The sequence below is a fragment of the Rhodococcus sp. FG69 genome (genome assembly GCF_057808915.1).
In genome coordinates this window covers 57,047-138,169 of record NZ_JBMDIX010000015.1, presented here as the reverse complement: position 1 = coordinate 138,169, position 81,123 = coordinate 57,047, and the positions used below count along the sequence as shown (strand labels likewise).

General features: G+C 64.1%; 72 protein-coding genes (1 of these 72 running past the window's edge). 47 read left to right on the top strand and 25 right to left on the bottom strand.

Annotated features, from left to right (window positions below):
- Positions 1-673: 673 nt before the first annotated feature.
- Positions 674-4,180 (top strand): DNA-directed RNA polymerase subunit beta, encoded by a 3,507-nt coding sequence (rpoB, locus tag ACODSO_RS14095; protein WP_489037418.1) that lies wholly within the window; start codon positions 674-676, stop codon positions 4,178-4,180.
- A 100-nt stretch (positions 4,181-4,280) separates the two neighbouring features.
- The gene (locus ACODSO_RS14090) at positions 4,281-8,237 is read left to right on the top strand and encodes a DNA-directed RNA polymerase subunit beta' (protein WP_068381785.1); all 3,957 of its coding nucleotides are present in this window, start codon (positions 4,281-4,283) and stop codon (positions 8,235-8,237) included.
- Positions 8,238-8,350: 113 nt separating this feature from the next.
- Here the strand turns inward: ACODSO_RS14090 and ACODSO_RS14085 are convergent, their stop codons facing one another.
- On the bottom strand, positions 8,351-9,775 hold the full coding sequence (locus ACODSO_RS14085; RefSeq protein ID WP_489037417.1) for an MFS transporter: 1,425 nt from the start codon (positions 9,773-9,775) through the stop codon (positions 8,351-8,353).
- An 80-nt stretch (positions 9,776-9,855) separates the two neighbouring features.
- Positions 9,856-11,478 carry a GMC oxidoreductase gene (locus ACODSO_RS14080; protein ID WP_489037416.1) on the bottom strand — a complete coding sequence of 541 codons (1,623 nt, stop codon included), beginning with the start codon at positions 11,476-11,478 and terminating at the stop codon, positions 9,856-9,858.
- Positions 11,479-11,613: 135 nt separating this feature from the next.
- On the opposite strand from ACODSO_RS14080, the gene ACODSO_RS14075 reads away from it, so the two are divergent.
- Positions 11,614-12,549 (top strand): endonuclease/exonuclease/phosphatase family protein, encoded by a 936-nt coding sequence (locus ACODSO_RS14075; protein ID WP_489037415.1) that lies wholly within the window; start codon positions 11,614-11,616, stop codon positions 12,547-12,549.
- Between the two features lie 3 nt (positions 12,550-12,552).
- Here the strand turns inward: ACODSO_RS14075 and ACODSO_RS14070 are convergent, their stop codons facing one another.
- Positions 12,553-12,918 carry a VOC family protein gene (locus ACODSO_RS14070; RefSeq protein WP_489037414.1) on the bottom strand — a complete coding sequence of 122 codons (366 nt, stop codon included), beginning with the start codon at positions 12,916-12,918 and terminating at the stop codon, positions 12,553-12,555.
- 101 nt (positions 12,919-13,019) lie between these two features.
- On the opposite strand from ACODSO_RS14070, the gene ACODSO_RS14065 reads away from it, so the two are divergent.
- Together ACODSO_RS14065 and ACODSO_RS14060 are read left to right on the top strand one after the other, a co-directional pair.
- Positions 13,020-14,024, top strand: a complete 1,005-nt coding sequence (locus tag ACODSO_RS14065; RefSeq protein ID WP_489037413.1) for an MsnO8 family LLM class oxidoreductase — start codon at positions 13,020-13,022, stop codon at positions 14,022-14,024.
- 135 nt (positions 14,025-14,159) lie between these two features.
- On the top strand, positions 14,160-14,363 hold the full coding sequence (locus tag ACODSO_RS14060) for a hypothetical protein (protein ID WP_489037412.1): 204 nt from the start codon (positions 14,160-14,162) through the stop codon (positions 14,361-14,363).
- A gap of 159 nt (positions 14,364-14,522) precedes the next feature.
- On the opposite strand, the gene ACODSO_RS14055 is transcribed toward ACODSO_RS14060, so the two are convergent.
- The gene (locus ACODSO_RS14055) at positions 14,523-15,014 is read right to left on the bottom strand and encodes a SixA phosphatase family protein (protein ID WP_489037411.1); all 492 of its coding nucleotides are present in this window, start codon (positions 15,012-15,014) and stop codon (positions 14,523-14,525) included.
- A 145-nt stretch (positions 15,015-15,159) separates the two neighbouring features.
- Here ACODSO_RS14055 and ACODSO_RS14050 point away from each other — a divergent pair, with 145 nt between their 5' ends.
- The 6 genes from ACODSO_RS14050 to ACODSO_RS14025 are packed head-to-tail and all read left to right on the top strand — an operon-like array spanning position 15,160 to position 20,745.
- Positions 15,160-15,762, top strand: coding sequence for a biotin transporter BioY (locus ACODSO_RS14050; RefSeq protein ID WP_489037410.1), 603 nt, complete (start codon positions 15,160-15,162; stop codon positions 15,760-15,762).
- Positions 15,763-15,818: 56 nt separating this feature from the next.
- Positions 15,819-16,880 (top strand): AMP-binding enzyme, encoded by a 1,062-nt coding sequence (locus ACODSO_RS14045; protein WP_489037425.1) that lies wholly within the window; start codon positions 15,819-15,821, stop codon positions 16,878-16,880.
- Complete coding sequence (locus ACODSO_RS14040) at positions 16,877-18,052, top strand: thiolase family protein (protein WP_489037409.1); 1,176 nt, start codon at positions 16,877-16,879, stop codon at positions 18,050-18,052. The genes ACODSO_RS14045 and ACODSO_RS14040 overlap by 4 nt, the downstream gene beginning before the upstream one ends.
- Positions 18,049-18,729, top strand: a complete 681-nt coding sequence (locus tag ACODSO_RS14035; RefSeq protein WP_489037408.1) for an energy-coupling factor ABC transporter ATP-binding protein — start codon at positions 18,049-18,051, stop codon at positions 18,727-18,729. Before ACODSO_RS14040 ends, ACODSO_RS14035 begins: the two co-directional genes overlap by 4 nt.
- The gene (locus ACODSO_RS14030) at positions 18,726-19,328 is read left to right on the top strand and encodes an energy-coupling factor transporter transmembrane component T family protein (RefSeq protein WP_489037407.1); all 603 of its coding nucleotides are present in this window, start codon (positions 18,726-18,728) and stop codon (positions 19,326-19,328) included. Before ACODSO_RS14035 ends, ACODSO_RS14030 begins: the two co-directional genes overlap by 4 nt.
- Positions 19,321-20,745, top strand: a complete 1,425-nt coding sequence (locus tag ACODSO_RS14025) for an AMP-binding protein (RefSeq protein ID WP_489037406.1) — start codon at positions 19,321-19,323, stop codon at positions 20,743-20,745. The genes ACODSO_RS14030 and ACODSO_RS14025 overlap by 8 nt, the downstream gene beginning before the upstream one ends.
- On the opposite strand, the gene ACODSO_RS14020 is transcribed toward ACODSO_RS14025, so the two are convergent.
- Positions 20,664-21,416 carry an acyl-[acyl-carrier-protein] thioesterase gene (locus ACODSO_RS14020; protein WP_489037424.1) on the bottom strand — a complete coding sequence of 251 codons (753 nt, stop codon included), beginning with the start codon at positions 21,414-21,416 and terminating at the stop codon, positions 20,664-20,666. The genes ACODSO_RS14025 and ACODSO_RS14020 overlap by 82 nt on opposite strands.
- An 83-nt stretch (positions 21,417-21,499) precedes the next feature.
- The gene (locus ACODSO_RS14015) at positions 21,500-22,918 is read right to left on the bottom strand and encodes a C40 family peptidase (protein WP_489037405.1); all 1,419 of its coding nucleotides are present in this window, start codon (positions 22,916-22,918) and stop codon (positions 21,500-21,502) included.
- A 123-nt stretch (positions 22,919-23,041) separates the two neighbouring features.
- Here ACODSO_RS14015 and ACODSO_RS14010 point away from each other — a divergent pair, with 123 nt between their 5' ends.
- Complete coding sequence (locus ACODSO_RS14010; RefSeq protein ID WP_489037404.1) at positions 23,042-23,512, top strand: RidA family protein; 471 nt, start codon at positions 23,042-23,044, stop codon at positions 23,510-23,512.
- Here the strand turns inward: ACODSO_RS14010 and ACODSO_RS14005 are convergent.
- From ACODSO_RS14005 to aroQ, 3 genes are all read right to left on the bottom strand, one after another.
- Positions 23,509-24,078, bottom strand: a complete 570-nt coding sequence (locus ACODSO_RS14005) for a vitamin K epoxide reductase family protein (protein ID WP_489037403.1) — start codon at positions 24,076-24,078, stop codon at positions 23,509-23,511. The two genes, ACODSO_RS14010 and ACODSO_RS14005, sit on opposite strands and share 4 nt — an antisense overlap.
- Positions 24,075-24,803 (bottom strand): DsbA family protein, encoded by a 729-nt coding sequence (locus tag ACODSO_RS14000; protein WP_489037402.1) that lies wholly within the window; start codon positions 24,801-24,803, stop codon positions 24,075-24,077. The genes ACODSO_RS14005 and ACODSO_RS14000 overlap by 4 nt, the downstream gene beginning before the upstream one ends.
- A gap of 63 nt (positions 24,804-24,866) precedes the next feature.
- Entirely contained in the window at positions 24,867-25,301 is a 435-nt protein-coding gene (gene aroQ, locus ACODSO_RS13995) for a type II 3-dehydroquinate dehydratase (RefSeq protein WP_489037401.1), read from the bottom strand.
- A gap of 67 nt (positions 25,302-25,368) precedes the next feature.
- Here aroQ and ACODSO_RS13990 point away from each other — a divergent pair, with 67 nt between their 5' ends.
- Positions 25,369-26,655 (top strand): MFS transporter, encoded by a 1,287-nt coding sequence (locus tag ACODSO_RS13990; RefSeq protein ID WP_489037400.1) that lies wholly within the window; start codon positions 25,369-25,371, stop codon positions 26,653-26,655.
- Here ACODSO_RS13990 and ACODSO_RS13985 read toward each other — a convergent pair.
- Entirely contained in the window at positions 26,652-28,133 is a 1,482-nt protein-coding gene (locus ACODSO_RS13985) for an adenylate/guanylate cyclase domain-containing protein (protein ID WP_489037399.1), read from the bottom strand. The two genes, ACODSO_RS13990 and ACODSO_RS13985, sit on opposite strands and share 4 nt — an antisense overlap.
- 23 nt (positions 28,134-28,156) lie before the next feature.
- On the opposite strand from ACODSO_RS13985, the gene ACODSO_RS13980 reads away from it, so the two are divergent.
- The 3 genes from ACODSO_RS13980 to ACODSO_RS13970 all read left to right on the top strand — a co-directional run bounded on the left by ACODSO_RS13980 (position 28,157) and on the right by ACODSO_RS13970 (position 31,316).
- Positions 28,157-28,384 carry a hypothetical protein gene (locus ACODSO_RS13980; protein WP_489037398.1) on the top strand — a complete coding sequence of 76 codons (228 nt, stop codon included), beginning with the start codon at positions 28,157-28,159 and terminating at the stop codon, positions 28,382-28,384.
- A gap of 36 nt (positions 28,385-28,420) precedes the next feature.
- On the top strand, positions 28,421-29,179 hold the full coding sequence (locus ACODSO_RS13975; RefSeq protein ID WP_489037397.1) for an alpha/beta fold hydrolase: 759 nt from the start codon (positions 28,421-28,423) through the stop codon (positions 29,177-29,179).
- 88 nt (positions 29,180-29,267) lie between these two features.
- On the top strand, positions 29,268-31,316 hold the full coding sequence (locus ACODSO_RS13970) for an ArnT family glycosyltransferase (protein WP_489037396.1): 2,049 nt from the start codon (positions 29,268-29,270) through the stop codon (positions 31,314-31,316).
- A 104-nt stretch (positions 31,317-31,420) separates the two neighbouring features.
- Here the strand turns inward: ACODSO_RS13970 and ACODSO_RS13965 are convergent, their stop codons facing one another.
- On the bottom strand, positions 31,421-33,499 hold the full coding sequence (locus tag ACODSO_RS13965) for an HNH endonuclease signature motif containing protein (protein WP_489037395.1): 2,079 nt from the start codon (positions 33,497-33,499) through the stop codon (positions 31,421-31,423).
- Positions 33,500-34,350: 851 nt separating this feature from the next.
- Entirely contained in the window at positions 34,351-35,412 is a 1,062-nt protein-coding gene (locus ACODSO_RS13960) for an endonuclease/exonuclease/phosphatase family protein (RefSeq protein WP_489037394.1), read from the bottom strand.
- A 166-nt stretch (positions 35,413-35,578) separates the two neighbouring features.
- On the opposite strand from ACODSO_RS13960, the gene ACODSO_RS13955 reads away from it, so the two are divergent.
- The 18 genes from ACODSO_RS13955 (at position 35,579) to ACODSO_RS13870 (ending at position 57,624) form a co-directional block, all read left to right on the top strand.
- Entirely contained in the window at positions 35,579-36,376 is a 798-nt protein-coding gene (locus ACODSO_RS13955; protein ID WP_489037393.1) for a TIGR03084 family metal-binding protein, read from the top strand.
- Positions 36,373-38,067, top strand: coding sequence for an acyclic terpene utilization AtuA family protein (locus ACODSO_RS13950; protein WP_489037392.1), 1,695 nt, complete (start codon positions 36,373-36,375; stop codon positions 38,065-38,067). The genes ACODSO_RS13955 and ACODSO_RS13950 overlap by 4 nt, the downstream gene beginning before the upstream one ends.
- Entirely contained in the window at positions 38,064-39,212 is a 1,149-nt protein-coding gene (locus tag ACODSO_RS13945; protein WP_489037391.1) for an acyl-CoA dehydrogenase family protein, read from the top strand. Before ACODSO_RS13950 ends, ACODSO_RS13945 begins: the two co-directional genes overlap by 4 nt.
- Positions 39,209-40,807, top strand: coding sequence for an acyl-CoA carboxylase subunit beta (locus ACODSO_RS13940; protein ID WP_489037390.1), 1,599 nt, complete (start codon positions 39,209-39,211; stop codon positions 40,805-40,807). The genes ACODSO_RS13945 and ACODSO_RS13940 overlap by 4 nt, the downstream gene beginning before the upstream one ends.
- 4 nt (positions 40,808-40,811) lie before the next feature.
- Positions 40,812-42,764: an acetyl/propionyl/methylcrotonyl-CoA carboxylase subunit alpha gene (locus ACODSO_RS13935; protein WP_489037389.1), complete on the top strand. Its 1,953-nt coding sequence runs from the start codon at positions 40,812-40,814 to the stop codon at positions 42,762-42,764.
- Complete coding sequence (locus ACODSO_RS13930; protein ID WP_489037388.1) at positions 42,761-43,921, top strand: acyl-CoA dehydrogenase family protein; 1,161 nt, start codon at positions 42,761-42,763, stop codon at positions 43,919-43,921. The genes ACODSO_RS13935 and ACODSO_RS13930 overlap by 4 nt, the downstream gene beginning before the upstream one ends.
- Positions 43,921-44,676, top strand: a complete 756-nt coding sequence (locus tag ACODSO_RS13925) for an enoyl-CoA hydratase family protein (RefSeq protein ID WP_489037387.1) — start codon at positions 43,921-43,923, stop codon at positions 44,674-44,676. Before ACODSO_RS13930 ends, ACODSO_RS13925 begins: the two co-directional genes overlap by 1 nt.
- 37 nt (positions 44,677-44,713) lie before the next feature.
- Positions 44,714-45,343: a TetR/AcrR family transcriptional regulator gene (locus ACODSO_RS13920; protein WP_489037386.1), complete on the top strand. Its 630-nt coding sequence runs from the start codon at positions 44,714-44,716 to the stop codon at positions 45,341-45,343.
- Between the two features lie 84 nt (positions 45,344-45,427).
- Entirely contained in the window at positions 45,428-46,825 is a 1,398-nt protein-coding gene (locus ACODSO_RS13915) for an amidohydrolase family protein (protein WP_489037385.1), read from the top strand.
- Positions 46,825-47,808: an antibiotic biosynthesis monooxygenase gene (locus tag ACODSO_RS13910; RefSeq protein ID WP_489037384.1), complete on the top strand. Its 984-nt coding sequence runs from the start codon at positions 46,825-46,827 to the stop codon at positions 47,806-47,808. The genes ACODSO_RS13915 and ACODSO_RS13910 overlap by 1 nt, the downstream gene beginning before the upstream one ends.
- Positions 47,809-47,923: 115 nt before the next feature.
- Entirely contained in the window at positions 47,924-48,439 is a 516-nt protein-coding gene (locus ACODSO_RS13905) for a DUF3558 domain-containing protein (protein WP_489037383.1), read from the top strand.
- A complete protein-coding gene (locus tag ACODSO_RS13900) occupies positions 48,436-48,954 on the top strand; it encodes a DUF3558 domain-containing protein (RefSeq protein ID WP_489037382.1) in 519 nt (172 codons plus the stop codon). The genes ACODSO_RS13905 and ACODSO_RS13900 overlap by 4 nt, the downstream gene beginning before the upstream one ends.
- 284 nt (positions 48,955-49,238) lie before the next feature.
- Positions 49,239-49,613, top strand: coding sequence for a 30S ribosomal protein S12 (rpsL, locus tag ACODSO_RS13895; protein ID WP_008714048.1), 375 nt, complete (start codon positions 49,239-49,241; stop codon positions 49,611-49,613).
- Position 49,614: 1 nt separating this feature from the next.
- Positions 49,615-50,085: a 30S ribosomal protein S7 gene (gene rpsG / locus ACODSO_RS13890; RefSeq protein WP_003941856.1), complete on the top strand. Its 471-nt coding sequence runs from the start codon at positions 49,615-49,617 to the stop codon at positions 50,083-50,085.
- A 130-nt stretch (positions 50,086-50,215) separates the two neighbouring features.
- Positions 50,216-52,318, top strand: coding sequence for an elongation factor G (gene fusA / locus ACODSO_RS13885; RefSeq protein WP_489037423.1), 2,103 nt, complete (start codon positions 50,216-50,218; stop codon positions 52,316-52,318).
- 120 nt (positions 52,319-52,438) lie between these two features.
- Positions 52,439-53,629, top strand: a complete 1,191-nt coding sequence (gene tuf, locus ACODSO_RS13880) for an elongation factor Tu (protein ID WP_489037381.1) — start codon at positions 52,439-52,441, stop codon at positions 53,627-53,629.
- 126 nt (positions 53,630-53,755) lie between these two features.
- A complete protein-coding gene (locus tag ACODSO_RS13875; RefSeq protein ID WP_489037380.1) occupies positions 53,756-55,141 on the top strand; it encodes a 3' terminal RNA ribose 2'-O-methyltransferase Hen1 in 1,386 nt (461 codons plus the stop codon).
- Positions 55,138-57,624 (top strand): polynucleotide kinase-phosphatase, encoded by a 2,487-nt coding sequence (locus ACODSO_RS13870; RefSeq protein WP_489037379.1) that lies wholly within the window; start codon positions 55,138-55,140, stop codon positions 57,622-57,624. Before ACODSO_RS13875 ends, ACODSO_RS13870 begins: the two co-directional genes overlap by 4 nt.
- Here the strand turns inward: ACODSO_RS13870 and ACODSO_RS13865 are convergent.
- From ACODSO_RS13865 to ACODSO_RS13845, 5 genes are read right to left on the bottom strand one after another with little or no spacing between them, the layout of a single operon-like run.
- Complete coding sequence (locus ACODSO_RS13865; RefSeq protein WP_489037378.1) at positions 57,567-58,181, bottom strand: Asp23/Gls24 family envelope stress response protein; 615 nt, start codon at positions 58,179-58,181, stop codon at positions 57,567-57,569. The two genes, ACODSO_RS13870 and ACODSO_RS13865, sit on opposite strands and share 58 nt — an antisense overlap.
- Positions 58,178-59,110 (bottom strand): Asp23/Gls24 family envelope stress response protein, encoded by a 933-nt coding sequence (locus ACODSO_RS13860; RefSeq protein WP_489037377.1) that lies wholly within the window; start codon positions 59,108-59,110, stop codon positions 58,178-58,180. Before ACODSO_RS13860 ends, ACODSO_RS13865 begins: the two co-directional genes overlap by 4 nt.
- Entirely contained in the window at positions 59,110-59,289 is a 180-nt protein-coding gene (locus ACODSO_RS13855; RefSeq protein ID WP_338886293.1) for a DUF2273 domain-containing protein, read from the bottom strand. Before ACODSO_RS13855 ends, ACODSO_RS13860 begins: the two co-directional genes overlap by 1 nt.
- Positions 59,286-59,585, bottom strand: a complete 300-nt coding sequence (locus tag ACODSO_RS13850) for a hypothetical protein (protein ID WP_489037376.1) — start codon at positions 59,583-59,585, stop codon at positions 59,286-59,288. The genes ACODSO_RS13855 and ACODSO_RS13850 overlap by 4 nt, the downstream gene beginning before the upstream one ends.
- Positions 59,582-60,037: an Asp23/Gls24 family envelope stress response protein gene (locus ACODSO_RS13845; protein WP_068381530.1), complete on the bottom strand. Its 456-nt coding sequence runs from the start codon at positions 60,035-60,037 to the stop codon at positions 59,582-59,584. The genes ACODSO_RS13850 and ACODSO_RS13845 overlap by 4 nt, the downstream gene beginning before the upstream one ends.
- A 232-nt stretch (positions 60,038-60,269) precedes the next feature.
- Between ACODSO_RS13845 and ACODSO_RS13840 the strand changes: the two genes are divergently transcribed.
- Positions 60,270-61,280 carry an alpha/beta hydrolase gene (locus tag ACODSO_RS13840; protein WP_489037375.1) on the top strand — a complete coding sequence of 337 codons (1,011 nt, stop codon included), beginning with the start codon at positions 60,270-60,272 and terminating at the stop codon, positions 61,278-61,280.
- 10 nt (positions 61,281-61,290) lie between these two features.
- Here ACODSO_RS13840 and ACODSO_RS13835 read toward each other — a convergent pair whose 3' ends face one another.
- Positions 61,291-62,346, bottom strand: coding sequence for an alpha/beta hydrolase (locus ACODSO_RS13835; RefSeq protein ID WP_489037422.1), 1,056 nt, complete (start codon positions 62,344-62,346; stop codon positions 61,291-61,293).
- 146 nt (positions 62,347-62,492) lie between these two features.
- On the opposite strand from ACODSO_RS13835, the gene ACODSO_RS13830 reads away from it, so the two are divergent.
- The gene (locus ACODSO_RS13830; protein WP_489037374.1) at positions 62,493-63,635 is read left to right on the top strand and encodes an NAD(P)/FAD-dependent oxidoreductase; all 1,143 of its coding nucleotides are present in this window, start codon (positions 62,493-62,495) and stop codon (positions 63,633-63,635) included.
- A gap of 59 nt (positions 63,636-63,694) precedes the next feature.
- Positions 63,695-64,852 (top strand): threonine ammonia-lyase, encoded by a 1,158-nt coding sequence (ilvA, locus tag ACODSO_RS13825; protein WP_489037421.1) that lies wholly within the window; start codon positions 63,695-63,697, stop codon positions 64,850-64,852.
- A gap of 12 nt (positions 64,853-64,864) precedes the next feature.
- Here the strand turns inward: ilvA and ACODSO_RS13820 are convergent, their stop codons facing one another.
- Positions 64,865-65,239 (bottom strand): VOC family protein, encoded by a 375-nt coding sequence (locus tag ACODSO_RS13820; RefSeq protein WP_068381545.1) that lies wholly within the window; start codon positions 65,237-65,239, stop codon positions 64,865-64,867.
- 100 nt (positions 65,240-65,339) lie between these two features.
- On the opposite strand from ACODSO_RS13820, the gene ACODSO_RS13815 reads away from it, so the two are divergent.
- From ACODSO_RS13815 to ACODSO_RS13805, 3 genes are all read left to right on the top strand, one after another.
- Positions 65,340-66,659: an outer membrane protein assembly factor BamB family protein gene (locus ACODSO_RS13815; protein WP_489037373.1), complete on the top strand. Its 1,320-nt coding sequence runs from the start codon at positions 65,340-65,342 to the stop codon at positions 66,657-66,659.
- A 159-nt stretch (positions 66,660-66,818) separates the two neighbouring features.
- The gene (locus tag ACODSO_RS13810) at positions 66,819-67,787 is read left to right on the top strand and encodes an ATP-binding cassette domain-containing protein (protein WP_068381550.1); all 969 of its coding nucleotides are present in this window, start codon (positions 66,819-66,821) and stop codon (positions 67,785-67,787) included.
- Entirely contained in the window at positions 67,784-68,575 is a 792-nt protein-coding gene (locus ACODSO_RS13805) for an ABC transporter permease (protein ID WP_068381553.1), read from the top strand. The genes ACODSO_RS13810 and ACODSO_RS13805 overlap by 4 nt, the downstream gene beginning before the upstream one ends.
- Here the strand turns inward: ACODSO_RS13805 and ACODSO_RS13800 are convergent.
- The 3 genes from ACODSO_RS13800 to ACODSO_RS13790 form a co-directional block, all read right to left on the bottom strand.
- Positions 68,565-69,815 (bottom strand): acyl-CoA thioester hydrolase/BAAT C-terminal domain-containing protein, encoded by a 1,251-nt coding sequence (locus ACODSO_RS13800; protein ID WP_068381556.1) that lies wholly within the window; start codon positions 69,813-69,815, stop codon positions 68,565-68,567. The two genes, ACODSO_RS13805 and ACODSO_RS13800, sit on opposite strands and share 11 nt — an antisense overlap.
- Before the next feature lie 133 nt (positions 69,816-69,948).
- Positions 69,949-70,443, bottom strand: coding sequence for a transcription elongation factor GreA (greA, locus tag ACODSO_RS13795; protein ID WP_068381603.1), 495 nt, complete (start codon positions 70,441-70,443; stop codon positions 69,949-69,951).
- A 234-nt stretch (positions 70,444-70,677) separates the two neighbouring features.
- Positions 70,678-71,103, bottom strand: coding sequence for a DUF4307 domain-containing protein (locus ACODSO_RS13790; protein WP_068381558.1), 426 nt, complete (start codon positions 71,101-71,103; stop codon positions 70,678-70,680).
- 121 nt (positions 71,104-71,224) lie between these two features.
- On the opposite strand from ACODSO_RS13790, the gene mca reads away from it, so the two are divergent.
- The 3 genes from mca to ACODSO_RS13775 are packed head-to-tail and all read left to right on the top strand — an operon-like array spanning position 71,225 to position 74,390.
- On the top strand, positions 71,225-72,118 hold the full coding sequence (gene mca, locus ACODSO_RS13785) for a mycothiol conjugate amidase Mca (protein WP_489037372.1): 894 nt from the start codon (positions 71,225-71,227) through the stop codon (positions 72,116-72,118).
- On the top strand, positions 72,115-72,378 hold the full coding sequence (locus ACODSO_RS13780; RefSeq protein ID WP_068381565.1) for a hypothetical protein: 264 nt from the start codon (positions 72,115-72,117) through the stop codon (positions 72,376-72,378). Before mca ends, ACODSO_RS13780 begins: the two co-directional genes overlap by 4 nt.
- Before the next feature lie 2 nt (positions 72,379-72,380).
- Positions 72,381-74,390: a thioredoxin domain-containing protein gene (locus ACODSO_RS13775; protein ID WP_068381569.1), complete on the top strand. Its 2,010-nt coding sequence runs from the start codon at positions 72,381-72,383 to the stop codon at positions 74,388-74,390.
- Here the strand turns inward: ACODSO_RS13775 and trhA are convergent, their stop codons facing one another.
- The gene (trhA, locus tag ACODSO_RS13770; RefSeq protein WP_068381571.1) at positions 74,391-75,056 is read right to left on the bottom strand and encodes a PAQR family membrane homeostasis protein TrhA; all 666 of its coding nucleotides are present in this window, start codon (positions 75,054-75,056) and stop codon (positions 74,391-74,393) included.
- A 130-nt stretch (positions 75,057-75,186) separates the two neighbouring features.
- Between trhA and ACODSO_RS13765 the strand changes: the two genes are divergently transcribed.
- Positions 75,187-75,948 (top strand): isoprenyl transferase, encoded by a 762-nt coding sequence (locus ACODSO_RS13765; RefSeq protein ID WP_489037420.1) that lies wholly within the window; start codon positions 75,187-75,189, stop codon positions 75,946-75,948.
- Positions 75,949-76,034: 86 nt separating this feature from the next.
- Here the strand turns inward: ACODSO_RS13765 and coaA are convergent, their stop codons facing one another.
- Positions 76,035-76,967 carry a type I pantothenate kinase gene (gene coaA / locus ACODSO_RS13760; RefSeq protein ID WP_068381575.1) on the bottom strand — a complete coding sequence of 311 codons (933 nt, stop codon included), beginning with the start codon at positions 76,965-76,967 and terminating at the stop codon, positions 76,035-76,037.
- A 224-nt stretch (positions 76,968-77,191) separates the two neighbouring features.
- Here coaA and ACODSO_RS13755 point away from each other — a divergent pair, with 224 nt between their 5' ends.
- Both ACODSO_RS13755 and glyA read left to right on the top strand, forming a co-directional pair.
- A complete protein-coding gene (locus ACODSO_RS13755) occupies positions 77,192-78,388 on the top strand; it encodes a DUF885 domain-containing protein (RefSeq protein WP_489037371.1) in 1,197 nt (398 codons plus the stop codon).
- Between the two features lie 104 nt (positions 78,389-78,492).
- On the top strand, positions 78,493-79,776 hold the full coding sequence (gene glyA, locus ACODSO_RS13750; RefSeq protein ID WP_489037370.1) for a serine hydroxymethyltransferase: 1,284 nt from the start codon (positions 78,493-78,495) through the stop codon (positions 79,774-79,776).
- A gap of 4 nt (positions 79,777-79,780) precedes the next feature.
- Here glyA and ACODSO_RS13745 read toward each other — a convergent pair whose 3' ends face one another.
- Positions 79,781-80,086: a hypothetical protein gene (locus ACODSO_RS13745; protein ID WP_068381609.1), complete on the bottom strand. Its 306-nt coding sequence runs from the start codon at positions 80,084-80,086 to the stop codon at positions 79,781-79,783.
- A 111-nt stretch (positions 80,087-80,197) separates the two neighbouring features.
- On the opposite strand from ACODSO_RS13745, the gene ACODSO_RS13740 reads away from it, so the two are divergent.
- Positions 80,198-81,123 carry the beginning of an ATP-binding protein gene (locus tag ACODSO_RS13740; protein WP_489037369.1) on the top strand. It continues 1,804 nt past the right edge of the window, so 926 of the gene's 2,730 nt are visible here — the first part of the coding sequence; its start codon is at positions 80,198-80,200; the stop codon falls past the right edge of the window.

The following is an 81,123-nucleotide window of genomic DNA, read 5'->3' as shown; positions in this document are numbered from 1 at the left end:
CAGCGACCGCGCAGGTTGCAACGTGCGCTCTGGCTGCAACGTGCGCGTTCGGGGGCATAAGTGACCGAATGAGACATTCGGTCCGGCCAGTGTTCGGCCAGGGTTCGGCCGGCGCCCAGTGGCCGAATGAGACATTCGCTGCGGCCCGGGGTCGCTGCGCGCACGTTCCAGCGACCGCGCAGGTTGCAACGTGCGCTCTGGCTGCAACGTGCGCGTTCGGGGGTAAAAGTGACCGAATGAGACATTCGGTCCGGAAGCGGCAACCGACCAATCGGTCCTGTTCGCCGAGCCGAACGCCCGGACCGAGAGTGGCACGAAATGTTCGCCTCGGCCCCCTTGACGCACGGAGCCGCAAGGTTCAGTCTTGTCCTCGTAGAGCACCCCGTGGCAACCGGTCGAACGGTTGTCGAGCCCGCGACACGCAGTGGACGATCTTCGTGCGGGTTCAAATGTCGGGTGCTACTTTTGATGCCCCTGTTGCGCGCTGCGCACATTTGGGGTATCTTTGGACGTTGCGCTGGCTGCCTCCTGTCCACCTCTCGATTGCTGTATGTCGAAGCACCGTCTTCGTACTGCTGCGATGGGGATTCGGTCTGGTTGTGACCAGCGAATTCGCCCCACATTAAGCAAGCAGATACAGCGGCGGTCGCACTGCACGAGCGGCCCGCGTGAGGTGCTGGAAGGACGCATCTTGGCAGTCTCTAGCCAGACCAAGGCAGTTGTCGGAACACCGGGAGCCCCGAGGAGGGTTTCGTTCGCGAACATTCGCGAACCGTTGGAGGTACCCGGTCTCCTCGATGTACAGACGGATTCTTTCGAATGGCTGGTAGGTGCGCAGAGTTGGCGCGACCGTGCCGCCGCGCGCGGGGACAGCAATGTCTCCGGCGGTCTCGAGGACATCCTGACCGAGCTTTCCCCTATCGAGGATTTCTCGGGCTCGATGTCTCTTTCCTTCTCCGACCCACGGTTCGACGAGGTCAAGGCCTCGATGGACGAGTGCAAAGACAAGGACATGACGTACGCGGCGCCGTTGTTCGTCACCGCTGAGTTCATCAACAACAACACCGGTGAAATCAAGAGCCAGACGGTCTTCATGGGCGATTTCCCCATGATGACCGACAAGGGCACCTTCATCATCAACGGAACCGAGCGCGTCGTCGTCTCGCAGCTGGTCCGTTCACCCGGCGTCTACTTCGATCACTCGATCGACAAGACGACGGAGAAGGATCTGCACAGCGTCAAGGTCATTCCTGGTCGCGGTGCCTGGCTCGAGTTCGACGTCGACAAGCGCGACACCGTCGGTGTTCGTATCGACCGTAAGCGTCGCCAGCCCGTCACGGTGCTGCTGAAGGCTCTCGGCTGGACCACCGAGCAGATCACGGAGCGCTTCGGCTTCTCCGAGATCCTCATGGCCACGCTGGAGAAGGACAACACTGCCGGTACCGACGAGGCTCTCCTCGACATCTACCGCAAGTTGCGTCCGGGCGAGCCGCCCACGAAGGAGTCCGCGCAGACTCTGCTGGAGAACCTGTTCTTCAAGGACAAGCGCTACGACCTCGCTCGCGTCGGTCGTTACAAGATCAACAAGAAGCTCGGCCTCAACTCGGGCCAGCCGATCGTGGCGTCGACCCTCACCGAGGAAGACATCGTCGCGACCATCGAGTACCTCGTGCGTCTGCACGCAGGTGACACTTCGATGACGGCACCCGACGGCGTCGAGGTTCCTGTCGAGGTCGACGACATCGACCACTTCGGCAACCGTCGTCTGCGCACTGTCGGCGAACTGATCCAGAACCAGATTCGCGTGGGCCTGTCCCGCATGGAACGCGTCGTTCGTGAACGTATGACGACTCAGGACGTCGAGGCCATCACGCCGCAGACCCTGATCAACATCCGTCCCGTCGTCGCCGCGATCAAGGAGTTCTTCGGAACGTCCCAGCTGTCGCAGTTCATGGACCAGAACAACCCGCTGTCGGGTCTGACGCACAAGCGTCGCCTGTCGGCCCTTGGACCGGGTGGTCTTTCCCGTGAGCGCGCCGGCCTCGAGGTCCGCGACGTTCACCCGTCGCACTACGGCCGCATGTGCCCCATCGAGACCCCTGAGGGCCCGAACATCGGTCTGATCGGTTCGCTGTCGGTGTATGCACGGGTCAACCCGTTCGGATTCATCGAGACGCCGTACCGCAAGGTCGTCGACGGTCAGGTCACCGACGACGTCGACTACCTGACGGCAGACGAAGAGGATCGCCACACGCTCGCACAGGCCAATTCGCCTGTCGACGACAGCGGCCACTTCATCGAGGACAAGATCCTCGTCCGTCGTAAGGGTGGAGAGGTCGAGTTCGTTTCGTCCTCCGACATCGACTACATGGACGTCTCGCCTCGTCAGATGGTCTCGGTCGCAACCGCGATGATTCCGTTCCTCGAGCACGACGACGCCAACCGTGCCCTGATGGGCGCGAACATGCAGCGTCAGGCTGTTCCGCTGGTGCGGAGCGAGTCGCCGATCGTCGGAACGGGCATGGAACTGCGCGCTGCAGTCGATGCCGGTGACGTCGTCATCAACGACAAGACCGGCGTCGTCGAAGAGGTCTCTGCCGACTACGTCACGGTCATGGCCGACGACGGAAGCCGCAAGACGTACCGGATGCGCAAGTTCGCGCGCTCCAACCAGGGCACGTGCGCCAACCAGCGTCCCATCGTGGACGAGGGTCAGCGCGTCGAGTCCGGCCAGGTCCTCGCCGACGGTCCTTGCACCGAAGACGGCGAAATGGCGCTCGGCAAGAACCTGCTCGTGGCGATCATGCCGTGGGAAGGCCACAACTACGAGGACGCGATCATCCTGTCGCAGCGCCTCGTGGAAGAGGACGTTCTCACCTCGATCCACATCGAGGAGCACGAGATCGATGCCCGCGACACCAAGCTCGGTGCCGAGGAGATCACTCGTGACATCCCGAACGTTTCCGACGAGGTACTCGCGGACCTGGACGAGCGCGGCATCATCCGCATCGGTGCCGAGGTTCGTGACGGCGACGTGCTGGTCGGAAAGGTCACGCCGAAGGGCGAGACCGAGCTGACCCCCGAAGAGCGCCTGCTGCGCGCAATCTTCGGTGAGAAGGCGCGCGAGGTTCGCGACACGTCGCTCAAGGTTCCGCACGGCGAGAACGGAAAGGTCATCGGCATTCGTGTGTTCTCACGCGAGGACGACGACGATCTGCCTCCCGGCGTCAACGAGCTCGTTCGCGTGTACGTCGCTCAGAAGCGCAAGATCCAGGACGGCGACAAGCTGGCCGGCCGCCACGGAAACAAGGGCGTCATCGGCAAGATCCTCCCGCAGGAGGACATGCCGTTCCTGTCCGACGGCACCCCGATCGACATCATCCTGAACACCCACGGTGTTCCGCGTCGTATGAACATCGGTCAGATCTTGGAGACCCACCTCGGGTGGATCGGCAAGACCGGCTGGAATGTTCAGGTCGCGACGGACGGCACGAGGCCCGATTGGGCCGAGCGTCTGCCCGAGGAGATGCTGTCGGCACCTGCGGACAGCAACATCGCCACCCCGGTGTTCGACGGCGCCAAGGAGAATCAGCTCACCGGTTTGCTGGAGAGCACGATCCCCAACCGCGACGGCGAGCAGATGGTCGGCGCCGACGGAAAGGCCACGTTGTTCGACGGCCGTTCCGGCGAGCCGTTCCCGTACCCGGTGTCGGTGGGCTACATGTACATCATCAAGCTGCACCACTTGGTCGACGACAAGATCCACGCTCGTTCGACCGGGCCGTACTCGATGATCACGCAGCAGCCCCTCGGTGGTAAGGCTCAGTTCGGTGGTCAGCGCTTCGGTGAGATGGAGTGCTGGGCAATGCAGGCGTACGGCGCTGCCTACACGCTGCAGGAGCTTCTCACCATCAAGTCGGACGACGTTGTCGGCCGCGTGAAGGTGTACGAGGCCATCGTCAAGGGCGAGAACATCCCGGAGCCCGGTATCCCCGAGTCCTTCAAGGTGCTCCTCAAGGAGCTCCAGTCGCTGTGCCTCAACGTGGAGGTGCTGTCCTCGGACGGCGCAGCCATCACGATGGCCGACGGTGACGACGAGGATCTCGAGCGTGCCGCAGCCAACCTGGGAATCAACCTCTCCCGCAACGAAGCTGCCACGGTCGACGATCTCGCGCAGTAGTTCTATGGTCCGGAGGGCCTGCAGCGATGCAGGCCCTCCGGGCGATATTTCTTGTTTTTGATTCGGTATCACAACACCCATAACGGGGAAAGGAAGTTACGTGCTCGACGTCAACTTCTTCGATGAACTCCGCATTGGCCTTGCCACTGCAGACGACATCCGTCAGTGGTCCTACGGCGAGGTCAAGAAGCCGGAGACCATCAACTACCGCACGCTCAAGCCCGAGAAGGACGGCCTCTTCTGCGAGAAGATCTTCGGCCCCACTCGGGACTGGGAGTGCTACTGCGGTAAGTACAAGCGCGTCCGCTTCAAGGGCATCATCTGCGAGCGTTGCGGCGTCGAGGTCACTCGCGCCAAGGTTCGCCGTGAGCGCATGGGCCACATCGAACTGGCCGCACCCGTCACACACATCTGGTATTTCAAGGGCGTCCCGTCACGCCTCGGATACCTGCTCGACCTGGCTCCGAAGGATCTCGAAAAGATCATCTACTTCGCTGCCTACGTCATCACGACCGTCGACGACGAGCTCCGCCACAACGAGCTCTCGACGCTGGAAGCCGAGATGGAGGTCGAGAAGAAGGCAGTCGCAGATCAGCGCGACGCCGACCTCGAGGCGCGTGCGCAGAAGCTCGAAGCCGACATTGCCGAGCTGGAGGCGGAGGGCGCCAAGTCAGACGTCCGCCGCAAGGTCAAGGACGGCGGCGAGCGCGAAATGCGTCAGCTCCGTGACCGCGCGCAGCGTGAGCTGGATCGTCTCGAAGAGATCTGGACCACCTTCACCAAGCTGTCGCCGAAGCAGCTCATCGTCGACGAGCTCATCTACCGTGAGCTCATCGATCGCTATGGCGAGTACTTCACCGGTGCCATGGGTGCCGAGTCGATCCAGAAGCTCATGCAGACCTTCGACGTCGACGCCGAGGCCGAGTCGCTCCGCGAGACCATTCGCAGCGGCAAGGGCCAGAAGAAGCTTCGTGCGCTCAAGCGACTCAAGGTCGTCGCAGCGTTCCAGGCCGGCCGCAACTCGCCGATGGGCATGGTTCTCGACGCTGTCCCGGTCATCCCACCGGAGCTTCGTCCGATGGTGCAGCTCGACGGTGGACGTTTCGCGACGTCCGACCTCAACGACCTGTACCGCCGCGTCATCAACCGCAACAACCGCCTCAAGCGCCTGATCGACCTCGGTGCTCCCGAGATCATCGTCAACAACGAGAAGCGGATGCTGCAGGAGTCGGTCGACGCCCTGTTCGACAACGGCCGTCGTGGACGTCCGGTCACCGGACCGGGTAACCGCCCGCTGAAGTCGCTGTCCGACTTGCTCAAGGGCAAGCAGGGTCGCTTCCGTCAGAACCTCCTCGGCAAGCGCGTCGACTACTCGGGCCGTTCGGTCATCGTCGTCGGTCCTCAGCTCAAGCTGCACCAGTGTGGTCTGCCGAAGCTGATGGCTCTCGAGCTGTTCAAGCCGTTCGTGATGAAGCGTCTGGTGGATCTGAACCACGCGCAGAACATCAAGTCGGCCAAGCGCATGGTCGAGCGTCAGCGTCCGCAGGTGTGGGACGTTCTCGAAGAGGTCATCGCCGAACACCCCGTGCTGCTGAACCGTGCACCTACCCTGCACCGGTTGGGCATCCAGGCGTTCGAGCCACAGCTCGTCGAGGGCAAGGCCATCCAGCTGCACCCGCTCGTCTGTGAGGCGTTCAACGCCGACTTCGACGGTGACCAGATGGCTGTCCACCTTCCGCTGTCGGCAGAGGCACAGGCCGAGGCTCGCATCCTGATGCTGTCCTCGAACAACATCCTCTCGCCTGCATCGGGTCGTCCGCTCGCCATGCCGCGTCTGGATATGGTCACGGGTCTGTTCCACCTGACTCGTCTCGACGACGGTGCCATCGGTGAACGTGCCGATGCCAAGACCGACCACGCCGAGTTCGGTGCGTACTCCAGCCCGGCCGAGGCTCAGATGGCCGTCGACCGTGGTTCGCTCACTGTGCAGTCGCTCATTCGTGTGCGCCTGACGACACAGCGTCCGCCGCTCGACGTCGAGGCCGAGCAGTTCCCGAACGGGTGGCGTCGCGGCGAAGCATGGACCGCGCAGACCACCCTCGGACGCGTCATCTTCAACGAGCTGCTTCCGGCGGACTACCCGTTCGTCAACGAGCAGATGCCGAAGAAGCGTCAGTCGACCATCATCAACGATCTCGCCGAGCGTTACCCGATGATCGTCGTGGCGCAGACCGTCGACAAGCTCAAGGATGCAGGCTTCTACTGGGCCACGCGTTCGGGTGTCACCATCTCGATCTCCGACGTCCTCGTGCCGCCGGAGAAGCCGCAGATCATGGAGACGTTCGAGGCTCAGGCCGATCAGATCGAGAAGAAGTACCAGCGTGGCGCACTCGACAAGGTCGAGCGCAACTCCGCGTTGGTCAAGATCTGGCAGGACGCTACCGAGATGGTCGGTAAGGCCATGGAGGCACACTTCCCCGACGACAACCCCATCCCGATGATCGTGAAGTCCGGCGCAGCCGGAAACATGACTCAGGTGCGGTCGCTCGCCGGTATGAAGGGCCTGGTGACCAACCCGAAGGGTGAGTTCATCCCGCGTCCGATCAAGTCTTCCTTCAAGGAAGGCCTGACGGTCCTCGAGTACTTCATCAACACGCACGGTGCTCGTAAGGGTCTGGCCGACACGGCGCTTCGTACCGCCGACTCGGGCTACCTGACGCGTCGTCTCGTCGACGTCTCGCAGGATGTCATCGTTCGGGAGACCGACTGTGGCACCGAGCGCGGCATCGTCACGACCATCGCCGAGAAGCTCGCCGACGGCACGATGATTCGCGACGCACACGTCGAGACCAGTACTCGTGCACGCACACTCGCAACGGATGCGGTCGACGCGAACGGCAACATCATCGTCGCCCGTGGCCACGATGTCGGCGACCCCGCCATCGACGCTCTCATCGAGGCAGGCATCACCGAGGTCAAGGTCCGTTCGGTGCTCACCTGCACCACCGGCACCGGCGTCTGCGCTACCTGCTACGGCCGTTCGATGGCCACCGGCAAGCTGGTCGACATCGGCGAGGCCGTCGGTATCGTCGCAGCACAGTCGATCGGTGAGCCCGGAACGCAGCTCACCATGCGTACCTTCCACCAGGGTGGTGTCGCCGGAGATGACATCACCGGTGGTCTGCCTCGCGTGACGGAGCTGTTCGAGGCACGTGTGCCGAAGGGCAAGGCTCCCATCGCGGACGTGTCGGGACGCATCCAGCTCGAGGACGGCGATCGTTTCTACAAGATCACCATCGTCCCGGACGACGGCGGCGAAGAGGTTGTCTACGACAAGCTCTCCAAGCGTCAGCGTCTGCGCGTCTTCAAGCACGACGACGGCACCGAGCGCCTCTTGGCGGACGGTGACCACGTCGAGGTCGGCCAGCAGCTCATGGAAGGTGCTGCCGATCCGCACGAGGTTCTGCGCGTGATGGGTCCTCGCCAGGTTCAGATCCACCTGGTCAACGAGGTCCAGGAGGTGTACCGCAGTCAGGGCGTGTCGATTCACGACAAGCACGTCGAGACGATCGTGCGCCAGATGCTCCGTCGTGTGACGATCATCGACTCCGGCTCCACCGAATTCCTGCCCGGTTCTCTGACCGAGCGCAGCGAGTTCGAGGCGTCGAACCGTCGCGTCGTCGCCGAAGGTGGCGAGCCCGCAGCCGGACGTCCGGTCCTGATGGGTATCACCAAGGCATCGCTGGCAACCGATTCGTGGCTGTCGGCAGCGTCCTTCCAGGAGACCACTCGTGTGCTCACCGATGCGGCTATCAACACCCGCAGCGACAAGCTCATCGGTCTCAAGGAGAACGTCATCATCGGTAAGCTCATCCCGGCTGGTACCGGCATCAACCGGTACCGGAACATCCAGGTGCAGCCCACCGAGGAGGCACGTGCCGCGGCATACGCGGTGCCGTCGTACGACGATCAGTACTACAGCCCGGACGGCTTCGGCCAGAACACCGGTGCCGCAGTGCCGCTCGACGACTACGGTTTCTCCAACGAATACCGCTAGGCGACTTTCGCCGCAGTGGCACGGTTGAGTGTGCGTGAGTGCACTCAACCGCACCACTGGGAAAGCCCCGCACCCAGTTTTCTGGGAGCGGGGCTTTTTCGTGATCCCGGGACCTAACGTTCCGAAGCCGCCGCGACCTGATGCTCGCGCGTCGCTCGCGGAACCGCCCGAGCCGCCACTGCCACCCCGATGATCGCGAGGGCGGCGAAGGTGCCGAGCAGCAGCTGTGCCGAGTGCAGTGTCGAGGGCTCGCCGATGTTCACCAGCACGCCGGCCAGAGCCGCGCCGAATGCGTTGGCGATCAGCTGAATTGTGTTGATGGCAGCCGACGCCCGCGCACCCTCGCCAGGTTCGGCGACAGCAGTCATTGCGCCGACCGCCAGATGCGGCCAAGCGATGCCTATTCCGGCACCTGCGACAAGGAGTCCGACGATCCATGCGGCCAGCGCACCGGCTCCCGCCTGATCCGTCAGGAACGCGGCCATGATTCCCAGTCCGGCGGCGACGAGAACCGGTCCGGCGATGATGATTCGCCGCACGACGCGTGGTGACGTGGCCGAGGCACTGGGGATCTCACCCAGAGTCCACCCCAAAGCCAGAGCCGCACCGAGGAATCCGGCAGCGAGAGGCGCTAATCCTGCGAGTCGCTGGCCGAACAGCGGGATGAATGTTTCGACGGTCGACGCAACGGCGAGGACGACGATCGTCAGGTAGACCCACTTCAGCGAGGATCGACTGAACGTCGACGGCGGCAGTACGCCGTGATCCGTTCGTCGATCGGCTGCGACGAATGCGACCAGCAGTAGTACCGCTGCGACAACCATGGTTGCGGTGACGGCGAGATGGGACATGATTCCTGCGACGCTCACCAACAGCGCTGCTGCGGTCAACAGAGCCAGCGAGAGAACCGGTACCGGGCTCCGGGTGGAGCTGCCGGCGGTGTGCGCCGGAAGTGCACGGGGGACGAGGGCACCTACTGCGATGGCTGCGATGACCAGCACGCCGAAAGCCAGTCTCCACGCTCCGAATTGAGCGAACACGCCACCGATCGCGGGCCCAGCGAACGTTCCGACGCCCCACATGGCCGATACCAGTGCTGCGCCACGCGTCCAGAGATGTTTCGGGAGCGCGGCGTTGATGACGGCGTAGCCGAGACCGGCCAGTAGACCACCTCCCGCGCCTTGGACGGTTCGGCCGACCAGGAGGAGTTCCATCGTCGGACTGAGTGCACACACGACGGTGCCGAGTGCGAAGACCGTGAGCCCGATCAGGTAGGCCCCTCTCGGCCCTCGGGAAGCGAGGAGGTTGCTGACCATCATCGAGGAGACCACGGACGCGATGAGGAACACCGTCGCCGTCCACGCGTAGTAGCGTTCGCCGCCGATCTCCTCGATGGCGGTGGGGAGCAGGCTTGTCGTGAGGTAGACGTTGGTCGCGTACAACGCGACGCCGCCTGCGAGAACCGTGGCGGTGCCGAGGTAGCGACCGGTCAGCAATTGTTGCCAGGTTCCGACGGGAGAGTTGTTGGGGGAGTGCATGTCTACGAACCTAAAACCTCGAGTGCACTCCAGGTCAACCGTGGACTGTCGAGGGACACGGTTCGAAGAAGAGGGGACAGTCAGCGCCCGTCGGCGATCACCCGAGCAACGTTGCGCTCTGCGAGCGCTGTGATGGTCAGCGACGGGTTGACCGCGCCGGTGCTGCCGGGGATCAACGCGCCGTCCATGACGTACAGACCGTTGTGACCCTTGACTCGGCCGTAGGAGTCGGTGACGTCGCCGAGGACCGCGCCGCCGAGTGGATGCGCAGTGAACGTGTCGTCGACGTCACGAGTGAACGGCTCAGCCGATACGACGGTGCCGCCGGCCTCGGCCATCCTGTTCTGCACTGCGCGTAGCGCTTCGACAGTGTCGCGGCTGCCGCCCCGCGGCCAGGACAGTGTCATACCGTCGCGTGCGGCGTCGTATCGGAAGTCCGCGCGTAGCGGGTCGATGGTCATGCCGAGTGAGCCGAGGAAACCGAGATCCCATGGCACACCGGGGACATACCAGTTCTCGACGGTGACGGGAATGCTCGATTCGTCGACGATGCGCGAGGCACACGGCGCTGCCTGCGGAACGCCTGCGGCGGGACCGAGCGAGCGCGTCATGGACGCATCGCCGTTGGTTCCCCAACCGCGCCCGACGAATTCGTTCAGATTTCCCAGCGCGCCGGTGGCTTGCGCGCGCAGCAGAAGCTCCGTGGTGCCGATCGAGCCGGCGCCGAGGACGAGCTTGTCGCACGTCACCGTTCTCGTTTCGAGGACGTTGCCCTCGGGATCGAGCCGCCGGACCTCGACGCGGTATCGGCCGCCGGATTCGGTGCCGATCGAGGCGACCTCGTGGCTGTGGCACACAGTCGCACGGCCGGTGCCCTCGGCTTGCGGAATGTAGTTCTGCGTCAGGTCGTACTTGGCGCCGTTCGAGTTTCCGAATGTGCTCGCCCCGACGATCGCCGACGGGCGGGATCGTCCGGCGATCTCGTCGCGTACGACGTTCCAGTTCCAGGTGCCGTCGACCGCTTGGGGTTGGAAGCCGGCGCGTCGGGCATGGTCGTCCCAGGTCCGTGAATGCGCGAAGTTCGGACTGTCGTAGATATCAGCGGGCATCGTCGACGGCAGCAGCATCGACCGCGCCCTGGGGTACCAGGACGATGCCATCTCGTCGTAGTCGAGCCGACCGCCGAAGGACATGTCGAAGTACCGCTTTTCGGGAGCGATGGTGACGCCGGTGTAGACGATGGACCCACCGCCGACCGCGGCTGCGCGCCACACCGAGAGGTTCTCGAACCGGGTCGTGTCGAGCACGCCATTGAAGCGGTCGACGGGCCCGACGGGCATGCCGGTGATGTTGGTGAACGAGCCTTGCTGCCACAGTCCACGCCCGTCGGCGGTCATGTCTGCGGTGAAGATCTCGCGCCACGGATCACGTGGCCACCGGAGCCCGCGTTCGAGGATCGTGACCTGGCTTCCGGCCTGGGCGAGCCGAAGAGCAGCGGCGCTCGCACCGAAGCCCGAGCCGATCACGATGACGGACGAATGATCGGGCGGACGCGGCGGATCGGCGAACAACTCGGGGACAAGTGACCGGATCGAACCGACGCCGATCGGTAACGCCCCAGCGCGTCCGGCCGCGACGACGGGCGGTGCCGCCAATCCGACCAGTCCTGCGGCTGCCAGCTGAAGCAGTTGCCTGCGTTTCACGTGTTGTGTGTCCCCTGCACTCGATACGACCCGAGAAGTGATTGTTCCCTATCCGTTCGGCGAAAAGCGACCGAACAGTAGCATGCGGTGACATCTCCCAGGCTCCCCTCAGATCGAGGTGGGAGACTGCCCAAGATGATCATCGTTCTCGGCGCCGCTTTTGTGACGGCTGCACTGTTGGCCGTGGTGGCGCACCTGGTGGATTCGCGAAGCCAGGTCGTTCTCGTCGCCGGTTCCCTCGCTCGCATTCCGATGTTCGGTTCGGTTCCGGGAGCAGTTCTGTTGACCTTCGGCCTGGGGTGGACAGGTGCCGCGATCGGCGGTGCAGCGATTCTTGCCGCAGCGTGGACCCAGGCGCCGCTGTGGATCCGGCGGTTCCGACGTCGACCGGCGTCGGGGACTCCGTTCACAGTCCTGCACGCGAACATCCTGCTCGGTCAGGCCGACACCGAGGCAATCATCGCCCTGCTGGACAAGTACGAACCCGATGTTCTGACGGTCGTCGAGCTGACCCCGCAGGCGCATCAGCGTCTTCTCGACGCGGGTCTCCTCGACCGGCTACCGGAGTCGTTCGTCAGTCCGGCGGCAGGCGGCGACGGCACGGGGATCTATTCGCGTCACCCGCTGTCGGACCACGAGCGCCACGACGGCTATGTGACAGAACTGCTGTCGGCACGTGTGCACGTTCCCGGCGGGACTTCGCCCGTCGTGTTCGCGGTGCATCCCGTTCCGCCGTGGCCGCGCCACCCCGAGGTGTGGGTGCGCGAGCTTGCCGCGATCGGTCAGATGCTCGCGAAGATCCCGGTCGACGACGGCCCGGTCGTGGTTGCCGGCGACTTCAACGCCACCTATGACCACAAGCGATACCGCGACCTGTGTACCGAGGGCTTCCGAGACGCCGCCATGGAGGTCGGTGCGGGCCATCTCGCGACCTATCACGCAGAGTGGAAGCTCCCGCCTCTGATCGCGATCGACCACGTTCTCGTGCGCGACGCGTCGGTGACCGAGGTGGGACTGGTGGATCTGCCGGGATCCGATCACCGAGGCATCCGCGCCTCGCTCGTCCTGTAGTCCCTAGTACTGCGGGAGTTCCTGTACCGCCCACTTGTTGCCGTCGGGATCGGCGAAGAACACGAACTTTCCCCACCCGAGGTCGACGACGGGTTCGATGTCGAGACCTGCTGCGACGAAGTGGCTCCGGGCTTCCTCGGCGCTGTCGACGACCACCTGCAGCCCTTCGACGCTGCCGGGAGCTGCGTCGGTGATGCCGGTTCCGATGGCGATCGAGCACGCTGATCCCGGCGGCGTCAGCTGGACGAAGCGAATCCCGTCCGACGGACTCGCATCGTGGTCGGCATTGAACCCGATGCGGGTATAGAAGTCCTTGGCACGATCCACGTCGGAGACGGGAATGATCACGAGCTCGAGCTTGATGTCCATGAGGTTCTCCTGTGTCGAGGTTCTCGGTGTCGGGTAGAACAAGTCTGACGCCAATTGCGGACTGATTCGGTCCTCGATCGCACTGATTTGCGCAAAGAAATATGCACGACGGGGAGTCGGTTGCGCTAGAGGTGATTCTGTCCCTGCTCGATCGGTCTCGAACCCGCGACGGCTATTCGGATGGCGCTGCGCTCGACGCGACGATCGAGCGTGCGATCAACGCCGAGAAACTCGGCTATCACCGGTTCTGGGTCGCCGAGCATCACGGTGTGCCCGGCATAGCGAGCGGGTCGCCTGCGGTTCTTCTTGCGGCGGTCGGTGCCAGGACGTCGAGCATCCGCATCGGATCTGGTGGAGTGATGCTGCCCAACCACCAGCCGTTCGTCGTCGCGGAACAGTTCGCGATGCTCGAGGCTCTGTATCCGGGACGGGTCGACCTCGGCGTCGGTCGCTCGCTCGGCTTTACCGAACCGGTTCGGGCAGCTCTGCGCACCGGACGCGACGAGTTGGACACGTTCGTTGCCGATCTGGATGAACTGCGGAGCTACTTCGACGGCACGGCAGCGGTGACGCTTCGTCCCTCAATTGCGCCGCCGCCGGTCTACGTCCTCGCTACCGCGCAGGGTCTCGCCGTCGCTGCCGAGGCCGGTCTGCCCGTGGTCGTCGGAGGTCCGATCCTGGCGGGCGACGGTTCGGCGCTCGAGGACTATCGATCCCGCTACCGACCCACCACCTTGAACCCGCACCCTCGCATCATCGTCTCGCTCGACATCACCGTCGCCGAGACCACCGAACGTGCCCGCACCCTGGCTCTCCCCGAGGCGTGGGCGATGGCGCAATCTCGGCGGACCGGTGAATTCCCGCCCCTGACGCACCCGTCGCAGATCGACCTGAACGCTGCGCCTGCGAGCACCCGCGAGCGCGTCGAAAGGTCGCTCGCCTCCGCCGTTCTCGGCACTCCCGACGAGGTGTCCGATCAGCTGGAGAAGCTGATCGATCGCACCGATCCCGACGAGATTCTGGCATCGACGTCGACGTACGACCGAAAAGCACTGTTCGACGCCGATGCCCAGCTGATTCAGCTGGCGCGCTCGCTGTCGAGGTGATCCATGGAAGGTCCCATCTGGATGCCTGGGACCGAGGCCAGGGGAAGTTGGACCTGCTCGGGAGTCATCGGCATCGAGGCAGATGCGCGCTACTGTGGAGTGAGGCAGAGGTAAGCGGACTCACGGAGGCGCATCATGGCAGGAAAGAAGCTCGACCGGGTTCACGCGCAGACCGCGCTCGAAACCGTCCGGGAGAACCCCGCGATCGCTCTCATCGCTGCTGCCCCGGCACTCGTGGTCTTCGCGGTGGTCTGGTGGCTCGCCGGATTCGGTACCGCGCTGCTGTTGCTCATCGCGCTCGGTGTCGTCGGATTCGTCGTCGCGAAGATTCGGCGCTGAGCGCCCAAGCCCCAGTGACCGAATGACTCATTCGGTCTCCAATTGGGAGCGAACGACTCATTCGGTCACTTGAAGTAGACGAACGACTCATTCGGTCTCCGACCGGGAGTGAACGACTCGTTCGGTCACCCGGAGGCCCAGCGAACGACTCATTCGGTCCTACCGCGGAACGTGGAAAGCAGTGAGCGCAGCGACACCGCGCCCGATCTCCGACCACGGTACGTCGATGGTCAGGACTGCCATCGCGGACGTCGGGAACTTCCGGCCGATCTCGATTGCAGCCTCGGATCCGGTTGCCTCCGCCAATTCCAGTGCAGTGAACGGTATTCCGGGCGCATGCCCGACGACGAGGAGGGTGGCCACCGAGTCGTCGGTCCGCGCGATCTCTTCGATGATCTCCTCTGGTGACGCGCCGTAGATCAGTTCCTCGAACGTGGTTGCAGCATCGATCCCAGTGGCCACCAGGGTCTGGCGAGTCCGAGTCGCTGTCGAGCAGATCACCGCATCGACACCGCCGAGGGTGTCGGTGATCCATGCCCCTGCGAGCGCTGCTTCGCGTTGGCCACGCTCGGCGAGCGGGCGGTCGTGGTCCGGAGTTCCCTCCGGGTAGCCGGACTTGCCGTGCCGCATGAGGACGAGGGTTCGAGTCATGGTTACTACCGTATCGGCCCCACTCGTTCGATAACGGAGGTGGCGAGCTCGCAGCCGGTGCGTCGCTTCCAGCCCTTCGTGGGGGCCACCACGACCGCACCTGCTACCTTGAACGCCGTTCAAGCTTGTATTACTAGGAGTGGTCATGTCAGGTATCGAAGGCGTACGGGAGACAACGGTGTCGGGTTCGAAGGTGCGTATCTCGGCGCGAGAAATGGCGCAGATCGCGGTGTTCGCCGCGCTCATTGCTGCTCTCGGTTTGGCCGGCGCGATCACGGTCGGTTTCAGCGGTGTACCGATCACACTGCAGACGCTCGGCGTCATCCTGGCCGGCGCGGTTCTCGGTCCACGCAAGGGTGTCGCCGCTGTTGCAGTCTTCATCGCGCTCACCCTCATCGGCCTTCCACTCCTGTCGGGCGGACGAACGGGCCTGACCGCCCTGGCCGGGCCGAGTGCCGGTTACCTCGTCGGTTGGATTCCGGCAGTCTTCGTCATCGGCTTGCTCACTGCCCGGATCCTGCCGAAATACCCGCTGGTGCTCGGACTGCTGATCAATGCGCTCGGCGGGATCGTTGTCGTCTACATCTTCGGAACCATCGGCCTGTTGCTGCGTACCGATCTCGGAGTGTGGGCTGCGATCTCGACCAACTTCGCGTTCCTTCCCGGAGATCTGGTGAAGGTAGTCATCGCCACAGTCGTCGCGAAAAGTGTGCACCGGGCCTATCCCGGCATCATCGCGACCAGGTGAGCTTGCGTCCGGGCGGGTCGGGCACCGATATCGCGATCGATGTCGGCGGCAGCCCTCTGTCCTACGACCGATTCGACGCTGCGGTCGCAGAGTGGCCCGATGCCGCGGTCCACGACGCCTCCGCCCTGGCATTACCCGAAGCGCTGATCTGTGTGTTCGCCGCGGCGCGGCAGGGCGCAGCGGTGCGCGTCGAGGATCCAACTGCGCGTCCGGACCGCTCGGAGATCCCCACGGGTGCATTCCTGCTCGTCGGGACATCCGGATCGACCGGCACACCTCGTCCGCTGGCCCGCACGGCGGAGTCGTGGACCGACAGTTTCGAGGAGTTCACCTCGATCACTGGGATCACCGCCTCCGACCGGGTGCTCGTGACCGGCCCGCTGCACGCGACGATGCATCTGTTCGGCGCTGTTCACGCGCTCGTCGTCGGTGCATGCGTCACCGACGACGAACGAACGGCCACGGTGACGCACGCCGTCCCCGCAGTGCTTCGGGAGCTGTTGCACCGCGCACCGAACCTGCACACTGCCGTCGTGGCCGGGACCTCGCTCGATGCAGGCGCGGAGAACCGTGCGCGCGGCCTGAGGCTCGTCGAGTACTACGGCGCCGCGGAGCTGTCGCTCGTCGCGGCACGTGTGGTCCCCGAGCCACTGCGGCTACTGGACCGCGTCGAGGCCGAGATCAGGGGCGGTCTGCTGTTCGTTCGTTCGCCCTACCGCGTTCTGGGCAGCGACGAGTGGGTCGGAGTCGGTGACCTTGCAGAACTGCGGCCGGGTGGCGAACTCGTCGTGCACGGTCGGGGGACTTCGGCGGTGAATGTCGGGGGAACGACCGTCCTTGCCGAGGACGTCGAACGGATTCTCGACGCTATCGTCGGCGTCAAGGCGTCCGCGGTCGTCGGCACCCCCCACGCTGTTCTCGGCCAGACAGTGACTGCGGTGCTCGAACTGGATCACAGCACGCCTGACCAGACCGCGCTGCTGGCACGAATCAAGGACCAGGCACGCGCGTCGCTGCAGAAGGAGGCCGTGCCGCGTCGGTGGACCGTCGTCGACGAGCTCCCTCGAACGGGCAGCGGCAAGATCGCACGGGCCCGAGTGACAGACTCGCAACCATGACCCGAGCAGCCAAGGACGCCCCTGTTCTCGTCGCGCCGTGGCGTACGCCGATCGGCAACGCCGGTCACGGCTTCGCGGACCTCACGACGACAGATCTGGCTGCTCCGGTTCTCCGGGCCACGATGCGAACGCTGCGCGAAGCCGGCTGTACAGCCGAGGTCGACGACGTCGTTCTCGGTAACTGCCTCGGGCCCGGGGGCGATCCGGCACGGATCGCCTCGCTCGCGGCAGGCCTCGGCGTCGACGTTCCGGGTGTCACGGTCGACCGTCAGTGCGGGTCCGGACTGGACGCGGTCATGCAGGCAGCGGCGCGAGTCAAGAGCGGTGACGAACAGCTGATTCTCGCCGGTGGCGTCGAGTCGGCGAGTACCGCGCCGTGGCGGTTCTGGCCACCGAGCCGCAGTTCCGAGCAGGGCCGTAGTTCCGAGCAAGACAGTGGTGCCGAGCAGGTCAGGTACACACGGGCTCCGTTCGCGCCGAGGGGGTTTCCCGATCCGGATATGGGAGTCGCCGCCGACGATCTCGCTCGCGTGCGCGGGATCAGTCGCGAGCGTCAGGACGCGTACGCTTCACATTCACATATGGCCGCTGCTGCAACAGATTTCACCGGTGAAATCGTGTCCGTGGCGGGCATCGAGCGTGACCAGCGGATCAGGCCGAACATGAGTGAGGTCAGGTTGGCCCGCCTACGACCGACGTTCACTGCGGACGGCACTGTGACTGCGGGGAATTCGTGCGGAATCTCGGACGGGGCCGCGGTGGTCGCGGTGACGACGGCCGCGCGCGCCGAAGGCCTTCCCGCCCTTCGGGTTCTGGGTTCTGCAGTCGCAGGTTCGGATCCAGCGCTGCCGGGTCTCGGCCCGGTCCCCGCCATCGAGAAGGTGCTCGCTCGCAACGGAGTTGCTCTGTCCGACATCGGCATCGTGGAGATCACCGAGGCATTCGCCTCCGTGGTTCTTGCGGTGTCCGACGAGTTGGGTCTCGACGAGAGCGTACTGTGCCCGCAAGGTGGCGCGATCGCGATGGGGCATCCATGGGGTGCGTCCGGTGCGATACTGCTGGTGCGGTTGGCACGTCAGATGTCGATCCCGTCCGGACCGGAACTCGGTCTCGCGGCCTGCGCGATCGGCGGAGGTCAAGGAATAGCAATGATCGTGGAGCGTGTGCAGTGAGCGAGATCGTCTTCGATGCTGTTCGGCACGCATTCGGAGAACGGGAAGTGTTGCGCGGGATCGATCTTCGTATCACCGAGCGACGCGTCGGCATCATCGGGTCGAACGGGTCGGGCAAGTCGACGCTGGCGCGCACCATCAACGGACTCCTCGCGCCGAACTCGGGAACCGTGACGGTCGACGGTGTCGACGCCGCGAAGAAGGGCGCGCAGGTTCGCAAGAAAGTCGGGTTCGTTTTCACCGACCCGGACACGCAGATCGTAATGCCGACTGTCGCAGAGGATCTTGCGTTCTCACTGCGACGTTCCGGACTGAGCAAGCAGGACGTTGCCGAGCGCGTGCAGGACATCATGGTTCGCTTCCGGCTCGACGGCCATGCCGAGCACCCCGCACACCTGTTGTCCGGCGGGCAGAAACAGTTGCTCGCGATCGGCGCGGTGCTGATCCGTCGACCGGAGGTCGTCGTCGCCGACGAACCGACGACGCTGCTCGACCTCCGCAATGCCCGTGTCGTCGCCAACGCGCTCGATTCGATGGACCAACAGGTCATCGTCGTCACCCATCAGCTGGCTCTGTTGGACTCGTTCGAGCGGGTGATCGTCATCGACGACGGCTTAGTGGCGTTCGACGGAACCCCAGCCGATGCGGTGCCGGCGTATAGGGAGTTGGTCATGTGATCGGGTTGTATCGGCCCGGTAGCTCGCTGCTGCATCGGATGCCCGCAGGAGTGAAGCTGCTGCTCTTGCTGCTGACGATCATCGCGGCAACGCTCTTTGCGCGCACCCCCGTCGCTGTCGGTGCGGTCGCACTTACTGTCGCGGCGTTGTTCGCCGTCGCCCGGATCCCCGTGAAAGTAGCGTTGGCCCAGCTTCGGCCGGTGCTGTGGATGATGCTGATCATCGGAATCTTCCAGTTGATCGTCACGTCTCCGACGCGCGCGATCGTGGTGTGTGGGGTGCTGCTGATCTCGGTGGCGCTCGCGGCGCTCGTCACGTTGACGACGCGGGTGACGGATATGCTCGATACCGTCACACGAGCACTGCAGCCGTTGCGCCGCTTCGGCGTCGACCCGGACCGGATAGGGCTGATGCTCGCGCTGGCCATCCGATGCATCCCCATCCTGGCGACTATCGTGCACGAGGTGTCCGAGGCGAGAAAGGCTCGCGGACTGCAGTGGTCGATGACCGCTCTGGCGACACCGGTTCTGGTCCGGGCGCTTCGTACGGCAGATGCACTGGGAGATGCGCTGATTGCCCGAGGCGTCGACGATGACTGAACTGCTCGCCGACCGTATTGCTCGCCACGTCCGCGACATCCCGCACGAGCTGGCTGTCGTCGACCGGCAGGGATCGGTGTCCTACGCCGAGTTCTGGGCGAGAGTGACCCGCGCGGCGGCGGGGTTGCGCGGTATGCGGCGGATCGCTGTCCTGCCGACGTCGGACGTCGGTTCACTCGTGGCGGTGACGGCGGCGATGCGCTCGGGCGTCGGAGTGGTATTGCTGCACCGGCACTTGCTCGCCGGTCAGTTCGCGCACGTCATCGAGCTCGCCCAACCTGGCGCCGTGATCGCTGCGCCGGCCGCGCATCGGCGACTGCGCCAGCTCGGTTGCGAGAGCCCACTCGCAAACGTGGACTCCGACGGGCCGCACGACACGGCGCGCGCGCAGAGCGAATTACTCGTGGGGATCACCTCGGGCACCACCGGCGAACCGAAGCTCTTCGTCCGAAACCAGCTGTCGTGGGCTCGGACGCTCGACCGCAGCGACGAGGTATTCGACGTCCGGCGCGGTGATCGGGTGTCGACGCCGGGCGTTCTCGACCACACCCATTTCCTGTACGGCGCTTTGCATGGCTTGACCCGCGGTGCATGCGTCGATCTCCGGCCGGTCGCAGAAGCCTTGACCAGCTCTCCGACGCATCTGTACTCGGTTCCGACGATCGCCTGGGATGTCGCGCGATCGGGAAGCGGGACGGTGCCGAGCGTCCGCGAGGTGCTGTCGAGTGCGGCGCGGTGGCCGTCCTCCGGGCGGGAGGCGCTGCAGACGGTGTTGCCCAACGCGTCGTTGGTGCATTTCTACGGCGCGTCGGAATTGAGTTTCGTGTCCTACGACCGCGGCGTCGATCCGGGCGCTGGGACGTTGTTCGACGGTGTGGACGCAGAGATCCGTGATGGAATCGTCCATGTTCGGAGCGACATGCTGTTCGACGGCTATCTCACCCGTGGCGGAATCTCGGGAGGGCCGGTGGACGGGTGGATGACGGTCGGGGATAGGGGAAGCCTCGAGGATTTGCACGGGGACATGGGTGGCCGTGCTCTCACGCTGTTCGGCCGGGACTCCGAGACGTTGATCAGGGCAGGTTTGAACGTCGAACTGGCGCCGATCGAGGCTGCTGCACTGGCCATTCCAGGTGTGGACGAGGCCGCTGTCGTCGCGGTAGCTGATGCGCGGATGGGAGAAGCGCCTGCGTTGGCCGTGGTGGTCGATTCGGATGGACCGTCCGTCGAGGAGGTCCGTCGCGCATTGCGTGCGACTCTGCCGAGCCCGAGCATGCCGTCGCGCATCCTTGTGCTCGACGGCCTGCCGCGGACGCCGCGCGGCAAGCTCGACCGTCAGGCTCTCGGGGCGACCTTCGCGACGCACCGCGCGACGCCGGAGACCACGAACCACATCGTCAGTGCCCCGCCTTCGTAGCGATGTCGAATGCTGACGTGCTCACCGGCGAGGATGGGGGAGAGGTATTCGATGACGGCCCGGTGGGGAACGCTGAGCAGGTCGGTCCGGTCGACGAGCAGTTCTTCCACCGCGTGCCAATATGCCGCATTGTTGACGTGGTTGAACGAATCGATGTCGGTGGCGCGCAACGGAAATTGCACATCGGTATGTGACTGCGCGGGCACAGGCTCGGTGAGCCATGCCTTCCAGCGCAAGCGATGTTCCTCGGTGGTGCGGGCAAGCAAGCCCAGCGCTTCGTCGCTGATGCGGGTCGGCATCCCGGTGGTTGCGCTGATGTTGATCCAGAAGCCCTCGGTCTCGATCGACGCGCCCTTGTCGGTCGTGATGTCCACCCGCATGTTGGACCACCGCGTCGACATCGAGGAGCACCAGCGTCGCATGTGTACTCGGTCGGGGAACTTCACCGGGGTGTGGACGTCGACCACCGTCCGACGCACGATCCAGAACGGATCCGTCTCGCCGAGCGGTGTGGCCGCCAGGTTGTCCGAACCGATGTCCTGCAGGTAGCGGGCGATTCCGTCGAACCTGAGGCGGTTGTCGGGGTCGACGTCGCCGGTGCGTACGGTCCAGCCGGTCTCGAAGCCTTCCCCCGCCGGTGGGGCAGGGGCCAGTGGGTCGTCGAAGCTCAGTGGTTCGGTGCGGGTTCCGCTGGCCACAGGTGTGCTCCCTCGTTCGGCAGGGTCCATCGCCTAGAACCTACCTGCCCGTCTCCTCAGAGCACTCGACGCGCCTTCATTCCGTCGAACACCGGGCCGATCCGAACGACGTCGCCGAACGTCGGAGCGTGCACCATCTGGCCGTTGCCTGCGTAGATGGCGACGTGACCGGGTCCGCCTGCCTGCCAGTTGCCGAACAACAGGTCTCCTGGCTGCGCCATCGCCAATGGAATCTCGGTGCCCACGTTCCATTGCGTCTCCGACGTGCGCGGAAGCGTGACGGTGCCGCCGGATGCCTTGAAGACTGCGTACGAGGTGAGACCAGAGCAATCGAAGCCGCCACCGGACGGTCCGTTGATGTTGCCGCCTCCCCACACGTACGGCAGTCCGAGGTAGTCCATGGCCGAATTGACGGCACGGCCGCCGATGGCTGCAAGGTCGAGCGTCGAGAGCGGGTTGAGGATGCCGGCGAACTGCATCTCCGTCGCCCTGATCTTCGCGACGTACGGCTTTGTCTGATTCTCGTAATCGGGTGTTCCCGAAGGCATTCCGCCCGATCGGAGAACAGCGCCGGCACCTGCGTTGTATCCTGCGATGGTCAGGTCCAGGGTGTCGCCGGAGACCCGCCCTTCGGACTTCCACCTCGACACCTGTTTGTTGATGTCGCACAACAGATTTCCCGACGCCATCACCGAGTCGGCGATCCCGTTGACGTCGGCGATCCCGTCACCGTCGGCGTCCTTGCCGTACGTCTGCCAGGTTCCCGGCATGAACTGGCCGGGTCCGCGGGCGCCGCTGGAGGACACGGGAGCTGTCGGGCCGTAACGGAATCCGTTCTCGGCGGCGTACAGAGCGGCGATTGTGGGGGCCTTCACCCCGTCGCAGATGGCTCCGGCCTTCATCAGCCACGGTACGAAGGCCGTGATCGCTCCGATAGGAGAGCTCGATACGCCGGTGAACGTAGCGGGCATTCCGGGAAACAGCGCCCGGCGAAGCGCTTCGGCTGCCGGCATGAACGCTGTCTGCGACGCGAGGTCGCCGAGCGAGAAAGTGGAGGTTCCGAACTGGACGGTTCCGGCTCTACTCGGAATCACTGCCCCGAGCGAGGTGATGGTGGAAGTCGGACTGCTGACCACCGGGGTCACCACGGGCGTCGTCGACTCGGGCGCAGCGGGCGTTGCCTCGTCGGGAGGGTCGATTTCTTCGGTTTCGGTGGGCGGCAACAATGGTTCCGCGGCGTCTTCGACTGCAGCTGCTGCGTTGTCGAGCATCACGTCCGCTGTGTCGCGTTGAGCCTCCGGCAATGTGTCCAGCAGACCGTCGAGCTGTTCTTGCAGGCCTGGTGCGGCCTCCTCGGCTGCGGCGGCGACCCCTGCGGCACCGTCCTGGATGGGCGGCGGAAGGTCGGTCCCTGCTGCTGCTCCTGCTGCGGACACAAGTACGGCAACGATGACTGCGATTGGATCGCCTGCCATGTAACAACTCCTGGTGCCTGAAATTTCCCGCCCCGACGTACGACGCCGACTCACTGTAGTGAGCTGACTCACATCATCATGCACTGCCGGATCGTTCCGTGGGGCGGATTACCGGGTGTCGCATTGTGTTGGGTCACAAAGGCTCGTCGCGCGATAGGCTGGCGTCGACTCGACCACGACAGACTCGGAAGGCCCGTCATCGACAAGTACCTGGTGTCACCGGAGACGGTATGGGACCCCGGCGCTCAGCTGCTGTCCCAGTGCATCGTCGTCGCGAATTCCGCTCGCACGCTGTACCTGTCCGGGCAGACGGCCATCACCGCAGACGGACGATTCGAGGGCGTCGGTGATGTCGAGACACAGATCCGATTGTCGTTCGAGAACATCCGGCTGATCCTCGAGGCGGCGGGCGGCACGCTCGACAACGTCGTCAAGCTGACGGTGTACTTCGTGGATCTGGACGATCTCGACACCTACACCGGCATCCTCGGTGAGCTGTTTCCGAAGATGAGGCCCGCGCAGACCGTCGTCGAGGTGTCACGTCTCGCGTTGGACGAACTGTTGATCGAAATCGACGCGACGGCAGTTCTCTAGAACAGGGTCGACCAGTAGTCGGAGAATCGGATGCCGATCAGCGCGATCACCACGGCGTACCACACCGCCGCAATGGTCCAACGCCACTCGAGCAGTAGCTTCGGGACAGTGCCCGCATGGTCCGGGTCGACCAGTTGCGACAGAGACACCATGAATATCGGCAGCATCACCGCCCAGACCACCATGCAGTACGGGCACAGGGCACCGATTTCGTACAGGCTTTGCACGATGAGCCAGTGGACGAAGACCTCGCCCAGCAGGGATCCCAGGGACAGCCCGAGCCAGAACCAATGCGGCAGTTCGATCCGCGCCAGCGTCAATACCCCGGTGACCACGACGACGGTGAACGCCACGATTCCGATGATGGGATTCGGGAATCCGAACAGTGCTGCCTGATCGGTCGTCATCACCGATCCGCAGGACAACACCGGATTCAAGCTGCACGACGGCACGTACGACGCGTCCTCGAGCAGCTTGAAACGCTCGATTGTCAGCGCCAGTGCGGCGAGAAGTCCTCCGAACCCGCCGACCGTCAGGACCCACGCTGTGGTTCTGCTCGCTTTCACTGCGCGGCTGTGATGGCTGCGCGCAGGCCGTCCGGCGTCGGGTTCGACACGGTTTCACCGTTGACCGTCACGGTCGGGGTGCCGGTGACGCCGCCGTCGAGGACGCTTTGAGTCTGGCTCGCCACGTAGTCGGTGTAGGTCCCGTCGGTGATGCAACTGGACAGGTCCGGGCCGTCGATATTCGCCAACTGTGTGATACCGAGAAGGTCGTCGTCGCTCAGACCTGCGCCACCCTCGGTGGGCTGCTGCTCGAACATGGCCTTGTGCCAGGTGGGCCACGCCGATATGTCGGCGTCGGCGACGCACAGGCTCGCGTTGGCTGCGCGCGTGGAGTAGTTGGTCGAGGACATGCGGTCGAGAATCGCGATCGGCTTGTAGTCCACCGCGATCGTGTTGTCGGCAACCAGCTCGGACAGGGTGTCGCCGCTGATCGCCTCGAACTGCTTGCACGCCGGGCATTGGAAGTCCTCGACGACAGTGACGACTACCGACGCGTTCGGATCGCCGATACGAATCGCACCGTCCCCGGTGACCGACGACGGCGCGGACGCTGGTACAGCCGTGGTGTCCGAGTCCTTCCCCGCGATACTGAACCCGATGGCGGCGATCAGGGCGATGAGCACGACCGCGACGGCGACCTGGATCAGTGTGCGACGCTGCTTGTCCTTCTTACCGTGCAGTGCCGCCGCTGCCGCTTGCGCCTTCTTCTTGCTGTTGTTGCTCACCGAAAGAGTCCCTTGGTCGCCGAGAGGTGTCCTCGGACCAGCATAGGCGGCTGAACCTGAGCTCTAGCTGAGTGCGATCAGCCTCTCGACCGCGTACCCGTAGCCTGCGATTCCGAGGCCGGCGATGACGCCACTCGCGATGGGCGAGACGAACGAATGATGACGGAACTCCTCGCGAGCGTGGACGTTGCTGATGTGAACCTCGATGACCGGCACCTCGGGAATGACGAGGGCATCGCGTAGCGCGACGGACGTGTGGGTCAATCCGCCGGGGTTGATGACGATTCCCGACGCCTTGCCGCGTGCCTCATGGATCCAGTCGATGATCTGGCCCTCGTGGTTCGACTGCTCGGCCCGCACTGTCCGGCCGTGCGCCGCGGCGGTCTTCTCACACAGGGCGACGACGTCGGCGAGCGTCTCGTGCCCGTACACCTCGGGCTGGCGGGTACCGAGCATGTTCAGGTTCGGTCCGTTGAGTACCAAGATGTAGCCGGTCATGTGCTGAACTCACTTTCTTGTCGCTGCCTACCGCCGGGTGCGATCCTTCCACAACCCACCCGGCAGAATGTTTGCAGTGAGAACTGTGTGGGTGGTTTGGGGTGTCGGCGTGTTCGCGTACATCGTCGGCGTTCTGCACCGCACTGCGTTCGGCGTCGCCGGCCTGCAGGCCGCAGACCGATTCTCGATCAGCCCATCGTTGTTGGCGTCGTTCGTCGTACTGCAGGTCGTCGTCTATGCGGCGATGCAGATTCCGGCCGGGGTGGTTCTCGACCGGGTGGGATCGCGGAAGATGATCGCCACCGGCGCACTCCTGATGACCGTCGCGCAGATCACGCTCGCTGTCACCGAGTCGTTGCCGCTGGCAGTCGCGGCGCGGGCACTGGTAGGTGTCGGCGACGCATTGACTTTCATCTCGGTTCTGCGTCTGGTGCCGCGCTGGTTCGGGCCACGGCAGGTGCCGATCGTGTCGCAGCTGACGGGTCTTCTCGGTCAGATGGGACAGATCCTCTCCGCAGTTCCGTTCCTGATGCTGCTCAACGGTCCAGGGTGGACGTTCGCATTCGGCAGTGCTGCGTCGCTCGGTCTCGTGGCATTCGTGCTGGTGCTTGCGCTGATCCGGGACGCGCCACCCGGAACGGAGATCGTCGAGAAGCCCACGTCGATGCGCGAGACCTTCGCCGCGATCGGCCAGGTCTGGAAACGTCCGGGAACCCGGCTCGGCTTCTTCAGCCACATGGGAACGCAGTTCTCCATCACGGTGTTCGCGCTGCTGTGGGGGATACCGTACCTGACCTCTGCACAGGGCCTGTCGACGTCGACAGCCGGTGTACTGCTGTCGATTTCGGTGGTATCCGCGATCGTATCGGGGATCGGACTGGGGATCCTCACCGGACGCTATCCGATGCGTCGATCGTGGATGGTGCTCGCGATCATGATCAGCAACGCAGCGATGTGGGGAATCGTTCTCGCGTTACCCGGCCCGGCGCCGCTGTGGCTGCTGGTGGTCCTCGTCGTTGTGATCTCGGTGGGTGGACCGGGCTCGGTCATCGGATTCGACTACGCCCGGACGTTCAATCCGAGCGCGAATCTCGGTACCGCGCAGGGAATGGTCAACATCGGCGGATTCCTGGCCTCACTTCTCGTCATCGCGTCCATCGGGTGGATACTCGGTGCACTCGGCGGCTACACGTTCGATGCGTTCAGGGTCGCGTTCCTGGCGCAGTATCCGGTGTGGATCGTCGCGATCACAGGATTGATCGTCACCCGCCGAAAGACCCGCAGACAGTTGGCCGAGGAAGGCATCTATCCGCACACGATGCGAGAGATTCTGCAGCGGTTCCGGGACCGCTAGCGGACTGTTGCGATGGTAGTGGCTTCGGTGAGTCCTCGCAGGACCACCGGGTCCAGTGCTCGCCAGCGCTGCGCCTCGTCGGCGTCCGCGCTGTCGACCACGTGCTGGGCGACGAGCACCCGCGAGGGTTCACTCTTGGCGAGGTCCGACAGTCGGGCCGCGCAATTCACCGGTTCACCGATGACGGTGTATTCGTACCGCTGGGTTGCGCCGATGTCGCCGGCGAAGACTTGACCGGCGGCGACGCCGATTCCGAAGTCCATCGAGTCGAGCGATCTCAGAGCCACGCGGAGCGTCCTTGCTGCCCGCAACGCACCCGCGGCAGGATCGTCGATCTGCTGCGGTGCGCCGAAGATCGCCAGTGCGGCGTCGCCCTCGAACTTGTTGATGAAGCCGAGATTCGCGTCCACGGTGTCGACGACGATTGCCAAGAACTCGTTGAGCGCCTCGGCAATGCGTTCGGGCGGATGGTCGACGGCGAAAGTAGTGGATCCGACGAGGTCGATGAACAGAACTGCCGCGTATTGGACGTCGCCGCGAGGAAAGTCGGATTGCTCCAGTGCACGCGAGGCGACCTGCGTGCCGACGTGTCGTCCGAACAGATCTCGTAGTCGTTCGCGTTCGGTGAGTCCGGTGGACATGGCGTTGAATCCGCGTTGCAGATCACCGATCTCGGACGAGTCGTACACGGGCACCTCGACTTCGGTGTTGCCGCACTCGATTTCGGCCATTGCCGCGCTCACCTCGCCGACCGGATCGGATACCGACCTGGCCACGAGGATCGTCCCTCTCAGTCCGGTACCGAGGGCGATCGCCGACACGATGAGTATCGGAAGTTCGATAGGGGCCGCGATCTCGACGGGTGTGCCGGTGGAATGGGCGATGACGATCAGGGTGATCGCAGATACCGGAAACGCCGTGCACACGACCCAGGTGATGACGAGTCGGGCAAGCACACTCAGTTCATGACGCGCCTGCGGGAGGGCGGTGGATGCCCGCGCGGAGACCGGGCGGAGTGTGCGTTCGGTCAGAAGGTACCCGGTTCCGGCCGTCGTCACCGCGCCGAAGATCGTGCCGACGATGACGAGAATAGTGATGTCTCGCTCTGTGCCGCGGGTCAGAAATGCGAGCGCGAACCCGAATCCAAGCCACAGTGCGAGATGTGAAGCTGTGTGATGCAGCGGTATTCGTACTGCGCGTCGCGCCTGACCTGCCGTCGGAACGCTGCTGCTCGCGATCCACCTCAGCGTCGGCACGATCAGCAGCGCGCCTGCGATCGCTCCCGTGGAGACGCCGAGCGGCACTACCCACCGAAACGCGCTGAAGCCCGGATCGGTCAGAATACTGCTCACGGTTGCTGTCTCCGAGCGCGCCAGGAGGGCCACGACGAACGTGACCTGCACGGCGGCGAAAACGTTGAGGGCGACCAGCCCGAGGCCGTAGCGGACGGCGACGCTGCGAGCCTCCTGGGCCGTCATCGCTCGGTCTCTTTCACTCGGGTGTGGCGGGGCAGTCGGCTGCCGCCGTTCTCGACGAGGCGCTGCTGCCGGACGACGCGTCGCAGCGTCGGATGGGTGTCGCGGCTTTCGGCGCTAGTATCGCGGGGCACAATCCGTGGATTATTTCCGATTCTCGACACCGGCGTGGCGGTAATGCGTCGTACGTTGCCTGTCACGACTACAGGTCGAGCATCTATGTCTCGAGAATCTCGCCGTTGGACGGCGTGTGAGCGATTAGTTTCGACCGTCGGTGAGGTCTCGATTGCATGGACAGACGTGTGCAACTCGGCCCGGTCGACACATGGTACGGCGAAGACGGTGAGGGCGAGCCGCTGGTGTTCTTGCATCCCGGCGGCGTCGATTCACGAGCGCTCGAACCGAACCTCGTCGCTCTGACGCGGCAGTTCCGCGTCTTCACTCCCGAGCGACGAGGCCACGGCCGCACCCCGGACGCCCCGGGTCCGATGACGTTCGACGACATGGCCACCGACACGATCGCATTCGTCGAGACCGTGGTCGGCGGTCCGGCCAGATTCGTCGGCTGTAGCGACGGTGCGGTCGTCGCTCTGCTGGTGGCTCTGCGACGGCCCGACCTCGTGGAACGACTCGCGTGCGTCGCCGGGGTGTTCCATCGTGATGGTTGGGGCGGGGGTGTGTCCGATCCTGATCAGGCGACGCCGCAGTTTCTCGTCGACATGTACGGGGAGATCTCGCCCGACGGGGCCGATCATTACCCCGTCGTGGCTCGCAAACTCGACGATATGCATCGCACAGGGCCGGCCGTGACGCCGGAGCAACTGAGTGAGATGGACGTTCGGCTCCTGGTGATGATCGGCGATGACGACGAGGTGACGATCGAACATGCGTCCGAGTTCTACGCCAGGTCGAAGCGAGCAGAGTTGGCGATAGTTCCCGGCACCTCGCATGGTCTGCTCGTGGAGAAGCCGGAGTTGTGCAATGCACTCCTGCTGGACTTCCTCGTTCACGATGCGGTGCAGACTTTCGCACCGATCAGGAGGGCATGACTTCACAGGAACCCTCGAGCGCGCTCCCAGGGTCCGTGAGGTCGCGGCAGTCACGCTGGTGGTCGACATCTTCGAGAATAGGATCACCGTGACCACTACGCTTCTGCCGCCTCAGCCTGCGAGTCCACCTTCCAGGCATCGACGCACGCGCCGGTTTTCGCTGAACCGCGACACTGCACTCCTCGCCGCCCTGCTCGCCGCCGCTGCAGTCCTCTATCTCTGGGACCTGACGGCGAGCGGCTATGCCAATACCTTCTATGCGGCTGCAGCTCAGGCTGGTTCGAAGGATTGGACCGCGTGGTTCTTCGGTTCGCTGGATTCGGAGAACTTCATCACCGTCGACAAGCCTCCTGCATCGCTGTGGGTGATGGGGCTCTCGGCGCGGATCTTCGGATTCTCGAGCGCAAGCCTCCTCGTGCCGCAAGCGCTCATGGGTGTCGGTGCCGTCGCTGTCGTGTACGCAGCGGTGAAGCGAGTGGCTACTCCCACTGCCGGGTTGCTTGCGGGCGCAGTCCTCGCGGCGACTCCTGCTGCGGCGTTGATGTTCAAGTTCGACAATCCCGACGCGTTGCTGGTGCTGTTGATGTCCATCGGCGGCTACTTCGTCGTGAGGTCGCTCCAGACTCGGATCGGTCGTCGTGCAGCGATGTGGCTTGCTCTCGCCGGGGTTGCTCTCGGTTTCGCCTTCTTGACGAAGATGCTGCAGGGTTTGCTGGTGCTTCCGGCGTTCGGACTCACGTATCTTGTCGCAGGCCATGTTCGGCTTCGTGCCCGTCTGCTCCACCTCATCGGGGCGTTCGCCGCGCTGATCGCGGGCGCCGGATGGTGGGTCCTGACGGTCGCGTTGTGGCCTGCGAGCGCTCGTCCGTACATCGGCGGCTCCACCGACAACACCGTGATGGATCTGGTGCTCGGGTACAACGGTCTCGGCCGTATCTTCGGGGGCAGCAGCGGTAGCGGCGGTGGGGGCGGCTTCATGAGCGATGCTCCGGCAGGTTCCAGCTTCGGTGGAAGCACAGGTCTCGATCGACTGTTCGGCAACGAGATGGGCATTCAGATCTCGTGGCTGATTCCGGCTGCACTCGTTGCTCTGGTGTTCGGGCTGATCGCTCGGGGACGTGCTCCTCGTACTGATCTGCTTCGTGCGTCGCTCATCCTGTGGGGCGGATGGTTCGTGGTCACCGGCCTGATATTCAGCTACATGTCCGGGACGATTCATCCGTACTACACGGTCGCGCTGGCTCCCGCCATCGCTGGACTCATCGGTACAGGTGGGTATGCGTTGTGGTCGAAGCGTGAGTCGATCTTCGGCAGGGCGGGGCTTGCGTCGATGATGCTGGCTGCCGGCATCTGGTCGTGGGTTCTGTTGCAGCGCAACGCAGAGTGGTTGCCAGCTCTGAAGTGGATCCTTCTTGCCGGAACCGTGATCGCTGCGGTGCTCATTCTTGGCGCTGGGCGCTATCGGAAGCTCGCGGCTGTAGCCGTCATCGTCGGTTCGCTCGCAGGGCTCGGTGGCAGCGTGTCGTACGCCGTGGCGACGTCCGCCACCGCGCACGGCGGATCCGTTCCTACTGCTGGCCCGGAGGGCGCGGTCTCGGACTCCGGGATGGGCGGCGGTGGCCAGGCTCCCATGGGAGGGGAGATGCCGACCGGCGACATGCCGACCGGAGACGCGGCTGGTGGCGATGTGGGTGGCGATATGGGTGTCGATATGGCCGGCGAGATGGGCGGGGCGATGGGTGGCGACATTGCCGACGGCATGGCCGGTGGCATGGGCGGTGGAATGAATGCGGAATCCAGCGACGAGGTGAATGCTCTTCTCGAGTCTGCGGACACGAAGTGGTCGGCGGCGGTGAACAGCTCGATGACCGCGGCGACGTATGAGCTCGCGACCGACACTGCTGTGATCGCGATCGGTGGGTGGAGCGGTGACCCTGCCCCGACGCTCGACCAGTTCATCTCGTACGTCAGCGATCACCAAGTGAAGTACTACATCTCGGGCGGAATGAGCGGTCCCACGACCGGAGACGATTCCGAAAACGTCTCCACACAAATCGCCGAGTGGGTTGCCGCGAACTTCACCGCAACCACTGTCGACGGCGTCACGATCTACGACATGAGCGGCTACACCGGCTGAGCACATCCGCGAGGTCCCCTGCTTCGTACGAGTGGTGAACGCAGCCACGCGTGAAGCAGGGGAATTCCGTTCGGCTACCGGCACTGCACGTGTCCTCGAATAGGTCAGAATGGCGCGTCTCCTCTGTACCGGCTGATCTGGTAGCCCACAGTCAGACCTATGGCGATTCCCATCGATGCGTTGCACTCGACGATAGGTTCGAGCTGTATCCGAGGTCGCTTGGCGTTGGCTTCGCCTCCGCCTGTTTCGCTCCTGCCTGTTTCGCTCCTGCCCCTTTCGGTCTCGGCCGGTTTGCCTGAGACCCTCGGCGAGGTCGGTCGGTTTCGGTCGCGGGTGGTGGCTCGCGTAGCGGTATCAGCGGCAGGCTTCCCAGCTGCAGCCTTCCCCGCAGGCTTTCCAGCCGCGGCCCCGGATCGAGTTCCGGATCCGGTCGCTGCCGGTGCAGTCGACGCTGCCGTAGCGGCTCGTTCCGCCGTAGTCACCGGCTCGGTCGCGAATTCCGGTCTGCGCTTGCGCGGCACATGGGGGATCAGTGACTTCCCGGCGAAATTCGTTGTACCGTAGGCGTTTCCCGGAATTGTGACTGAGGTCGTCCCAGAGCTGGATTCCCAATACTCCGCCGCGCCAGCGAGCATGGTTGGTGTCCACGCACCCATGGTTTTGAGTGAGTGGTGATATTTGCAGAGGCAGTGCAAGTTGGTGAGGATGGTCCAGCCGCCTCGCGAGGGGTTGCGGTGGTTGAAGGGGATGACGTGGTCGATTTCGCAATTCGATGCGGGGACGTGGCAGCCGGGATGGCGGCACGTGCGGTCTCGCTGACGGACGAGCTCGGCCAACTGAGCACCTGGACGGTAGAGCAGAGCTCCGAGCGGCGGTGCGTCGAACCCGCCGTGTCCGTTCGGGTACAGAGCGATGGCCAACGCTGGATCCGCTGCGATGGCTTGCTCGAGCGCAGCGATTAGTGTGTAGCGACCCTCGTGCGGTCCGGAAGGAACGTCGGTTCGGGTGGGTGTGGGGGAGGGCGCGGGCTTCGGCAACCTCATCCCTCGGCGTCGTCGTCCTCGTCCGAGTGGGTTGAACGTCAGGTGTGCCGCGGGACGGTTCGCGCTCTGAGCCTCGAGATCCACGTCTTCCGTCGGTTCGTCGTCGCCCTGGCTGTAGCTGTCGCTGTCGGTGCCGCCGCCGTCGCTGTCGGTGCCCTGGCCTGCGCTGTCGTCGGCTGCGGCTGTGGTCGTTCCGGCTGCGCTGGAGGCAGTTTCGGAAGGTCCAGCGGAGCAGTCGGCGCTATCGTCAGCGGGTCTGTTGGCGATGAGTCCTAGCTCCCGGGCGAGGTCGAGTGCCTCGGTGAGAATAATCTGGAGGTCACTGTTTTCCGCGAGTTCGCGGGCGTAGTCGGCGTCGATGTCACCGTGGCCGGCGAGGTACGCCGGAAGGTCGGCGAGTCCGAGGAGGGTGTCGATGTCGATCGTGACGTTGGTGAGGGGTTGGCGGCGTTCGGGGAGTACGGGGTTCGCGGTGCAGGGGTGATCGCCGTCGGGCTCACAGGTGCAGGCAACGTACGTTTCGCGGCGCATGAGGGCGGTGTGGGCGGCGGCGCGGCGTTGTCCGCGCGTTCGGGGGTCTCTGGGACAGAGGGTGTCTGCCATTTCGTTGATCAGTTGCCAGCATGCCGCGGCGTCGGCTGCCTCTAGGTTCGCCTCGATTGTCGCGATCATGTCTTTGTCGCGGTACCGCACTCCGGTCAACCTGGTGAGGTCCTTGCGGAGTTCGGCAGCTTCTTCTGGCGCACAGCGATGCATGATGGCGTCGATCTCGGTGGCGAGGGGTCCGGGGGAGAGACGTGTGGCGGCGGTGAGGATCTCGGCTTCGGCGCGTTCGACGGCGTCGACGCTATAGGGATTGGTGACGCGGTAGATCGCGCGCACTCGTTGAAGATCGAGCTCTCCGGACTCGAAGGCTGCTCTGATGGCCGGGAAGCGCAGGCGTAGGTCCATTCCGATCTCGGCGTAGGTGTCTGCCACAGTTTTCGAGCAGCCCAGCACGGCTGCGATTTCGGAGGCCGCGTAGTTTCCGGCGTCGGTGAGATGTTCGCCGATCTGAATGGTCTGGTGAATGCACGAGTCCCAGATGGTAGCTGCAAGAGCGACTTTGCGCGCGCAGGCTTGATTCTCGATGACTGCCACATCCGAGCTCTCGGACAGTAGGGATCGATCGATGACGGGCTTTTCTGCGGTCCTGCGTAGGCGGCGAATGCGCCCGCGAGACTTCCTGGCATTGTGTCCCCCGACCAATGATTCCGGATGCTGGTTCGAAACTATGTTCGATAGTACCGACTGGATTTGGTCTGGTCAAGGCAATTCTGTTGCGGCATACCATCATCGACTGGAGTTGATGCCATACACGATGGCACCGACAAGTTGAGTGAGGTTAGCCGAAATGCGCAGCGCTCGTAACCCTGCAGTGACTGGGCGGGGACGTCGACGAATTGCACGCTGAAATGCGTACGAAATTAGTCACGCGGATACGTGACCGATATTCCTTGTGGATCGTTCGCGCCGGTTCGGTGGGAGTCGCACTATTTTGGGAATGACGATTGCAGCCAAGCCTTGGGAGCCCCGTGCCCAAACGGTCGCCACTCCACTTGAATCTTGTCCCAGCATGCGTTGTGCACACGCTGGCAGCAGGCGAGTCTGCGGCGCTCACACTCGACTACGTGTCGCCGACCTGGCGGGTGCTGAATGTCGTGGCCTGTGGCGGATGAGAAAAGCAGATATCGCACAACCCCGAGGATGCGCCGTGGATCACGCGGTTGATGGTCGACCCTCACGCTGCGGTGCCGGTCGGTGCTGCCGCGTTGATGCAACGCAACACTCGCCCTGGCGCAACCCGGCGACTGGGAGCGGTTCGGTGCCCATTCGGTATTCGCGAAGCAACGCGGTGGGCGCCTGAAAATACCGACGCGACAAGCGAATCCCGCAATTGTCATGGAAACGCAAGACTCTGCTGTGCGGAGATCGTTCATTGCTCGAGAATGTCAGATCTCCAGATCCACCCACGCCATGCGGTGGTCCGACGGGTGTTCGGCGCCGGCGGGCCAGTAGACCCCCGACCCGGAAACGGTCAGGTCATCGGACGGCAGTGCGTAGTCGACCCGCAGGTCGCCGGGCGTCGGGTCGGAGAAGTCGGCGGTGTCGTTCCCCTCGCCGGCTTCCGACGTCGGTGCCGGATCTTGGACGCGCGAGTTGTCGAGAAGTTGCTGAATTGCGCCTCCGACGGAATCGCCGTCGACGGGGTCGCTGTTCTGATCGCCGAGCACGACGAACGACGCACCGGATTCGAGCCCGCCGCGTCCGCCGTTGTCGTCGTACAGATATTCGGCGCCATCGACGTAGTCTGCCGTCAGCCTGATTTCGTCGTGATTTCGCTTGCCGTTGCGATCCTCCGGACCGTCGAACGACGGCGGCGTCGGGTGGGACGCGAGGATGTGCACCGTTTTTCCATCGATGTCCACCGGCACGTCCCAGTGCGACTTGCTCGACAGCCGTAGAGAATCGGAGTTCGCTCCGTAATAGTCCCGTGGCAGCAGTGAATTCGGCATGTCCCTCCACAGGAAGTTCTGGAACGTTCGAACCCCTGCAGTATCGATCGGGTACTTCGACAGAACGACCATGCCGTATTGGCCCGGGAACTGACCGAAGCCGTATGCGTCGTTCGGGCCTCCGACCGCACCATCCGCGTCGAGATCGAGCCCCGAGTCGACACCGGTGTTCACCGGGGCGGTGAAGGCATACGGATACGCGCCGTCCAAGTAGTTGTCGCGGAACACGTCGAGAGCGTCGACGGAATAGTCGAACTCGTTGATCAGGAGGACGTCGGGAGCATTCTCGGTGATCACGTCGGCCACCGCCCTGGCCTGAGTGTTCTCGCCGCTCAGGTCCGTGAGCAGCTGGCCCGCGACCGCTCGGTTCAGGCTTGCATTGAACGTGGCGACCCGGACCGTGCGCGCTTCGTCGTCCTGCGCAGGTTCGGACGAGGAGGAACATGCGGTCAGCACGAGGGCGACGAGGACCAGCGGGGCAGCTACGGCGAACTTCACGCGACGCACGTTAGCGCTGTCAAGCAAACGTGAGGTGACATGGATCCTCCAGTAGTGGCACGAACAAGTGCACTGGAATGCACTCAAACGTGCCACTGGGGGCGGAGTCCCAAATTAACAAGCAGGCATGCTTGCTTTTTCCGGTCTGCGATGTGAAGCTTTCTTCATGGCCGACCTCGACTCCATCGTCGACGACCTCCGCGCTGAAGGCGATGCCCTCGACGCGCTGGTTGCAGACCTCACCGACCAGCAATGGTCGACACCGACTCCCGCCGAAGGGTGGACCGTCGCCCATCAGATCGGGCACCTCTCCTGGACCGACAACGTCGCCGCGCAGACGACATTGGGCGCGGCAGGCGATACGGACGCCGCCGCGGAATTCGACGTGGCGCTGAAACAGGCATGGTCCGATCCGATGGGTTTCGTCGACACTGCTGCTGAGGAAGAATCGCGCGACCCACACCTGTTGACGACGTGGCGCTCGCGTCGTCACGCGATGACCGACGCGCTCGTGGCGGTGCCGGCAGGGAACAAGATCCCATGGTTCGGGCCGCCGATGAGCGCCGCATCGATGGCGACCGCGCGGCTGATGGAGACGTGGGCCCACGGCCAGGACGTCGCCGACGCGCTCGGTGTCGTCCTCGAGCCGACCGACCGGATCAAGGGCGTCGCACACATAGGCGTGCGCACCCGCGACTTCGCGTACGCGCTCAACCAGCAGACTCCGCCGGCCGAGCCGTTCCGAGTCGAACTCACCTCCCCAGGCGGTGAGCTGTGGACCTGGGGTCCCGAGGACGCCGCCCAGCGTGTCACTGGTTCGGCAGCGGACTTCTGCCGGCTGGTCACCCAGCGGGCGCATCGAGACGACCTCGACGTCACTGCCGTCGGCGCCGATGCCGAGCACTGGCTCACCATCGCCCAAGCCTTCGCAGGCCCTCCCGGAAGTGGACGACCCAAACAATGACCGTGAGGATAGGCAACTGTTCCGGCTTCTACGGAGACCGCATCTCCGCGATGCGCGAAATGCTCGAAGGCGGTGAACTCGACTACCTCACCGGCGATTACCTCGCCGAGCTGACGATGTTGATCCTCGGCCGTGATCGCATGAAGGACGCCTCCCGCGGATACGCCAAAACCTTTCTACGCCAGGCCGAAGACTGCCTGGGGCTTGCGCTCGACAAGGGAGTGAAGATCGTCGCCAACGCTGGTGGGCTCAACCCCAGCGGCTTGGCGAAGGCTCTCGGCGAGCTCGGATCAGGCGCGAAGATCGCCTATGTCGAAGGCGACGACCTTCTCTCCCGCGCCCAGGAACTCGGCCTCGGCGCACCGTTGACGGCCAACGCATATCTCGGCTCCTGGGGAATCGTGGAATGCTTGAAGTCGGGCGCCGACGTCGTGGTGACCGGTCGTGTCACCGATGCTTCGGTCATCGTCGGGCCTGCAGCTCATCATTTCGGTTGGACGAGAACAGATTACGACGCTCTGGCCGGTGCTGTTGTGGCCGGTCACGTCATCGAGTGTGGGACTCAGGCCACCGGCGGCAACTACTCGTTCTTCACCGAGATTCCCGATATGGGCCGTCCCGGATTTCCCATCGCCGAAATAGAGTCCGACGGCTCCTCGGTCATCACCAAGCACGACGGCACCGGCGGAGCGGTCAGCGTCGGGACCGTGACGGCCCAGTTGCTGTACGAAATCACCGGGGGCCGCTACGCCAATCCCGATGTCACCGCACGCATCGACTCGGCGATCCTCTCTACGGTCGCCAGCGACCGCGTCCGGATCAGCGGTGTGCAAGGCGAACCGCCTCCGCCGACACTGAAGGTCTCGCTCAATGCGCTCGGGGGCTTCCGCAACGAGTTCACCCTTATCCTCACGGGGCTCGACATCGACGCGAAAGCAGAACTTGCACAGAAGCAGTTCGAAGCTTGGCTCCCGGCCCGGCCGACCGAACTGGACTGGACTCTGGTCCGTACCGACAAGCCCGATGCCGACACCGAGGAAACTGCAAGTGCTTTGCTGCGCTGCGTCGCCCGGGACAGTGATCCGAACATGGTGGGTCGCCAATTTTCTTCGGTTGCAGTGGAACTTGCACTCGCCAGCTACCCCGGTTTTTCGCTGACGGCTCCCCCCGGCAACGGCGCGCCCTATGGCGTGTTCACTGCAGGGTACGTCGACGCCGCAGAGGTACCGCACGTCGCCGTGCTGCCCGACGGAACCCGTCGCGACGTGCCGCAGGCATCGGATACGAAGGAACTCGAACCTCTTCAGGAACCGGAACTGCCGAAGGCGCGCCCGGACGAACCCACTATTCGCGTACCTCTCGGTACCATCGCTGCAGCCCGCAGCGGCGACAAAGGTGGAAATGCCAACGTCGGCGTCTGGGTGCGCACCGACGACGAATTCTCATGGCTGGCAGCAGTACTGACGGTCGATCAGCTGAAGGTGATGTTGCCGGAGGCGAAAGCACTGACCGTCACCCGGCACGTCCTACCGCACCTACGCGCCGTCAACTTCGTTATCGAGGGCATCCTCGGTCAAGGCGTCGCCTCGCAGGCTCGATTCGATCCCCAGGCCAAGGGGCTCGGTGAGTGGTTGCGGTCTCGCCACATCGACATTCCCGAAACACTGGTATTTCAGGGAGAACTCTCATGACCATCTGGACCACCCCCGAGCGACTACAGCTGCGAAAGACCGTCCGCAGCTTCGTCGTACAAGACATCGCACCGCACATGAATCAGTGGGAGTCCGACGGCGAAATCCCACGCGAGCTGCACAAGAAGGCGGCGGCCCTCGGCTTGCTCGGCGCAGGGTTTCCCGAGGAGGTCGGCGGTGACGGGGGAGATCTCGCCGACGCCGTCGTCATCTGCGAGGAGATGCATCAGGCGGGCTCGTCCGGCGGATTGTTCGCGTCGCTGTTCACCAGCGGAATCGCCCTGCCGCACCTGGTTGCTGCCGGGGACCGCGAGCAGATCGAGAGATGGGTCCGCCCTACTCTGGCCGGTGAGAAGATCGGGTCTCTTGCCATCACCGAACCGGGCGGGGGCTCCGACGTGGGTCACCTACGCACGAAGGCAGTCCGAGACGGCGACCACTACATCGTCAACGGCGCGAAGACGTACATCACCTCCGGATGCCGCGCGGACTTCGTCGTCACCGCGGTACGAACGGGTGGCGACGGTGCAGCCGGAGTGTCACTCCTCGTCATCGAGAAAGGCACTCCCGGCTTCGAGGTGACGAGCAAGCTCGACAAGATGGGTTGGCGGGCTTCGGACACGGCCGAGCTGTCGTTCGTCGATGCACGGGTGCCCGTTGCCAACCTCGTCGGCGTCGAGAACAGCGGTTTCGCGCAGATCGCGCAGGCCTTTCTCACCGAACGCATCGCCCTTGCCGCGCAGGCCTACGCGAGCGCGCAACGCTGCTTGGACCTGACTCTGCAGTGGGTCCGTGATCGAGAAACCTTCGGAAAGCCGCTCATCGCACGGCAATCGGTGCAGAACACCGTCACGGAGATGGCACGCAAGATCGACGTGGCCCGTGTCTACACCCGCTCCCTCGTCGAGCGGTCCATGCAGGAGAACCAAGACTTCATCGCCGAAGTCTGCTTCGCGAAGAACACCGCCGTCGAGTCCGGCGAGTGGGTCGCCAATCAGGCGGTACAGCTCTTCGGCGGACTCGGTTACATGCGCGAAAGCGAAGTCGAACGCCAGTACCGAGACATGCGCATCCTCGGCATCGGAGGCGGCGCTACTGAAATACTCACCGGGCTGGCAGCAAAACGATTGGGGTACCAGGCATGAGCGTGCTGAAGTCCACCCTCGACACCGCATCGGAGCAGTTCACCAGTGCAACCGAGGCAATGAACACCAAACTTGCGGAGATCGACGCAGAACACGGCAAAGCACTTCTCGGCGGCGGCGAGAAGTACATCGAACGGCACCGCAAGCGCGGCAAGCTCCTGGCCCGTGAGCGCATCGAATTGCTCGTCGACGAGGACTCGGCGTTCCTCGAGCTCTGCCCACTTGCGGCCTGGGGCAGCGACTTCCCGGTCGGCGCCAGCACCGTCATGGGAATCGGCGTGGTCAGCGGCGTCGAATGCCTTATCGTCGCCAACGACCCGACGGTTCGCGGCGGTGCCAGCAACCCATGGACTCTGAAGAAGGGATTCCGCGCCAACGACATCGCGACGCAGAACCGGCTTCCGGTCATCTCGCTCGTCGAATCCGGTGGTGCCGACCTACCCACCCAGAAGGAAGTGTTCATCCCGGGCGGCCGTATGTTCCGTGACCTGACGCAGCTGTCCGCCCAGGGCATTCCGACGATCGCACTCGTGTTCGGCAATTCTACCGCTGGCGGCGCCTACATTCCCGGCATGTCCGATCACGTCGTCATGATCAAGGAACGCTCCAAGGTCTTCCTCGCCGGACCACCACTGGTCAAGATGGCCACTGGTGAGGACTCCGACGACGAATCCCTCGGCGGCGCCGAGATGCACGCGCGAAAGTCCGGCCTCGCAGACTACTTCGCCGTCGACGAGCAGGACGCCATCCGAATCGGCCGCAGCATCGTCTCGCGTCTGAACTGGAAGAAGAAGGGCCCGGAGCCGCGCGCCGAGGTCATCGAACCCCTCGCCGATCCGGAAGATCTACTCGGAATAGTCCCGACCGACCTGAAGATCCCCTTCGACCCCCGCGAGGTCATAGCGCGAATCGTCGACGGAAGCGACTTCGACGAATTCAAGCCCATGTACGGATCCTCGCTGGTCACCGGTTGGGCGGAACTGCACGGCTATCCCATCGGCATCCTCGCCAATGCCCGCGGTGTCCTGTTCAGCGAGGAATCGCAGAAGGCCACACAGTTCATCCAGCTCGCGAACCGATCGAACACGCCGTTGTTGTTCCTGCACAACACCACCGGCTACATGGTCGGCAAGGAGTACGAGGAAGGCGGCATGATCAAACACGGCTCGATGATGATCAACGCCGTCGCCAACTCGAAAGTCCCGCACATCTCGATACTGCTCGGGGCTTCCTACGGCGCCGGCCACTACGGCATGTGCGGACGAGCCTTCGACCCCCGTTTCCTGTTCGCCTGGCCGAGTAGCAAGTCCGCCGTCATGGGCGGCGCCCAGCTGGCCGGAGTCATTTCGATCGTCGGCCGCGCCGCCGCCGAAGCCCGTGGACAAGCTTTCGACGAAGAGGCCGACGCCGGACTTCGATCGATGATCGAGAACCAGATCGAAGCCGAGTCGTTGCCGATGTTCCTCTCCGGGCGCCTGTACGACGACGGCGTCATCGACCCCCGCGATACCCGTACGGTAGTCGGAATGTGCCTGTCGGCCATTGCCACTGCCCCGATCGAAGGCACCGAGAACTTCGGCGTCTTCCGGATGTGACGCCATGACTGTCAGCAGCATTCTCGTAGCCAACCGCGGCGAAATCGCCCGGCGCGTCTTCGCCACCGCTCGCGCGGAAGGTATCGGAACGGTCGCGGTCTTCTCCGACGCCGATGCAGATTCCCCACACGTGCGCGACGCCGACGTCGCGGTACGTCTGCCCGGCAACGCGTCGAACGAGACGTACTTGCGAGGTGAGCTCGTCATTGCCGCGGCGGTCCAGGCAGGCGCCGACGCCATTCATCCCGGATACGGATTTCTGTCGGAGAACGCCGATTTCGCGCAACAGGTGCAGAACGCCGGGCTGACGTGGATCGGGCCGCCGGTCAAATCCATCGAACTGATGGGCTCGAAGGTCGAGTCCAAGCGAATGATGGCCGACGCCGGCGTTCCGGTGCTGACCCAGCTCGATCCCGCGGACGTGACCGAGAACGAGTTGCCGGTTCTCGTCAAAGCCTCTGCCGGCGGTGGTGGCCGCGGTATGCGGATCGTTCGTGATCTCGCGTCTCTGGAGACGGAAATAGAAGCTGCTCAGCGCGAATCGCTGTCGGCTTTCGGAGATTCGACGGTATTCATCGAGCGCTACATCGAGACGGGACGCCACATCGAGGTCCAGGTGATGGCCGATCGGCACGGCACGGTGTGGGCGGTGGGGGAGCGCGAGTGCTCGATTCAGCGCCGACACCAGAAGGTCGTCGAGGAGGCCCCGTCGCCGCTCGTCGAGCGTATCGGCGGCATGCGGGACCGGCTGTTCGACGCAGCCAGACTCGCCACCGAGGCGATCGGGTACGAGGGCGCGGGAACCGTAGAGTTCCTGGCCGACGAGAAGGGCAACTTCTTCTTCCTCGAGATGAACACTCGTCTGCAGGTCGAGCATCCTGTCACCGAATGTACGACGGGACTCGATCTGGTCGCGTTGCAGATTCTCGTCGCCGGCGGGGGAGCTCTGCCTGCCGAGCAACCGGCGACCCGCGGGCACTCCATCGAGGTTCGCCTCTACGCCGAGGATCCTGCGCAGGACTGGCAGCCGCAGAGCGGCATCGTGCACCGATTCGACATCCCCGGAACGAAGTTCGAGGTGCTCGACAGGGCCGGAATCAGGGTCGATTCCGGAATCGAAACCGGTAGCGTCATCGGCACCTACTACGACCCGATGCTCGCGAAGGTCATCTCGTTCGCCCCTACCCGTGAGCAGGCCGCCAATCTGCTCGCGAGATCGCTGCAGAGGGCCACGATCCACGGGGTGAAAACCAATCGCGACCTGCTTGTGAACGTCCTTCAGCACGCGGCCTTCCTTGCCGGGGATACCGACACGGCGTTCTTCGACACACATGGCCTCGACGTTCTGTCGCAGTCGCCCGTGCGGGGGCGGGATCTGCAACTGTCGGCGCTCGCTGCGGCCTTGGCCGACGCGGCTCACAATCGCGAGAACGCGCGGGTCAACAGCGGACTTCCCAGCGGATGGCGCAATCTTCCGTCCCAACCGCAGCGCAAGAACTACGACGACATCACCGTCGAGTACACACTCGGAAGATACGGCCTGACGACGGATCTGGACGGCGTCACCCTCGTCGAGAACACTCCGAACCAGGTCGTACTCGTCGACGGCGGACTCCGTCGAGCGTTCTCGGTGAGCCGGTACGGGTCCCAGGTGTTCGTCGACTCTTCGCTCGGGCCGGTGCAGCTGAACAGAACCCCGCGCTTCTCGGATCCCACCGAGGACGTGGCTGCTGGATCGCTGCTGGCGCCGATGCCGGGCAGCGTGGTCAGAGTCGCTGCAGCCCAGGGTGACACCGTCACAGCGGGTCAGCCGATTCTCATGCTCGAAGCGATGAAAATGGAACACACCGTCTTCGCGCCGACCGACGGAGTGCTGTCCGAACTCAACGTCACCGCCGGTCAGCAAGTCGAAGTCGGTGCAGTGTTGGCAGTGGTAACCGAAGGAGAGCAGCAGTGAGTTTCATCGAAACCGGGGAGCAGAAGGGTCTGCGGACCTCCGTGTCCTCGCTCGGCAAGCGGTACAACTACCTCGACTACGTCCTACCCCGCGCCCGACGTGGTGAGCCTCTCACCGAATTGTGGAACGAGGCAGGCAAACTCGGATTCCTCGGCGTCAACCTCCCGGAGGAGTACGGCGGCGGTGGCGCGGGAATCTACGAGCTCGCCCTCGTCCAGGAGGAGCTGGCCGCGCACGGAGCAGGTTTGCTCTTGGTCGTGGTGAGCCCAGCGATCTGCGGCACCATCATCGGAAAATACGGCACCGAGGACCAGAAGCAAACGTGGCTTACCGCGCTCGCCGACGGATCGAAGATCATGGCGTTCGGCATCACCGAACCCGACGCCGGTTCCAACTCGCACCAAATCACCACCACTGCCCGACGTGATGGCGGCGATTGGATCGTCAAGGGCAGCAAGATCTACATCTCCGGCGTCGACCAGGCCGATGCCGTTCTGATCGTGGCGCGCACCGAGGATTCCAAGACCGGAAAACTGAAGCCCGCGCTGTTCATCGTCCCCACCGACTCCGAGGGCTTTCACAAGACTCGGATGGAGATGGACATCATCGAACCCGACCACCAGTTCACGCTGTTCCTCGACGATGTTCGCCTTCCTGCCGAAGCGCTCGTCGGCGAGGCCGACGCCGCGCTGATGCAGCTGTTCGCCGGACTGAACCCCGAACGCATCCTCGGCGCAGCCATGGCCGTCGGGATGGGGAGGTACGCGTTGGATGCGGCCGTGAAATATGCCAACGAGCGAACCGTATGGAAGACACCCATCGGTGCACATCAGGGCATCGCGCACCCACTGGCCCAGGTCAAGATCGAACTGGAACTGGCGAAGCTGATGATGCAGAAGGCTGCGGTCCTCTACGACAGCGGAGACGACTTCGGAGCTGCGGAGGCGGCCAATATGGCCAAGTACGCAGCCGCGGAAGCGAGCATCAAGGCGCTCGATCAAGCGATTCAGACACACGGCGGCGCTGGGCTGACCGAGGAGTACGGCTTGGCCGCGATGCTCGGGGCGGCGCGCATTGCCCGAGTCGCGCCGGTCAGCCGGGAGATGATTCTCAACTTCGTGTCGCAACATTCGCTCGGGCTGCCCAGGAGTTACTGATGGCAGTCCAGGTTCAGACCGATGCTGCGGTCACCACGCTCACTCTCGACACACCGCACAACCGGAACGCGCTGTCGGCAGTTCTCGTGGAGGAGCTCACCGCTGGTCTCGACGCGGCCACCGAGAACCCGGATGTTCGCGCCATCGTCCTGACCCATACCGGCGGAACATTTTGTGCAGGAGCGGATCTGTCCGAGGCAGGGGGCTCGATCGAGGGCCGCACTTCGCAGATGCTCGGGTTGCTTCGCACCATTCTCGAGACCCCGAAACCTGTCGTCGGGAAGATCGATGGACATGTTCGGGCGGGCGGCATGGGTCTCGTCGGTGCATGCGACATCGTCGTTGCCGGACCACAGGCAACGTTCGCACTGACAGAGGCGCGATTGGGTCTCGCCCCATCGATCGTGTCGCTGACGCTGCTGCCTCGTATGTCGCCCCGCGCCGCGAGCCGATATTTCCTCACCGGGGAGAAGTTCGGCGCACACGAGGCAGAGGCCATCGGCCTGATCAGTGAGGCCAGCACCGACCCGGAAGCGACCGTCGGCGATCTGCTGGATGCGCTGCGCAAGGGATCGCCGCAGGGCCTCGCCGAGTCGAAGCGGCTCACGACCGCCTCGATTCTCGCGAGTTTCGATGCTCTTGGTACCGACCTGTCGGATCGTTCCGCGAACCTGTTTGCATCGGAGGAAGCGCGGGAGGGGATGATGGCCTTTCTGCAGAAGCGTCCACCCAGGTGGGTGAGTGTGGAGCATTGAGTTTCTGGGCAAAATGGAGTCGGGAGTGAAGTAGAAGATGGTGACGGCGCGTGAACCCAAGCAGGACCGGAGCAGGGCCACGCGCTTGCGGCTGCTCGAAGCAACCATTGCCTCGCTCGCCGATCAAGGATGGAGTGCGACGACGGTCGGGGTCGTCGCCGAGAAGGCCGGTGTTTCGCGCGGCGCGACACAGCACCACTTCCCGACGCGCGAGGACCTGATCACGGCTGCGCTCGACTACATGTTCGACACCCGGATGGACGACGCCCGCCGCGAGTCCACTGCATTGCCACCGGGTCTGGCGAGGACAGAAGCCGTCGTCGAACGGCTCGTCGAGTACTACACAGGACCGACGTTCAAGGCCGCGCTGCAGGTATGGACGGCAGCGGCGGCAGATCCGGAGATGCGTGCACGTGTGCTCCCGTTGGAGGACAAGTTCGGCCGTGTCGCGCACCGGATGGCCGTCGAGCATCTGGGGGTCGACGATCGTGATCCGCAGACCCACCGGCTGGTGCAGGCCACCCTCGACTTGGCCCGCGGCCTCGGGTTGGCCGACGTGCTGAGTGACGACTCTCGCAGGCGCGGCGAAATCGTGCGGGCGTGGGCGGGTGTGCTCGATTCGAGCCTGAAGATCGACAAGGGTGAGATCGCCGCGGCCAGCGGATGAATTGACGGCTTCGGCGAGCGCGAACGTGACGCTCGTGGTTCGCTCTGATCGTGAGTCAGGTAGAGCAGTGAGTCAGGTACAGCAGTGAGCCGGGTGCACCGGGGACACGTTTTCCACATCGCAGGGTCGCCGACAGTCGACGGGGCCGCCGACGCCCTGGTGTCGATCCCGGACGGCGCGCTGGTCGTCGACGATGACGGTGTGATCGTCTACGTGGGCGAGTTCGACCGCGTTCCCCCGGACAGCGGCATAGTCGTCGACCATCGGCCAGGCTTTCTGCTCCCCGGATTCATCGACACTCACGTTCACTTTCCGCAGACGTTCGCCGGCGACGCCTATGGAGGCGGTCAGCTGCTCGAGTGGCTGAACGCGTGCATCTTCCCGTCGGAATCGATGCTGGCGGATCCTCAGTTCGCTGCCGACGCCGCAGAAGCGTTCTGCGATCGCCGCATTGCGGCCGGAACCACGCAGGCGATGGTGTTCGGATCTGCGTTCCCGCACGCGCAGGATTCGTTGTTCGAGGAGACTCGGCGACGTGGATTGCGCGTCGTCAGCGGCCGCGGAGTCCAGACCACCGGGCCCGACTCCGCCCAGGCGCTGATCACCAGCGAAGAGGACGCGATTCGGCTCGTGTCGGAAGAGATCGAGAAGTGGCACGCGGCCGACACCGGCGACGTCGCCACCGCGAAGTTGCACGTTGCCGTCGTACCGCGGTTTTCCCTGTCGGTGACGACGGAGACGCTGAGGAACCTCGGCGATCTGTACGACTCCGTTCGCGATCGCGGCGTGTACTTCCACAGTCACCTCAACGAGAACGACCGCCCCGGGACAGGCGAAGTTGCGACGACCAAGGAGACCTATCAGGTCGAGTCGTACCTCGACACCTACGACGGGAAGTTCCTCCCCGGCTCGAAGGTCGGCGGCAAGAGCTTCCTCGGCAAGCGCAGCATCCTTGCCCACTCGGTCCACTGCCAGGACGTCGAATTGGCCCGCATGGCCGAGACCGGCACCTCGATCTCGCATTGCCCGACGTCGCAGCAGTTCCTCGGCTCGGGCACCATGCCGTGGAAGAGGACGGTCGCATCGGGTGTGAACATCGCCATCGGGTCGGACTACGGCGGCGGTGACGAGTTTCTCCTGACGCGAGTGCTCGGCGACGCCTTCAAGGTGCATATTTCCGAGGCGGGCGACGACGGTGTGTCGATCCATCCGGCCGAACTGCTGTTCACCGGCACCCTGGCAGGCGCTCGCGCACTCGACATGGAAGACCGCATCGGCAACTTCGATCACGGCAAGGAGGCCGATTTCATCGTCGTCGACCCTGCTGCATGGCCACCGCTCGGTGGCTTGATCGACCGCGGCGTTCGATCGGAGGAACCGGACATGGCCCGAGACCAGATGTTGTTCGCGCTGCTGATGGCGATGCGAGAACCTGCGATCACCGAGGTATACGTGCAGGGTCGACGCATAGACGCGGTCTGATGCTGACCGCGCCGGCCACCGCCGTCAGCATCTTCCACCGCGAGGACACGCGAGAGGCGTTCGCATCCTGGGCAGCTGAGCTACAGGCGGCTGCCGAGCGAGCCCCCGGATTCGACAGCGCGCTCGTCTCGCACCCCGACGCTACGAACTTCGAGTGGGCGGCCGCTGTCTCCTTCGACTCCGAGGAGCATCTGCATGCCTGGCTCGACAGCCCGGAGCGCGCCGGGTTGCTCCGTCAGGGCGACGCGCACGGCCATCACCGGATCAGCACCGACCTTGTCGTCATCGAGGGAAGTGCGCCGTCGACCGGGGTCGGGATCATCGCGCACGACGTCGCGAACGGCAGGCAGGACGAGTTCCTACGGAGTCAGCAGGAGCTTGTCGATCTCAGCGCGGGATTCTCCGGATTCGAAGGCGCAGTACTCCTCGGTCCAGGACGCCCGAGCGACGCAGTGCTCGGCGATTCGGCGTCGAGGTGGTTGTCGGTGCTGCGGTTCCGCACGGACCGGCAACTGTCGGCGTGGATGCAGTCCGACGTCCGCAGTGCTGCGCTACCGGAACTTCGCAAACAGCTCACCGGCGACTTCTCGGTGATCACACACAGCACTCCGTTCGGTTCCATCGTCCGCGTCGAGGATGGCAAGACGCAGGTGACGCCGGACTGGAAGACGGCGATGCTCGTGCTGCTCGTGCTCTATCCGACGGTGATGACGCTGTCCCGGTTCGTCGGGCCGCTGCTCGACGACATCGGCTCGCCGCCGTGGCTGTCGATGTGGCTCAGTCAGATCCTCAGCGTCGGCCTCATGACCTACTTCTTCATGCCGGCCGTCACGGGGTGGTTCAGGAGCTGGCTCGACCCGATCGACGGTGCCCCGCGCAAGGTCAGCATCGTCGGAGCGTTGATTGTGGTGGTCGTCTACGCCGTCACGCTGACGCTGTTCGCGTCGATCAAGTGGCTGCAGTTCTGGGACTACTTCGACTGAGGCGCTGTGTGGGCGAGGGCGGCGGCTCCGCCGCCAGAGGCGCGGTTAAGTGCATTCCCGTGCACCCAATCGTGCCACTACGACGGAGTCGGTGGTCTCCATTAGTGTCCTGGACATGCGCGCACCAGTGATTCTCGGAGCAGTGGCATGCAGCCTTCTGCTCACCGGGTGCGGGGGCGGGGACGAGCCGTCGTCCAGCCGAAGTCCCACCACCGCGGATCCCGGTGCCGCGGGCCCGTTCTTCGGCCAGTGCGGATCCGTGGACGACGAAGATGTGCGCAGTACCTTCGCAGTCGGGGCCTTCGCGATGATCACCCGCAACTCTGTCGGGTGCGAGTGGGAAGTGAGCGGGTTCGCCGGACCGTCGGTCAGCTTTTCCTGGTACCGGGGCAGTCCCATCGGACGGGAACGCTCGGGCTCGGAACTGATCGGCCGACCGGCCGACGACATCGAGATCGACGGTCACCCGGGCTTCTCTGCGGCCACCGACAACTATCTGTGCGAGGTGGGCGTGGAGTTCGGGAAGGATTTCATTCATTGGTCTGTTACCTACGGTGATCAACCACCGACGGCCGACCCCTGCGATGTTGCGCAGCAACTCGCCGAACTGACCATCGAGCGCACCCGATGAAACGCGCGTTCGTTGCTCTCGGTGTCGTGCTCCTGGCCGGCTGCAGCACCACCGTCCAAGGCACTCCTACGGCTCAGCAGTTCGACAGTGGTACCGACTCGGCGTTCACGGATCTGCTCACCGAGTGCGACGCCGTCGCCGACGACCGCATAGCCGAAACCGTGGGTGGCGACGCCATTCAACGGGGCTTCTTCGGGGCCATCTGCAGATGGGACGTGGCAGGCCCGAACGGGATCGTGAAGGTGACCTTCAACTGGTTCGAGAACGGTTCGCTCGGTGCGGAACGGGACGCGAACGAGAAGATGATGTACTCGGTGGAGGACATTACGGTGCAGGGCCGCAAGGCTATTCGCTCCCAACCGCCGAACGATCCCGGATCGTGCGGGGTGACGGCAGGGTCGCCGGACTCGGGCGTCGTCGGGTGGTGGGTGCAGTATCTGCCCGGTTCGGGGTCCCCTGATCCGTGCGAAGCGGCGACAACGTTGATGGATCTGACGATCAACCTCAGTAGATAGCACAACCGATACCGTTTTGACCCGAGGCCGCGCCGCCGGGTATCGTTATGGGTCGTGTCCGGCCTGGCCGGTCCGTCTGTGTGCCTATGCGAGGTACAGCCGTGCTCATGTTCAGTTTCGAGCGTGCGTTTCGGCTGCCGTGTGGGGGTATGCGACACACCCGACCGCGGGGTGCAAGAGACCCGCGGTAGAAGTACTGGAGCAGCAGCAGTACCGGGTGAGGAGCAGTGTTCTCTTGCTCCAACTGCTAGATCCCTGATTTTCGACACGAAGAAAGCCGGTTCATGCCAACTATCAACCAGCTGGTCCGCAAGGGTCGCACCGACAAGGTTGCGAAGCTGAAGACCGCTGCCCTCAAGGGCAGTCCCCAGCGCCGTGGTGTGTGCACTCGCGTGTACACCACCACTCCGAAGAAGCCGAACTCTGCTCTGCGTAAGGTCGCGCGCGTGCGCTTGACCAGCTCGGTAGAGGTCACCGCCTACATCCCCGGTGAGGGCCACAACCTGCAGGAGCACTCCATGGTGCTCGTTCGCGGTGGTCGTGTGAAGGACCTCCCGGGTGTGCGTTACAAGATCATTCGCGGCTCGCTCGACACCCAGGGTGTCAAGAACCGCAAGCAGGCTCGTAGCCGCTACGGAGCCAAGAAGGAGAAGAGCTGATATGCCACGCAAGGGCCCAGCACCCAAGCGGCCGCTGATCAACGACCCGGTCTACGGATCCCCGTTGGTCACGCAGCTCGTCAACAAGATCCTTCTCGACGGCAAGAAGTCGACCGCCGAGCGCATCGTCTACCAGGCTCTCGAGCAGGCTCGCGAGAAGACCGGCACCGACCCCGTCGTCACGCTCAAGCGTGCACTCGACAACGTCAAGCCGGCCCTCGAGGTTCGCAGCCGTCGCGTCGGTGGCGCCACCTACCAGGTGCCCGTCGAGGTTCGTCCCGGCCGTTCCACCACGCTGGCATTGCGCTGGCTGGTCACGTTCTCGCGTGCTCGTCGTGAGAAGACCATGGTCGAACGTCTGGCCAACGAGTTGCTCGACGCCAGCAACGGCCTCGGTGCCGCTGTGAAGCGTCGCGAGGACACCCACAAGATGGCGGAAGCCAACAAGGCGTTCGCGCACTACCGCTGGTGACTTACGGCCGGGAGGATGCGGCGAAACTTTCCGTATCCTTTCGGCGTTGTACCGAGTACCTGGACCGGCCTGATCACCATCAAAGCTGGACCAGTCCCACTTCTTCGACTTACAAGGCGGGATGAATTCCGTGGCACAGGACGTGCTGACCGACCTCAACAAGGTCCGCAACATCGGCATCATGGCCCACATCGATGCTGGTAAAACCACCACTACCGAACGCATCCTCTTCTACACCGGTATCTCGTACAAGATCGGTGAGGTTCACGATGGCGCAGCCACCATGGACTGGATGGAGCAGGAGCAGGAGCGTGGCATCACGATCACCTCTGCTGCCACGACGTGCTTCTGGAACGACAACCAGATCAACATCATCGATACGCCCGGCCACGTCGACTTCACTGTCGAGGTCGAGCGTTCGCTTCGCGTGCTCGATGGCGCCGTTGCCGTGTTCGACGGCAAAGAGGGTGTCGAGCCGCAGTCGGAGCAGGTGTGGCGTCAGGCCGACAAGTACGACGTTCCGCGTATCTGCTTCGTCAACAAGATGGACAAGCTGGGCGCGGACTTCTACTACACCGTGCAGACCATCATCGATCGTCTCGGTGCCAAGCCGCTGGTCATCCAGCTGCCGATCGGCGCAGAGAACGAGTTCGAGGGCGTTATCGACCTCGTGCAGATGAAGGCGCTCGTGTGGAGCGGCGAGACCAAGCTCGGTGAGAAGTACGAGATCCAGGAGATCCCGGAAGACCTCAAAGAGCGCGCAGACGAGTACCGCAACATGCTGCTCGAGACCGTGGCCGAATCCGACGAGGCGCTTCTGGAGAAGCACTTCGGAGGCGAAGAGCTCACGATCGACGAGATCAAGGCAGCCATCCGCAAGATGACCGTCAACAGCGAGCTGTACCCGATCCTCTGTGGCTCCGCGTTCAAGAACAAGGGCGTTCAGCCCATGCTCGACGCCGTCATCGATTACCTCCCGTCCCCGCTCGACGTTGCCGAGACCATCGGACACGCCGTCGGCGACGAGGAGAAGGAGATCACTCGCAAGCCGTCCGCAGACGAGCCGTTCGCGGCTCTTGCGTTCAAGATTGCGACGCACCCCTTCTTCGGCAAGCTGACCTACGTCCGCGTGTATTCGGGCAAGGTCGACTCCGGCGCTCAGGTCATCAACTCGACCAAGGGCAAGAAGGAGCGTCTGGGCAAGCTCTTCCAGATGCACTCCAACAAGGAGAACGCGATCGCGACCGCGTCTGCCGGTCACATCTACGCCGTGATCGGGCTCAAGGACACCACGACGGGTGACACGCTCTGCGATCCGCAGAACCAGATCATCCTCGAGTCCATGAGCTTCCCGGACCCGGTTATCCAGGTGTCGATCGAGCCGAAGACCAAGTCCGACCAGGAGAAGCTGGGAACAGCTATCCAGAAGCTCGCCGAAGAGGATCCCACCTTCTCGGTGAAGCTGGACGAAGACACCGGCCAGACCGTCATCGGCGGTATGGGCGAGTTGCACCTCGACATCCTCGTCGACCGGATGCGTCGCGAGTTCAAGGTCGAGGCCAACGTCGGCAAGCCGCAGGTTGCGTACCGTGAGACCATTCGCAAGACGGTCGACAAGCACGACTACACGCACAAGAAGCAGACCGGTGGCTCCGGCCAGTTCGCGAAGGTCATCATCAAGCTCGAGCCTTTCGAGGGCGAAGATGGTGCTACCTACGAGTTCGAGAACAAGGTCAGCGGCGGTCGTGTGCCGAGGGAGTACATCCCTTCGGTGGACGCCGGAGCTCAGGACGCCATGCAGTACGGCGTTCTCGCCGGATACCCCTTGGTCAACGTCAAGGTCACACTGCTCGACGGTGCGTACCACGACGTCGACTCGTCGGAAATGGCCTTCAAGGTCGCCGGCTCACAAGCGTTCAAGGAAGCCGCACGCAAGGCCGGCCCCGTCATTCTCGAACCCGTCATGGCCGTCGAGGTCATCACGCCCGAGGATTACATGGGTGAGGTCATCGGCGACCTGAACTCCCGCCGTGGTCAGATTCAGGCCATGGAGGAACGCAGCGGTGCCCGTATCGTCAAGGCACTGGTTCCGCTGTCGGAGATGTTCGGCTACATCGGAGACCTTCGGTCGAAGACTCAGGGCCGCGCTAACTACTCCATGGTGTTCGATTCCTACGCCGAGGTTCCCGCGAACGTGGCGAAGGAAATCATCGCGAAGGCGACCGGAGAATAGTTTTCCGCTAGCTGGACACGCTGTATCTGAAACACCGTACGACCATGCAGTTCACAAGAGCTGTACGAGACAACCGCACTGCTGCATCAAGCAAGCACCAACAGTCCAGGAGGACACACAGTGGCGAAGGCGAAGTTCGAGCGGACGAAGCCGCACGTCAACATCGGGACCATTGGTCACGTTGACCACGGCAAGACGACGCTGACTGCAGCAATCACCAAGGTTCTGCACGACAAGTACCCGGACCTCAACGAGGCCTCGGCCTTCGATGAGATCGACAAGGCGCCGGAAGAGAAGGCTCGTGGTATCACGATCAATATCTCCCACGTCGAGTACCAGACGGAAAAGCGTCACTACGCGCACGTCGATGCCCCCGGTCACGCCGACTACATCAAGAACATGATCACCGGCGCGGCTCAGATGGACGGCGCAATCCTGGTCGTGGCAGCTACGGACGGCCCGATGCCGCAGACGCGTGAGCACGTGCTGCTCGCCAAGCAGGTTGGCGTGCCGTACATCCTCGTTGCACTCAACAAGGCTGACATGGTCGACGACGACGAGATCATCGAACTCGTCGAGATGGAGGTCCGCGAGCTTCTCGCTGCGCAGGACTTCGACGAGGACGCACCGGTCATCAAGGTGTCGGCACTCAAGGCGCTCGAGGGCGACCCCAAGTGGGCCGAGAGCGTTGTCGAGCTCATGCAGGCCGTCGACGATTCCATCCCGGACCCGGTCCGCGAGACGGAGAAGCCGTTCCTCATGCCCGTCGAGGACGTTTTCACCATCACCGGTCGTGGCACGGTTGTGACCGGACGTATCGAGCGCGGCTCGGTCAACGTCAACGAAGAGGTCGAGATCGTCGGCATCCGCCCCGGCTCGACCAAGACCACGGTCACCGGTATCGAGATGTTCCGCAAGCTGCTCGACTCGGGCCAGGCTGGCGACAACGTCGGTCTGCTCGTTCGTGGCATCAAGCGTGAAGATGTCGAGCGTGGACAGGTCATCATCAAGCCGGGCACCACGACTCCCCACACGGAGTTCGAGGGCAACGCTTACATCCTGTCCAAGGACGAAGGCGGCCGTCACACGCCGTTCTTCAACAACTACCGCCCGCAGTTCTACTTCCGTACCACGGACGTAACGGGCGTTGTGACCCTCCCCGAGGGCACCGAGATGGTCATGCCCGGTGACAACACCGAGATGTCCGTCACGCTGATCCAGCCGGTCGCCATGGACGAGGGCCTGCGTTTCGCAATCCGTGAAGGCGGTCGTACCGTCGGCGCCGGTCGCGTCACGAAGATCATCAAGTGATCTAGCTCCACCCAGCTGTACGAAAGCGGCACTCACCCGAGAGGGTGGGTGCCGCTTTCTTCGTCGTGCCGCCATAAAACCACGCGCGCCCAAACCGACGGTCCCGTAGCGTAAGCAGGCGTGCTCATGACTCTGACCGCCGATGCGACAACCGATTTCACGGACTCCACCGATCTCGGGTACCTGTTGCACAAACATCCCGACAAGGTGCAGACCTTCGGGCTGTCGGTCGGATCGGCGACTGTGCTGTACCCGGAAGCCGGACGGGAATCGACCTGTGTCGCACTGCTTCTCGATGTCGACCCGGTTCAGCTCGGACGAACCCAGCCGAAGTACTCGTCGAGCGAATTCGCGCTCGGCCGCTACGTCAACGACCGTCCGTATGCGGGAGCGTCGATGCTGGCGGTGGCGCTGTCTCGGGTGTTCAAGCAGGCGATGTCCGGCGTGTGTACGGCCCGCCCTGAGCTGCCGAAGCTTCCGCTGGACCTGACGATCAACCTGCCGTCGGTGCCGTGTCGCGGTGGAAGCGAACTTGCCGCCGAATTGTTCGGACCGCTCGGCTGGACCGTGCAGGCCGTACCGATCGCGCTGGACGAGCAGATCCCGGATTGGGGCGACTCGATCTACCTCGACCTCACACTCACCGGGCGAGTAACGGTGTCGGCTGCACTGAAGCAGCTCTATGTCCTGCTGCCCGTGCTCGACGACGTCAAGCACTACTGGGTGGGCGAGGAGGAAGCAGACAAACTCGTTCGGGCAGCGGGGGATTGGCTTGCCGACCACCCGCACATCACGCTGATCACCGAACGGTACCTCAAGCACCGGCGCGAGCTTGTCGCCTCGGTGGTGGACCGGTTGGTTTCGGACGCGGACCGGAGCGAACCTGCGCCACGAGATCCGAGTCTCGGTGACTTGCGAGCGACGGCGGTACTGGCCGAGTTGAAGGCCGCGGGCGCGTCGAGCGTCGTCGACCTCGGTTGTGGGGAAGGCCGGCTGTTGCGAGAGTTGTTCGCGCACACTGTTTTCGACAAGATCGTCGGCGTCGATGTGAGTGCACGTGCGCTGGAGTCGGCGCAGCGCCGATTGCGCCTCGCTGATCTGCCGGACCGCCAGCGGGCACGGATCGAACTCCTTCAGTCCTCCGCCACCTACCGTGACTCGCGGCTCGTGGGGTTCGACGCGATGGTGCTGATGGAAGTGATCGAACATGTCGATCCGGAGCGGCTTGCGGCACTGCAGCGTTCGGTGTTCAGAGAAGCACGAGCCGCGACAGTCGTGATCACAACACCCAACAGTGAATACAACCCTTTGTACGACGGCCTGGCCGCCGGCGGCTTCCGTCACCCTGATCACCGGTTCGAATTCACCCGTGCACAATTCCGGGACTGGGCGAACGCCGCAGCAGACGACGGCGGCTACGACGTTCGGTATGCGAGCGTGGGTCCCGTCGACGACGCACACGGTGCACCTACCCAGATGGCAGTGTTCACCAGACGAGAGGAGGCGGTATGACGCAGTTCGAACTCCCGGACCTCTCGCTCGTGGTCTTGGTCGGAATCAGTGGATCCGGCAAATCATCCTTTGCTGCAGAACATTTCGGACCCTACGAGACGGTGTCCAGCGATACCTGTCGCGGCATCGTCAGCGACGACCCCAACCAGCAGAGCGCGACGAAAGATGCATTCGAGCTGCTCGAATTCATCGTCGCCAAACGCCTCGCTGCTGGACGGTTGACGGTCGTCGACGCCACCAACGTGCAACCCGCCGCGCGGAAGGCCTTCGTGAAGCTCGCTCGCGAGTACGACGTGCTGCCGGTAGCCGTTGTGCTGGATGTGCCGGAATCGGTGTGCGCGCAGCGGAATGCCGCGCGCGAGGACCGAACGTTCGGACGCGATGTGTTGCGGCGTCAGCACCAGCAGCTGACGCGGTCGATGCGAGGGCTGTCGAAGGAAGGCTTCCGTGCCGTCCACGTTCTCGGCGGTACCGACGCGGTGAGCGAGGCAACCTTCGTCCGGACCCCACTCCGCAGTGACATGAGGGCGATAGAGGGCCCGTTCGACGTCATCGGCGATATCCACGGTTGTCTCGGCGAATTGACGACGCTTCTGACGGCGCTCGGCTATCGATTGCGGCGAGGCGGTGACGGCCGTGCAGTCGGCGCAGTTCCGCCGAGCGGCCGTACTGCGGTGTTCCTCGGTGACTTCGTCGACCGGGGGCCGGATTCTGTGGGCGTTCTGCGGCTCGTCATGGGGATGGTCGGCAGCGGTGAAGCACTTGCTGTTCCGGGCAATCACGAACACAAGCTCGTGCAGGCTTTGCGCGGCCGCAAGGTCAATGTGTCGCACGGTTTGGCCGAGACCCTCGCGCAACTTGCCGAGCAGACCGACGAGTTCCGCCGTGAAGTTCTGGAATTCTGCGACGAACTCGTCGCGCACCTCGTTCTCGACTCCGGCAGGCTCGTCGTGGCACACGCCGGGCTCATCGAGAAGTACCACAACAGGGCGTCGGGCAGGGTTCGTAGTTTTGCGCTCTACGGTGATACCACCGGCGAGACCGATGAGTTCGGGCTGCCGGTCCGATACCCGTGGGCGCAGGACTACCGCGGCTCGGCGATGGTTCTGTACGGTCACACTCCTGTTCCGGAGGCCGAGTGGCTGAACAACACGATGTGTCTCGACACCGGTTGTGTGTTCGGCGGGAAGCTGACGGCGATGCGGTACCCGGAACGCGACATCGTGTCCGTTCCGGCCGAAAAGCAGTGGTACGCGCCGGCGAAACCGTTGAATCAGTATGTGCGAGAGGAAAATTCACTCGACCTGAGCGATGTCCTCGGACCGACGGGCGTCGAGACATCACTTCGTGGACGCGTCAGCATTCGCGCCGAGAATGCAGCGGGCGCACTCGAGGTGATGAGCCGGTTCGCTGTCGCCCCCGAGTGGCTGCGGTATCTACCGCCGACGATGGCGCCGTGTCCATCGTCGACTCGGGAGGGTTACCTCGAGTACCCGACCGAGGCGTTCGACGCCTATCGGCGGGTGGGGGTGACGGAGGTGATCTGCGAGGAGAAGCACATGGGTTCGCGGGTCGTGCTTGTCCTGCACCGTGGTGGTGACGGCATCGCCTACACCCGTACCGGTCGACAGGTATTCGACGACGATCTGACCCGCGAGCTGGTTGCTGCGGCCGACGAGGGCTTTGCCACGGCGGGCCTGTGGGAGGAACTCGACGCCCGATGGGTGATCGTCGACTGCGAGCTGATGCCGTGGTCTGCCAAGGCAGAGGGCTTGATTCGCAGTCAGTACGCGTCGGTCGGCGCGGCTGCGCGGGCCGACCTCGAAGCCGAGCACTCGGTGTTGGCGCGCGCAGCCGCGCGAGGGCTGTCGGTAGCGGATCGGCAGGAGCGAAACAGTAGACGGCGCAGCGGGATCGCGAAGTTCACCGACGCCTACCGCAGATACGTGTGGCCGACGGCGGGTCTCGACGGCGTATCGCTGGCTCCGTTCCAGATCCTGGCCACGGACACGGGAGTGCACGTGGACAGGCCGCACCTGTGGCACCTCGGAGTTGCGGACCGTTTGGTCGAGACACGTCCGGACGTGTTCACCGCGACCCGCAGGATCGTGGTCGATCTGGCATCCGAGGACTCGGTCGCGGCCGGTGCTCGGTGGTGGGAGGACCTGACCGCGGACGGTGGCGAGGGCATGGTCGTCAAGCCTGCCGCAAACAGACCGACCGGAAAGGTGCAGCCGGGCATCAAGGTTCGCGGCCGGGACTACCTACGGTTGATCTACGGCCCGGACTACACCGAACCGGACGCTCTGACGGCGCTGCGTGATCGGAACCTCGCGCACAAGCAGTCGATGGCGTCGAGGGAGTACGCCCTCGGCATCGAGGCGCTCGAACGAGCGGTTCGCGGGGAGCCGCTGTGGCGGGTGCATCAAGCGGTGTTCGCTGTGCTTGCGATGGAGTCGGAGCCGGTGGATCCGCGGTTGTGAGCGAGGGGCGTAGCCGCACCCACATGGACCTGGACGCGGAGCGCGACGTCCCCACCCTCCATCGAATCGGCCACGAACTGTGCCTTCTGTTCGGCGTGGCGGGTGAGGGCGTCGATGTCGATGTGGGGGGACGTCTGGACGGTCACCGCGAGTGTCGCGGTACCGCGGTCGTCGATCGCACGCCCCCGTGCGGACTCCACGTCGGGAAACTCCGCAAGATCCGCCGCGACCCCGCGTGCGAGGGCGCCGAGATCGACACGGACGGCGAGAGCGTCGTCGGAGGAGATCTGCACCGTTCCGGTCCGGCGAGGTGACAGGTTGCCGATCAGCAGGGCGATCGCAACGAGCGTGCACACCACCGCAGTGATGGCCAGAGCGGTTTCCCACCAGCTCTCCGCCGGGAAGCCCGCGAAGATGTCGCGGTCGAATCGCGACAGGGTACGGATGGCGATCGGCACGTCGAAATACCACCCGAGAGCGAAGACTCCAGCGCCGATGAGTGCGAGTCCGAGCAGCACCACGAGGAGTCGGTCCATGACGGCCGTCGCACGCTTCACGACCGAGCCTCCCCGACGCCGGACGGATGCAGTAGACGGACTCGCACTTTTCTTGTGTCCGCGAGCACCGCCAGCACTGGTGCAACGGCTTCGCGCACCGATTCGGTCAGGATTGCGTCGTCGCCACGTGAGACGCGTCGCACCTCGACCGTCACCTTCTTTTTCGTCACCGTCGTTCGCACCGATTCGGTACCGGGAACGCTGCCGGCGTGATCGCTGCACATTCGGGCTACATCGGTGGGGCGCAGCCAGACCATGGGTGACGGTGAGTTCGGCGAACGAACACCTGTATGGGTCTTGGTGCGAGGTATGAGTCCGAGTGCCACCAGAATCAGTCCGACCGCGATCATCCCGGCAGCAGCGGTGATCATCCATGTGGCCCAATGCAAGTCGGCGATCCAGTCGACGGTATTGCCGATCCACGGAGCGCCGACGATAGTGCCGTGGACGATCAGGAATTCACGGCCTGCGACAAAGGCTACGCCGAGTAGTGCGAATGCCAGCACGATTGCGGTGAAGAGAGCCGCAGGACTCGCGGTAGGCGGTCTCGGTCGAAGAACTGGGTGCGTGTTCTCCGAGACCGTGCTCTGGACCTCGCTTCTCGGCGATGTCCCTGCGACGACGACGTTGAGGCGGTGCAGGGGTAGACCGACGATGTCGGCCAGCACTCGCGCGACCTCGTCGTGGACTTCGTGTGCGACATCGGAAATTCGAGACGGCCACTGCACCGCGATGTAGAGATTGACCGACGCGGCATGCTCACCGACCGTGACATCGGCGCGGGGCAGATCACGTCCGGTCAGTCGTGTCATCCCGCCGACCTGACGAACCACATCCGGAACCGTCAGAGCCGCAGCGACTGCGACTCGCGATATGACCCGCTCCTTGATGACGAGCGTGCCGGGGCCACCGGTATCGACTTCGGTCATCACCCACGGCCACGGCTACGTAGCAGGGACGTCAGATCCAATCGGCCATCGAAGTGGGCACCGAGAGCCAGCCCGACCGCACCGAGAAACAAGGCCAGAACGAAACCGCTGAAGCCACCGATGATTCCAGCGAGGGCCAGCAGCAGTCCGGTGAGTAATCCGACGAAGGTGTAGGTCATGACGTACTCCCTGGATCGATGATGTCTTCGACGGTCACCGAGACCGGAACGGATACGAGCGGTTGTACGGCTTGGCGAACACCGCGAGCGACACCGTTGACGTCGGATGGGTACGCGGCACTGATGTGGATGTCGCACCGCTGCGAATCGATGCGGATTCCGACGACTTTTCGGCCAGGCAGATACGTCGCGATCTCCCCGAACTCTCCGCCGTGCATCGCCGCGACTCCGGCCACCGTCAACGTCGTCGCCGCGACAACATCGGCCAGGTCGGCATCGGCGAGGTCGGCGGTCATTGGATCCGGCGTCGGACGTCGGCGCCCTCGCCCGAGTACGTAGCCTGCACCGTTTCGTCGAACAGAATGACGTCGTAGACGGTGATGTCGACTTCGGTGACCTCCAACCCGGTCATGCCTTCGACGGCGGAGATGACATTGCGGCGGATCGCTGCAGCGAGTTCGTGGAGCGCCACACCGTACTCGGCGACGATGCCGATGTCGATTGCTGTCTGCTTCTCGCCCACCTCGACGGCGACGCCTTGGCTGTGGTTGACGCGTGCGCCTGGGATGCGGTCGCGCAATGCGCCGACGGCGCGCGCGGTGCCGCCACCGACGTCGTATACACCGTCGACCTCGCGCGTGGCGATACCTGCGATCTTGGCTACGACCGCGTCGGCGATGATCGTTCGACCCTGCGTGGTGGTCAGCGCTGCCGGGGCGGCTGCGGCGAAGCTGGGGTCCGTGCTCATGGAATCGATCGTAGACGGATCCTGGCCGACCGCATGGCTGTCTCGACGCCGAGTGCGTACGCATTGTTCGTTCATCACGTGCACACGACTGATTTCGCACCAGTAACGAACAGTTCGCGGATGAAGACATAAGGTATCGAAGGACACGTCAGCCGCAACCGTGATGCTGGGTTGGGGACACAACTGCTACGACGGAGCCGACGGCGGCCCGTGGACTGGAATCGACTTCGCAATGAGGCTTTCTTCGCTACGTAAACGAGCGGTGCTGCGGAAGACGGCAGTGGCCGTGGCCGCAGCCCTGACGCTCGCCACTTTCGGTGGCGTCGCCGCGGCAGAACCAGCAAGCGCATCGTCGGTCTCGTCGGTCGAGAAAGACGGCCGCACCTGGACTCTGCAGGTGTACTCGGCGGCGATGAACAAGGACATCACCGTCCAGGTGCAGCGTCCCGTCGACGAATCCACCCCGGCGCCCAACATGTACTTGCTCAGTGGTCTCGACGCAGGCGAGGGCACGGCGAGCTGGCAGCAGCAGACGGACGCGCTGACCTTCCTTTCCGACAAGCAGGTCAACGTCGTTCTTCCGATCGGCGGCCGCGGCAGCTACTACGCCGACTGGCGCCAGGAAGACCCCGCCCTCGGGGTGAACAAGTGGCAGACCTTCCTGACTCAGGAGCTCCCACCGCTGCTCGACGACACACTCGGCTCGACCGGCCTGAACTCGCTGGCCGGATTGTCCACGTCCGGCACCGCAGTCCTGCAGATGGCCGAGGCCAAGCCCGGACTGTTCAAGTCCGTTGCGGCGTACAGCGGCTGCGCACAGATCGCCGACCCGTTGGGTAGGCAGTTCGTGAAGCTGTCGGTGGAGACGTGGGCAGGTGGCAACACCGTGAACATGTACGGCCCAGACAACGATCCAGCATGGGCTGCGAACGACCCGGTCATCAATGCCGAGAAGCTCCGCGGAACCAACCTCTACATCTCCAGCGGTAGCGGGGTTCCGCAGCCGGAGGATGTGCGGTACTACACCGAAGGCAAAGGACCGCAGGGTGTTGTGAACCTGGGCCTGGGCATCGTCATCGAGGGCGCAACGAACTACTGCTCGCACAACTTGCAGAACAAGCTCGACTCTCTCGGTATCCCGGCGACCTACCAGTTCCCGCCGGTCGGAACACACTACTGGCCGTACTGGGAGCAGGCCCTGCATGATTCCTGGCCAGTGTTGGCCAAGGGGATGGGTATCTGATCGAAGTCCACTACTCGCCAGCACCGAGACCGCTGGCGAGTGTGGGCCACGACCTGTAGAAGGCGTCCTGCCAGTAGCTCCACGAGTGGGTGCCGACGGGGTCGAAGTCGAACGTAGCCGGTATCCGTAGCTCGTCGAGACGGTTCTTCAGGTTGTGGGTACACCAGTTGACCGCGCTCTCGATGGGACCGCCGAGAACTATCTGGTTTGCGACGGCGACCTGCTTCACGATGTTCTCGGTCGTGCGTTCGAAGGTGGCCGAGTCGTCGAACTGGTCGTAGGGGCCAGGCGTTCCGCTGCCGCTGGAGATGTACAACGTGGACCCTCGTAGGCCCTCTGCGTTGACGACGGGGTCGTTGTCGACCCAGGCTGGATCGTCGGGCTCGCCGTACATGTTGCGGACATCGCCGCCTCCCCATGTCTCGGTGACGAGTTCGACGAACGCCCGACCGACCGGATCGGACGTCTGCGCGCATCCGCTGTATCCGGCCACGGCCGAGTAGAAGCCGGGCCGCGCGATCGCCAACTGCAGCACGGCAGTGGCCGTCATCGAGTTGGCCGCGATCGCCTGCACGCCGTCGGTGCCCAGGGCTGCGTCGACGAGCGGAGGCAGTTCGTCGAGGAGGAACGTGCGCCACTTGTTGCGACCGAGAACTGGATCGTCTCGCTTCCAGTCGGTGTAGTAGGCGAATCTTCCCCCTGCAGGCATCACCATGTTGACGTCCTGCTCGGCAAGGAAGTCACCGACGTCGGTCTTCTCGAGCCATGTCGCACTGTCGGTGCCGCCGCCGGCGCCATTGAGCAGGTAGAGCACTGGCCGCGGTACAGAGGCGTCCTTCGGACGCTGGACCGTCACGGGGATGTCCTTGTCCATCGCGGCCGAGTAGACCTGCAGGGTGAGACTTCGGCCGTCGATCGACGCGGACACGATCTTCGAGCCGTTGGCGGAAACCGGCTCTGCCAGCAGGGCGTTCGAGAAGATGATGGGGTCGGTCGAACGCTCGTCCGCGGCGGCGGTGCCTATGCCGGTCGTGGAGGCCACTGCCGCAGCCATGACGCCGGTCATCGCGATCCATCGAGCGCGGCCGAACACCCTGCGTGTCAATTTCCACCTCTGATCTCGTGTGCGTGCTGACCGGACGATACGTGACCGCACGGACTTCGACGTGCCCCCGCCGGTCCACTCGCGAATGTCTGGTAGAGATCTCTTTCATGACGATCGTGATCGTGGGTGCCGGACTGGCTGGGCTTCGTAGCGCGCAGGAACTGCGCAAATTGGGGTACGACGGCGAGCTCGTGATCGTCGGCGACGAGGCCCACCTTCCCTACGACAGGCCACCGCTGTCGAAGGAGGTGATCCGCGGGGAACGCGAGGATACGACGTTCGAGCCGCAGGAGTACTTCGACGACCATCGCATCGAACTGCGCCTCGGTTCGGCCGCGACGTCGCTCGATCCGGTGAACCGCGTTCTCGAACTCGCCGACGGCACGACGATCGACTACGACCGACTGGTCGTTGCCACCGGACTGCGACCCAGGCGACTGCCCTCCGTCCCGGAACGTGCGGGCGTGTACGTTCTCCGCTCGCGCGACGACGCCGATGCGCTACGCCGCGCCGCGGCCTCCAGCACGCATGCCGTCGTGATCGGTGCAGGCTTCATCGGGTGCGAACTGGCCGCGGGATTCAGGCATCTCGGAGTGGGCGTGACGCTCGTCGAACCCCAGGCGACGCCGCTGGCGTCGGTGCTCGGCGAGGACGTCGGCGCCCTCGTCGGCCGCATGCACATCGCGGAGGGAGTCGACCTGCGCACCGGAGTCGGCGTGGACACGGTGCGTGGCGCCGAGCGGGTGACGCACGTGCTTCTGACCGACGGCACCGAGATCGAGGCGGACACCGTCGTGGTCGGCGTCGGATCGACGCCGGTGGTGGAGTGGTTGGCCGGCTCCGGAATCGCGATCGGCAACGGCGTCCTGGCCGACGCAACGGGACGGACCAGCGATCCGCACGTGTGGGCAGTCGGCGACGTGGCGGGATGGACGGTGGATGGCACGGTCCGGCGGGTCGAGCACTGGAGCAATGTCGCAGACCAGGTCAAGGTAATGGCACCGGCGCTGCTCGGCGTCGAACCGGGCGCAACGCGTGCTGTCGTGCCCTACTTCTGGAGCGACCAGTACGACCTGAAGATTCAGGCCCTCGGATCACCGTCGCCCAACGATACTGTCGAAATCGTCGAGGACGACGGTAGAAAATTCCTGGCATACTACGTCCGTGACGGAATTCTTACGGCAGTCGTCGGTGCGGGCAAAGCGGGTGCGGTCATGAAGATGCGCGCCAAGATCGGCCAGCCCGCGTGAGCGGCGGTCTCCTCACCGCCCAAGACATCGCCGACGCCGAAGCCCTGCTCGGGCCGGTCATGCGCCGCACCCCGGTGGTCGCATCGCGAATTCTGTCCGACCTCACTGGCGTCGAAGTGCGGCTCAAGTGCGAAAACCTGCAGCGCACAGGATCGTTCAAGCCACGTGGTGCGTACAACCGCATCGCGAAATTGTCCGCCGCCGACCGCGAAAACGGTGTCGTCGCGGCGAGTGCAGGTAATCATGCGCAAGGAGTTGCCTGGGCAGCATCGGAATTGGGTATTCCATCGACTGTCTTCATGCCGACAGGCGTGTCCTTGCCCAAGCTCGTTGCCACCAAGGCCTACGGGGCAGAGATCACCCTGGTCGGTTCGACGGTCGACGAGGCACTCGGTCACGCCCGCGAGTTCGCCGCCAGGACCGGTGCCGTACTGATCCACCCGTTCGATCACGCGGATATCGTTGCCGGACAAGCGACATTGGGTACCGAACTGCTGGCGCAGATGCCGAACGTCGGGACCATCGTCGTACCGACGGGCGGAGGTGGACTGCTCGCAGGCGTCGCCGCTGCGGTGCACCTGCACAAGCCGGGTGTGCGGGTGGTCGGAGTGCAGGCGGAGGGCGCCGCGGCATGGCCGGCATCATTGAAGGCGGGCCACCCGATCGCCGCCGAATCCATGTCGACGATGGCCGACGGCATTGCCGTCGGACTGCCGGGCAGCGTGCCGTTCGACCATGTGGTCGACCTTGTGGACGACATCGTGACGGTCTCCGAGGACGCGTTGTCCCGCGCGCTGTTGCTGTGTGTGGAACGCGCCAAGCTCATCGTCGAACCGGCAGGCGCAGCGGCTGTCGCCGCACTGATGTCGCGCGACGACCTGATGCTCGACGGTCCGGTGTGCGCCATTCTGTCCGGCGGTAACATCGATCCGCTGCTGCTGACCCACGTCATCACGCATGGATTGCGTGCCGCGGGTCGCTATCTTGCTGTGCGCGTGACGATTTCGGACCGGCCAGGCGGCCTTCTCAGTCTGCTCGACGTCGTCAAGAAGCTCGGTGCCAGCGTCGTCGACGTCGTCCATTCCCGTACCGGCGGGCAGTTGGGACTCGAGGAAGTCGACGTCATGTTGACGGTGGAGACCCGCGGTCCGACGCATCGCCAGGACGTGCTCGATGCGCTCGCGGCCAGCGGGTATGCGGTCACGGTCGAAAGCTAGAAGGGGCGAAAGCTAGAAGTACGGCCGCGTGATCAATTCCAGATAGTTTCCGCCTGGATCGAGGAAGTACACGCCTCGCCCGTCGTGCTCGGTGTTGGTTTCGCCTGGTCGGGTCCGCTGTGGATCTGCCCAATGCTCGATGTCGCGGGACCTGATCCGGTCGTAGGCACGATCGAACAGGGCGTCGTCGACGAGGAATGCATAGTGCTGTGGGTGATATTCGACCGGCGGACTCGCGAACTGCAACATCACGTGGTCGTCGAGCTGAATGTTGACGAACGGGCCCCATGATGGAGCCATGGTCGCTTCGAGGACGTCGAGGTAGAACTGCGCCGTCGACTGTGGATCCGTGGTGGCAATGATGGTGTGGTTGAACGTGATCGACATATTTTCATGCCTTCTGCTAGGCCCATCGGGGGCTCGTGCAGTACGTTAGCCGAGCCCGCCCGTCGGCACAAGAAAAGTCAAGACACGTACAGTGACCGTGGTGAAGACCGGACGCCGTCGTATTGCGGGGCTTGTCGTGGTAGCGGGACTCATCGCCGGTTGTGCCGCCGAAGAGTCGCCTTCTCGATCGCCGGGGGACATGGTCGACGCACGCTTCGGCGCAGGAGATTTCGCGATGGCACCGACGCCTACCTGGAGGCTCGATCCTGCCGCACTCGGTACCGTCACGCACTCGCGAAGCTTCGCGCTACCGACGATCCCGGGCGACGGCGCGCCTATGTTGGTGGGGCTGGCCGACGGTGACTACTCGCAGAATCCGATCGGACTCAGGGTTCTGGCGCTGGACCCCAGCAGTGGTGAACGGTTGTGGCTGCGCGATATCGGGCCGGTTCGGCAATGTGCGGAGGAGATCGACGACACCGTCCTGGCCTGCTATGGCGACAATCGCGTCGTGTATCTCGATGTCACCGATGGACGCATTCTGGGTGACCTCGCCACCGACTTCTACGTCTACCACGTGCGGGCTGCTGCACGCGTGGGATACGTATCCGCCAGAAGCGAGGACATGATGCTGTCCACGATTCACCGCGGAACACTGACCGATCTCGACGCATACTGGCATGCGAGTTTTGCGTCGCCGGTCCCCGGACAGCCCGCGTCACCTGCCGCGTTTCCGGATCGGGGAATCGTCGATGTCTACTCCAGCGGTACGCACCAGATCATCGACATCGACTCGGGTGAGCCTCGTTTCACGTTTGCCGGTGTGAACCCGCTTCCTCTGGGGAACGAGCTGTACGCCAACGTGACTCTCGACCGGGACGGCTCGCTGCGCGAGGTGATTCTCGACGGGACGGGACAGGTCCGCACCGAGGTACCCGTCGCAACGTTCGGACTCGCACCGCAACCGTGGGCGAACATCGGGGAGGAGGACCTCCCGCTGTTCCTCGGTGACGGTGCTTACGATCCGAACTCCGGGGCCGAGCTGTGGCGCAACCCCGCCACGCTGGAAAACAACGGGGGTGTCAACTCTGCCGTACTTGCCGTGGTGGGCAGCACGGTCATCGTGCGATCGTCGGAAACCCGTACGTTCTCGGGTATCGATCTCGAATCAGGTCGGACAACGTGGACGACGCCCTGGCTGGACGCCTACTGGGCACGTGCGGGTACGACCGACGGTGAGCACTACGTGTTCGGCGACTACACCGGCATGCATGCGATCCGCGCCTCGGACGGCACGATGATGTGGTCGGTGCCGTGGCCCGCAGGGGCGGATCCACGTGAAATGTCCGTGGCGAAGGTCGCCGGGGTGCTGACCGTATCGGACCGAAACGGTTCGACGGTGTGGGCTCCCACACGCTGAGGTACGACAGAAGAAAATATGTCGGTGGTGCCCAGTACCATCCCCTCCGGGCGCTGATCGAGGAATCTGTGGACGGCAGGTTCGATCCGGACCGGTTAATCTTCGACAGGTTTCGAGTCTGAACTTTCGACCGCTCTACTGGAATGGGGAACTTACATCATGGCGAACGCCATCGAAGTCGAGAATTTGGTACTCGAGTACGGCAAGAACGTGGCTCTGAACGGGATCAGCTTCGTTGTGCCGGAGGGAACGGTCCTCGGCGTGCTGGGTCCCAACGGTGCCGGGAAAACCACAGCGGTTCGTATTCTGGCGACGCTGCTGAAGGCGACATCGGGAACGGCGAAGGTGCATGGCATCGACGTCGGCGACAAGCCGAACGAGGTTCGAAAGTCCATCGGACTCACCGGCCAGTTCGCGGCCGTGGACGAGTACCTCACCGGGTACGAGAACCTGGAGATGGTCGGACGCCTGTTCGGTCTGAAGAAGGCCGAGGCGAGTAAGCGTGCCGATGAGCTGTTGGCTCGTTTCGATCTGGAGTACGCCCGTGACCGCACGGCCAAGCAGTACTCCGGTGGGATGCGGCGGCGGCTCGACATTGCCGCCAGCCTCATCGGTCGGCCCAAGGTCGTCTTCCTCGACGAACCGACGACCGGTCTCGATCCGCGCAGTCGAATTGCGATGTGGGACTTCATCTCCGACCTGGTGCAGGACGGAACGACAATCCTGCTGACCACGCAGTATCTGGAAGAAGCCGACCGGCTTGCCGACAAGATCATCGTCCTCGACAAAGGGTCGATCATCGCGGAGGGCACAGCCGACCACCTCAAATCTCAGGTGGGCGGCGAACGCCTCGAGTTCGTTCTCACCGACGCGTCGGACAAGGACCGTGCTCTCGCGCTGCTCGCCCCGATCGGACTCGACGCGCCGTCCTACGACGAGCAGACGCGTCGTATCGGCATGCCCGTCAGTGGCGGCGCCGACGATCTGACCACCGCCCTCGTGCAGATCAAAGAGGCAGGTATCCAGGTCGTGGACGTGGGTCTGCGGCGTCCCAATCTCGACGACGTATTTCTCACGCTCACCGGCCACGCCACAGAGGAAGAGCAGACAGTGGAGGAAGAGAAATGAGCGTTCTTCACGATTCCCTCATCATCACCAAGCGGAACCTGATCAAGCTCAAGCGAGTTCCGGACCTACTGTTCTTCGCCACGCTGTCGCCGATCATGTTCGTGCTGCTGTTCGCGTACGTCTTCGGCAGCGCCATCGACATTCCCGGTGTCGACTACAAGAGTTTCCTCATGGGTGGAATCTTCGTCCAGACCATGATCTTCGGCGCGTCCATCACCGGATCCTCGCTCGCCGAGGATCTGCAGAAGGGCGTCATGGACCGGTTTCGGTCGTTGCCGATGGCGCGCTCGGCTGTTGTCATCGGGCGTACTGCGGCCGACGTGGGCAACAACATCGTGACCATCACGATCATGTCGATCACGGGTCTCATCGTCGGGTGGCGCATCACGTCGTCGTTCTTCGAAGCGCTGGCCGGCTATGTCCTACTCCTGCTCTTCGCGTACTCGATCTCGTGGGTCATGGCGTTCGTGGGATTGACGGTTCGCTCACCCGAGATCTTCAACAATGCGTCGTTCATCGTCATTTTTCCGCTGACGTTCATCGCGAACACGTTCGTTCCGATCGACGGATTCCCGACCGTCCTCAAGACCATCGCGGAATGGAATCCGATCTCCTCGGTGACCCTCGCCGTACGCGAACTGTTCGGAAACACCAACCCGATGGCGCCGCCGCCGGAAGCCTGGCCGCTGCAGAATCCTGTGCTGTACACACTGATCTGGGTAGTTCTGTTCCTCGTCATCTTCGTACCGCTCTCGGTCCGCAAGTACGAAAGAACTCTCACCGCCTGAGATTGGCCTGTAAGAAGCTCAGCGCCTCGGTCCACATCCGACGCTGACCTTTCGCGGTCCCGGCCGGAGTGCCACCGGAGACGATGCTGTCGTTGCGGTCCACTGTGGTCGGGGTTGCGGGGGGCCTGAGGAAGTGCCCAGCATTGGGCAGGATCAGAAGGCGGTCCGTGTCTCGACCCCGGCGAGCGATGAGGGCTCGGGCCATTCGATCCGCTGGATAGGACTGGTCCGCGACACCGGCGACAGCGAGGATCGGCGCGTCGATCCTCTCGACCGGAATCGCCGCCGCAGACACGGCGGCGTCATCGCGCAGACCGGCCTCGTACGCAGGCCGGAGCTTCAATGCACGCGACGTCGGCGCCCGCGAGAACATCCGTCGCGACGCAGTTCTGAGCATCTGACCGGCAAGTTTTTCGGCACGAATCGGCATGTAGGGCAATGGCTCTCCACCCAACGTGAGTGACGAGGTCTTGGGTGGTTGTCCGTCGGCCAGCGCCTGCAGCACGACGTGTGCGGGAGCAATGGCGACGACTGCGCGCACCGTGATCGACGGGATGTAGGCGAGAGCGGCGAGGGCGACCGACACCCCGACGGATGCCGCGAACACGGCAATGTTCTCGGGGTCGACGTGCTCGTGCTCGGCGAACGCCGCCATGGCGTCGGCGATCGCTTCGAGACGGATTTCCGCGAAGTTCTCGGGCAACCCGGGCTCGTCCATGTACACCAGCACGGCCGCGACGTACCCGTGCGAGGCGAGCAATGCCGCGGTAGGTGCGGCGGGTCGAGCACCGGTGGTTCCGGGAATGACGACGACGCCGGGGGAGATGGCCCTGTCCGTGTCGGGGAGGTAGATCCGCAGCCTCCATCCGTCGCCGGCGAGATCCTGCCGTACAACGGCGTCGCCCCATGTTCGTCGGACGGTGGTGCTCGATGACCCTTCGAGCGCGTGAATCGACACGGAGAAGTCGAGGCCCTCGTCGGAGCCCGCGAACGTCACGGGCGGAACCCCCTCGTCGACGAACATCATGTTCCACCACGGTCGGTCGGGGTCCTCGATCTGCAGCAGGCCGTCGGCATCGATCGGGTAGTCCTGGTGCGAGACCCATCGGTGACCGTTCGCGTCGACTACGGCGACGTCGAGATGGACGGGTAGGCCGGGGGCGACCCCGTGGGCGCGGAACACCGTCGGGCCGTCTATCGGTCCTGAAACCGGGTCGACCTGCAGTGAGACGGGTTCCATGCTTCAAGTGTGCGATAGATTCCCTCGCGGGTACCGCGCATCCGCTCACCCGAACCGGATGAATTGTCTCCCACGAACGACGAAGCCCCCGGTCAGGTTCCTGACCGGGGGCTTCCGTGACACCTAGTGGTGTTTACGTGTGGTACGGCTCCGCGCTCAGCAGGGTGACCTTCATGGTCTTGCCGTTGGGGAGGGAGTACTCACGGGTGTCGCCGACCTTGGCGTCGATGAGGGCTCCGCCGAGCGGTGAGCTGGGGGAGTACACCTCGAGCTTGCCGTCGCGGGCGCCCTCTTCGCGGGTCGCGATGAGGAACGTTTCGGTGTCCGACTCGTCGCCGTCGTAGTAGACCTTCACCACTGATCCGGGTAGCGCTACCCCGGACTGAGTGGGTGCTTCGCCGACCTTGGCCGAGTTGAGCAACTCCTGAAGCTGGCGAATGCGGGCTTCCTGCTGGCCCTGCTCCTCGCGTGCTGCGTGGTAGCCGCCGTTCTCTTTCAGATCGCCCTCTTCGCGTCGCTCGTTGATTTCGGCGGCGATGACCGGGCGATTGGAAATGAGTTGGTCGAGTTCGCTCTTGAGCCTGTCGTGGGATTCCTGGGTCAGCCAGGTCACCTGGGTCTCGGTCATCTCGATCACTCCCTTGTAGTCGAAGTCGCGGTGGACTCCCGGTCTTGATGCTGACGGGCGCACGCGTGTGTGCAGAGAATTTCAGAGAAACCCCTGATCGGCCCGCTTCCTGAGCCGGCTGCCGTGTCGGAGCCCGTAGGCGCCGTCACCTGCTGCTCTGGCCGTCAATGCAGCAATACACGGCTCCAGTTCGGAACCGTGTACAGCGCAATCTTACCACGAGGCAGCGGTAGGTCAGCCTGCCCGTAAATAGTCGGGGACATTCGTGCTGCACCCGTATACGTCGCCCATGGCGGGCGGCTTCGAGGTGCGCACGACCGACGTCACCTCGACTTCCTGCGTGGACGAGGCAGGAATGAGCACCTCGCGACGACCGGTCTCCGAACCGTCACGCGAGCGAGCACGAACGATGCAGACGACGTCGTTCGACGGGTCGGCGCGGGTGACGCTGAAGCCGATGGAAATGGTCGAATCGTCCACCAGGTCGAAGGACAGTGCTTTTCCCTCGACGTCCTGCACAGCGAAACGCAGGTAGCCGAGGTAGGCGACTGCAAGTCCGACAAGCAGGACGCCTACCAGCAGGATGTTCTTCGTTCGACCGCCCAATGCTCGACGCGTGGTCGATACCGGATACCGGCCTTCGGGGAGCGTGGCAGTCATACGAACTTTCGTCGGAACGGAACGTTGTCAGGTCTGCGGCAGCCGGTGCGAGGCATGTCGGCGCCAAGTGGAACTATAGGGGGAGCGAAAGAAGCAGGCGAAGCTGAGGTGAGGAAAGAACGTGTCCGGACTACGGCTCATGGCGGTGCACGCCCATCCTGACGACGAGTCGAGCAAGGGTGCCGCGACGACGGCTCGGTACGCAGCCGAGGGAAACGACATCCTGATCGTGACCCTCACTGGTGGCGAGCGAGGAGACATCCTCAACCCGGCGATGGACATCCCCGGTGTGCGCGACCGCATCGAGGAAGTGCGACGCGAGGAGATGGCCGAGGCTGCACGCATCCTCGGAGTTCGGCAAACGTGGCTGGGTTATGTGGATTCGGGTCTTCCCGAGGGTGATCCGTTGCCGCCGCTCCCCGAGGGTTGCTTTGCGCTCGTGCCGCTCGAGGAGTCCACCGAAGCTCTCGTCAAGGTCATCCGCGAGTTCAAGCCGCACGTGATCACCACATACGACGAGAAGGGCGGTTACCCGCATCCGGACCACATCCGATGCCATGAGGTGTCCGTCGCGGCCTACGAAGCTGCAGGCGATCCGGAGAAGTTTCCCGACGCAGGTGACCCGTGGACCCCGCTCAAGCTGTATTACTCGCACGGCTTCCTGCGGAAGAAGATGCAGCTGTTCCACGACTGGTTCGTCGATCGCGGCGAGGAAAGTCCGTTCGTCGACTGGTTGAAGCGATGGACCACCGAGCGTGACGAGATCATGGAACGCATCACCACGCAGGTCACCGTCGGCGATTACTTCGAGCAGCGGGACGACGCACTGCGCGCACACGCCACCCAGATCGATCCCAACGGTTCGTTCTTCGCCGTGCCCCTCGAAGTGCAGCGCAAGTTGTGGCCGACCGAGGAGTACGAGTTGGCGCGAACACGGGTGAAGACCTCGATTCCGGAAACGGAACTCTTCGCCGGAATCGATGCCGCCGACCGTGAGACAGGGACCGTCAGGTGATCGTGGAGTTGTTGGCCCAGGGTGCGCCGGGTCCGGAGTTCGGCAAGTCCTCGCCGATCGGGCTGGTCATCATCGTGGCTCTGCTCGTCGGCACCGCGCTTCTCATCTGGTCCATGAACAAGCAGATCAAGAAGCTCCCGGATACGTTCGAGAAGGACGATCCGGTAGCCGATCAGGAATTGGACGAGGGCACCGACAGGGGCGCTGTTCGCGATGTCGGTCCTGAGCACGGAACACAGTCGAAGGCCGGCGAGAACTGACCGTGCTGGACGGCAACGGACTGGACACGGCTACGAGTCCGTACCTGCGTCAGCACGCCGACAATCCCGTCCACTGGCAGCAGTGGACTCCCGAGGCGTTGGAATCGGCTCGGGACCGCGATGTCCCGATCCTGTTGTCGATCGGGTACTCCGCGTGCCATTGGTGCCACGTCATGGCCCACGAGTCCTTCGAGGACGAGGCCATCGCAGCCCTGATGAACGCGAACTTCGTCTGCATCAAGGTCGACCGCGAGGAACGACCGGATCTCGACGCCGTGTACATGAACGCCACCGTCGCGATGACGGGTCAGGGCGGGTGGCCGATGACCTGCTTCCTCACCCCGGACGGCGAACCGTTCTACTGCGGCACCTACTACCCGCCCAAGCCTCGCGCGGGGACGCCGTCCTTCCCGCAGCTGCTCGAGGCCATCGCAGACACCTGGGCTACTCGTCGAAACGACGTGTTCGACGCCTCCGCCGCGATCACCGAGGCGCTGCGGGAGAATTCCGGCCGGATCCCGACGTCGGATCGGCCCGTCGACTCGGACCTGCTGGCCGAAGCCGTCGCGTCGGTGCTCGGGGACGAAGATGTCGATTTCGGCGGATTCGGTGGCGCACCGAAGTTTCCGCCAGGAGCGCTACTCGAAGGGCTGCTGCGGCATCACGAGCGGACCGGATCTGCAGCTGCTCTTGCCGCGGTGCAGCGCACGGCGGCGGCGATGGCGCGCGGAGGGATCTACGACCAGATCGGGGGCGGCTTCGCGCGCTACTCCGTCGACGCGGAGTGGATCGTCCCGCACTTCGAGAAGATGCTCTACGACAACGCGCTGCTGCTGCGGTTCTACGGTCATCTCGCGCGCGTCACCTCCGATCCGCTCGCAATCCGGATCGCAGACGCGACTGCACACTTCATGCTTCGTGAACTCCGCACCGATACAGGGTGTTTCGCCTCTGCGCTCGACGCCGACACCGAGGGTGTGGAGGGGTTGACCTATGCATGGACCCCGGAGCAGCTCGTCGATGTACTCGGATTCGAGGACGGTGTCTGGGCCGCGGGGCTGTTCGCCGTCGACTCCTCGGGCACGTTCGAGGCCGGAATGTCGGTGCTACAGCTGCCGGAGGATCCCGAGGACTTCGAGCGCTACACCGGCGTCGCCGGCAAGTTGATGGACGCACGCAATCAGCGGCCGCAACCGGGCCGCGACGACAAAGTGGTGACCGCGTGGAACGGATTGGCAATCACCGCTCTTGCCGAAGCGGGTGCGGGATTGGGACGCCTCGACTGGATCGATGCGGCCGTCGAGTGCGGTGAGCAGATCTTTGCTCGGCACGAGGAGAATGGCAGGCTGCGTCGGGCGTCGCTCGGCTCTCACGTCGGCGACGCCACGGGAGTGCTCGAGGACTACTCGTGCTTGGCGGTAGCGTCGCTGTCGCTGTTTCAGGCGACCGGCGACCTCGTGTGGTCCGGGCGGGCGCGGGTGCTTCTCGACGCCGCAATCGAGCACTTCGCCGATGCGGACCATCCCGGAAGTTGGTTCGATACCGCCGACGATGCAGAGACGTTGGTCACGCGCCCGCGAGATCCGCTCGACAATGCGACCCCGTCCGGTGCGTCGACGATCACCGAAGCCCTGCTGATCGCCGAAGCGCTGATGGCACCCGATCTCGGGACGAGGTACGGCGAGATCGCCTCGGCCGGGCTTGCTGGGGCCGCGCTCGTGCTGGAACGGGCGCCGCGCTCGGGAGGCCACTGGCTCGCCGTCGCGGAAGCCTCCGTCCGTGGGCCGCTGCAGGTAGCGATCTCCACCGACGGAGACAGTCGGCTACTCCGGATTGCCCGTGCGCATGCCCCGGGCGGCGCCACCATCGTGGCCGGAGCGGTCGATTCCTCACCGCTGTTGGCCGACCGACCGACGATCCAGGGGCACGAGGCTGCGTACGTATGCCGCGGCTTCGTGTGCGACCGTCCGGTCACGACCGAGCAGGATCTGCTCCGGGCGCTGCAACGATAGCTAGAACAACACCAACCAAACCGCGACGAGGTGACAGATCGCGGCGAGCACGGTTGCAGCGTGGAAGAACTCGTGATGGCCGAATGTCGTCGGCCAGGGGTTGGGCCACTTGGTGGCGTAGAGGATTGCGCCGATGCTGTACAGAACCCCGCCGACCAGCAGCAGGATGAACGGCGCATAGCCGACCTGCTGGATGAGCGTCGGTGCAACCGGGACGATGGCCCACCCGAGAATCAGGTACAGGGGAACGCCGATCCAGCGTGGGCTCTGGGGCCACAACATCTTCAGCGCGACGCCGCCCAGCGCCCCGAGCCAGACGACGATGAGCAGAGTGCGACCAGTGTTCGGGGGGAGACCGAGGACCGCGAACGGGGTGTAACTGCCGGCGATGAACACGAAGATCATCGAGTGATCCGCCCGCTTCATCCACATGCGATGCGCAGGGTTGTCCCAGTGCACGCGGTGGTAGGTGGCGCTGACTCCGAACACCCCGCAGACGGTGACGGCATAGACGGCGGTGGCGATGCCGGCGCTGGCCGACACCATGCTGAACGCGAGGGTCACCAGCACGATTCCGGCGACGACTGCAACTCCGAATGCGTACAGGTGTATCCACCCGCGCATGCGGGGCTTGACGGGGAGTTCGTCGATTCCGAACATCGTCATTGTCACAACCTCCTCTGCGCTACCTACGTGACCGTAGGTTCAGTGCCTACTCTACCGGCGGGTAGCGCATATGCGTCGGCGTAAGGTTGTGCCCCGTGGTGATGTCTCGGTGAAGATTCTCCCGACCAAGATGCGCAGCGTCCTCTACAACGTGTACGAGCGGCGCCTACTGACGCAGCTCGATGATGTGGCGCACCCCCGTCACGTGGCTGTGATGTGCGACGGAAACAGGCGTTGGGCGCGGGAGAACGGATTCACCGACGTCGCACACGGACATCGGATGGGCGCACTCAAGATCGCCGAAATGCTCGGCTGGTGCGACGCTGCCGGCATCGAAATGGCGACGATCTATCTGCTGTCGACGGAGAATCTGCGTCGCGATCCCGACGAGCTGGACTCTCTGCTCGAGATCATCACCGACGTCGTCGAAGAAATCTGCGGGCCCGAGCAGAACTGGGGCGTCAAGATCGTCGGAACGCTAGAGTCGCTGCCCGAGCCGACTGCGCGAAGGCTGAAGGAAGCAGCACGCCTGACAGCGGGGCGAACCGGAACCCACGTCAACGTCGCCGTCGGATACGGCGGGCGTCAAGAGATCGCCGACGCAGTGCAGGGTCTACTCAGTGAGAAGATCGCCGAGGGTGTCACCGGCGACGAGCTCGTTCGGGCGGTCAGCGTCGAAGCTATCGACTCGCACCTCTACACCTCCGGTCAACCCGACCCGGACCTCGTGATCCGAACCTCGGGCGAGCAGCGGCTGTCGGGATTTCTGCTGTGGCAGAGCGCATATTCGGAAATATGGTTCACCGAGGCATACTGGCCCGAGTTCAGGCGCGTCGACTTCCTGCGGGCTTTGCGTGACTACGCTGCGCGGCACCGGCGGTTCGGGATCTAGCGCTCGGTGCCACTGGGCGGCTCCGCCGCCAGTGGCGCGGTTAAGTGTCCCAGGGTGCGCGTTTCCGTGCCACTGGGCCGGAGGGCCTAGAGCTTCCTCAGCCGCAGCCTGTTGATGGTGTGGTCGGCGTCCTTGCGTAGCACCATCGTTGCCCGCGGGCGAGTAGGCAGAATATTGTCGACGAGGTTCGGCAGGTTGATCGAATGCCACAGGTCCTCGGCCGCTATCCGGGCATGCTCGTCGGACAGACCCGCGTAGTGGTGAAAGTGCGAGGACGGATCGGTGAACGACGTCTCACGCAGTGCGAGAAAGCGTTTGACGTACCACGCTTCGATGTCCTCGATGCGGGCGTCGACGTAGATCGAGAAGTCGAACAGATCGGACACCATCAGGCGAGAGCCGGTCTGCAACACATTGAGGCCCTCGACGATGAGGATGTCCGGCTGACGGACCATATGGAACTGGCCTTTGATGATGTCGTACGACACGTGCGAGTAGACGGGAGCCGCCACTTCCTCAGCCCCGGACTTCACCTCGGTGACGAAGCGCAGCAACTTGCGCCGGTCGTAACTCTCCGGAAATCCTTTGCGGTGCAGGATCCCGCGACGCATCAGTTCTCCTGTCGAATACAGGAATCCGTCGGTGGTGACCAGATCGACGCGGGGATGATGGTCCCACCGGGCGAGCAGCGCCTGCAGAACACGCGCAGTGGTCGACTTTCCGACGGCAACGCTGCCGGCGACTCCGATGACGAACGGCACCTGACGGTCGGGATGCTTCTCGCCGAGGAACGTTGCGGTCGCCGCGAACAGACGCTGTCGTGCGGCAACCTGAAGGTGAATGAGTCGCGCGAGAGGAAGATAGACCTCGGCCACCTCGTCGAGATCGATTTGCTCGCCCAGACCCCTGAGGCCGACGAGTTCTTCCTCGGTGAGAACAAGAGGGGTCGACTGCCTCAGCGTCCGCCACTGAGCGCGGTCGAACTCGACGTACGGACTGGATTCGCTCATTCGCGACACCGAACGCTGCGTAGGTAGCGGTGGCCCGGACGGCGTGTGCTCCGAGAGAGCGCTAGTCGCATGGCTTCAGATTGTGCTCGCTGGCACAAAGACTCGCACGGGCGGGGTGGTTCACCGCGCGTTCATGTCCACTCCTGACGCCCGGGTCGTTCCGTCAGCTCCACCCCTGACGCCCGGGTCGCTCCGTTCAGCTCCACCCCTGACGCCCGCTAATGTCGATCCACATGAATGCCGATTCCTTCGTCCGCGAGTATCTTCTACTCGGTCTGAAATTCGACCGGCTCGAGAAAGGGTTCGTCGACGCGTACACCGGTGATCCCGAGCTGCGCAGACAGACCGAGAACGCACCTGCGCCCGAGCCCCGAGCCCTGGCACGGAGGGCTGCGGAACTTCGCGCGGAACTCGCCAGCACCGACTTGCCGCAGCAGCGGGCCGACTTCATCGATGTCCATCTCCGCGCGCTCGAGTGTTCGGGCCGCAAGTTCGCGGGCGACGACATCGGTTTCGTCGACGAGGTCTTCGCGTACTTCGACGTCCGGATCGAGCGGGGTGATCAGGATGGGTATCGGGAGGCACATCGCCGGATGGACGAGGTACTCGACGGCCCCGGCTCGCTGGCCGAACGTCTGGCGGCACACCGATCCGCGGACGTCGTGCCCGCGGACCGATTGCAGGACTGCGTCGACGCCTTCTCGAGCGCCCTTCGTGACCGGGTTCGCGCCGAGTACGCACTGCCGGAGACCGAGCAGGTGAACTACGAGGTCGTCGGCGACAAGCCGTGGTCGGGATTCAACTACTACCTCGGCAACTACACGTCCACAGTGGCGATCAATTCCGATCTGGATCAGCAGATGGCGCACCTGCCGCACCTGATCGCGCACGAGGCATATCCCGGCCACCACACCGAGCACTGCAGGAAGGAAGCCGGACTGGTCTCGGCTGGTCAGCTGGAGCAGACGCTGTTCCTCGTCAACACCCCTCAGTGCCTGATGGCCGAAGGACTTGCCGACCTGGCTCTCGAGTCCATCGTCGGACCAGGTTGGGGGCTGTGGGCGCAGGAGATCTATGCCGATCTGGGGCTTCGATTCGACGGAGAGAAGGCCGAGCGGTTGTCCGCTGCGTCGAGTCAGCTGCTCGGGGTCCGTCAGGATGCGGCTCTACTGCTGCACGACCAGCACAAGTCGCAGGACGACGTCGCCGCATACCTGGAGAGGTGGTCACTGGCGTCGCCCAAGCGGGCGCGTCAAAGTTTGAAGTTCCTGTCGTCGCCGCTGTGGCGCGCATACATCAGCACGTACGTCGAGGGATACAAGCTTCTCGACGGTTGGTTGGACCGCGGTGCGACGGTCGGCGAGCGCTCGGCGCTGTTCGGTCGGCTCCTCGACGAGCCGCTCATTCCGAGTGCCTTGCGCACCCTCTGAACCAGTCGTAACGACGGGCGACAACCATGCGCACACGGGTGCTGACGGCGCATATCTTAAGCTGTATACGCCCACCTCGCTGCGTTCCTTTGGAGATTCTTGAAATGACCGATGTCAACAACCTGTCTCTGGCCGAGCTCGACCCCGAGGTCGCCGAAGCCATGGCGGGCGAACTCGGTCGCCAGCGCGACACCCTCGAGATGATCGCGTCGGAGAACTTCGTCCCGCGCGCAGTGCTGCAGGCTCAGGGCAGCGTCCTGACCAACAAGTACGCCGAGGGCTACCCCGGCCGTCGTTACTACGGCGGCTGCGAGCACGTCGACGTCGTCGAGGATCTCGCGCGCAACCGTGCGAAGGAACTGTTCGGCGCCGAGTTCGCCAACGTCCAGCCGCACGCGGGTGCGCAGGCCAACGCCGCAGTGCTGATGGCGCTGATCAACCCGGGCGACAAGATCATGGGCCTCGATCTGGCACACGGCGGACACCTCACGCACGGCATGAAGCTCAACTTTTCCGGCAAGCTCTACGAGGTCGAGTCCTACGGCGTCAGCAAAGAGGACCACCGGATCGACATGGACGAGGTGCGCAAGCAGGCCGTCCAGGCCAAGCCGCAGGTTCTCATCGCCGGTTGGTCTGCCTACCCGCGGCATCAGGATTTCGAGGCGTTTCGTTCCATCGCCGACGAGGTCGGTGCGCTTCTATGGGTCGACATGGCCCACTTCGCCGGTCTCGTGGCGGCAGGCGTGCACCCCTCACCCGTCCCCTACGCGGACGTCGTCTCTTCGACGGTGCACAAGACGCTCGGCGGTCCTCGCTCCGGCCTGATCCTCGCCAAGAAAGAATGGGCCAAGAAGATCAACTCCGCGGTCTTCCCCGGTCAGCAGGGCGGACCGCTCATGCACGCCATCGCAGCCAAGGCCGTCGCCTTCAAGATCGCCGCGACGCCCGAGTTCAAAGAACGTCAGGAGCGCACCCTCCTCGGTGCCTCGCTGCTGGCCGAACGGCTGAACGGCGCCGATGTCGCGGACAAGGGTGTGTCAGTGCTGACCGGCGGCACCGACGTTCACCTTGCTCTCGTGGACCTGCGAAACAGTCAGCTCGACGGCCAGCAGGCCGAGGACCTTCTGCACGAGGTCGGCATCACCGTCAACCGCAACGCCGTCCCGTTCGACCCGCGTCCGCCCATGGTCACCTCCGGCCTGCGAATCGGCACCGCGGCACTGGCCACGCGCGGGTTCGGCGAAGCCGAGTTCACCGAGGTTGCCGATATCATCGGCACCGCCCTAGCTACCGGTGAAGCCAGCGATTCGCTCAAGGAGCGCGTCGTGAAGCTCGCACAGAGCGTGCCGCTGTACGACGGGCTCGAGGACTGGGGCTTGCTCGGCTAGCTCGCTACGGCTCCCACACCTCCATCACCGGGAATAGTTCGACGCGATCGGGCCCGGTGAGGAGCGCGGGATCCTCGTTGGGCAGCAGCTCCGTCGCCATGATGGCCTTCTGCGCGGACAACAGCGCATCTTCCGAATCGGCGAGTACGACCACCACTTCGCTGCCGTCGTCCGCTCGCAGCACGTAGACACGCTGAACTCCGTCGACCCGCGCCACCGCGGGCTTGATTCTGTTCTCTGTGCCGAAGTCCGCTGCTGCAAGCTGTTCGGCTGTGCGTGGGCCGTCGAAGTAGGTCAGTTGTGCATGCATGGTGTCCTCCTGGAACGATTGTGTGTTTTCCAGGATGTTCCGCTGCCGCACCGAGCACATCAGTGCTGATACGTAGGCAGGTACTGAGGTTTCGGCGGATACTTCTTGTTCATGATCGCCGACGAGCCGGATGCATTTCGCATAGTCGGTCGGGCCGCAGAACTCGCCGCGCTGCGCGCTGCGCTGGTCGGATTGTCGCGTGGTCGAGGAGGAACGGTCGTGGTGTCCGGCGGGGCGGGCATCGGCAAGACGACGCTGGTCGAGGCGGCGGCGCGCATCGCCGAACACTACGGAATCACGGTCTTGCGCAGCTACGGGATCGACGACGACGGCATGCCGCCGCTGTGGCCGTGGCGTCGCCTCGGAAGATCCGTCGAAGCGGTGGCATCAGCTCTGAATCGGACGGATCCCGTCGTCATCTCGCCCCATGCGCGCTTCGCCATGTTCGACGACGTCGCGACGGCTGTGGCGGACGCAGCTCCCGCCGCCGGACTGGTACTGGTGCTCGAAGACCTGCACTGGTTCGATCCGTCGTCGATGTTGTTGCTCGAGCACGTCGCCCGGTCCGTTCTGGACCGTCGAGTGCTCGTGCTGTGCACGTCCCGTCGTGCCGAACCCTCGGTGGGATCGTCGTCTTCGGTTGTACTCCAGGGTTTTTCCAGCGACGAAGTGCTCCAGTGGTTGAGGGTTTCGGCACCCCACATCGCGGAACGCCGACATGCCGTCCGGCTGCGCGACGCCACCGGGGGCAACCCGCTGTTCGTCCGGTTGCTCGCCGCACGAGCGGAAGCCTCCGGGCGGCTCGATCTTCCCTCGGCACTTGCGGACGATCCGACGTTGCGCGCATTGGCTCTCGAGCCGGTTTCCGTACTCGACGCCGATGCTCGCGACCTCCTCGACGATGCCAGTGTGATCGGCGACCGCATCGACCTCGACTTGCTGTCCGAGGTTGCGGGCACGAGTGCGTCGTGGGTCGAATCGAAGTTGGATGACGCGTTCCGGGCTGGAGCGCTCGTGGCGGACTGCGATACCGGCAC

Excerpts from the sequence above, each read along its gene's own strand:
- ACODSO_RS13945 (WP_489037391.1), top strand. The coding sequence starts at position 38,064 with ATGACCATCTGGACCACCCCCGAGCGACTACAGCTGCGAAAGACCGTC.
- ACODSO_RS13790 (WP_068381558.1), bottom strand. The coding sequence starts at position 71,103 with ATGACTGCCACGCTCCCCGAAGGCCGGTATCCGGTATCGACCACGCGT.
- ACODSO_RS14055 (WP_489037411.1), bottom strand. The coding sequence starts at position 15,014 with ATGACTCGAACCCTCGTCCTCATGCGGCACGGCAAGTCCGGCTACCCG.
- ACODSO_RS13985 (WP_489037399.1), bottom strand. The coding sequence starts at position 28,133 with ATGACGGCCCAGGAGGCTCGCAGCGTCGCCGTCCGCTACGGCCTCGGG.
- ACODSO_RS13805 (WP_068381553.1), top strand. The coding sequence starts at position 67,784 with ATGAGCGTTCTTCACGATTCCCTCATCATCACCAAGCGGAACCTGATC.
- ACODSO_RS13910 (WP_489037384.1), top strand. The coding sequence starts at position 46,825 with ATGCTGACCGCGCCGGCCACCGCCGTCAGCATCTTCCACCGCGAGGAC.
- rpsG (WP_003941856.1), top strand. The coding sequence starts at position 49,615 with ATGCCACGCAAGGGCCCAGCACCCAAGCGGCCGCTGATCAACGACCCG.
- ACODSO_RS13820 (WP_068381545.1), bottom strand. The coding sequence starts at position 65,239 with ATGTCGATCACGTTCAACCACACCATCATTGCCACCACGGATCCACAG.
- ACODSO_RS13845 (WP_068381530.1), bottom strand. The coding sequence starts at position 60,037 with ATGAGCACGGACCCCAGCTTCGCCGCAGCCGCCCCGGCAGCGCTGACC.
- ACODSO_RS13755 (WP_489037371.1), top strand. The coding sequence starts at position 77,192 with ATGAATGCCGATTCCTTCGTCCGCGAGTATCTTCTACTCGGTCTGAAA.
- ACODSO_RS13840 (WP_489037375.1), top strand. The coding sequence starts at position 60,270 with ATGAGGCTTTCTTCGCTACGTAAACGAGCGGTGCTGCGGAAGACGGCA.
- ACODSO_RS13855 (WP_338886293.1), bottom strand. The coding sequence starts at position 59,289 with ATGACCTACACCTTCGTCGGATTACTCACCGGACTGCTGCTGGCCCTC.
- ACODSO_RS13875 (WP_489037380.1), top strand. The coding sequence starts at position 53,756 with ATGACTCTGACCGCCGATGCGACAACCGATTTCACGGACTCCACCGAT.
- ACODSO_RS13850 (WP_489037376.1), bottom strand. The coding sequence starts at position 59,585 with ATGACCGCCGACCTCGCCGATGCCGACCTGGCCGATGTTGTCGCGGCG.
- ACODSO_RS14060 (WP_489037412.1), top strand. The coding sequence starts at position 14,160 with ATGGCAGGAAAGAAGCTCGACCGGGTTCACGCGCAGACCGCGCTCGAA.
- ACODSO_RS13950 (WP_489037392.1), top strand. The coding sequence starts at position 36,373 with ATGACCGTGAGGATAGGCAACTGTTCCGGCTTCTACGGAGACCGCATC.
- trhA (WP_068381571.1), bottom strand. The coding sequence starts at position 75,056 with ATGACGATGTTCGGAATCGACGAACTCCCCGTCAAGCCCCGCATGCGC.
- ACODSO_RS13745 (WP_068381609.1), bottom strand. The coding sequence starts at position 80,086 with ATGCATGCACAACTGACCTACTTCGACGGCCCACGCACAGCCGAACAG.
- ACODSO_RS13835 (WP_489037422.1), bottom strand. The coding sequence starts at position 62,346 with ATGACCGGCGTCATGGCTGCGGCAGTGGCCTCCACGACCGGCATAGGC.
- ACODSO_RS13830 (WP_489037374.1), top strand. The coding sequence starts at position 62,493 with ATGACGATCGTGATCGTGGGTGCCGGACTGGCTGGGCTTCGTAGCGCG.
- ACODSO_RS13975 (WP_489037397.1), top strand. The coding sequence starts at position 28,421 with ATGGACAGACGTGTGCAACTCGGCCCGGTCGACACATGGTACGGCGAA.
- ACODSO_RS13925 (WP_489037387.1), top strand. The coding sequence starts at position 43,921 with ATGGCAGTCCAGGTTCAGACCGATGCTGCGGTCACCACGCTCACTCTC.
- ACODSO_RS14015 (WP_489037405.1), bottom strand. The coding sequence starts at position 22,918 with ATGGCAGGCGATCCAATCGCAGTCATCGTTGCCGTACTTGTGTCCGCA.
- ACODSO_RS13955 (WP_489037393.1), top strand. The coding sequence starts at position 35,579 with ATGGCCGACCTCGACTCCATCGTCGACGACCTCCGCGCTGAAGGCGAT.
- ACODSO_RS13935 (WP_489037389.1), top strand. The coding sequence starts at position 40,812 with ATGACTGTCAGCAGCATTCTCGTAGCCAACCGCGGCGAAATCGCCCGG.
- ACODSO_RS14075 (WP_489037415.1), top strand. The coding sequence starts at position 11,614 with ATGATCATCGTTCTCGGCGCCGCTTTTGTGACGGCTGCACTGTTGGCC.
- ACODSO_RS14070 (WP_489037414.1), bottom strand. The coding sequence starts at position 12,918 with ATGGACATCAAGCTCGAGCTCGTGATCATTCCCGTCTCCGACGTGGAT.
- ACODSO_RS14040 (WP_489037409.1), top strand. The coding sequence starts at position 16,877 with ATGACCCGAGCAGCCAAGGACGCCCCTGTTCTCGTCGCGCCGTGGCGT.
- ACODSO_RS13990 (WP_489037400.1), top strand. The coding sequence starts at position 25,369 with ATGTTTGCAGTGAGAACTGTGTGGGTGGTTTGGGGTGTCGGCGTGTTC.
- ACODSO_RS13940 (WP_489037390.1), top strand. The coding sequence starts at position 39,209 with ATGAGCGTGCTGAAGTCCACCCTCGACACCGCATCGGAGCAGTTCACC.
- ACODSO_RS13800 (WP_068381556.1), bottom strand. The coding sequence starts at position 69,815 with ATGGAACCCGTCTCACTGCAGGTCGACCCGGTTTCAGGACCGATAGAC.
- aroQ (WP_489037401.1), bottom strand. The coding sequence starts at position 25,301 with ATGACCGGCTACATCTTGGTACTCAACGGACCGAACCTGAACATGCTC.
- ACODSO_RS13905 (WP_489037383.1), top strand. The coding sequence starts at position 47,924 with ATGCGCGCACCAGTGATTCTCGGAGCAGTGGCATGCAGCCTTCTGCTC.
- rpsL (WP_008714048.1), top strand. The coding sequence starts at position 49,239 with ATGCCAACTATCAACCAGCTGGTCCGCAAGGGTCGCACCGACAAGGTT.
- ACODSO_RS14050 (WP_489037410.1), top strand. The coding sequence starts at position 15,160 with ATGTCAGGTATCGAAGGCGTACGGGAGACAACGGTGTCGGGTTCGAAG.
- ilvA (WP_489037421.1), top strand. The coding sequence starts at position 63,695 with ATGCGCCGCACCCCGGTGGTCGCATCGCGAATTCTGTCCGACCTCACT.
- ACODSO_RS13870 (WP_489037379.1), top strand. The coding sequence starts at position 55,138 with ATGACGCAGTTCGAACTCCCGGACCTCTCGCTCGTGGTCTTGGTCGGA.
- ACODSO_RS14065 (WP_489037413.1), top strand. The coding sequence starts at position 13,020 with ATGCACGACGGGGAGTCGGTTGCGCTAGAGGTGATTCTGTCCCTGCTC.
- glyA (WP_489037370.1), top strand. The coding sequence starts at position 78,493 with ATGACCGATGTCAACAACCTGTCTCTGGCCGAGCTCGACCCCGAGGTC.
- ACODSO_RS14085 (WP_489037417.1), bottom strand. The coding sequence starts at position 9,775 with ATGCACTCCCCCAACAACTCTCCCGTCGGAACCTGGCAACAATTGCTG.
- ACODSO_RS14025 (WP_489037406.1), top strand. The coding sequence starts at position 19,321 with ATGACTGAACTGCTCGCCGACCGTATTGCTCGCCACGTCCGCGACATC.
- ACODSO_RS13765 (WP_489037420.1), top strand. The coding sequence starts at position 75,187 with ATGCGCAGCGTCCTCTACAACGTGTACGAGCGGCGCCTACTGACGCAG.
- greA (WP_068381603.1), bottom strand. The coding sequence starts at position 70,443 with ATGACCGAGACCCAGGTGACCTGGCTGACCCAGGAATCCCACGACAGG.
- ACODSO_RS13860 (WP_489037377.1), bottom strand. The coding sequence starts at position 59,110 with ATGACCGAAGTCGATACCGGTGGCCCCGGCACGCTCGTCATCAAGGAG.
- ACODSO_RS13900 (WP_489037382.1), top strand. The coding sequence starts at position 48,436 with ATGAAACGCGCGTTCGTTGCTCTCGGTGTCGTGCTCCTGGCCGGCTGC.
- ACODSO_RS13810 (WP_068381550.1), top strand. The coding sequence starts at position 66,819 with ATGGCGAACGCCATCGAAGTCGAGAATTTGGTACTCGAGTACGGCAAG.
- ACODSO_RS13920 (WP_489037386.1), top strand. The coding sequence starts at position 44,714 with ATGGTGACGGCGCGTGAACCCAAGCAGGACCGGAGCAGGGCCACGCGC.